The sequence below is a fragment of the Lactobacillus sp. IBH004 genome (assembly GCF_026185255.2).
Taxonomy (GTDB): Bacteria; Bacillota; Bacilli; order Lactobacillales; family Lactobacillaceae; genus Lactobacillus; species Lactobacillus melliventris.
Genome location: NZ_CP110217.2, coordinates 1784625 through 1899967, shown reverse-complemented (window position 1 = coordinate 1899967; position 115343 = coordinate 1784625). Strand labels below are relative to the sequence as shown.

The 115343-nt window shown below is 37.5% G+C and carries 89 protein-coding genes, 1 pseudogene and 2 riboswitches (2 of these 92 cut by a window edge); of the genes and pseudogenes, 53 read left to right on the top strand and 37 right to left on the bottom strand.

The window, feature by feature from the left end; genetic code table 11:
- Positions 1-251, top strand: partial view of a sulfite exporter TauE/SafE family protein gene (locus LDX54_RS09290; RefSeq protein WP_265667305.1) — the final stretch only. The gene continues 499 nt to the left of window position 1, outside the view; only the last 251 of its 750 coding nucleotides appear in the window; its start codon lies beyond the left edge, outside the window; it ends in the stop codon at positions 249-251.
- Between the two features lie 55 nt (positions 252-306).
- On the opposite strand, the gene LDX54_RS09285 is transcribed toward LDX54_RS09290, so the two are convergent.
- Positions 307-1320, bottom strand: a complete 1014-nt coding sequence (locus LDX54_RS09285) for a LacI family DNA-binding transcriptional regulator (RefSeq protein ID WP_122026665.1) — start codon at positions 1318-1320, stop codon at positions 307-309.
- A 158-nt stretch (positions 1321-1478) separates the two neighbouring features.
- On the opposite strand from LDX54_RS09285, the gene LDX54_RS09280 reads away from it, so the two are divergent.
- The 4 genes from LDX54_RS09280 to LDX54_RS09265 all read left to right on the top strand — a co-directional run bounded on the left by LDX54_RS09280 (position 1479) and on the right by LDX54_RS09265 (position 6433).
- Positions 1479-2825 (top strand): glycoside-pentoside-hexuronide (GPH):cation symporter, encoded by a 1347-nt coding sequence (locus LDX54_RS09280; protein WP_265667306.1) that lies wholly within the window; start codon positions 1479-1481, stop codon positions 2823-2825.
- A gap of 1 nt (position 2826) precedes the next feature.
- The gene (locus LDX54_RS09275) at positions 2827-3942 is read left to right on the top strand and encodes a glycoside hydrolase family 172 protein (RefSeq protein ID WP_265667307.1); all 1116 of its coding nucleotides are present in this window, start codon (positions 2827-2829) and stop codon (positions 3940-3942) included.
- A 428-nt stretch (positions 3943-4370) separates the two neighbouring features.
- Positions 4371-5261 (top strand): DUF3737 family protein, encoded by an 891-nt coding sequence (locus tag LDX54_RS09270; protein ID WP_265667308.1) that lies wholly within the window; start codon positions 4371-4373, stop codon positions 5259-5261.
- Between the two features lie 5 nt (positions 5262-5266).
- Positions 5267-6433 carry a MalY/PatB family protein gene (locus LDX54_RS09265; protein ID WP_265667309.1) on the top strand — a complete coding sequence of 389 codons (1167 nt, stop codon included), beginning with the start codon at positions 5267-5269 and terminating at the stop codon, positions 6431-6433.
- Between the two features lie 260 nt (positions 6434-6693).
- On the opposite strand, the gene LDX54_RS09260 is transcribed toward LDX54_RS09265, so the two are convergent.
- Both LDX54_RS09260 and LDX54_RS09255 read right to left on the bottom strand, forming a co-directional pair.
- Positions 6694-7251, bottom strand: a complete 558-nt coding sequence (locus LDX54_RS09260; RefSeq protein ID WP_265667310.1) for a hypothetical protein — start codon at positions 7249-7251, stop codon at positions 6694-6696.
- Positions 7252-7619: 368 nt separating this feature from the next.
- The gene (locus LDX54_RS09255; RefSeq protein ID WP_187157047.1) at positions 7620-7985 is read right to left on the bottom strand and encodes a DUF805 domain-containing protein; all 366 of its coding nucleotides are present in this window, start codon (positions 7983-7985) and stop codon (positions 7620-7622) included.
- A gap of 160 nt (positions 7986-8145) precedes the next feature.
- Between LDX54_RS09255 and LDX54_RS09250 the strand changes: the two genes are divergently transcribed.
- The 7 genes from LDX54_RS09250 (at position 8146) to LDX54_RS09220 (ending at position 14715) form a co-directional block, all read left to right on the top strand.
- Positions 8146-9033: an SDR family oxidoreductase gene (locus LDX54_RS09250; protein ID WP_110446804.1), complete on the top strand. Its 888-nt coding sequence runs from the start codon at positions 8146-8148 to the stop codon at positions 9031-9033.
- 144 nt (positions 9034-9177) lie between these two features.
- Positions 9178-9663 (top strand): GNAT family protein, encoded by a 486-nt coding sequence (locus tag LDX54_RS09245; protein ID WP_265667312.1) that lies wholly within the window; start codon positions 9178-9180, stop codon positions 9661-9663.
- 44 nt (positions 9664-9707) lie between these two features.
- Positions 9708-10100: a cytidine deaminase gene (locus LDX54_RS09240; RefSeq protein WP_265667313.1), complete on the top strand. Its 393-nt coding sequence runs from the start codon at positions 9708-9710 to the stop codon at positions 10098-10100.
- A complete protein-coding gene (locus LDX54_RS09235; RefSeq protein ID WP_265667314.1) occupies positions 10100-10543 on the top strand; it encodes an ASCH domain-containing protein in 444 nt (147 codons plus the stop codon). The genes LDX54_RS09240 and LDX54_RS09235 overlap by 1 nt, the downstream gene beginning before the upstream one ends.
- Positions 10544-10817: 274 nt before the next feature.
- Entirely contained in the window at positions 10818-12371 is a 1554-nt protein-coding gene (locus LDX54_RS09230; RefSeq protein WP_265667316.1) for an ATP-binding cassette domain-containing protein, read from the top strand.
- Between the two features lie 202 nt (positions 12372-12573).
- The gene (locus LDX54_RS09225; RefSeq protein ID WP_110446799.1) at positions 12574-13302 is read left to right on the top strand and encodes a gamma-glutamyl-gamma-aminobutyrate hydrolase family protein; all 729 of its coding nucleotides are present in this window, start codon (positions 12574-12576) and stop codon (positions 13300-13302) included.
- Positions 13303-13311: 9 nt separating this feature from the next.
- Positions 13312-14715, top strand: coding sequence for an APC family permease (locus tag LDX54_RS09220; protein WP_265667317.1), 1404 nt, complete (start codon positions 13312-13314; stop codon positions 14713-14715).
- Between the two features lie 80 nt (positions 14716-14795).
- On the opposite strand, the gene LDX54_RS09215 is transcribed toward LDX54_RS09220, so the two are convergent.
- The 5 genes from LDX54_RS09215 to LDX54_RS09195 form a co-directional block, all read right to left on the bottom strand.
- The gene (locus LDX54_RS09215; protein WP_265667318.1) at positions 14796-15974 is read right to left on the bottom strand and encodes an MFS transporter; all 1179 of its coding nucleotides are present in this window, start codon (positions 15972-15974) and stop codon (positions 14796-14798) included.
- Between the two features lie 74 nt (positions 15975-16048).
- Positions 16049-16927, bottom strand: a complete 879-nt coding sequence (locus LDX54_RS09210; protein WP_265667319.1) for an AraC family transcriptional regulator — start codon at positions 16925-16927, stop codon at positions 16049-16051.
- Positions 16928-16997: 70 nt separating this feature from the next.
- On the bottom strand, positions 16998-17894 hold the full coding sequence (locus LDX54_RS09205) for an alpha/beta hydrolase (RefSeq protein ID WP_265667320.1): 897 nt from the start codon (positions 17892-17894) through the stop codon (positions 16998-17000).
- 147 nt (positions 17895-18041) lie between these two features.
- Entirely contained in the window at positions 18042-19028 is a 987-nt protein-coding gene (gene dapF, locus LDX54_RS09200; RefSeq protein WP_265667321.1) for a diaminopimelate epimerase, read from the bottom strand.
- A 17-nt stretch (positions 19029-19045) separates the two neighbouring features.
- Complete coding sequence (locus LDX54_RS09195) at positions 19046-20398, bottom strand: aspartate kinase (RefSeq protein ID WP_265667322.1); 1353 nt, start codon at positions 20396-20398, stop codon at positions 19046-19048.
- A 279-nt stretch (positions 20399-20677) separates the two neighbouring features.
- Positions 20678-20856, top strand: a riboswitch (Lysine riboswitch).
- Positions 20857-20941: 85 nt separating this feature from the next.
- Here LDX54_RS09195 and lysA point away from each other — a divergent pair.
- The 13 genes from lysA (at position 20942) to LDX54_RS09130 (ending at position 33888) form a co-directional block, all read left to right on the top strand.
- Entirely contained in the window at positions 20942-22255 is a 1314-nt protein-coding gene (gene lysA, locus LDX54_RS09190; protein ID WP_265667323.1) for a diaminopimelate decarboxylase, read from the top strand.
- A gap of 9 nt (positions 22256-22264) precedes the next feature.
- Entirely contained in the window at positions 22265-22975 is a 711-nt protein-coding gene (gene dapD, locus LDX54_RS09185; protein WP_265667324.1) for a 2,3,4,5-tetrahydropyridine-2,6-dicarboxylate N-acetyltransferase, read from the top strand.
- 4 nt (positions 22976-22979) lie between these two features.
- Positions 22980-24119 carry an N-acetyldiaminopimelate deacetylase gene (locus LDX54_RS09180; protein WP_265667325.1) on the top strand — a complete coding sequence of 380 codons (1140 nt, stop codon included), beginning with the start codon at positions 22980-22982 and terminating at the stop codon, positions 24117-24119.
- Positions 24120-24137: 18 nt separating this feature from the next.
- Positions 24138-25061, top strand: coding sequence for a 4-hydroxy-tetrahydrodipicolinate synthase (gene dapA / locus LDX54_RS09175; RefSeq protein WP_265667326.1), 924 nt, complete (start codon positions 24138-24140; stop codon positions 25059-25061).
- The gene (dapB, locus tag LDX54_RS09170; RefSeq protein WP_265667327.1) at positions 25061-25819 is read left to right on the top strand and encodes a 4-hydroxy-tetrahydrodipicolinate reductase; all 759 of its coding nucleotides are present in this window, start codon (positions 25061-25063) and stop codon (positions 25817-25819) included. Before dapA ends, dapB begins: the two co-directional genes overlap by 1 nt.
- Before the next feature lie 16 nt (positions 25820-25835).
- Complete coding sequence (locus LDX54_RS09165; protein WP_265667328.1) at positions 25836-27023, top strand: aminotransferase class I/II-fold pyridoxal phosphate-dependent enzyme; 1188 nt, start codon at positions 25836-25838, stop codon at positions 27021-27023.
- Positions 27020-28090 carry an aspartate-semialdehyde dehydrogenase gene (locus tag LDX54_RS09160; protein WP_265667329.1) on the top strand — a complete coding sequence of 357 codons (1071 nt, stop codon included), beginning with the start codon at positions 27020-27022 and terminating at the stop codon, positions 28088-28090. Before LDX54_RS09165 ends, LDX54_RS09160 begins: the two co-directional genes overlap by 4 nt.
- A 204-nt stretch (positions 28091-28294) precedes the next feature.
- Positions 28295-29113, top strand: coding sequence for a PTS sugar transporter subunit IIC (locus LDX54_RS09155; RefSeq protein WP_046325674.1), 819 nt, complete (start codon positions 28295-28297; stop codon positions 29111-29113).
- Complete coding sequence (locus LDX54_RS09150) at positions 29110-29946, top strand: PTS system mannose/fructose/sorbose family transporter subunit IID (protein WP_046325673.1); 837 nt, start codon at positions 29110-29112, stop codon at positions 29944-29946. Before LDX54_RS09155 ends, LDX54_RS09150 begins: the two co-directional genes overlap by 4 nt.
- Before the next feature lie 18 nt (positions 29947-29964).
- Positions 29965-30408, top strand: a complete 444-nt coding sequence (locus LDX54_RS09145) for a hypothetical protein (protein WP_046325672.1) — start codon at positions 29965-29967, stop codon at positions 30406-30408.
- A complete protein-coding gene (locus LDX54_RS09140; protein ID WP_046325671.1) occupies positions 30383-30874 on the top strand; it encodes a PTS sugar transporter subunit IIB in 492 nt (163 codons plus the stop codon). The genes LDX54_RS09145 and LDX54_RS09140 overlap by 26 nt, the downstream gene beginning before the upstream one ends.
- Positions 30874-31932, top strand: coding sequence for a tyrosine-protein phosphatase (locus LDX54_RS09135; RefSeq protein ID WP_265667331.1), 1059 nt, complete (start codon positions 30874-30876; stop codon positions 31930-31932). Before LDX54_RS09140 ends, LDX54_RS09135 begins: the two co-directional genes overlap by 1 nt.
- A 54-nt stretch (positions 31933-31986) precedes the next feature.
- The gene (locus LDX54_RS09130; protein WP_265667332.1) at positions 31987-33888 is read left to right on the top strand and encodes an HTH domain-containing protein; all 1902 of its coding nucleotides are present in this window, start codon (positions 31987-31989) and stop codon (positions 33886-33888) included.
- Positions 33889-34166: 278 nt separating this feature from the next.
- Here LDX54_RS09130 and LDX54_RS09125 read toward each other — a convergent pair whose 3' ends face one another.
- On the bottom strand, positions 34167-35159 hold the full coding sequence (locus LDX54_RS09125) for a GMP reductase (RefSeq protein ID WP_265667333.1): 993 nt from the start codon (positions 35157-35159) through the stop codon (positions 34167-34169).
- Between the two features lie 196 nt (positions 35160-35355).
- Between LDX54_RS09125 and LDX54_RS09120 the strand changes: the two genes are divergently transcribed.
- The 4 genes from LDX54_RS09120 (at position 35356) to LDX54_RS09105 (ending at position 40189) form a co-directional block, all read left to right on the top strand.
- Positions 35356-36645, top strand: coding sequence for an adenylosuccinate synthase (locus LDX54_RS09120; protein WP_265667334.1), 1290 nt, complete (start codon positions 35356-35358; stop codon positions 36643-36645).
- Positions 36646-36648: 3 nt separating this feature from the next.
- The gene (gene purB / locus LDX54_RS09115) at positions 36649-37944 is read left to right on the top strand and encodes an adenylosuccinate lyase (protein WP_265667335.1); all 1296 of its coding nucleotides are present in this window, start codon (positions 36649-36651) and stop codon (positions 37942-37944) included.
- Between the two features lie 168 nt (positions 37945-38112).
- On the top strand, positions 38113-38340 hold the full coding sequence (locus tag LDX54_RS09110; protein ID WP_265667336.1) for an aryl-alcohol dehydrogenase: 228 nt from the start codon (positions 38113-38115) through the stop codon (positions 38338-38340).
- Positions 38341-38377: 37 nt separating this feature from the next.
- Positions 38378-40189 carry an FAD-binding protein gene (locus LDX54_RS09105; protein WP_265667337.1) on the top strand — a complete coding sequence of 604 codons (1812 nt, stop codon included), beginning with the start codon at positions 38378-38380 and terminating at the stop codon, positions 40187-40189.
- 163 nt (positions 40190-40352) lie between these two features.
- On the opposite strand, the gene LDX54_RS09100 is transcribed toward LDX54_RS09105, so the two are convergent.
- Together LDX54_RS09100 and LDX54_RS09095 are read right to left on the bottom strand one after the other, a co-directional pair.
- Positions 40353-40670 carry a hypothetical protein gene (locus LDX54_RS09100; protein ID WP_265667338.1) on the bottom strand — a complete coding sequence of 106 codons (318 nt, stop codon included), beginning with the start codon at positions 40668-40670 and terminating at the stop codon, positions 40353-40355.
- 12 nt (positions 40671-40682) lie between these two features.
- A complete protein-coding gene (locus LDX54_RS09095) occupies positions 40683-40955 on the bottom strand; it encodes a type II toxin-antitoxin system RelB/DinJ family antitoxin (protein WP_046325662.1) in 273 nt (90 codons plus the stop codon).
- Positions 40956-41224: 269 nt separating this feature from the next.
- Here LDX54_RS09095 and LDX54_RS09090 point away from each other — a divergent pair, with 269 nt between their 5' ends.
- The 4 genes from LDX54_RS09090 to LDX54_RS09075 are packed head-to-tail and all read left to right on the top strand — an operon-like array spanning position 41225 to position 43718.
- On the top strand, positions 41225-41686 hold the full coding sequence (locus LDX54_RS09090; protein WP_110446771.1) for a LytTR family DNA-binding domain-containing protein: 462 nt from the start codon (positions 41225-41227) through the stop codon (positions 41684-41686).
- Entirely contained in the window at positions 41686-42501 is an 816-nt protein-coding gene (locus tag LDX54_RS09085; protein WP_265667339.1) for a LiaF domain-containing protein, read from the top strand. The genes LDX54_RS09090 and LDX54_RS09085 overlap by 1 nt, the downstream gene beginning before the upstream one ends.
- Before the next feature lie 16 nt (positions 42502-42517).
- Positions 42518-42853, top strand: coding sequence for a hypothetical protein (locus tag LDX54_RS09080; RefSeq protein WP_265667340.1), 336 nt, complete (start codon positions 42518-42520; stop codon positions 42851-42853).
- A 25-nt stretch (positions 42854-42878) separates the two neighbouring features.
- Positions 42879-43718: a hypothetical protein gene (locus tag LDX54_RS09075; RefSeq protein ID WP_265667341.1), complete on the top strand. Its 840-nt coding sequence runs from the start codon at positions 42879-42881 to the stop codon at positions 43716-43718.
- 48 nt (positions 43719-43766) lie between these two features.
- Here LDX54_RS09075 and LDX54_RS09070 read toward each other — a convergent pair whose 3' ends face one another.
- Positions 43767-44498: a LysR family transcriptional regulator gene (locus LDX54_RS09070; protein ID WP_265667342.1), complete on the bottom strand. Its 732-nt coding sequence runs from the start codon at positions 44496-44498 to the stop codon at positions 43767-43769.
- Between the two features lie 105 nt (positions 44499-44603).
- Here LDX54_RS09070 and gap point away from each other — a divergent pair, with 105 nt between their 5' ends.
- Entirely contained in the window at positions 44604-45623 is a 1020-nt protein-coding gene (gene gap, locus LDX54_RS09065; protein ID WP_265667343.1) for a type I glyceraldehyde-3-phosphate dehydrogenase, read from the top strand.
- Between the two features lie 99 nt (positions 45624-45722).
- On the opposite strand, the gene thiE is transcribed toward gap, so the two are convergent.
- Genes thiE through thiM form a run of 3 tightly spaced genes read right to left on the bottom strand, consistent with a single transcriptional unit; the run spans position 45723 to position 48002 of the window.
- On the bottom strand, positions 45723-46385 hold the full coding sequence (thiE, locus tag LDX54_RS09060; protein WP_265667344.1) for a thiamine phosphate synthase: 663 nt from the start codon (positions 46383-46385) through the stop codon (positions 45723-45725).
- A gap of 13 nt (positions 46386-46398) precedes the next feature.
- Positions 46399-47202, bottom strand: coding sequence for a bifunctional hydroxymethylpyrimidine kinase/phosphomethylpyrimidine kinase (gene thiD, locus LDX54_RS09055; protein ID WP_265667345.1), 804 nt, complete (start codon positions 47200-47202; stop codon positions 46399-46401).
- A gap of 11 nt (positions 47203-47213) precedes the next feature.
- Positions 47214-48002 carry a hydroxyethylthiazole kinase gene (gene thiM, locus LDX54_RS09050; protein ID WP_265667346.1) on the bottom strand — a complete coding sequence of 263 codons (789 nt, stop codon included), beginning with the start codon at positions 48000-48002 and terminating at the stop codon, positions 47214-47216.
- 76 nt (positions 48003-48078) lie between these two features.
- Positions 48079-48177: riboswitch (TPP riboswitch) on the bottom strand.
- A 199-nt stretch (positions 48178-48376) separates the two neighbouring features.
- On the opposite strand from thiM, the gene tenA reads away from it, so the two are divergent.
- On the top strand, positions 48377-49036 hold the full coding sequence (tenA, locus tag LDX54_RS09045; RefSeq protein ID WP_265667347.1) for a thiaminase II: 660 nt from the start codon (positions 48377-48379) through the stop codon (positions 49034-49036).
- A 979-nt stretch (positions 49037-50015) separates the two neighbouring features.
- Here the strand turns inward: tenA and LDX54_RS09040 are convergent.
- Both LDX54_RS09040 and LDX54_RS09035 read right to left on the bottom strand, forming a co-directional pair.
- Positions 50016-51409: pseudogene (locus LDX54_RS09040) on the bottom strand (IS3 family transposase).
- Between the two features lie 111 nt (positions 51410-51520).
- On the bottom strand, positions 51521-51865 hold the full coding sequence (locus tag LDX54_RS09035) for a hypothetical protein (protein ID WP_265667348.1): 345 nt from the start codon (positions 51863-51865) through the stop codon (positions 51521-51523).
- A 640-nt stretch (positions 51866-52505) separates the two neighbouring features.
- On the opposite strand from LDX54_RS09035, the gene LDX54_RS09030 reads away from it, so the two are divergent.
- Both LDX54_RS09030 and LDX54_RS09025 read left to right on the top strand, forming a co-directional pair.
- The gene (locus tag LDX54_RS09030; protein ID WP_052724676.1) at positions 52506-52928 is read left to right on the top strand and encodes a helix-turn-helix transcriptional regulator; all 423 of its coding nucleotides are present in this window, start codon (positions 52506-52508) and stop codon (positions 52926-52928) included.
- Positions 52921-53562, top strand: a complete 642-nt coding sequence (locus LDX54_RS09025) for a Fic family protein (protein ID WP_265667350.1) — start codon at positions 52921-52923, stop codon at positions 53560-53562. Before LDX54_RS09030 ends, LDX54_RS09025 begins: the two co-directional genes overlap by 8 nt.
- A 551-nt stretch (positions 53563-54113) precedes the next feature.
- Here the strand turns inward: LDX54_RS09025 and LDX54_RS09020 are convergent.
- Positions 54114-54782: a cobalamin biosynthesis protein CobQ gene (locus tag LDX54_RS09020; RefSeq protein ID WP_122038142.1), complete on the bottom strand. Its 669-nt coding sequence runs from the start codon at positions 54780-54782 to the stop codon at positions 54114-54116.
- 65 nt (positions 54783-54847) lie between these two features.
- A complete protein-coding gene (gene thiD, locus LDX54_RS09015; RefSeq protein ID WP_187157085.1) occupies positions 54848-55660 on the bottom strand; it encodes a bifunctional hydroxymethylpyrimidine kinase/phosphomethylpyrimidine kinase in 813 nt (270 codons plus the stop codon).
- A 142-nt stretch (positions 55661-55802) separates the two neighbouring features.
- Between thiD (LDX54_RS09015) and glpK the strand changes: the two genes are divergently transcribed.
- From glpK to LDX54_RS09000, 3 genes are read left to right on the top strand one after another with little or no spacing between them, the layout of a single operon-like run.
- Positions 55803-57305 (top strand): glycerol kinase GlpK, encoded by a 1503-nt coding sequence (gene glpK, locus LDX54_RS09010; RefSeq protein WP_265667351.1) that lies wholly within the window; start codon positions 55803-55805, stop codon positions 57303-57305.
- 26 nt (positions 57306-57331) lie between these two features.
- Positions 57332-58105, top strand: a complete 774-nt coding sequence (locus LDX54_RS09005; RefSeq protein WP_122026614.1) for a tyrosine-protein phosphatase — start codon at positions 57332-57334, stop codon at positions 58103-58105.
- A 12-nt stretch (positions 58106-58117) separates the two neighbouring features.
- The gene (locus LDX54_RS09000; protein ID WP_046325650.1) at positions 58118-59068 is read left to right on the top strand and encodes a LacI family DNA-binding transcriptional regulator; all 951 of its coding nucleotides are present in this window, start codon (positions 58118-58120) and stop codon (positions 59066-59068) included.
- A 583-nt stretch (positions 59069-59651) separates the two neighbouring features.
- Here LDX54_RS09000 and LDX54_RS08995 read toward each other — a convergent pair.
- Positions 59652-60770 carry an NAD(P)-dependent alcohol dehydrogenase gene (locus LDX54_RS08995; RefSeq protein WP_265667353.1) on the bottom strand — a complete coding sequence of 373 codons (1119 nt, stop codon included), beginning with the start codon at positions 60768-60770 and terminating at the stop codon, positions 59652-59654.
- A 215-nt stretch (positions 60771-60985) separates the two neighbouring features.
- Here LDX54_RS08995 and LDX54_RS08990 point away from each other — a divergent pair, with 215 nt between their 5' ends.
- The 9 genes from LDX54_RS08990 to LDX54_RS08950 all read left to right on the top strand — a co-directional run bounded on the left by LDX54_RS08990 (position 60986) and on the right by LDX54_RS08950 (position 72518).
- Positions 60986-62653, top strand: a complete 1668-nt coding sequence (locus LDX54_RS08990; RefSeq protein WP_265667354.1) for an alpha-glucosidase — start codon at positions 60986-60988, stop codon at positions 62651-62653.
- Between the two features lie 11 nt (positions 62654-62664).
- A complete protein-coding gene (locus tag LDX54_RS08985) occupies positions 62665-64389 on the top strand; it encodes a glycoside hydrolase family 13 protein (protein ID WP_265667355.1) in 1725 nt (574 codons plus the stop codon).
- A 146-nt stretch (positions 64390-64535) separates the two neighbouring features.
- Positions 64536-66809: a glycoside hydrolase family 65 protein gene (locus LDX54_RS08980; protein WP_265667356.1), complete on the top strand. Its 2274-nt coding sequence runs from the start codon at positions 64536-64538 to the stop codon at positions 66807-66809.
- Complete coding sequence (gene pgmB, locus LDX54_RS08975; RefSeq protein WP_265667357.1) at positions 66794-67471, top strand: beta-phosphoglucomutase; 678 nt, start codon at positions 66794-66796, stop codon at positions 67469-67471. Before LDX54_RS08980 ends, pgmB begins: the two co-directional genes overlap by 16 nt.
- Positions 67472-67475: 4 nt before the next feature.
- Positions 67476-68582, top strand: a complete 1107-nt coding sequence (ugpC, locus tag LDX54_RS08970; RefSeq protein ID WP_045928747.1) for a sn-glycerol-3-phosphate ABC transporter ATP-binding protein UgpC — start codon at positions 67476-67478, stop codon at positions 68580-68582.
- A gap of 70 nt (positions 68583-68652) precedes the next feature.
- Positions 68653-69876: an extracellular solute-binding protein gene (locus tag LDX54_RS08965; RefSeq protein ID WP_187157095.1), complete on the top strand. Its 1224-nt coding sequence runs from the start codon at positions 68653-68655 to the stop codon at positions 69874-69876.
- Between the two features lie 66 nt (positions 69877-69942).
- The gene (locus LDX54_RS08960) at positions 69943-71301 is read left to right on the top strand and encodes a sugar ABC transporter permease (protein WP_122038130.1); all 1359 of its coding nucleotides are present in this window, start codon (positions 69943-69945) and stop codon (positions 71299-71301) included.
- A gap of 2 nt (positions 71302-71303) precedes the next feature.
- Complete coding sequence (locus LDX54_RS08955) at positions 71304-72161, top strand: sugar ABC transporter permease (protein ID WP_046325641.1); 858 nt, start codon at positions 71304-71306, stop codon at positions 72159-72161.
- A gap of 174 nt (positions 72162-72335) precedes the next feature.
- Entirely contained in the window at positions 72336-72518 is a 183-nt protein-coding gene (locus LDX54_RS08950) for a hypothetical protein (protein ID WP_265667358.1), read from the top strand.
- Between the two features lie 106 nt (positions 72519-72624).
- On the opposite strand, the gene LDX54_RS08945 is transcribed toward LDX54_RS08950, so the two are convergent.
- Entirely contained in the window at positions 72625-73512 is an 888-nt protein-coding gene (locus tag LDX54_RS08945) for a dihydrodipicolinate synthase family protein (RefSeq protein WP_265667359.1), read from the bottom strand.
- 54 nt (positions 73513-73566) lie between these two features.
- Positions 73567-74859 (bottom strand): gluconate:proton symporter, encoded by a 1293-nt coding sequence (locus tag LDX54_RS08940; RefSeq protein ID WP_110446748.1) that lies wholly within the window; start codon positions 74857-74859, stop codon positions 73567-73569.
- Between the two features lie 420 nt (positions 74860-75279).
- Between LDX54_RS08940 and LDX54_RS08935 the strand changes: the two genes are divergently transcribed.
- From LDX54_RS08935 to LDX54_RS08925, 3 genes are all read left to right on the top strand, one after another.
- A complete protein-coding gene (locus LDX54_RS08935; RefSeq protein WP_265667360.1) occupies positions 75280-75786 on the top strand; it encodes an O-acetyl-ADP-ribose deacetylase in 507 nt (168 codons plus the stop codon).
- A 347-nt stretch (positions 75787-76133) separates the two neighbouring features.
- Entirely contained in the window at positions 76134-76571 is a 438-nt protein-coding gene (locus LDX54_RS08930; RefSeq protein WP_265667361.1) for a hypothetical protein, read from the top strand.
- Positions 76550-77737 (top strand): ABC transporter ATP-binding protein, encoded by a 1188-nt coding sequence (locus LDX54_RS08925; RefSeq protein ID WP_265667362.1) that lies wholly within the window; start codon positions 76550-76552, stop codon positions 77735-77737. Before LDX54_RS08930 ends, LDX54_RS08925 begins: the two co-directional genes overlap by 22 nt.
- 161 nt (positions 77738-77898) lie before the next feature.
- Here the strand turns inward: LDX54_RS08925 and LDX54_RS08920 are convergent, their stop codons facing one another.
- The 15 genes from LDX54_RS08920 to LDX54_RS08850 all read right to left on the bottom strand — a co-directional run bounded on the left by LDX54_RS08920 (position 77899) and on the right by LDX54_RS08850 (position 114402).
- On the bottom strand, positions 77899-79515 hold the full coding sequence (locus tag LDX54_RS08920) for an alpha-glucosidase (protein WP_265667363.1): 1617 nt from the start codon (positions 79513-79515) through the stop codon (positions 77899-77901).
- Positions 79516-79598: 83 nt separating this feature from the next.
- Positions 79599-80672 (bottom strand): P1 family peptidase, encoded by a 1074-nt coding sequence (locus LDX54_RS08915; protein WP_265667364.1) that lies wholly within the window; start codon positions 80670-80672, stop codon positions 79599-79601.
- Between the two features lie 303 nt (positions 80673-80975).
- On the bottom strand, positions 80976-82964 hold the full coding sequence (locus LDX54_RS08910) for a BspA family leucine-rich repeat surface protein (RefSeq protein ID WP_265667365.1): 1989 nt from the start codon (positions 82962-82964) through the stop codon (positions 80976-80978).
- Positions 82965-83227: 263 nt separating this feature from the next.
- The gene (locus tag LDX54_RS08905; protein WP_265667366.1) at positions 83228-84871 is read right to left on the bottom strand and encodes an SLAP domain-containing protein; all 1644 of its coding nucleotides are present in this window, start codon (positions 84869-84871) and stop codon (positions 83228-83230) included.
- Positions 84872-85579: 708 nt separating this feature from the next.
- Entirely contained in the window at positions 85580-85969 is a 390-nt protein-coding gene (locus LDX54_RS08900; RefSeq protein ID WP_265667367.1) for an SLAP domain-containing protein, read from the bottom strand.
- On the bottom strand, positions 85876-89637 hold the full coding sequence (locus LDX54_RS08895) for a hypothetical protein (RefSeq protein ID WP_265667368.1): 3762 nt from the start codon (positions 89635-89637) through the stop codon (positions 85876-85878). The genes LDX54_RS08900 and LDX54_RS08895 overlap by 94 nt, the downstream gene beginning before the upstream one ends.
- Before the next feature lie 1851 nt (positions 89638-91488).
- Positions 91489-94317 carry a BspA family leucine-rich repeat surface protein gene (locus LDX54_RS08890; protein ID WP_265667369.1) on the bottom strand — a complete coding sequence of 943 codons (2829 nt, stop codon included), beginning with the start codon at positions 94315-94317 and terminating at the stop codon, positions 91489-91491.
- Positions 94318-94454: 137 nt separating this feature from the next.
- Positions 94455-97751: a BspA family leucine-rich repeat surface protein gene (locus tag LDX54_RS08885; protein WP_265667370.1), complete on the bottom strand. Its 3297-nt coding sequence runs from the start codon at positions 97749-97751 to the stop codon at positions 94455-94457.
- 137 nt (positions 97752-97888) lie between these two features.
- Entirely contained in the window at positions 97889-101641 is a 3753-nt protein-coding gene (locus LDX54_RS08880) for a BspA family leucine-rich repeat surface protein (RefSeq protein ID WP_265667371.1), read from the bottom strand.
- 137 nt (positions 101642-101778) lie between these two features.
- Positions 101779-104490 (bottom strand): MucBP domain-containing protein, encoded by a 2712-nt coding sequence (locus LDX54_RS08875; RefSeq protein WP_265667372.1) that lies wholly within the window; start codon positions 104488-104490, stop codon positions 101779-101781.
- 137 nt (positions 104491-104627) lie between these two features.
- A complete protein-coding gene (locus tag LDX54_RS08870; protein ID WP_265667373.1) occupies positions 104628-108338 on the bottom strand; it encodes a BspA family leucine-rich repeat surface protein in 3711 nt (1236 codons plus the stop codon).
- 150 nt (positions 108339-108488) lie between these two features.
- Entirely contained in the window at positions 108489-109889 is a 1401-nt protein-coding gene (locus LDX54_RS08865; protein ID WP_265667374.1) for a BspA family leucine-rich repeat surface protein, read from the bottom strand.
- Between the two features lie 141 nt (positions 109890-110030).
- Positions 110031-111167: a hypothetical protein gene (locus LDX54_RS08860; protein ID WP_265667375.1), complete on the bottom strand. Its 1137-nt coding sequence runs from the start codon at positions 111165-111167 to the stop codon at positions 110031-110033.
- 145 nt (positions 111168-111312) lie between these two features.
- On the bottom strand, positions 111313-113184 hold the full coding sequence (locus tag LDX54_RS08855; protein WP_265667376.1) for a MucBP domain-containing protein: 1872 nt from the start codon (positions 113182-113184) through the stop codon (positions 111313-111315).
- 264 nt (positions 113185-113448) lie between these two features.
- Positions 113449-114402 carry a class A sortase gene (locus LDX54_RS08850; protein ID WP_265667378.1) on the bottom strand — a complete coding sequence of 318 codons (954 nt, stop codon included), beginning with the start codon at positions 114400-114402 and terminating at the stop codon, positions 113449-113451.
- 254 nt (positions 114403-114656) lie between these two features.
- Here LDX54_RS08850 and LDX54_RS08845 point away from each other — a divergent pair, with 254 nt between their 5' ends.
- Positions 114657-115343 carry the 5' portion of a PRD domain-containing protein gene (locus LDX54_RS08845; RefSeq protein WP_265667379.1) on the top strand. The gene runs 183 nt beyond the window's last position, so only the first 687 of its 870 coding nucleotides appear in the window; the start codon lies at positions 114657-114659; its stop codon lies off the right edge, out of view.

The window sequence follows — 115343 nt, the reverse complement described above, 5'->3', positions numbered from 1 at the left end:
TACAAGATTTTCAAGCTACTGCAACTTCAACTTACGTTTTAGTTTTTATGACCATTACAGGCGCAATCTTTCATATTGCTGACGGCCGGGTAGACTGGACTGCTGGCTTGCCCTTGATGATTGGCGCCATATTAGGTGCAATAATTGCACCCAGACTGGCCCAGATTTTAGCCCAAACTAAAATTACTCGTTACATGAAACCCACAATTGGCATTTTGCTTATATTATTAGGGGCTAAGTCATTGCTTTAGCTATTATTACGTAAAATTTTTAAAAGCACAAGTATTCAACTAATACTGGTGCTTTTTAAATTATTTTATTTTGCTGTATGTTTTTAGTTGTTTGAGCAGCTCGAAAGGCTATGGGAACAACAATATTGTCAACTTCACGGCTATGCAAAATTAATTTAATTAAGTTATCGACTGCTAATCGTGCAATTTCTTTAACAGGTTGGACTATTGAAGAAAGACTGGGTGCAATGCTTGGCATCATTTGAAAACCATCATACCCAATTAATTGTAATTCTTCAGGAATTTTAACCGAATAATTTTGGAGTTTAAAAAGTAACTGATAAGCTGTTTCATCATTAACAGTAAATATGCCATCGATGTTATCAAGATGGTTAATGACTTTGTCCAACAATAAAGGTGCTTCAGGGTCAGTTTCACTGCATTCAAAAACCTGATAAGGTACATTTTGCTCTTTTGCTATTTTAAGAAATCCTTTTTTACGATTTAAGGATCCGTTGGGATAGTTAGCATAGGTGCCAACAAAAGCAATTTTTTTGGCACCCCGTCTGATTAGTTCATTTGCAGCAATTTCACCGCCATGATAATTATCGGAAGTAATAGTCGCTACTGTTGGAGTCGTAGAAGTATCAAAGAAACGGTCAATACTGATAAATGGAATGTTGGTGGATAGATAAGGATCAATATCGTTATAAGTAATTCCGATTATGCCGTCAACTTTGTTTTCTTGTGCCATTTGTAAAAACTTTTTTTCGCTCGCAGGATCGCTTTGGTTATTTGAAAGTAACATACCATATCCACGATTTTGTAATTCCGCTTCAACATAATAAGCAAATTCTGCATAAAAGGGATGCCAAACAAAAGGTACGCTAAGTGCAATCATTTTTATTGAGTCAGATTTTAATGCTTGAGCTAGGCGGTTCGGCTGATATCCTAAGTCTGCCATTGCCTTGTGAACTTTATCAAAGGTAATCTTTGAAAACCCACCCTTATGGTTAAGAACACGGGAAACAGTGGCAATAGATACTTGTGCTTTAGCTGCTACGTCTTTGATACTAGGTTGTTGAGACATTCTGATCACGCTTTTCTTAATTATTACTTACATTATACATCATAGATAACGTTTACTTATTTTTTATTATATTTTTCTTGAAATCCTTTTAAATAAGTTTTATTATTTAAGTAAACGTTTACTGATAACGTTTGCAAAAAGAGAGGGAGAAGAATATTGTGAAGCAAACAAAGAAGTTAAACACATATCATTTATGGAAAAATCGGATAAGCTATGGTGTTTCAGATTTTGCTTGTAACTTGGTGTGGAACGTATTGACGTTATATATGATGTTTTTTTATACCGACGTAGCTGGCATTGCTAGTGCGGCAATTGGAACAATGATTATGGTAACTCGAATATTTGATAGTTTTGCAGATATGTTTACTGGAGTAATTATTGATAAAACACATTCACGTTGGGGTAAAAGCTTACCCTATATCTTTTTTGGCGCATTTCCGTTAGCTGTTTTCGGCATATTATTATTTTGTGTACCAAATATATCAATGACAGGCAAATTGATTTACGCATATGTTACATATTTAGGCATTTCCATTTGTTATGGCTTAGTAAATATTCCAATATCGTCAGTCTTACCTAATCTAACTAAGGACCCGGTTGAAAGAACTAATATGTCAACGGTCAGAATGGTTTTCTCATTTTTAGGTGCAACTTTTGTTAGCGTTGCAACACTGCCTTTAGTTAAGTTTTTCGGCGGCGACAACCAACAAAAAGGTTTTGTTTTAGTAATGAGTTTATATTGTGTCGTAGCAATTTTTATATTATATGTTCCTTTTCATAATTTACATGAAATTGATGATCCGAAGAGCGTTAAAAGTTCTGTTAAATTAAGTGAAAGTTTCAAGGCACTGTTTAAAAATAAGCCGTGGTTAGTTTTTGCTTTTAGTACACTATTTATGTGGGCATCGAATTTCTTTGTACAGGGTTCGTTGGTTTATTATTTTACTTACGTTGTTGGCAGTGCAGCGCAAGCTGCAATAGTTGCGGGATTAATAAATTTTGTCCCAATGATTGGAACAATCATAACGCCGTTTTTAGTTAAACATTTAATTAAGCGTAATGTCTTTATTTTAGGAAGTGGTATAGCTGCATTAGGTTTAATAGTAATGTTGCTGGGGCATAAAGGCTTGCTTTGTATATATTTAGGCTCAATTTTGTATGCATTTGGCCATGGTATTCGGCAAAACATGTACTTTTCAATGCAAGCCGATCCAGTTGATTATAGTCGCTGGCAATCTGGACTCAATTTATCTGGCCTAATCTCAGCCATTAATGGCTTCATTGGTAAGTTGGCAATGGCTATTACTTCAGCAGTTACCGGCTTTTTACTAAGTTGGGGCCAATATGTGCCGCATCATGTTCAATCTGGTAAAGCAATCTTTGCTATTAAGGCTAACTTTATTTTGTTACCGATAGCTATGATTGTATTATCAATTGTAGTAATGTACTTTTATAATCTTGATAAAATTTATAACCAAATAAAAATGACTAATAAGGAGAATTAAAATGAACATTTCGGATTTAGCTCTAATTAACTTAAATGAAGAAAATCGGACAATATCACCTGAAAATTTAACGGGCGCTAAGGGTAAAGCCGCTATGAGTGCCAGTGACTTGGGTCCCAGCCGCAAAGGCAATGGTTCCATTAAATTACCTCAAGGAAAAACTGTAACCATAGCTGATATTCATTCTGCAGGAGAAATCAGGCATATTTGGATGACAATTGCTGATGCAACTCCAGCAGGTAGTTTTGTATTGCGGGATGTAGTTTTGAGAATGTATTGGGACGGTGCAGACAAGCCGGCAGTCGAAGTTCCTATTGGCGATTTTTTCTGTAATGGCTTTGGCGAACGATGTGATATTAATTCTGCTTTAATTACTGTTAATCCAACAGGTGGCTTTAACAGTTACTTTCCAATGCCTTTTAGAAAATCCGCTAAAATCACAATCACAAATGAACATCCTGGTGATATTGACGGCTTCTTTTATGGTATTGACTATGTTATCAAAGATGTGCCCGAAGATGCCGCATACTTTCACGCTGCTTGGAATAGACAAGAATATACTGAAAAACAAAATGATTTTGTAGTTTTACCTTCTGTAAAAGGCCCCGGACATTTTGTAGGGGTTTATTTTGAAGTCTGTGCTTTACAACGTTATTGGTGGGGTGAAGGAGAATTCAAATTTTATATTGATGGTGATACCAACTATCCAACAGTTACTTCTACAGGTACTGAAGACTATTTTGGTGGAGCCTGGGCATTTCACCAAAAAGACAAAAATGGTAAGACTTACGCTCAAACTTTTCAAAGGCCTTTTATGGGGTACCCATTTATGTCAAAAGTAGATCATACGCGGGATGAATTTAATAATGGTGAGTTAATGCCTTTACATGCCTTTGGCAATGATGCTTTGCCAATGCATGGGTTATATCGCTTTCACTTATTGGACCCAATTCGGTTTAAACACGATTTAAAAGTAACTGTCCAGCAAATCGGCAATAATGATATTCAATTGTTTGAGCGTTCAGATGATGTTGCTGCAGTTGCCTATTGGTATTCAGCAGAAAAAGCAAGTAATTTACCAGCTATTGCTCCTCAACCGGAAAGAGTGCCGCGCTAGGTATTTATATAAATGACAAATTAAAAACGTGATTCTGTTACGATAACAGAACCACGTTTTTTCGAGCGCAGATAACTGTCAAAATTCCAGCTTCCTTGATTGTACTCTGCATCTATTTGAGAACGTCATGCTTTATAAGAGTGCGTAATTTTTACTATATTTAGATATCTCCGTATCAGATGGTCTTACTTTAGCCCTAGTTATTTAAAAAGCCTTTCAATCTTTTAAAAAAGATACAGTAAGTTTTTAGCAGAATGGTAAAATATTTATATAATTGAAAAATAATTTAGTATAACTTTTTGTAATAGTAGGACCTAATTAATTGGTATTTTATGTTGAATAGTTTTCAGTGGATAATAAAATAAGGCAATTTGATTATTTAAATAAAAATTACAGCCCACCAATTATATCAAAGAAAAGAGATCAGAATGAGCATTATCAAAAATCATTTTTTTGCAGGTGAAAGAATTCTTTTTGGACTAAAAGATGCACAACTGGAAGGAATCACTTTTGGAGAGGGTGAGTCCCCACTAAAGGAAGCCAGCAAAATTAGCATTAAAGACTCTGTTTTTAAGTGGAAATATCCGTTGTGGTATGACAATGACATCACTGTCGCTAATACTGTTTTTGAAACTATGGCTCGTAGTGGTATCTGGTATACCAAAAATATTGCGATTAAAAATTCGGCTTTGCAGGCACCAAAATTATTTAGAAGAGCAGAAAAAATAAATTTGGACCATGTTCATTTTGCAAATGCTGAGGAGACAATGTGGACATGCAAGGACATTCGTATTACCAATAGTCAAATTAACGGTGATTATTTTGGCAAAGATAGTCAAAATATTTATCTTGACCACGTCAGTGTGGTTGGCAACTATGTTTTTGATGGTGCTCAAAATGTTGAAGTACATAATTCTACTTTTGTTTCTAAAGATGCCTTTTGGAACTGTGAAAATGTTACTGTGTATGATTCGCTAATAGATGGTGAATATTTGGCCTGGAATGGCCACAATATTAAGTTCATTAATTGTCAGATTGAAAGTGATCAAGGACTTAATTACATTGACCATTTGGAATTAAAAAATACCAATTTAATTCACACGGACTTAGCTTTTGAATATGTTTCTAATATCGATGCTACGGTTTCGAGTAAGATCGATAGTGTCAAGAATCCAATTTCCGGTAGTATTGTTGCTCCTGCAATAGGTAAATTGATTCTAGATCCACAAAAAATTACTCCCGCTAAAACGGAAATTATCTGTGCTAAAATTGATGAGAAGATTGATCATTCAGATGAAAATCAGAAACCAGGGGATTAAATATAATGAATAAATATGATTTTGTTAATGCACCGGATAGAAGTATGACAGATTCAGTCAAGTGGCATGTTAAAAAAGGCGACTTACCAATGTCAATTGCCGATATGGACTTCAAAACCGCACCGGAAATTATTGCTGCAATGAAAGAAAAAATTAGTCTCGGTGTTTTTGGCTACGAGTGGCCTGAAGATGATTATTTTAATGCTGTAGCAGATTGGTATGAAAAAGAACATGGTCATCGCCCCCAAGAAGAATGGCTAATTTTTACTACGGGTGTAGTACCAGCAATTTCTGCAGTTGTGCGGCGAATCTCTCACATTGGTGACAATGTTTTAGTGCAAGCACCAGTTTATAATGTTTTCTATAATTCGATTGAAAATAACGGTCGACACGTTTTAAGTAATGACCTGCAATTTGATGGCTCAAATTATGAGATCAATTGGGAAGACTTGGAACAAGAACTAGCATTACCTCTGACGACACTAATGATTTTTTGTAATCCGCATAATCCTGTGGGAAAGGTATGGACTCAAGCAGAAGTTCAAAAAATTGCTGATTTATGTTTTAAACATCATGTGGTGCTTTTGTCTGATGAGATTCATGGTGATCTGGTGCGCAAAGGACCAGATTATACTCCTGCCTTTTCAGTAAATGGTCCTGCACGTGACAACGTCATTTCCTTAGTTTCGCCAAGTAAAACCTTTAACGTTGCCGCTTTGCATGCAGCAACCGCTATCGTACCGAATAATAACTTGCGCGCTATGGTTAATCGCGGTCTCAATAGTGACGAAATAGCAGAACCTAATTTGTTGGCTATTCCGGGAACGATCGCTGCTTATGAACATGGTCATGATTGGTTGCAAGCATTGATTAAGCAGCTAAACGTTAATTTTACATATGCGCAAGAGTTTATCGGCAATAATCTTCCCCAAGTAAAAGTGGTCTCAGGCAAAGCAACATACTTAATTTGGCTTGATGTTGAAAAGATTAGTACCGACTCGCAAGAACTAGCAGATTACTTAGAGAAGAAAACAGGTCTGGTTTTATCACCGGGAAGTATTTATCGCGGTAACGGTCACAACTTTTTACGTATGAACCTTGCCTGCCCATTAGCAATGGTTAAAGATGGCTTAGAAAGATTAAAGACAGGACTAACCCAATATTCCGCTTAAATATGTTAAAAAGACGACTATGGCAATCAGCATAGTCACTTTTTGACTAGAAATAATAAAAAGCTAACTAGTACTATAAGCGAAATTAATGTTTCATGTGAAACTCAAAGACAAAAGGTAATAAATATGGCAGATTAATTAGCTGAGTCAGCATATTTTCAATATTATTAATTTGCTAATAAGGCGAATAGTTTAATTACCTATTTGCATACTAGTTGTTGAAACAGACTTTTCATTTGCCGGTTTTAAGTTGTAAAAAATTAATTTTTAGATTTATTTTTTTGAAAGTGCTGAGCAAGTTGAATGGCAGTAGTGATGTAGTCAAGAATAGTTGAGACAGCTAATATGATGCCTTTGAAATTAAGCGAGTCTTCAAAAATTAGCGGTAGTTGGGCTCCCATTGCAATAAACAAAACTATGATCAAAAGTTTACCCGGAGAAATTTTGCTATTACTACTTGTGAACTTATCTAATAAAGTTTGAATCTTTTTTGTTGTTTGTGGTGATAGCTGCATTTTCTGAGCAAGAATTTTTAAAAAGGTTCTGTTTTTAAAGACAGAGACTAATTGCTCATTTGCTTCTGTGGATAATTGCTTTAGTTGTTCTGCAATATGCTTATTATGTTTAGCGCAAACCTGCAATAAATTTTGAATTTGTTGTAGTCCAGATAAATTCCATGAATAATTATTTGAATTAATTCTTTCCCATAATTGTGGTATCTGTGCAATTTTTTGATTGAATTGGTTGAATAATTTCTGTGACGTTTTTGTTGGTAATATACTTTTTGGCCAATTTACTAACTTATTTTTAATATGCATAAAATATACTTCCTTTTCCTAATTATAGCAAGGATGAAAACTATACAAACTTGATATGCTTAAATTAAAAATTGCTTTTTTCATGTGAAACATTATTACGAGTGACTTGATGATTGAGACAGGGTTCATTATTTAAAAGAATTATTGCATAAATGATGATGTTGGATAAATTAATAAAAGTAATTGACCGCAAACTCACTTTTTATAATGAAGTTACCAAAAAGCATAACATGGATGAGCGTAAAAATAGCCGGAAGAAATATTAGCTGGCAAAGAAAAAGCGCAATAATGACACTAAAGGTAAATTATTGCACCTGATTTATATTACTTTAAATAAAGCTAAATTTTTATTGAAATGGAAATACTTTTTAATCGTAATTATTTGCTTTGGATGGTAATAACATAAGAATGATGAACCAAATGTCGCCAATGATTGGCACTATCATGATTAGAATCCACCAAGCAGAATGATTACTGTCATGTAAACGGCGAAAGCGCAAAGATAACATTGCAATCCAGACAACAAAGGATATGATGAGAGAGCTCGTCTTGATGCTCCAATCGCCCCAATTATAAATATCATTAATTGAATGACCTAATAGGCTCTCAACCAAATTCATCAAAACAAAAGCCAATATCCAATTTATAATCACCGGCCACCAATATTCTGAACGATTAGCAGTGCCGGAAAAATTAAAAATATTCTGCCAGAACTTTTTATATGATTTAATCATTAAATATTTCCTCCTACTTTTACCTAATAAATTCATCATAGTGCATTGCAAGAGAATGGGCAAAGATAAAGGCTTTATGTGAATTAATAAGCGTTATTTTTGTTTTATTATTATAAAAGCGGTATCTTGAACTTGAATTCATTGAAGGGAGAAAGTACAAATGAACAATAATTTATCAGATCCGTTAAAGCGTTATCATCATGATGATTTTCCTAAGCAATCACAGGAATATCCTGGACTGCAAAGTAAAATGGATCCTGCACCTGCCGGTGACATGGCCGACTATGAAGGACATGGATTGTTAAAGGGCCGCAATGCCCTTGTCACAGGTGGTGACTCCGGTATTGGCCGCGCTGTAGCGATTGGCTTTGCCAAAGAAGGAGCAGATGTAGCCATTCAGTATTTGCCGGAAGAAGAGTCAGATGCTAAAGATACAGCTGAATTAATTAAAAAGGCTGGACGTAAAGCAGTTTTGCTGCCAGCTGATTTCCGTAAACGTGGCGAAGCAGCAAAAGTTGTTGAAAAAGCTGTCAAAGAATTGGGCAGTTTAGAATTATTGGTAATGAACGCAGCTATCCAACAAAATGTTGATGGCATAGAGAATTTGTCAATGGATCAAGTGCACGATACTTTTGAAGTTAATATCATTTCCATGTTTGAGATGGCTAAGGCTGCAGTACCGCATATGAAGCCGGGCAGCGTAATTCTGACCTCGACTTCTTTAGAAGGCTTCAGTCCATCACCAATATTGCTTGATTATGCAGCTACCAAAGCAGCAATTGTCAGCTTTTCTATTAATTTGGCTCAAAGTCTTGCTCCTAAAGGAATTAGAGTTAATAGTGTTGCACCTGGTCCTGTTTGGACACCTCTGCAAGTTTGTGGTGGTCAGCCAACTGATGCTCTTGCTACATTTGGTCAGCAAGTACTGCTGAAACGCGCAGGACAACCTGATGAAATAGCTCATGTTTATATTTTCTTGGCTTCAAACTTGGCCAGTTATGTAACAGGCCAAGTATATGGTGCCACAGGTGGACCAGCTATTAATTAAAGAATAATAAATAAAATTTAATTTCCGTTTTTGCTTACACAAAAGTAAAAGCGGATTTTTTATGCAAAATTTGCTTTTTGGATAGGGCTTCAGTATATTAAATAATTAATTAGTCTTTAATATCCAAAGAATAGAGGTGAAGAAATGAATAAAAGTATTTTTCAAAAAATAGCACTACTGTCGCAAAAAAATGCCAGGATTATTGCAGATGAGTGGCATTACGACGGACAATATGCTTTTTATGATATGAAAAATGATCAAGAAGATTATGATGAAATAATTTCTCCCAAGTTACGTAAAAATAATTACTTTCAGGTTTTGGATACAAACGGCAATTTAGTCGCCTTCTTTTGTCTTGACCCAGATAAGGAGAAAAGAGAACAAGTTGAAGTTGGGTTGGGACTAGCTCCTAATCTAACTGGTCATGGTCTAGGCAGCGAATTTATAACTGTCATGGAAAATTTTGTCAAAGATAACTATGACTATAAAGTAATTGTTTTATCCGTTGCTGACTTTAATTTGCGCGCGATTAAAGTCTATCAAAAGGCAGGTTATGTCCAAACAGGTACAGAAAATGTGCGTTCAAATGGCGGCATCTATAAATTCAATATTATGTCAAAGAAAATTTGAGTTTAGTTTTATAGATATTTATGAAAGAATTGCAGGTGAAAATTATGGATAAAACATGGCAAAAAATGTATGAGGCAACAAAAAAAGTACAAGGATTCACTGCCATTGGCCCTCATATGGAAGCTGGTGGAGTCGCTGCTGCTGTTCTAGCTGAATCAGGAAAAATTTATACGGGAGTTTGTATTGACACAGCCTGTGGATTAGGTGTCTGCGCGGAACGCAGTGCTCTTTTTAATATGATTACCAATGGTGAAACTAAAATTAGCAGAGTTTTAGCATTAATGGCAGATGGTAAAAATGGTGCTCCTTGTGGTGCTTGTCGCGAATTTATTGTTCAGTTAATGGAAAAAGATTATCAACAAGTTGAAATTATGCTGGATTATGAAAAGGACAAAGTCGCTACAATGGGCGAATTAACCCCAGAATGGTGGCTATAATGTATAAAGAAGTAAAACAATTTTGGCAGGATTTTTGCTTTAAGCACAATTTGTCTGCCAGCACTAAAGTTGACGCTTGGGCTTTTGGTTATAGTGAAAAAGATGCAGATGAATTGGCTGAGTTAGTTAAGAGAGGCATAAAAACTGCCACAACTTCAGAATATGTACCAGGCGATGAAGATATGCCTAAAGTTGGCGATTGGAACATAATTCTTGATGGTCAAGGTAAACCCGTCTGTGTTGTCCAAGATAAAGTGGTAGAAATTATCCCTTATAGTCAAATTTCCGCAGAACATGCTTATCATGAAGGAGAAGGAGATCGCAGTTATCAATATTGGCGCACAGTTCATGATCAATTCTTTGAAGAAGAATTTAAAGCTAATGGACAAAAATTTTATCCCCAAGCGCCAATGGTTTGTGAAACTTTTGCAAAGATTGATTAATTGGGACGTTGCAAAATGAAAAAAATATGATATAGTTAAAATAATTTAGAGAAAGAGGTTATTGCCAAAATGGAGAATTAATTTCTGGTTTTATTAGTAAGCAAAAAGTTTGATAACCAAAGCTTTTGTCATGCTTTTTTGCCAATAATCAGAAATTGGTTTTGTTCTCTTTGGTGGTGATTCTTTAGTTTCACTAGCTTTTTGTGCACTGCTAATCAAATTATGGGCAATATGGTTATCAGTGCTTTTTCTTTAGCAAAAAGCAGGTGTTAACATGGAATATATTAAAATAACGAATCTGAAAGTAGAGTATCAAGGTGAGGTTTTATTTCAAGCTCCACATTTAAATGTTCAAGACCAGCAAATAACCGGTTTGATAGGTGATAATGGTGTAGGTAAAACTACGTTAGTCAACATTATTGCTGAAAAGCCTACAGTTTTTGAGATAGAGGGGCAAGTTAAAAGAAATTGCCATACTATTTTAGTACCACAAATTTTAAATAACAGTGAGCAAAGTGGTGGAGAAAAGGAAAAGGCAGCTATTGTTCGAGCATTACTTCAGATAAATCAAACTCAGAATTCTCTGCTAATTTTGGATGAGCCGACATCTAATTTAGATATTGAGCAACAAAGATGGCTAATTAAAGCCTTAGACAGTTTAAAACAACCAATTCTGTTAATTAGTCATGATCAGGCTTTTTTAAGTAAACTTGTCAATGTTATCTGGCAGATCAAGGACCAGCAAGTTCATGAATTTAAAGGTACTTATGACGAATACCAGCAATTTCTTAGAACACAAGAAAAAAGGCAGAATACTGAGTATTATCAAAAACGAATTGAAATTAAAAGACTAAAAAAAGATCAAAGGGAGTACGAAACTAGGGCTAAAAAATCTACTAAGAAAAAGAAAAGTATTTCTTGGTCCGATTGGAAAATAAAAGATAGCAGCGGTATAGAAAAAAGCCTTTTTCGTGAAAGTACTTTACTGAAAAGGCGTATAGCTAAAGCAGAAACGACGCTGGAAAAGCCGCAAGTTAATCAGCCAATCACTTTAGGTAATATTGAAAATATGAATCTGGAGCTGTCTCAGAAAAGCAGCATAGTCAGATTCAAGACGCAAAGTGTTACTCTACATAAAAAGCAATTATTTGCAATAACTAAAGAGTTGAAAATTAAAGGAAAAGAAAAAATAGCGTTAACTGGTATAAATGGTGCTGGAAAATCAGTTTTTTTAGAAAAATTATTTCACAAAAAACTGGCTGTCTGGCTTAATCCACAGCTAAAAATGGGCTATTTCAAACAAAATATGGCGCAGGAAACTGAAGAAACAGCTACAGTAAAAGAGGTAATATATAAAAACAGCATTTTTAATAAAACTACTACAATGCAGCTTTTAGGTGACTTGCATTTGCAAAGATCTTTGGATAATCGCGTTAGTGCTTTGAGTGGAGGACAGCTTGTTTGTTTTAAATTGGCAAAAGTGCTTTTAGGTGAACATAACTTACTGATCCTTGATGAGCCGGACAACTTTTTAGACATTTCATCTATTAATGCTTTAGCAGAATTTCTAAGAAACTATCCGTTTGCTGTTATTATAGTTTCTCACGATCAGAAATTGTTAAAAGAATTAAACTTTACTTCTTGGAAAATAAAAAATCACAAGTTGATAACGCCTAGTGATTTTTCGAGTAAAGAAAATACCAAAAATGCTAATCAGATCAGTTTATTGCAATTCAAATTAGACCAACTGATTTCTGATCCTAACGCTTCATTTACAGACATTGAAAATATTTCCCGGGAAATAAATAGGATTTCTAAAAAGAACTAAATCTTGTTAACTGTGGTAATAGCAGGAAGATTATTGTAGCTAGTGCAATTAAAAGGATTTATAGATGACTTGATTTTAGCTTAAATATTTTACTACAAAAGCAAATTAAGCGGAAATATATAAGAACAAAAGATACACGCAAATTACTAATAACTATTATAATGTTAATAACTAGTAGTATAAGTTTAATTAAGGAGGAAAAATGACAAAACCAATTATTGGCATTGCAGGATCTGAAATGATTGATTCTGCTGGAATGTTTCCAGGATACAGACGTAGTTATGTTAATGAGGATTATGTGGATTCTGTTGTTAAAAATGGCGGAATTCCCTTTATAATTCCTTTTACTGAAGATGATGAAGTTATTAAAAGCCAAATGGCTCACGTTCAAGGACTGATTTTATCTGGTGGACATGATGTTGATCCGCACTTATATGGTGAAGAATTAATGCCTAAGATTGGTCCCATTTGGCCTCAGAGAGATCACTTTGACATGCTTTTATTAAAAATTGCTGAAGAAACTAATAAACCTGTTCTGGGAGTTTGTCGTGGGGCACAAATTATTAACGTAGCACATGGCGGCAGTCTCTACCAGGATATTAGTTATCGCTCAGAGCAAACTCTAAAACACGAACAAGGTCATACACCTGATTTACCTACTCATAAAGTAACAATTAAGGAAAACAGCTTGTTGGCTAAAACATTAGGTAAGACGGAGTGTATGGTTAATTCTTTTCACCACCAATTAATTAAAGACATAGCGCCAGATTTACTTGAAGTTGCAGATGCAAGCGATGGCGTCCCGGAAGGGCTTGAAAATAAACAGGGTACTGTTTTGGCGATTCAATGGCACCCAGAAATGCTACATAACAATCCTAATACTAAGTATATGAATAATTTATTTAAATTTGTGGTTGAAAATGCCAAGTAGGGAGTAAATATGACTCAAAACAAAAACGCAGGAGACAAACTTGGCTTTTGGTCGATTGTTCTTTTAGCTATTAACTCAATTATTGGTTCAGGTATCTTTTTAACACCTGGTAGTGTAGTTAGTCAGGCAGGGAGTAAAGCTTTAATTGTCTACTTCATTGCTGCAATTTTTGCCTCAGTCTTAGCCATTTCATTTTCAGCAGCCGCTAAATATGTCACCAAGTCTGGTGCCTCTTATGCCTATTCTAAAGCTGCTTTTGGTGATAACGTTGGTTTTTACGTTGGCATTTTGCGTTACTTTTCTGCTAGTGTTGCCTGGGGAGTAATGGCTGTTGGTGTAATCAAATCGACTATTTCTATTTTTGGTGGCAATCCAGATAAATTTTTAAATGTTACTATTGGTTTTATTATCTTAATGGTAGTAGTTACTGTAATTAACTTATTTGGACAAAAGTTTGTGAAACTTGTTATGAACATGGCTACAGCAGGTAAATTAGCTGCATTAATTTTAATTATTGTGGCGGGTGTTGTTTTACTTATTACCACTGGAGCCACACATAGTTTGTCATCTGTTGACCAAATAACGCAAAACGGACAAAGAATAGTACCAACTTTAACTACTACAGGACTCGTGATGGCCGTTGTTTCAGCGTTCTATGCTTTTACAGGTTTTGAATCAGTTGCCTCTGGTTCAGAAGACATGCAAGAGCCAGAAAAAAACTTACCAAAGGCTATTCCACTAGCAATTTTAGTTATCGCCGCTATTTATATTGGGGTAGTGGCCGTAGCGATGGTGCTAGATCCTAAGGCGCTGATGACAACTAAACAAGTGGTAGCAGTCAGTGCAATTTTTAAAAATGAAGTATTGCGGGATGTAATTTTAGTTGGTGCGCTTATTTCTATGCTGGGAATAAATGTTGCCTCTAGCTTTAATGCGCCACGTATTTTGGAAGCAATGGCACGCGAACATCAATTGCCAGCTACTTTAACCAAAAGAACTAAAAATAATTTTCCTATTAAAACATTTTTTATTTCTGAAGCATTAGCAATTTTAGTACCTTTGGCTTTTCAATATAACATGACTAACTTGATTACATTGAGTGCTATGGTCAGATTTTTAGGCTTTATCATTGTTCCGCTGGCAGTAATTTGCTTTTACTATGGTAAAAATAAGCAACCAATTTTACCGGCTCCTAAGAATGTCATAACTGATATATTTGTACCAATATTGTCAATAGTTTTAGTAATCTTTTTGCTGGTTAAATATAACTGGCAAGCACAATTTGGTATTATTGAGAATGGTAAAGTCGTTGGTGTTAATTGGTATGCAATTTTCATGATGATCTTTGGGTTCATCATTTTACCACTATTTATGTTTTGGTTCTCTAGAAAAGAAAGAAACCAGCGGCAATAGTTTGCAAGGATAAATTAACATATAAAAAAAGAGTTGGCCGTGAAAAAATCACGTCAACTCTTTTTATATTTAGTTATTTTCTAGTGCTTTCTTACCTTAAAATAGTGGATCAAGCTGTAGCAGAACAAAATAATCATACCAGCTCCAGCCATTGTCATATCGGCACGAGGTGAACCATTGCCTAAATGGCTGCCTAACCAGTCTATAATCGTCGGTGAAGCGGCACAACCAACATTTACGAGCACTAAAGTAATCGTCGTAGCAAAGTTGACCGAATTTCGCGGAGCTGCTTCATCTAGCCAGTTAAAAATATAAGGAACTGACAGACCAAACCCAGTGCCTAAGACAATAACAGCAATAACCAATACTGGTAAATTAGCAGCATAGGCAAGAGCCAATAGTCCAACGACTTGCAGCAACAAACCTATAGGTAAAATTAAATCTTGGAGTTTCTTTTTCAAATAGCCATAACACATTCCGACAGGTATCCCAACCAGAGTTGCTACACTAGAAACAAAAGCAATTTGACTAACGTTGGCGATTTTTTGCGTAGTGGCTAATTGTGGTAGTTTAAAAGTCATTGGCATAAAGAAGACGTACATGAAGAACATAATAAGAGAAATTTCCACGACGCTGCCGTTGATCTTATTTTCCTCTTTAACTGGTGAATTTTCAGTATCAGTTACCTTACTTTTTTCATTTGGTAATGACACTACTAAGCCGAATAATACCATGACTGGCAGTGCTACTAAGTAGATTGCAAAAGTTGCATGCCAACCCATAACGGCTAAGAGACCAACACAAAATGAAAATACAGCAGCACCTACACTACCCATTGAGTTTTGAAAACCAAGCATGGTTGATAGTTCGTTGCCCTGATAGAATTTGGACAGCAGACTAACAGCTAATGAATTAAAGAGACCAATTCCGGCTCCTAAAAGAAAACGGGAAATTAAAATTGGTGTATAACTTGCTGCGTACATTGGGTATGTGCCTGCCAGTAAAGCAATTGCTAAACCAGTAATAACCGTTGGCTTGGTTCCGATCAGTTTTATTAAAAAGGGACTTATAATCAGACCTACAACAATTCCAATATTAGGAATTGTGCTTAATGTTTCTACGGCAGCCCGTGAAACTTGCGGAAATGATGAGTACATCAACGGCAGTACTGAAGAAATTTGTGGTGCTATCATTAGCATTAATGATATTGATAATAAAGCACATTTAAATAATCCAGATTTTGGATTAAATTTTTTCATATTAATTGCCTCTTTTTTATTTAATACTAGTTTTAATAATATATTACTCTCTTTTAACAGTTAAAATAACGCTTTCAGTAGCTTTGATCTGGCGCTGAGGAACTTTTTCTGATTTGCATACTAGTTTGGCCATAATAATCAACCATTGCTCTATTTAAAGAGCGGATACCACTAAAGCCGTTTTTCATTGCTATTGCTGTGAGAGTCATAGCAGTATGACATAAGTCTTGATATGCTTTTTGTGCCCGGAAATTCCTAAGATATTTACCGATAGTAGTTCCCATATTTTGATGAAAAATTCGTTGCAGATATTGTCGTGATAAGTGGCAGCTGTCCGCAATGTTTTGGGGTGTAATTGGCTCTTGGTAATGATTTTGAATATAATCTAGAGCATGGCGCAAATGTTCGGTAATAATTAAGTTACGTGATATTTGGCCCTTATTATCTCGTTGTTTTAAAAAGTATTTGAGTAGAATATTTAAAACTTGATAGCTAAGAATAGTTAAGTCCAGATTTTTAAAAGCTTTAGCTGGTGCAGATTTTATGGCAATAATTTTACTCAATAAAGTTTGTAAATAATGATATTGCTCTACTTGCTCTAAACTTAATTTTGCAAGGGGCTGCAATTCAAATTGATAATGGTCCATTTCAGGAAACATTTGTAATACTAAGGGATAAGGAAAAAGCAGGGATAAAGCCAGATCATTTTTAGAGCTGTTAAGATTGCGCACGCTATGAACAACTTGGGTATTAATTATTAGAACTTCGCCAGGATGCGTTTCATGATCTACCCCACCAATAATAAAATGGTCAATTTTTCCTCTTAGTGTAAAACTCAGCTCAATACTTTGATGCCAGTGAGGAGGTACTTCTGAAGAGCCCGGGTATTGATGAACCTTGATAAAAACAGGAAGTTCATCTAATTGCACTAACTCATGCTTATCACGTGCCATGATATTTTCTCCTTTACTAAAAATGGTCGAACTAAATTATACTAGTTCAACCAGTTTTGGTAGATATTATTTAATTGAGATATTTGCGGAAAAAGTTTAATTCATCTTCATTACACTGCTTGGCTAAATCGTCTTTTTGGTTAACGTGGAAAACGTGTCCCCGACGATGGTCATTATCACCATAAAAATGGAGTTCATGGTAAATGTTTTTAGCATGGAGATAGCCTGAAAGCATGTAGGCATTATCACGCAGAAAATCATCAGTAGAAGTCATGATAAACAGGGGTGGCAAAGCCGGTGTTAGGAATTGCTCTACATTTAGTTCATCATGTTTATCCATTTGAATTTCAGGTCTGAAATAAGCTTCGGGTGCACCGGCAATTGAATTAATCTCTGTTAAGAAGTAAGCTCCACAGTTTAAAGCCGCTGCTTTAATAGTTAGGTTAGGTACAGAATAGCCGAAATATTTACGGTATTCATTGTTGGTGTAAACTGCTAAAATTTGTTCACCCATTTGCCCACCAGCACTGTCTCCAACTATAAAGACATTGTCTAGGTCAAACTGATATTTAGCGGCATTTTCTTTTTCGGCTACCCAATGAAATACCCGATTAATATCATCTAACTCGCCCGGATATACAACATCAGGTGCTAACCGGTAATTGGCGTTAACTACTGCAAAGCCTGCTTTGGCAAGGGCTAAACAATAGAACTGGTATGTTTCCTTAGTGCCATATACCCAACCGCCACCGTGGATATTGACGATAACCGGTAGTTTGTCATTAGTTCTTTTCTGTGGTAAGTACACATCAAGTATCTGATACTTAGGATCGTCACCATACGGTATATTATCGCATCTTTCTACTTCGGGAATTTGTGTTGGCAACCCTTCATCACGTTGGTCATCACCTTTTTTAAATTCGCTACGCATTTCTTGAACTAATTTTTGATAATCTGGTTCTGCCATTTTTACAGTACTCCTTTTTGTGAAATCGCTTTATCAAGTATATTTTACTTCACTATTATGAAAAAGAAAGGCTATAAAGTCACTTCAAAGTGGCGATTGAGCAGCTTAATTTTTATTTTAGTACATGCTTAGATAAAAAATATCCTTTTACTGGTTATGTGTCGCCATAAATTTATGATATGCCTCATTTTCCATAGTGGGCGTAACCTGAAAGTTATTAAAGTTGGGATGCTTCTGGTGTAATTCACTTTCTGTAGTGTCAATATAATGAGTAACCGTAGCATTTCCGATCAACTCTATCCAATAGCTATGATCACTGTGATGAACTTTAGTTTGAACAAAGCCGCCAGGATTAGAAACAGTCAGTAGTTTGTCAAACAGATTCATTGACTGACAGGTCAAAGCGTAAATTAAACTTGCAGCTGACATGGCTGTACCACAGGCATTGGTGAAGCCTACACCTCGCTCAAAAGTGCGTACAAATAGATGATGCGCACTCAAAACTTGAGCAAAACTAACATTTACTCCATCCGGGAAAAATGGATTTTTCTGATTTAGTTTTGCGCCTAATTTTGCTAATAAGTCGCTTTTGAAAATATCATCTGAAACAAAGCTGATCAAGTGGGGGTTAGGGACAGCAACTGCTGAAAACTTCAATTCTGGTGCCAGTTCCGGCACTTCTTGATTATTTAATTCAGAATAGCCTAGATTAGTAAAGGGCAGAGCCGCAGCTGCAAAACTGACAGGACTGATTTCAACACTGACTGCCTTAACTTTTTGAGCCCAATCTGGCTGACAGCTGACACGTAAATCGTTTTGCATAGTTTCAACTTTAAATGTTTCTTTATGATATTTTTGTGCTAAATAACGGCCTACTGTCCTTAGCCCGTTACCACACATGGAAGCAAAAGAACCGTCAGCATTGACAACTTCCATTTTTCCTAGAGTTTGCGCATGGTCTGAATTGCTGACTACTAGTAAACCATCAGCACCATTAAGTAAGCCTCTTTCCGGCTTAGTTATCTGTTGCGTCAAGTTGACTAATTCTCCCTTAGATAACGGTGTTTGAAATTGAGTTTGATCAAGTAGAAAAAACTTATTCTGTGAGCCGTGAACTTTTTGTAGTTGTATCATGAAAATTTCTCCTTAAATTAATTAAAAAACTGGTGATAAATTTCTTTAACAGCGGCAGCTGCGTCTGCCTTTTTGGTGCCTAGCATGATTGAAATGCGTGAAGCACCCTGGTTAATCATATGAATGGCAATATGCTTTTCTGCTAAAGGCAGAGTGATATTTTTCATTACACCAATCTTGTTGCGCATCCCTTCTCCAACCACCATAATGATGGCATAATCATCGATCCATTCTAATTGGTCAGGTTGAAGTTCTTTCTGAATTGCAAGACACATTTGCTGACGAATTTGTTTATCAAATTGTTTTTTATCAAAAATAACAGTCAAATCATCAATTCCTGATGGCATATGTTCATATGATATATTAAATTTATAGAATATTTGTAGTAATTTAAGTGTAAATCCCACTTCTTTATTTAGTAAATATTTATGTAAATATAATGCGGCAAAATGTCCAGAACTTGCCACACCTGTAATGGTACTTTGCGGGGTAAAACTATTTTGTGGAACAATCATTGTTCCAGGCAGTTCCGGATGATTAGTGTTTTTGACGTTTACGGGAATCCGACCTTCAATAGCGGGAATAATGGCTTCATCATGAAAAACAGAAAAACCTGCATATGACAACTCCCGCAGCTCACGGTATGTCATAACCTTAATGGCACAGGGATGCGCAACAATTCTGGGGTCAGCTGCATAGATTGCATCTACATCCGTAAAGTTTTCATATAAATCTGCTTTAATTCCCCGGGCCCAAATTGCTCCAGTAATATCTGAGCCTCCGCGAGAAAAAGTTGCTATTAAGCCATCTTGTGTAATGCCATAAAAGCCGGGCACGACTAGTAAATCTGCAGTTTGTGCCCATTTTTGTAAATTTTCGTAAGTTTCTGGTAGAACTTGAGTATCGTTAGCATTATTAGTAACCATAAAGCCGGCTTCTGCGGGATCCAAAAAGCGAGCGGCTATCTGGTGCTTTTGCAGAACTAAAGTTAAAAGCTGTGCACTAAGTTTTTCACCATGTGCTTTAAACCCCGCCATTAAAAAATCTGTGTTTGGATAAGAAATTTGGGGCAGATTGAGTAATTCCTGTAACAAAGGCTTTACTAATTGCCCAGATATTTGAAAGTAGGTCGCGATATCCTGATACCTGGTCCAAATCGCTTTTACCGTTGCACTGTAATCTTGGTTATTAAGAACATTTTCTGCATATGTAATTAATAGATCTGTTACTTTAGTGTCGTTTTTAGACCTTTTGCCGGGAGCAGAAGTCACGATCACTTTACGTGCTGGATCAGCATTAATAATTTTTAAAACTTTTTGAAATTGTTCTCCGTCTGCTAGAGAACTACCACCAAATTTAACAACTTTCATGTTAATACCTTTCACAATTAAATTTAATTTAAGTAATTAGTATTGGATTTTAACATTAAAATTTTAATCTTCAACTGCAAAAGAAAGCTGCTATTCACTAAAGAAGCTGTTTTGCGTAACATTATTGCATTAAAATTTGAGCTGAAAATGTTGGTGCTAATAGCATTTTACAAGATAAAAAATAAATAAATTTTAAAAACAAGATTTTTATTTAAAAAATTAAAAAGCAATTGTCAGTGAAAATGGTTGACAATCATATTAATTAATAATAATATTTTAATAAATCGAAGAGGTTGCAACCAACAAAAGTAGCTGGTGGAGTTTCTGCAAAAACTAAGAAACTAGTCAAAGGGGCGGTTGCCGAAGCATTAATTATTGCGGTAATTAATAAGCTGGGACGTAATCAAACAGGTTACGGACTGTCGCAATTTTATGTTCGCGGAGCGCTATCGACAAAATTGATACCAGATAATAACTTGAAGGACTCTTTTGTTAGGTACAACAAAAGAGCCTTTTTTATTTAACAAAAAGGGAGAGACTTAAATGACTGCTAATGATTATTATCAAACTAATACCCAGGGTCATTTGATAATTGGGGGAGTAGACGCTTTGGAACTGGCAAAAAAGTTTGGTACCCCCTTAGTTGTTTATGACGTCCAGAAAATCAAACGGCAATTTCAGGCTTTCCAAAATGCTTTTGAAAAAGAGCAGATAAATTATGCCATTAGTTATGCTAGTAAGGCATTTGCCACAATTGCAATTTACCAGGTAATTAATAAACTGGGAGGGCATATTGACGTTGTTTCCGGCGGAGAATTATTTACTGCACTTAAAGCCGGTTTTCCTGCGGCAAAAATCAGTTTTCACGGTAATAATAAAACCCCAGATGAGTTGTTAATGGCTGTCCAAAACCATGTGGGCGTGATTATTTTAGATAATTTTACTGAGATTAAACTGTTAAAAAGGATTTTAAACCAAACTAATACTCGCGTGCAGGTAATGTTGAGAGTAACTCCAGGGGTCTCTGCTCATACACATGAATATGACCAAACCGGTCAAGAGGACAGCAAATTTGGCTTTGACATTCGGTCGGGTCAGGCTGAGCAGGCGTTTTTGCAAGTTAGAGCTAACCCACAAATGGAATTAATTGGACTGCATGCACATATCGGTTCGCAAATTTTGGCAGCTGAGGGCTTTAAACTTGAAGTAGAGAAGTTGATGAAGTTAGTGAACGATTGGAAACAAAAATATGACTATCAACCTCAGGTGTTAAATTTGGGAGGCGGTTTCGGTATCAGGTATACCAAGCAGGATCATCCAGTAACTGCTCAAACCTTCGTCAGTCAAATAGTGCAGAAAGTTAAAAAGTGTGTGCAAGCCAGCCACTTAAAAATGCCAGCTATCTGGATTGAACCAGGACGGTCGATTGTCGGTGAGGCCGGCTATAGCTTATACACAATTGGTACTCGTAAGGAAGTGCCGGGACTGCTGCCTTATGTGGCAGTCGATGGCGGTATGGGTGACAATATCAGACCGGCACTTTATCAAGCTCAATATGAGGCAGTATTAGCAGAAAAGCCACATGCAGACCCAGTAGAAACGGTTAGACTTGCGGGACGTTATTGTGAATCAGGCGATATTATTATTGACAAATTGGCATTGCCTAAAAGTAGACCGGGTGACGTAATTGCAGTTTTAGCGACTGGTGCTTACGGCTATAGTATGGCAGCTAATTATAATCGTGTTCCCAGGCCAGCTGTTGTTTTTGCAGAAAATGGGCAAGCACAAGAAGTAGTTACACGTGAAACTTATGCGGATCTAGTTAGTCATGATCGTTTTTATCAAATGGAAGGATAAATTATAAATATGAAAAAAATGACGGCAACCGAAATCATTAATTTTATTGCTAATTCAACCAAAAAAACACCAGTTAAAGTTTATGTCAAAGGAAATTTGTCTCAGTTAAACTGGCCAGCAGACTGCAAAACGTTTATTGAAAATCATACTGGGGTCGTTTTGGGAGACTGGCAAGTCTTGGGGCCTTTTATAGCAAAAAACTCTGACAAATTTGCTGATTACCAAGTGGAAAATGTTAGTCGTAATTCTGCCATTCCGTTGCTAGATTTGAAAAATATTTCTGCCAGAATTGAACCGGGTGCCCTAATTCGTGAAAACGTTGAAATAGGCAAAAATGCGGTGATCATGATGGGGGCTGTCGTTAATATTGGAGCAGAAATAGGCGAAAATGCCATGATTGACATGAACGCTGTTTTAGGAGGCCGAGCAATTGTTGGTGCGAACAGCCATATAGGAGCAGGCGCGGTGATTGCCGGAGTTGTCGAACCGGCTTCGGCACAACCTGTGAAAATTGGCAAGGATGTTTTAATTGGCGCCAATGCAGTGGTTTTAGAAGGAGTTCAAGTAGGTGACCATGCGGTAGTAGCTGCTGGAGCAGTAGTAACTAAGGATGTACCTGCAAACAGTGTCGTTGCCGGAGTACCGGCAAAAATTATTAAAATGCGTGATCAAAAAACGGCTTCTAAGACAGGAATTGAGCCGGGATTAAGAAAGCTGTGAATTAATGTTAACTTCCGCGCAACTAATTAAAATTCGGCGTGACTTGCATCAGATTCCAGAATTAGCTCTGCACGAATACCAAACACAAAAATATCTCTTGCAAGTTATCGGTAATTTTAATCAAAAATACATTGAAACTCGCACATGTTCTGAACTGCCTACAGCTATTTTAGTTAGAGTTAGTGGGAAAAAACCGCAAAAAACGATTGGTTATCGTGCAGATATAGATGGCTTGCCAGTTCAAGAACAGACCGGCCTGCCGTTTGCTTCCCACAATCAAGGTCAAATGCATGCTTGTGGTCACGATATCCACATGACAGTAGCCTTGGGAATTCTAGATTATTTTTGCGATCACCAACCGCAAGACAATTTGCTGTTCTTTTTCCAGCCAGCTGAAGAAAGTGAGAGTGGCGGGAAAAAAGCTTATGAGGCAGGAATTTTTACTGGTAAATGGCGCCCAGATGAATTCTTTGCTTTGCACGATACTCCAGATTTACCTACCGGTACAATTGGCTGCCGCTTAGGGACTTTATTTGCAGGTACAACTGAAATCAATATTGATTTATCTGGTAAGGATGGACATGCGGCGTATCCGCAGCAAGCTAACGATATGGTAGTGGCTGCAGCTGCGTTAATAGAGCAAATTCAAACAATTATTTCGCGCAGTATTGATCCCATTGCAGGTGGTGTTATTACAATAGGAAAAGTTAGGGCTGGAACAGTTAGAAATGCGATTGCCGGTCATGCTCATTTAGAAGGAACCATTCGCGGATTAACCCAAAAAATGATTGAAAAAATTGATCAGCGTCTGCGCGAGATAACTCAAGGAATAGCACACAGCTATAATGCTAAGGTTGATTTGCAGCTTAATCAAGGCGGCTATTGGCCAGTAGAAAATGATCCGCAAATCACAAGTGAGTTCATTAAATATATGAAGGAAAATGCTCAAATTAATTACCAAGAGATGCAACCAGCTATGACTGGAGAGGACTTTGGCTATTTACTAGCGCAAATTCCCGGTACCATGTTTTGGCTGGGCGTAAATGATAATTCCCAACTTCATTCTGCAACATTTAATCCGCACGAAGAAGCTATAGTAATAGGAATTAAAGCAATGGTAGGTTTTTTAAAGAGTCACATGTAGCTCAAAAGGAGAAAAAACATGACTAATTTTGACAAGGCAGATTTAATGACCGCGCTAATTACGCCCTTTAATAAGGAAGATAAAGTTGACTATCCTGGCCTGAAAAAATTAACTGAGCATTTACTCAACACAGGCAGCAATGGTTTCGTCATTGGCGGTACTACTGGTGAAACAGCAACAATGACCCATGACGAAAAGATTGAATTATACACTAAATTCGCTCAAATTATTGCTGGACGTGTGCCAGTGGTTGCCGGTACTGGCAGCAATAATACTGCACAGACAGTTGCATTTACACAAGAAGTAGGACAAATTCCCGGTATTGATATGGCACTGGTAGTAGCACCTTACTATAACAAGCCGGATCAAAGGGGAATTACAGCCCATTTTGAAAAGGTGGCTGAAAATTCGCCGGTACCAATCATTATTTATAATATTCCGGGGCGAACAGGAATTAAGATTAGCAAAGAAACTTTGGTTGAGTTATCGCATAATCCAAAAATTGCTGGTGTTAAGCAATGCTCAGACTTAGAAGATTTGGAATATATTGTTGAACATGCAGCCAATGATTTTTTGGTGTATACAGGTGAAGACCTGCAATCTTTAACGGCTAAAGTTTTAGGTGCAAAAGGCGTGATCTCCGTAGCTTCTCATATTTATGGCTTAGCTATGCGGGAAATGTATGATGACTTAGATCAGGGAAAAATTGCTGCAGCGGGTAAATTGCAAAGGCAACTAATGCCGAAAATGCAAGCCTTATTTATGTACCCCTCACCTTCACCGATTAAGGCAGTTTTAAACGCTCAGGGTTTACCTGCTGGTGGTTGCCGGTTACCGCTTGTAGCTTTAAATGAGACAGAAAAGCGGCAATTAGCTCTTCATTTAGGTTTAAGTGAAGCAGCATTATTGCATGAATTGCCACTAGAACTAGGAGTAGATTAATGAAGAAAATTTTAATAGCTGGTGCCACAGGATCCATGGGCAGGCAAACTGTCCAATTGGTTGAAAAGTTACCTGACTGTCAATTGGTAGCAGTTTTGGCACCTACTGCATCTGAGAGTTCAGATTTCAAGCCTGACGTTAAGCGGTTTGATAATTTAGCAATGGTCGATATTGCTGCTGATGTTTGGATTGATTTTACGACTCCACAAGCAGTTTATGAAAATACTAAGTTTGCTTTAAAGCATCATATGCACCCAATTGTGGGAACAAGTGGTTTAACTTCTGAACAAACAAAACAGCTACAAGAACTGGCAAAAAAAGAGAAAATTGGTGGCCTTATTGCTCCTAACTTTGGCTTATCGGCCGTCTTATTAATGAAGTTTGCGCAAGAGGCTGCGCGGTACTTTCCTGATGCTGAAGTCATTGAAATGCATCATGCTGATAAAAGGGATGCCCCTAGTGCTACGGCTATTGCGACTGCTAAATTAATTGCAGAAAACCGCAATCCAGAAAATTGTTCACAAACTGAGAATGATTCTCAAGCTCGCGGTGCCGATTATGATGGAGTTCCTGTTCACTCCGTTCGTTTACCTGGCTATATAGCTCATGAGCAGGTGCTTTTTGGCGGCCCTGGCGAAGCTTTAACTATTAGACAAGATTCATTTTCCCGTTCTTCATTTATGCAGGGCGTTAAAGTAGCCTTGAGCCGAGTAATGGATTTAACAGATTTAGTGGTCGGTTTAGACCAGATTTTGTAATTACAAGGAGAACGAAATGCCCCAATTAGCTACTGATTTAACTTCAATTATTCATACTCCATTGGCAAAAATTCCACCTTCTGGTATCCGTGCTTTTGCCCAAAAAGTTGACGATATTCCTGATTTAATCAAGTTAACTTTAGGAGAACCTGATTTAAATACACCTGAACATGTCAAAAAAGCTGCAGCCCAAAGTATATTAGATAATGATTCGCATTACTCGGCTCAAAAAGGAACACCCAGATTGCGTCAGGCTATCAGCAATTATTTAAAGCGCAAGCAAGGTTTAACCTATGATCCTGAAAGCGAAATTATTGTCACGGTCGGTGCGACAGAGGCCATAGCTGCAACCATGTTGGCACTATTTCAACCAGGTGATGAAATTATTGTGCCTACGCCATCCTATGCTCTTTATTTTCCGCTAATTCAATACACTAAAGCTGAATTAGTTGCCATCAATACGGCAGATACAAATTTCGTGTTAACTCCGCAGGCGCTGGAAAAGACGTTAAGTGAGCACCCTCATGCTAAAGCGATTTTATTTAACTATCCTACTAATCCCACCGGCAGAGAATGTCCCAGCTCTGTTTTAGAGCAAATCGCACCGATTATTAAAAAGCATCATCTTTATGTTATTTCTGATGAAATTTATAGTGAATTAACGTATGACTTTAATCATATTTCGCTTGCGCGTTATTTACCCGAACGTACTTTGTTAATTAATGGCTTGTCCAAGTCGCACGCGATGACCGGTTACCGTTTAGGCTATGTAACAGGACCAGCTGCTTTAATTAGTTTAATTGCAAAGATGCACGCATTTCTGGTTACAGCTCCATCTAATCCTGCACAAGCGGCAGCCACTGAGGCCTTGGAAAATGGTGATCAGGATCCAGCAAAGGCCCGGCCAATTTATCAAAAAAGGCGGGACTATATTGTTAGTGCGCTAAACAATATGGGCCTTGAAACCCATGCCAGTGAAGGGGCATTCTATGTTTTTGCCAAAATACCAGCAAGTTATGGTCAAGACGATGAGGCCTTTGCACTGGACTTAGCTCACAAGGCTAAAGTCGGGGGCACGCCCGGAAATGCTTTTGGTCCTGGCGGTGAAGGCTATATTCGTTTTTCATACGCTGCCAGCGATGAAAACTTGCATACGGCTATGAACCGCATCCAACAGTTTTTAGCAGAAAAAGGTGAAAATTGATGAGAAAATACGCAGTTGCAATTCTTGGTGCCACAGGTGCAGTAGGTCAGCGGTTAATTAGTGAACTAGAAAAGTCTAAAATTCCTGTCAAACAAATCAAGCTACTAGCTTCTAAACGGTCAGCAGGTAAAAAACTAAAATTTAAAAATCAAGCAATCACAGTAGAAGAAGCACAACCTGATTCATTTAAGGGGGTCGACTTAGTTTTATCATCTGCAGGTGGTGCGGTGTCACAAAAATTATTGCCTGAAGCTGTCAAAAGAGGAGCGGTATGTGTGGACAATACTAGTGCTTTTCGTATGGCTGATGAGGTGCCCTTAATTGTTCCTGGAGTTAATGATGAACAATTAGTTAATCATCATGGCATCATTGCTAATCCTAATTGCTCGACCATTCAGATGGTAGCTGCGCTTTATCCGCTGCACGTTAAATGGGGAATTAAGCAAATTATTGTTTCAACTTATCAAGCCGTCTCGGGTGCTGGTAAAGCAGCTTGGGCGGAGCTGCTGCAGCAAGCTCAGGACAGGTTAAATAAGCAAAAGACAGCAGCTAAAATTCTGCCAACCGCATCTGCTAAAAAGCATTATCCTCTGGCGTTTAACTTGTTACCGCAAATTGATGTTTTTGAAGATGATGGCTACACGCACGAAGAATGGAAAATGATTCATGAAACCAAAAAGATTTTGTTTAATGATCAGGATTCAAAGAAGATTAAAGTCACTGCTACTTGTGTCCGGGTACCGGTTGAAATTGGTCATGGCGAAACGGTTTATTTTGTGTTGCAAGACGAAACTGCAACAACTGCAGAAATAAAGCAGGAAATTGTGAAAACTCCTGGACTTGTGTTACAGGATGACCCTGAAAATCAGATTTATCCCCAACCACTTTTAGCAGCTGGTAAAAAAGAGACTTTCGTGGGGCGTATTCGCCCAGATCAAGAAAATTCTGGTGCATTTAATATGTGGGTAGTGGCTGATAACTTATTAAGGGGTGCTGCCAGCAATACAGTAGAAATTGCTGAATGTTTAGTGAGAGATAATTTAGTGCGTGTGCCAAAAAATAGTTAGTTCTATATTTAATTAAATGAAATAAACCAAGTTTGTATAAATAATATAAGCTTGGTTTATTTGATTACTTTTAAGCTGACTTCCTACTATTTTTTTGCAATTTTAAACGATAAAAAATCCATGGAGGTTATGAAAGCGCTATTTTATACTGACATTGTATTAATTGAATAACTAAAAAGTTATTTAGATGAAAGGAGTACGTTAATGAGTCTTGTAAATGCTTTGTTGATCGCAATTTGGGCAGGATATTGTTCATTTGACGATCAAGGACCGCAAATGTTTCGGAGGCCTTTGCTGGTTGGACCGGTTGTAGGACTTATCCTGGGAGATTTGCCAACGGCACTTGTGATTTCCGCTACATTGGAATTAATGTGGATGGGCCTGGGCAACATGGCGGGTTATCAAACACCAGATATGATTGTCGGGACAATTATCGGAGTTACTGTTTCAATTACTTCAGGAACAGGTGCTACACCAAAAGGAATTGCTGCTGGAGTCGCTGCCGCCACTACTGTAGCTGTTTTAATTCAACAGTTAATAGTAGTTACGCGGGTATTAAAACAGTTTTTCGAACCATGGGCTCAAAGATTGGCTGATAACGGTGATTTAAGTGGAATAATGCAAATAAATATTGTTGCTTTTCTTATACAGTTTTCAATTCGAGCAATACCAACATTTCTGTTTGTTTATTTCCAAAAGGGCATAATTGATAAAATACTGGCTGTTGTACCAAGCAACATCTTAAATGGTTTGGGAACAGCGTCATCCTTATTGCCTGCTGTGGGATTATCCATCTTAATGACAATGATGATGAAGGGCACATTGTGGCCATTCTTAATTTTTGGCTTTGTTTTATCAGCCTATTTAAACTTAGGCATTTTACCAGTTACCTTAATTTCTTTAATTTTTGCCGTGATCTATTCCTATATTATGGAAATTATAGATAAGCAAAATGAAATGGGTTCAGAAAATAGTAGTTCTAATAATCAGCAAGTTGATGAAGATACGGGGTACGACCTATGAGTAATGAAGTGGAAACTAAAAACAGTAAAAAAATTACCCGTAAGGATTTAAATAAAGTCTTTTGGCGATTGCAAATTTGGGGACTAAACGTTACTTCGACGCTGGTCTTGACTCAGGCTATTGGCTTTTTAAATGCGATGGTACCAATTATTCGCCGTCTCTATGGTGATAATAAGGAACTTAGAATAGAAGCCATGAAGCGCCATCTGACTTACTTTTTATCACAAATTACGGCAACAGGTATGATTCTGGGAATTACCGCGGCTGTTGAAGAGACAACCAGCGAAGATGAAAAAGAAGCAGTTGTTGCTATCAAAGCCGGTATGATGGGACCATTAGCTGGTATTGGTGACAGTGTCTTTAAAATAACCATTCAGGCTATTGCCGGCAGTATTGGTGCAGCCTATGCATTACAAGGAAATGTATTAGGGCCAATTTTGATGTTTGTCATTTATAACGGAATCAATATTGTTGTTAAATATTATGGAATTATTTTTGGTTACGAAAAGGGTACAGAATTTATTAAAAGCGGTAACCAAAAGAAGGTTATGCAAAAGATAATTAATATTTCAACAGCGATCGGTGTCATGGTTATAGGCGCACTTATTGCCCAATACGTCAAAATAAATGTTGGTACAGTCATTTATACCAAGGGTACAAAAATTGTCATCCAAAAATTATTAGACGGCGTGATGCCAAAGCTGTTACCTTTGCTGTTTACCTTAGGTCTTTATAAATTACACTCATATTTACCACGTAAATACTTAACTTGGTTAATATTTGCTATTTTGATTTTAGGAACAGTTTTAGCAGTAATGGGAATTATCAAATAATTTGTAAGGAGGTTACTGATGGCTATAAATATTATCTTGGCCAGTCACGGCTTGTTTGCTCAGGAAGCATTAAAGTCGGCTGAAATGATTATTGGACTGCCGCAAAAAAATGTTGCAGTTTTATCTGTTACTAAAGGTAAAACTTATGAAGAAAGTCTTGAGGAAATTCAAACTAAATTAAAGGCGCTCAACGAAAAAAATACGGAAACTCTTATCTTAGTTGATATTTTTGGTGGTACCCCTGCTAATGTATCTACGTATTTAACTTTGACAAATGAAAATGTCTTAGTTTATTCGGGGCTAAATATGCCAGTTTTACTGGAACTATGCTTAAGCAATCCTGAAAATTTAGCAGAAGCCAAGAAGATTATTGAAAGAACTTATCCGCAAGCGTTAGTGAATATTACTGAAAAAGCAAAAGAAGGAGAGAAACAAAATGCCAATCAAGTGGACTCGTATTGATGACAGATTAATTCACGGTCAGGTTGCTAGTTCCTGGCTGCGTCATGTTGGTGCTGAGCAAATCATATGCATCAGTGATAGGGCAGCTAGTAACCCAGTACAAGAGCAAGTGTTGAAAATGGCTGCTCCTGGTTATATCGTGCATGTTTTTGGAGTTGATAAATTTATTCGAGTTTACAAGAAAAATCCTATAAAAAAGACCACCTTTTTAATATTGACCAGTACCCTTGATTTATTGCACTTAATCGAAGGCGGGGTTGACATTAAGTCAGTTAATTTTGGTGGTATGAGAGAGCGTAAAGAACGTACAATTCGCTACAACAATGACCTGTGCTTTACTCCAGAAGAAAAGGATGCACTAGATAAATTGGTTGACTCAGGACTCGAAATAAACTTTCAAATGGCAGCTTATGATGCGCCTACACCAATCAAAGAATATATTGAACAAGTGCAAGGAAAGAACTAATGAAAATAGACTACGCAGAAGCATATGTTTTAGATGATGGTCAAACAGAAGTAGATATTAAGACAGATGAACAAAATTTACCTGATTATGAATTATATTGGACTCTGGATAACGACAAATATACTAAAGAAAAAAAGTATTTGTTAACCAGTAATAAAACTCAGGTCTGTTTTCAATTTTCTTACTCAACTGTTAGGCCCACTTATTTCATTCTGAATTTTAAGAAACACGAACCCTTATTATTTGGCTATCGCATACTGCCCGTTCCGGGGATGTATAATCTGCGTGATATTGGTGGCTACCGCACAAGTGCTGGTATGCGAATCAAATGGGGGCAAGTTTATCGCTCTGATTATTTGCACAATTTAGAGCCTTCTGGATTCACTTTTGTTAAAAATTTGGGGTTACGCTCAATAATTGATTTTCGGGGTGCAATTGAAGTTAAAGATACACCTGATCCTGTTATTGATCCTGCAATTCATACTTTTGCTTTTGATCCTAATGCAGAAACAGCTGCTATCGCCGGCAGAGCACAAAACTTAGATACCGGTAAAGATATGAAAGAAAGGGCCAAAGAAGCACTGGCTAAAGGAGAAACTGGTAATGATCAAATGATCAGACAACAAGAATCCTTTGTCGATAGTCCTGCAAGCATAGAGGCTTTTAGCAAAACCATTAAAGTCACAGCTCAAAGTAAGTATTTACCCAGCTTACAACATTGCCGTGGCGGTAAAGACAGAACCGGCTTTGGCTTCATGGTCCTGGAAGGAATTCTGGGCGTACCAGCAGAATTACTGGTTTATGATTATATGCTAACTAAACGAGCACGTGTTAAGAAAAATGCTCGTTACTATCAAAAATTTTTGCAACAAACTGGTAATAAAGAAGTTGCAGATTATATGTATGCCCTTTTTGACACCAGAGAAGAGTTTATTACTGCTTCAATTACCAAAATAATGCGCGAATACGGCACAATTTATCAGTATGCAACTGACAAGTTGGGTCTGACTGAAGCAGAATATTTGAGTTTACGCAAGTCATTATTAGAAAAAGCATAAGTTTTAAGTTAAAGTAAGTATTAATATTGTCTTAAAAAGGAAGACGGCAAAACAATGTTGAATTTAACTTACCGTGAAATTGAATTGTTAAATCTTTTTTTAAACAATGATTTACTTACTATTTCTGAATTAAAAAAGAAAAGCGGGATTTCTGCGCGAACGTTAAATACAGAATTTGAGCAGATTAATAAGGCTTTTCGTAATAACGGTCATGATGTCAAAATTGTAAATCAAAGAGCTAAAGGATATTTGCTTGATTATTCTTTAGCAGAAAGTGACTGGTTGAAATTATTAAAGGAGAATTGCTCTGAATATTTAAATCTCAAGTTTAATTACTTGTTTCGTAATAAGTTACGTATTGCCAAAATTTGCAGATTTCTGTGTGCGAGTCCAAACTACATCAAAATCGACCAGTTGGCGAGCAAATTAAATTTTAGTACCGCGACTATCAATAAGGATATGCGTGATGTGAAAAAATTTTTAAGTATTTATAATTTAAAAGTGAAGTCTGTTCCATACTATGGCATGAAAGTAGTAGGTAAAACGGGTGCAGTTCGTTCATGCTTGATAGATTTATTTGATGTCTATAGTTTTGAACAAAAAGATGCTTTGCTACCAGAATATGCTTTTACTGAATATGGCGTTACTAAAACTGATTTACTAAATAAAAGTCAGACTTTACTCCAATTAATTCATGAATATGATTTTCCTTTAACAGATAAGGGCTTTAGGCAAGTAACAAAATATCTGCTAGTTTATAAATTGCGGCCAGATATTAGTTTAAAAATTAATCATAATTTTAAAGTTGAATTGATGCATGACAAGGCATTTATAATTGCAGAAAAATTAATTAAAAATAGTGTCAAAGAAGAACTATGCTTAGCTATTTTTTTACTAATTAATTCCGAAATTAATCAAATTCCTGATCTGGATAAATTAAAAACCTGCTCTCAGCAAGTAAAATTACAGGTTAAACAAGTTTGTGCTATTTTAAAAGAGCAAATGTCACTATGTATTAATAAAGGTTCTGATATTGCTTCATACATTTATCGCAGTTTTTTTATCAGATACCTTAAGAAAAAATATGACTTTGTTTGCTTCAACCTAGAACTGGCAACTAAAAAGGTTGCCCACAAAATTTTTGCTACAAGTTCTTTAACAGTTGCTTTATATAATTCTTGTGCTGATTATAATAAAAAAGAGTTAAATGACAGCCTGTTTAACGATATAGTTCTGGGCTTATATAGTAAAATTCATCAAAAGCAAAACAGTTACTTTCCCACTAACTTCTTGGTTGTAAACGACTATGGTAAATTAGCCAGTGAGCACTTAATAGGTAAACTTGATTTAAATAAGTATAATGCAAATTATACTTTTATTTATTCTTATGAATTGGAAAATATTGATTATTCAAAATATGATTACTTATTAGTTTCCTCAAAAACTAAACCAGGTTATAAAAATATAAATATTCCCAAAATAACTTTTTCCTTTTTTTCAGATGATGGGCTAAGAATGGCTCTGTGGCAAAGAATACTGTCCACTAAACGAACTATTGGTTCAATTGCCAATTATTTTAAGCGGCCAGTGATAATAAAAATAGATGCTTTAAAAGGAAAAATTCAGGACATAGTAGCTAATCATTTGATTAAACAACTAGGCATCCCTCAAGCACATAAAAACAATTTTGTTAGTTATGTTGCAGCTTTAATAACAAATGAAGGCTACCATGCCTACCCTTATAATATGTACCTCACTCTTCTGGGTCCTCATGAAATTAAGAAACGTTATTTTGTTTTTAAGTTTAAGCAGCCTGTATATATAAATTATCATAAGGTCTTTAATTTACAGATTATAATTCTGGATCCCAGTAAAGGATTATTGGAAATTAAAAACGGTGATTCTGAACTGCAACTATACTTTAATATAGTTAGTAATGACCAGATTATGAGATGAATATCTTGTGGGAAGATAATTTTTGCTCTTAAAATAATTTGCTTTAAATATATAATCAGTTCTCTCAAACTGAATTTATCCGGTTTGAGAGTTTTTCTGTGGGCATTAATTGTGCTAGTACTCATATATTAAACTGCATCAACTAATATTTACTATTGAAGAAAATAAAAAATCCCAGCACCGACTACCTACCAGAGCTGAGATAAATTTTATTTTAACGGAAAAAAGAAATAATTACCATATTTATTAATAATTTGGCAATAAAATCATAAAATTAGCTATTTATCGCCATCCATAATCGTGTTTTTAACAATTACATAATCAACTAATTTAATTGAACTAAGGTCTTTGCCACCCGCGTAAGAAATCGAAGATTGCAAATCTTCCTGCATTTCTCTTAACGTGTCGGCAATGTGACCACGGTAGGGAACGAGCATTTGTTTACCTTCAACATTGCGATAAGCTCCCTTTTGCACTTCAGAAGCTGAACCCCAATATTGTTTGTAAGTTTTGCCATTAATTTTGATCACATTGCCTGGAGACTCCTCATGTCCCGCAAGCATGGAACCAATCATGACCATGGTAGCGCCAAAACGAATTGATTTCGCTATATCGCCGTTATAACGGATACCGCCATCTGCAATCAATGGTTTGCTGGCTACTTTACTGCACATTCTTAAAGCAGCTAGTTGCCAGCCACCAGTACCAAAACCAGTTTTAAGTTTGGTAATACATGCACGGCCAGGGCCAACACCCACCTTAGTGGCATCGGCTCCTGCACCTTCTAATTCACGTACAGCTTCTGGGGTTGCGATATTGCCTGCTGTTAAAAAAGTGTCAGGCAATTTTTCTTTAATATACTTAATCATATCAATGACATAGATAGAATGACCGTGGGCAACATCAATTGTGATATATTCAGGTTTGATGTTCTCACTGACTAATTGGTCAATAAAGTCGTATTCACCTTTTTTAATACCTACAGATATTGAGGCAAATAAGCCTTTTTCGTGCATCATTTTGATAAAATTAAGACGCTTCTCAGGCTGAAAGCGGTGCATGACATAGTAATAGCCATTTTGAGCGAGCCAGACTGCTAAATCATCGTTAATGACACTTTCCATGTTTGCGGGTACTACAGGTATTTTAAATGTTCGGTTTCCAAACTTTACACTAGTATCAGCATCATGACGGCTTTTGATAATTCCCTTGTTGGGCACAAGCTGGATGTCGTCATAATCAAAGGCTTCCATACTGAAATAATTACTCATAAATAAATCGGCTCCTAGAATAAATAATCTTTGCAAACGAAGTAACTATAATCAAAAATACTTTTTTTGTCAACAGAAAAATCGAACTATTAAAAATTTGACTACTATAATAATTCGCATTTAAATTTGACTAAATGTGGGCAAATTGCTAGACTATTTACGTGATATTTGTAGAAATTTAATGAGGTGAATAAAAATGACAGCAGTTGCAGTTGTTGGTAGTCAATGGGGCGACGAAGGAAAGGGCAAAATCACTGACTTTTTGAGTAATGAAGCAGCGTATACTGTGCGCTCAAACGGTGGTAATAATGCTGGTCATACTATTGAAATTAATGGTCAAGATTTTAAGATGCGCTTGATTCCGTCAGGCATTTTTGCGTCAAAACAAGGTGCCGTAATCGGTAATGGCGTGGTCATTAATCCTGAAGTTTTATTTAATGAATTAAAAAATCTTGAAGAAAAAGGCATAGACACCAGTAAATTAAAGATTTCTAATCGTGCTCACATCATCATGCCTTATCATATTAAGCAAGATGAATACCAAGAAGAAGCAAAGGGCGATCAAAAAATCGGTACTACTAAAAACGGTATTGGTCCAGCATACATGGACAAAGCTTCCAGAATTGGTATTCGCGTTTGTGACTTACTTGAGAAGGATACTTTTGCAGCAAAATTACGTGTTAACTTGGCTCAAAAAAATGACATTTTCACTAAAATTTATGGTAAACCGGCACTTAAATTTGAGGATATTTTTGACAAATATTATGAATACGGTCAAAAAATGAAAAAATATGTTACAGATACTTCAGTACTAGTTAATAAAGCTCTTGATAACAATGAAAAGGTCCTGTTTGAAGGGGCACAGGGAATTATGCTTGATATAGATGAAGGAACTTATCCTTTTGTTACCTCATCGAACACCATTTCCGGCGGTATTGCCAGTGGTATCGGTGTTGGCGCCAACCGGTTAAAGACTGTCATTGGTGTCTGCAAAGCTTATACGACTCGTGTTGGTGCTGGTCCTTTTCCAACTGAATTATTAGATGAAACTGGTGACCGGATTCGTGAAACTGCTCATGAATATGGTACGGTTACCGGCCGTCCTCGACGCGTAGGTTGGTTTGATTCAGTCGCGTTACGTCATGCCAAGCGCGTAGCTGGTATTAACGGCTTAAGTCTAAACTTACTTGATATTTTCAGCGGCTTTGACACTATTAAAATTGCAACTGCTTATGAACTCGATGGTCAAAAAATTGACTATTATCCTGCCAGCCTGAAAGAACTATACCGGTGTAAGCCTGTTTATGAGGAATTACCTGCCTGGAAAGAAGATATCACGGGTGCTAAAAGTTGGTCTGACTTGCCGGAAAATGCACAGAAGTTTTTAAACCGTGTTTCAGAACTTGTTGGTATTCCCCTTGTTACTGTTTCAGTAGGACCTGATCGTGAACAAACAATCGTGTTACAGAATCCATGGGAAATGTAATTTATGTTAGAACGTTATACTCGCCCTGAAATGGGCAAAATATGGTCGGATGAAAATAAATATGAAGCGTGGTTAAAGGTAGAAATAGCAGCCACTAATGCCTGGAGTGAATTAGGTGAAGTACCAAAAGCAGATGCTGCTAAAATTGCCCAAAATGCCAGTTTTACGCCTGAACGGGTGGCAGAATTGGAGCAGATAACGCACCATGATGTGGTGGCTTTTACCCGTACTGTTTCCGAAAGTCTGGGTCCAGAGAAAAAATGGGTGCACTTTGGTTTAACTTCGACTGATGTGGTTGATACGGCGCAGGGTTATATTTTAAAACAGGCTGATGCAATTATTCGGCAAGATTTGCAAGATTTAAAAAAGACGATTGCTGAAAAAGCACGTAAATATAAAAATACGGTGGAAATGGGGCGCACGCATGGTGTGCAAGCTGAGCCCACTACTTTTGGCCTGAAACTCGCCCGCTGGTATGCGGAAATTAAGCGTGATATTGAACGCTTCGAGCATGCTGCTAAGGGGGTAGAATCAGGAAAAATTTCTGGAGCCGTTGGGACTTTTGCTAACGTACCGCCAGCTGTTGAAACCAGTGTTTTAAAGCAGCTAGGCTTAACTCAGCAGCCAATTACCAGCCAGGTCTTGCCACGCGATTTACACGCTGAATATATTGCGACCTTGGCTTTAATAGCTACCAGTATTGAAAATTGGGCAACCGAAATTAGAGGCTTGCAACGCTCTGAAATCCACGAAGTAGAAGAACACTTCCGTGCTGGACAAAAAGGCTCCTCGGCGATGCCTCACAAACGTAATCCTATTGGCTCGGAAAATCTTTGCGGCATGGCACGAGTTTTACGAGGCCATATTATTACCGCTTATGAAGATGTATCACTGTGGCATGAGCGCGATATTTCCCATTCCAGTGCCGAGAGAATAATCTTACCTGATACGACAATTGGTATTGATTATATGCTCAATCGCTTTAACCGTATTTTGACCAATCTTGATGTTTTTCCAGAAACCATGCTTAAAAATATGGATAAAACTTATGGCCTGATTTACTCACAACGCTTGCTGTTAAAGCTTATTGATGAGGCTGGTCTTTCTCGTGAAGATGCTTATGACATGGTTCAAAAGCTAACTAACAAGTCTTGGAATGAGGGAATTTCTTTTAGAAAATTAGTTGAAGATAGTCCAATCATGGATTACCTTTCTGAAGAAGATGTAGCTGATGCTTTTGATTATCATTACCATTTGCGTCATGTTGATGAAATCTTTAAAAAAGTTGGTTTGGAATAATTAATAAATAAAAGTTCACTGAATGTGAGCTTTTTTTATACTTAAAAAATTAAATTTTGGATAAGCAGTGTTTTATGTAAGCGGTTATGTGATAAGCTGAGCTTGTTAACAACAAAATGAAATTGAAGTAAAACTATAGGAATCTAGACAATTAAGGAGCTCGGTTTGATGATTAATCTTTTATCAGCTTCAAAATGTCTTACCGGTGTTATTGAAGGCGACTCTGTACCGCAGGAATTTATTCCTGAAATGGTTGACCTTTATCGTTCAGGCAAGTTTTTACTTGATAAAATGGTTAAGTTTTATCAACCAGAGAGAATTAATGAAGCCATCAAGGATTCTGTAAATGGCAACACGATAAAACCAATTATTGTTTTTGATGAAGAATATAAATAGTTTTAAAAATTATTATTATGAAAGGAAAGGTAAACATATGATAGTTAATGATCATACATATTATGATGCAAGCTATGATGTAGTAGTTTTAGGTTTTGGTGGAGCTGGAGCAACTGCAGCTCGCTTTGCGGCTGATAGTGGTGCTAAAGTGCTAATAGTTGACTCTGCTCCAGAAGGTCACGAAGGTGGTAATACAAGGTATGCTGCTGAACTTGTAGGTTATAGCAGCAGCGAAGAAGATTATCGTGCTTACTACGAGCATTTGGCCCAGCACTTTAATATTGACCCAGAAATAGAGGATACAGTTGTTCACGGCATTACACACATGAAAGAATATTTTAGAAAATATCTGGATGTGAATGAACCTGTTAGCTATAAAACTATTTTAGGATTGCCGGATGATGCGGTAATTGCCGATCACCCTGATTTACCTGGTGCTAAAAGCTATGACATGATCACAATAGAGAAGGGGATTTTTAACGCTTCATTGTGGAACATTTTACGGCAAAAAGTACTTGATCGTAGTGATAAGATTGATGTTTGGTATTCTGCACCTGTTAAGCATATCTTGCAAACTCCTGGTAAAAAAGTTGTCGGAGCTCAAATTGAGCGTGATCATGTTTTATTAAACGTTTACGCTAAAAATGGTGTAGTGTTAACCACTGGTGGTATCGAAAATAATCCGCAAATGATTCAGGATTACATTGGTTCACACAAGTTAGTGCCACTGGGTTCACTTTATAATAAAGGTAAGGGTATTGACCTGGCCCACGAAATAGGTGCGGATATGTGGCATATGTCAATGTATGCGGCCGGTGGAATGCAACAAGCTTTTGCTTTTTATGAACCTGGGATGAAGCGTGCACCATTTTATATGGGTAACCCGGTCTTCTATACAGGCAGTATTTTTACGGTTGGCGATGACGGCACACGCTACTTTAAGGAAGACCAAGGAGCACGTGAAGGCTATGTAGAAAATCATGGTTCATGGTACAAACCATTGAATCCAATTCACCCTTACTTTGTCTTTGATCAAAAGCAATATGACAAGATCAGTGAAATTGATACTTTCCCTGATAATAAAGCACTTAATTCCGTTCTTAAAGCTGATTCTGTTTCTGAATTAGCAGAAAAGATGGGAGTTGCTGGGGATAAATTGCAAAGTACAATTGATGAATTTAACTTCTTTGCTGAAAAGAAACATGATTATGCTTATCATCGTGATCCCGCTACTTTAAGTGCATTTTCTGAAGAGGGTCCGTATTATGCCATACCGCTAGTACAAACTATTGGCTGGTCCGAAGCTGGTCCTAGAAGAAATGCTCGTGCTGAAATTCTTGATCCAGAGCACAAACCAATTCCGCATTTGTATGGTGCCGGGGAGCTGGGCAGTAATATGTCTAACTTATATCAAGGTGGGTCCGACCTTGCGGACTGCTTGATTTTCGGTAAGATTGCGGGCCAAAATGCAGCTCATCCTAAAGATGATGTAGCAGAAGTCAATGTACCTTCTCCTAAGCATGAAAAATTATTAAAGCCACGGCCACTTGGTTCTGATATTAAGAAAGAAGAATATCCAACTGGTCCTGAACAATATATTGGTAAATCTACTAAAGGGATGGGAGATGAAATTGTTGTCAGGGTAACAGCTGATAAGCAAAAGAATCTCAAAAACATCGAAGTTCTGAAACAAGCTGAATCCGATGACTATGGTCAAAAGGCAATTAATGAATTACCAGCAAAAATGGTTAATGCAAATACAGTTGATGTCGATGCAATTTCTGGTGCCTCTAATACCACTAGAGGATTAAAAGATGCTGTCAGGGATGCATTAAGTAAAATTAAATAAATAGTTGTTTGGAATTTAGAAGGGTTTGAAAAATCCCGGCTTCTCTTAGAACAATTAAAAGGCATTGAATAATAAAATGATATGACCCCCAAATTTAGGACAAATTTGGGGGTTATATCATAATAAAACTCAGTGCCTTTTTCATACTTGTCCTTGTTGTTCTCTACCAGATAAATTTCTTAAGATTATTCAAATCGGTTATCGTTAAGTTACCAATACCTTTTAGTCTCGTTTTATCAATTCTCAGCTGATACCGTTTATTACAGTCTATCCACGATTCCTTGTAAAGGCCCGACTTTTGCCAATCGGTAATTTTAGCATACTTTGCGCGAATGCTTTTTGACTTACTTTGATATTTACTAGTAATTTTAAATACATAATAAAATTCATCATCTTGCTCAATGTATAAAACTGGCCGACTTTTTCCGTTTGGTACATCTTCGTATTCAAGGTATGTTATAAAAATATTGCCCAAATTCATTAACTGGTTTCCTTAATCTGCAAAAAAGTCAGCTATTTCTTTGGAGGTTTCAACCTTTTGTGCAGGAATTTTACGACTAGCTGCAATAATTTCATCTTTTAGATGGTCATAATCGTCAACTGAAAATGCTACAGGTAGTTTGCCTTTGTCAGCAATCTGTGTAAGCATCATTGAAATCACATCATTAGGTTTAAGACCAATTTTTCTAATAACTAGTTCTGCAGTATCCGCTATTTGTTTGTCTATATTAACAGAATATCTTTTAGTAACAATCTTAGTTGCCATAATTTGCCTCCCGAAATTACTTTGTTACATAATAATATCATAAAAGTACCTAAAATAGCATATTTTAGGTACTTTTTGCAAATTTTAGCCTAAAAATTGTCTTAAATAAAATACTATACTAAAACTGACTTTGAATTTTTTCTTTTCTTCTGAACCAAAAAAATATACCACTTGGTTTCTTAAGATTACCACTTAGTTAAAAAGGCTAGATTTTATATTAAAATTAGCGTTTAATTAAATCATCAAGTGATGAAGGGCAGGTGAGAAGCGTGAAAATAAAAATAGAGCTGGATCCGGATCTGGATAATGATGAAACTAGTGTAACTATCCGTGCTAAAGCTGTGACACCAGAAGTTGAACAAATCTACCGTCAACTTCAAGGTATTAACAGCCATCCTGATCAAATTGAATGTAAAAAAGACAACGTGTCCTATTACTTGAGTATGAACGAAATTTTATTTTTTGAAACAGAAGATAAACAAGTGATTGCACATACTGCGAGGGATGCTTTTACAGTAGATTACAAACTCTATGAATTAGAAAATTTATTAAACAATCAATTCATGCGGGTCTCTAAGTCAACAATTTTAAATTTAAATCAAATTTATGCGTTAACACGCTCGATTTCTAACTGTAAAATTAATTTTCGCGATTCTTATAAAACTGTCTATGTTTCACGTCATTACTACCATAACTTAAATGATAGGTTAAACGAGAGAAGGTCATCATAATGAGAAAAAATAAAATTAGAGAAATATTTTGGGGGATAGCATTAGTGGCTGCTGCTGTCTTTCTGGTAATGAATCAGCTACACTTATTTTCTTTTCACTTGAAAGTAAGTATGATTATTTGGACTATTGTGTTTGGAGCGGCTTTAATTGAAAGTCTAGCAGATAGAAGCTTGTTTGGTACGACTTTTTCTATTGCTTTTCTCTTAATTGTTTACGCTGAACCTTTGCATATTACCAAAATTGTTCCATGGACAGTATTGATTGCTGCATTGCTGATTTATATAGGTTTGACATTAATTTTTAGAAAAAGCTGGTTTTTAGGAGGAAACTACTTTAAACATAAATTTAATCCTAGGGATTACTATGATGATTTGTCAGACTTTGATAAAAGTTATAAAACGACTGATAATAATACCATTAATGACAGTAAAGATTATACAACTGATGGCGATACCATTAATGACAGTAAAGACCATACTGATGGTGAAGATATAGTAATAAATCAGAAGCTGTCATCAGTTTCACGCTATGTTCATTCACAAAATTTACGTAGTGTCGTGATTAATTCTTCATTAGGTGAAGTTGAAGTCTACCTTGATCAGGCTAAGGCTGCTGGCGATGTAGTGACAGTAGATATTAACGGTACCATGGGTGAGATTGAAATTTACGTTCCAACTTCATGGAAAGTCAACAGTGATAACTTAAACCTAGCTCTGGGAGAATTAGATATTAATGACGAATCTACCGGTGGCGGTCCTACATTAATGTTAACAGGCCATTTCAGCATGGGTGATGTGGAAGTTAATTATGTTTAACTTTGGGAAAAATAAAATGGTTAATTTAAAACAATTACATGATTATGTCAAAGAAAATTATGAAGCCGGAAACTATAAAGAAGCTGAAAAAACCTATAAAAAATGGCGTGATACCAATGATTATACCTATCATGCAGCAAAAACTACTGTGAAAAAGAGTTCTCTCAGTGATTATCAAATGGGTTATGAACAAGCCAAAAAGGACTATGCAGAGAGTCATTCTTTCAAGGATTTTCCTAAAAAAGGTGTTAACTTAGTTAATCGTGTTACCCAGAATAAAGCAATTGAAATAGAACGCTACATTGACGGCTACAATGATGCCAAGGCCAAAATTTTACGGGCGAAAAAATAATAGCCCATAAAGGAGATTATTAATTATGTATGGCTCATTATTAGCCAATGTAAGTCCAGATAGAAAAATTAAGGAAGCTGTAGAACAATTTCCTCAACATACACAAGCCTATTATCTCGAAAATAAGCCAGTCGGGTTAATGACCTGTTGGCAAAATGCTTTTCACCCTTATTCCTTGAATTTTGCGGGCTATCTTGCACCTAGATTAACCAGCGGTGAACAAATGCAGGTTTATGAGCAAATACTGACGGATTTAACGGCAAAAGCCCAAAAAAATCACCAAAGCGCATTAATTACTTATGATTATGCACCGCAATTACTCTTTAATGCCATTGGTCAAAAAAATGGTTTTAAATTAATCAGAACTACTGTAGAATCCCAGATGCCCTTGAAAAGGGCACTGAAAAATATTCTGATAGATACTGATTTACAGTTGATCACTCTACACGAAATAAAAAAAGATCCTGTAATGATGAATAAGCTGGCACAAGTGAGCTTCTCCGATTATCAAAAAAATCATTTAGCAAATCCGGCTGCAAAGATACCCCTTAGTGAGTGGAGCAAAACCATTTTCACTGATCAACTTGAACACGCCCCCTTAGCACTAATTGCTGCTGGACAAATTAAGGCTTATTGCTTTTCTTTTGAGGATACCCCTCAAGAATTGACTTTAGGATGGATGGGTGCTGTTAAGCCTAATTTATTAGACCAATTGCAACAGCAATTGCTAAATTGGGCACAAGCAAAATATCAAACTTTAAGTGGTGAATTTGATTCTACAGACCCATTAGCAACGCGGACTTACAGAAAATATGCGTTTAATCTGTGCCCAGTTTATGAAACGTATTTAAAAAAATTAGATTAGAAATTTAAAAAGGCACCTTTATTCAAATAATGGCGTCTTTTTACTTATCTATAATTGATAGCGATAAAAATAATAGGGGATATTCCAGCTTTGCGAATCAGCTGCAACTAAATCATCATTAATTAAATATTTGGGCAGTAATGCAGTTGCCTGGCCTTTTTTGACCAGCTCTAAAATCATTTCTAGTGAATCAATTTCAGTGACACTGTTTTTATTATGCGTTAATTTGAGAGTCAAGTTACGAAACGGACAATTTATGTCTGCGTTTATGGCAACCGGTACTCTTTTATTTTCCTGCTTTTTGCCTTTTAAAAAACAGGCTTGTAAATGACTTTTTTTGATTAGCGAATATTTGGGTAGAGTAATAGGGGTAAAAGTCCAGATCATGTCATATGCATGCTTAGTTATTAATTCTTGAATTTCATTGGTATTTTTAATGATAATGTCGTAGTGCTCAAATGAAAATTGTGCTTTTTCGGTAATAATATAGCCGAAAAGCAACTCAGAAATGAGGACTTTGGGCTTGTTAATAGACAAATCCTCTTTCAGGTTTTGGTAGTTTTGTAAAACTTTAGTGGCGAAATCATGCATTTTTTGACCGTTTTTGGTTGGTTTGACTCCTAAATTAGAACGCACAAAAAGGGGCGTATTCAATTCTTGCTCCAGTGCTTTGAGCCTGGCTGTAATATTGGATTGGGTGTAGCCTAATTTCAGTGCCGCTTTATTCAGTGATCTAGTTTCATAAATTGTTTGGTAAATATGTAAGTCGTTAAAATTCATGTTGCTCCATATCATTAAAAGTGATAACTCTATTATAAACTTAGATTATGCAAGACAATTTTATCTTAATATACTAATTCTGTAATCTAAAAGGAGGAACTTATTATGACTACAAAAATTGGTATTAACGGCTTTGGCCGCATTGGCCGACTTGCTTTACGGCGCATATATGAAGTGGCCAGTGATGATATCGAAATTGTCGCAATTAATGATTTGACTTCACCAGCTATGTTAGCACATTTATTGAAGTATGATACCGCGCATGGCCAATTTCATCATGAAGTGACTGCAACCACTAATAGTATTGTAATTGACGGTAAAAATATTCCGGTTTATGCGGAAAAAGATGCTAGTCAAATTCCGTGGGTCAAAAATGATGGTGTCAAAATAGTGCTTGAATGTACCGGCTTTTACACTTCAACTGCAAAATCACAGGCTCACCTTGATGCCGGTGTTAAAAGAGTTTTAATTTCTGCTCCTGCAGGCAATATGAAGACTATTGTTTATAGCGTAAATGATGATCAATTAACTGACTCTGATCAAATTATTTCCGCTGGCTCATGTACCACTAATTGCTTGGCACCGTTAGCACAAGCAATGAACGATGAATTTGGCATTCAGGTAGGAATCATGTCTACCACTCATGCTTATACTGCTTCGCAAATGTTGCAGGATGGACCTGACCGTGGCGGCAATGTCCGTAATGCCCGTGCCGCAGTTGCTAATGTTATTCCCCATTCTACAGGAGCAGCTAAAGCGATAGGACTAGTTATACCTGAATTAGACGGCAAACTTACAGGTATTGCTCAACGAGTCCCTGTTATTTCCGGTTCAATTACTGAACTAGCCGCTATTTTGAAGCAAAAAGTTACAGCTGAAGAGTTTAATGCCAAAATTAAAAAGCACACTGAAGGTAATCCTTCTTTTGGTTATAATGATGATCAGATTGTATCATCAGATATTATTGGTACTGAGTATGGCTCGGTCTTTGATCCGACTCTGACTCAAGTTGAAACTGGTGATGACGGTGCACAATTAGTTAAGGGTTACGCCTGGTATGATAATGAATCCGGCTTTGTAGCTCAGATGATTAGAACACTGCAAAAAGTTGCCCAATTAGGTTAATTATCAATATAACTCATATTTTTACAATTAAAAACTGTTTATCATCAATAAAAAATGGTTCTGCCGAGTGCAGAATCATTTTTGTTTCTTTAAAATATGCTAGTCATTTTTTATCCATGGCGCTGTGAGCATTTGACTAACTGTCTGCTTAATATTATTGCTTTGAGCAATCATTGAGATTACTGCAGCACCAGCTGCCTTAGTTTTAGCGATTGCCTCTAAATCGTTAACAGTTATCCCGCCAATAGCAACAATTGGCCGGGTTGTGCTTTTGACCAGTTGGCTTAAGCCGGCAATACCAATTTCGGGGTCGGCATCACTTTTAGATTGGGTGGCATAAATTGGACCGCTGCCATAATAATCAATTCCGCTAATTTTATTGGCTTGTTCAACTTGCGTTAAATTCGAGCAAGAATAGCCAATAAACATTTGACCACCAACTTCTTTAATAACCTGTTTTATTTCTTCATCGCTTTGACCAACATGAACTCCCTCGGCATGAACTTGTTGCGCAAGCTGAACATCATCGTCAATAAAGAAGGGCACGTGATACGCATAACACAATTGATGCAGTTTTTGCGCCATAGGTAGTCTCTCAGTTTTACTTAAAGTTGAATTAGGCCCCTTGTCCCGAAACTGAAAAGCCGTGATGCCGGCAGCAAGGGCTTCTGCGACTATACCAGGTAGTGTTTTACCTTTGGGCACATCTTGACTGCCACAAATAAAGTAAGCATGTAAAAATTCAGTGTTAAATTCTTTCATTATTTCTCCTAAATTACTTTGCCCAATGATTTAAGGGACCGTGACCATGACCAACTTGAATAGTTTCCTTAATGGTTTTAGTAACGTACTTTTTAGCAATTTTAATTGCCGCAGGTAGACTTTGTCCTAAAGCCAGTTGGGCTGTAATTGCTGCAGCTAAAGTATCACCGGTGCCGTGAGTGCGTTTAGTATGTACTCTGGAACTGCTGACCCAAAGATCAGTACCATCGGCAAATAAAGCATAATCTTTTACTTCTGCGCTATTAGTGTGACCACCTTTAATTAGTACATTTTTAACACCCATATCTTGTAGTTTATGGGCTAATTCAGGAAATTGATCTTGCATTTGCACCTTGATGCCAGTTAAAGTTTCTGCTTCTGGTAAGTTAGGTGTGATTAGATCGGCTAAAGGCAGCAATTCATTTTTAACGGTGGCAACAGCATCTTGACTTAAAAGTGGTGCACCACCCTTAGCAATCATCACTGGATCGATGGTAATGGGGCCAAAGTCATACTTTTGCAGGTTAAGAGCAACTTGGTGAACGTGAGCCGCATCGCCCAACATTCCCGTTTTACAAGCACGAATATGAAAATCTTCTGCCAGAGAGGCGAATTGGGCGTCAACCATTTCCAGTGGCAGTAAAAAAGATTTTTGGACGCCCAAAGTGTTTTGTGCTGTCACTGCCACGATTACTGCTGTTCCAAATACTTTTTGCATTTGAAAAGTTTTAAGGTCAGCCATGATTCCGGCACCACCACCTGAATCTGTACCGGCAATAGTTAAAACCTGGGGAAAAGAATTAATTTTTTCTGTCATCATGAAGTTCCTTAATCAAAATCAGCAATTTGCTTAATATCAGGGACTGTTACTTTGTACAAATAATCCATGAGGTACATACCAAAAGTACCTGGTCCAACACTGGGATGATCTTGGACAACCATTTGACCCGCACAACTGAAAACTAAAGCACCTATCTGAGCCGCTTCAAACGGATCATCAGTGACTGCGGTAAAAGCTGTGACAATACTGGACAACATATCACCTGAGCCCACATGAGTTTTAAAAAGTGGTGAGCCGTTATGGACATGGGCTAGTCTTTTGCCGTCACTAATTGTATCTGTAGGACCGCTGGCAATGACCGTACAATGATATTTCTGAGCAGTTTTAGCAGTAATTTCATCAATATTACCAGAGCCGGAACCTGCATCGATGCCCTTTGAATTCCAGTTGAAGTCACCTAAGGCAGCGATCTCACCAATGTTGCCGCGAATAATACTGGTATGAAAATCCCATAAAAGCTTATCTGCGATTTTGTAGCGATATTCAACTGCACCAACCGCAACAGGATCAAATACTATCGGCTTGTTATATTGCCGTGCTAGGTCTTCTACCTTTTTAATATGATTGATTTGCTCTTTAGTTAAACAGCCAATATTAACTGCCACTGCTGCAGCCATTCGCACTATTTCTTCAGCTTCAGCGACTTCATTGCTCATAATTGGTGAAGCACCAATAGCATTGACTGCATTAGCCACATCTTGAACTGTCACAAAATTGGCGATGTTAAAAATAACCGGATTTTGCGCTCGTAATTTATCTAATAAGTCTAACTGCATTTTATTACTCCCGACTAAATGTTTTTGAAAAATTTTGATTAATAAAAAAGCCTTGGCACGTGGAAATGCCAAAGCTTAAGCGTTTTTGACACGTTCCTACGCAAGTATTAGCTTACAGGTTCAAAGGGTCTGAAATACTTTCATCTCAGCCAAAAAGGCACCCCTCGTGTTATCGCTTTCAATTATAGCGCATTATACTATTGATTACAATGCTGGGTTAATAAAGATGCTATCTGTATACGCCATAAGTACTAGTATTTTAGCTATTATTAAAAATATGCTAAAAAGCAAAAAAAGCATAGTGATTATAGTTAATTTTGAATAAAGTGTAGTTAGTAATAATTAACAGTTATTTAATTTGGAGGAAAGTAAATATGAAATTTACGGATGAGCTGCACGAAGCAGGAACGGCATTGTGGCATAAAAGTATGGTGCATCCCTTTATTAAGGAACTACAAAGTGGCGAACTCCCGATTGCCACTTTTAAATTTTACTTGTTACAGGATCGCTATTATTTAAGAGAATTTAGCAAGTTGCATGAATTAATTGCAGCAAAAACGGATAATCAGGAAGTAAAGGAATTTTTACTGGCAGGGGCACAAGACTTGAAAGACGTTGAAATATCAGTGCGCGGCCATTTTTTTGAAGAATTAAACATAACTGCGACTGAAATTACTAAAACTCCAGTGGCGCCAACAGCTTATAACTACGTTAACCATATGCATATGACATTAAAGCGATCTGGTGTTAAAGCAGCGGTCGCAGCGCTTTTACCATGTTACTGGCTCTATCAGGAAATTGGCCAAAAAATGGCAGAAAAAGGTTCACCGGTTTCTTATTATCAGGAGTGGATTGATACTTATGATGGCGAGTGGTATGGTGCCAATGTAGCCAAAATGCTGCATTTAACCAATTCTTTGGCTGAAAGTGCCACTAATGAAGAACTTGAGCAAATGCAAACTGCATTTGTACGCAGCAGCTATTATGAATTGCAGTTTTGGCAGATGGCTTATGAAAAGCAAGATTGGAAGTAACTTCTGTAAAAACCGCTTTTATTTTATTCTTACTTGTCTTTAGTCAATTTCATAATAAAATTTTGATATTGGACAATGTAATTATTGTTCAAAGTCCCAGGAAAGTGTGCAACTTGGAGAAAATAAGATATATTTATTTTATAATAATGTAGATTTATCTAGTACTGTTAATGGTGATTTAGGAATTTCTAAAATGTGGGTTACTAGTGGCAGCATATATTATGCACTAAAAGCAACTGATCTTAAACCTGAATTTCTAGTCTATAATTGGTCTGGAGAGCTAACAATGCACTACTATGCTAGTGGAAGCAAAAAAGCAAGAACCGTCAGTTATAGTGCTCGCGGTATAGGCCGATGCCAAACTTAACCGCAATATTCTCACTCTTGCACTCGTGGACGACATGGCTATGCCACTTTAAGTGATAAAATTGATGGCTTCTTAGGAGATATAATGTTTCCAAGCACCACCTTTTAAATGGAATATAAAAATGAATGATGAACTATTTTTTAAATTAAGAAAGATACTAGATTTTTTAAAAAACAAGCGCCGACAGCTATTATTGAAGAGAATGTAAATAGCGTTGAAAATTATAGGGCAGAATCTGTTGATGAGTATAATAGAGCAAAAAGTTATCTTGGCAAAAATAATAGTTCGTTTAAATCTTTTCATGTAAGTGTGGATTCAGCAAAAGATTTCTTGCGTTTATTGAACTTGCTGGGTGCAATACATGCAAATTTTAATATACGTTCAAAGCCTTTTATAATAGAAGGAGAAGAAAGCAGTAAGTCGCTAAAAAAAGAGAACGACTATTTTAACAATTGGATGGAGTGTTTTTCAAACTATGAATTTATGATAGTTAATTTTGATGAAACTGCTTTAGACCAGGATCAATATTACGGTTAATTTCATTAATTTATAAAAAGGCAGCTTACCAAGTTTTGATGTGAACCCTAAAATTAGGACACTTTATATTAGCTGCTAACTGAGGACTAACTGCCGATATTCAAGCGGAGTTAGTCCTTTTAGTTTGATTTTGATTCTATTCTGATTGTAATACTCAATGTAGTCTCTGATTGCGTCTTCCAGTTCAGTGAGATTCTTAAACTGCTTTTCAAAGCCATAAAACATTTCTCGCTTGAGTATCCCGAAGAAGCCTTCCATTAACCCATCATCAAGCGAATTGCCCTTGCGTGACATTGACTGGCTAATGCCATGATTTTTGAGCCACGCTTGAAATTGCGGGTGTTGGTACTGCCAGCCTTGGTCTGTGTGAAAGATCAAACCATTTAGTGCCGGATGCTTGTCCCAGGCCTTTCTTAACATGTCCATGGTCTGCTTAAGATTAGGGCTGCGGGAAATAGTATAGGAAACAATCTCTTGGGTGCAGCCATCAATGATCGGTGATAAATAGGTCTTTTGCCCCTTGAGCTTAAACTCAGTTATATCTGAATACCATTTGTGATTGGGATAAACCGCACTAAAGCTGCGTTTAATCAGGTCAGGCTTAATCGGACCCTGAGTGCCGCGATAGCTGCTGTATTTGTGCCAGCGTTTATTGACTATGCCAAACAATTTCAGCTTGTTCATTAAGCGTTGCACTTTTTATGATTGACTAATAAATCACGACGCCTAAGCTCTGCAGTAATGCGGCGATAGCCATAGCGGTGCTTGTGTTCTTCATAGATAGTTTTGATTTCTGCCATTATTTCTCGATTATCTCGCTCTTTATCCTTCTTCTTTAAAGTGTAGTAGTAATTACTACGGGATAAGTGCGGCAGATTGGGATTGGCATTAATGGTATCAAGAATAAAAGTTACGCTGACTTTAAGCTCGCGCCTTAGTTGGGTAACTGCCTGGGCTATTTCCGCGGCTTGCGGTTCTTGGTCCGCTGGTCGACTAAGACGCTCAATTTTTTTACGAATTCGTTCTCGATTTTCAGCTTCAAGTTCTGCTGGCGTAAGCGGTCGTTCTCTTGCTTGAGCCGATGATTTTCCTGTTTGATCAGCTGTTCTCTTTTGGTCATAGGGCGGTCGTCCTCTCTGCTTGTTAACGATATTATACCCATTTTTACGATATTCGCGCAGCCAATTGGACAACATGCCACTACTTTTTAAGCCCAAGTCAATAGATACTCGACGGGCAGGCTCATGTTCAACTATGATTCGCCTAAGGGCCTGCTCCTTAAAATTACTTGTATAAGCAGTGAAAGGCTGATCTAAAATAGCTAGACCGTGACGGCCAATTAAAGCTAACAAGTAATTAATATTAGTCTTGCCAACCCGATAACGCTGACTTAGCTCAGCAGGGCAGATTTGATAATCGTGCCAAAGATGATAGATTTCAACTTTATCTTGTTTAGATAATTTAGACATAAAAATGACCCCCAAATTTGTCCTAAATTTGGGGGTCACTTCATTTAAGCTGCCTTTTTAGTTCAGTCATTTCGCATTGTTAAAATCATTATATTAAAAGCTAATATGCTATTATTCATCAATTTTTTTAATATAAATTAATTTTGCTTTTCTTAATATGCCACGATCTTTAAATAGAAAGCCATAATATCTATTATTAATTTTTCCGACATAATAAAGCGTATCATAAGATCCTTGATTATCAGTAGTTATTTTAACGGAAGCAATTTTTTTATTATGTAAGCATTTATATGTGTCTAAGTTATATGAATATTTTCTTTTGCCAGCACTAAAATAAACGGCTTTTTCTAAAGAATTAATTCTACAATAATGTATAAAGCTTATTCCAATGCTGATAAAGAAAAATGTTAAAATAAATACAGTTATAGTTTTTGTTATTTTTTCATTTTTGCTCATTTTTAATATGTTAGGAAGAGAGAAAAAATTATGAAAACAGAATTTAAAAAATATAAACAGTCTTCTTTATTAATAGTAGCCTTAATTATATCACTTTTGGGGTTTTAAGAATTAATACCGTTTTTGCATCAAATGATAATATGCCTGAGATGAATAATACATCTGCAGAGCCTTTTGAGCTTGTCGCAACATATAAAAAATATAGCAACAATTGACAACACAGTGGTTATGGAGGTCAAAGGCAACGATGTAACTCTCATTAAAATATATGGAAAATAAAGATATTCCTGAATTAGCCTACAACAAAAAAATCATTCCTTTTGTAAATAATCAAATTCGAAAATTGCAATTTTGACCACTACACCCCAATTCAGCAATTTACAGCCTGCCAAAACTATTGGTAAAGATTGGAACGATGTACTAGTTAATAGTAAAAAACAAGAAAATTCTACTAAGCGGAGATACAATTAAATAAAGACAAAACAGATAGTGTTGTGATTTCCAATAAGCAGGTAATACAATCCACAGGTATAGAACTTGAATAGCACTACTTTAAAATCTAATATCGCTTTTTACCATATATCACTATAAAAGTGACTAAATATGGTATAATATAAGTACAGATATTGGAGGTTTTAAAATGAGTGCAACAATCGTTAAACTACTCAAAAGCAAAAATATAAGCGTCGCTAAAGTCGCTGAGGCCAGCAACGTCCCACTTAGTACTTTAAGAAACTCAATTGTTAAACCAATTGAGACCTGGTCAATTAGGGTCCTTAATGCCTTTGCAATCGCACTTAAAGAGAAGCCAGGAGATTTACTCAATATGCTAGAAACACAACCATATATTTTAGATATAAACGATGAAACGCAGACTATCCAAGGCGTTTTCATTGCTAATAAAGAAATTTACCAACAAATTAGAACTGTCGTGGAAGTCAACCACCTGGAAGGGTGGAATCCTACAGAATCAGATATCCAGGAATTATTTGATGAAGCTATCCAGCCTGATCCAGTAGTGGCTGAGCGCTTTGAAGAAATTTGGGGCAAGGATAATGAGTGATTGGATTAGTGAAACCTTGTATTCAAATGGCGTCCTAAAAAATAAGCTCCATATCCATGACTCAAAGGAGTTAGAGAAAAAGGAATATGAGCTATCCGCTCGGAATGCTTTGTTCTTGTTGCAAAAAAAGCCCCAAATAAACGATATCGGAGACCTTAAGAAGGTACACCAATTCTTATTTGGTGAACTATACGATTGGGCCGGTAAATATCGCCCCGGCAATTTCAATAAAAACGGGTATGAATTTTTTGATCATACCAGATTCGATTTTGCCGAAAAAGATATTAATAACATGCTGCACAAGTACCCCGCGGGCAAGCCTTTGGCTAACAAAGACTATGCTGAGCTGCTAGACGCAATTAATTTCATGCACCCGTTTAGAGAGGGCAACGGCCGTAGCTGCAAAGTTTTTCTTTCTGCATACGCGGCTAATCATGGCCAAGTAATTGACTATCCGCGAAGAAACAAAGAGATGATTGAAGCGCAAAATGAAGCTAACGTTGACAAAATTGCTAAACTGATTAAAGTTGAGAACACCCCCAGCCGCAATCGGGCGTTCCAAGTACTAGCCTCGCAGCAAAGTGCTGGAAAGACACTTAGCCAAAACCAATCTAACCAAATTAGTCTTCACTAACTCACGCTTTGAAGGCCTGACTACCACTATGCCGCAGACCTAGACAATCATTGATGGCCTGGGTGTTGACGGCATTCCAATTGATGATATTAATATTATTGTTCAATTGAAGCGAGGCTGGCAGTTTGCTATCAATGAAAAAAAGCCCCTGGACTTAAACTTCGAAAAGAGGCTTAATGCGATTGTTGCCCGCGATACGGCGGCCTTTCCAGGGTATTTGCGTAATGGTTCCAACTTACCGGGGCGAGTTTGAACCACCTATGATTGAAGAGAGTAGGAACAGGAATATTTAAAGCAGCTGTTAGTCAGTGATCGTACCGCCACCGATAAGGCACTGACCCTGATGTATCACAATATGCGCTAGCAAATGTTCTACGACGGTAACAAGCGAACTGCTCCAACCTGATAGTTCTGCCAAAGATGAAAAATTTCAATTTTGTCTTGCTTAGATAATTTAGACATAAAGATGACCCCCAAATTTGTCCTAAATTTGGGGGTCATATCATTACTACGCCTAGTAGCTTTTTTGTTATTAAAATTATTACGATAGTCTATGATTTGATACGCTCATCATGCCATTCTAGAATCATCTTGACTATGGCGTTAGCGACATTCAAGTTTTTTAATATGGGACCGTGGGAATAGGTACCGATAAAATTGCGATAGCGCAAGCCTTCGACGTGATCTTGGGGATTGTTGCCGTAGCCTTCAATCATTTCTCCTAAGGGATGCAGCTTATCCTGATCATCAAAATAAGTTTGTCCGGAATGATTTTCAAAGGCCTTGACTTCGCCCCATTCGCTCATGTAACGGGTATCACCAATCATGCGCTTATCTGCCTTAAAAACGGTATGGAAAGGTAGAATATCTAACCCTTTGATTGTCACTCCGGCATTGGTTTTATAATATGTGCCCACTAGCTGATAGCCACCGCAGACACCTACCATAGGTTTGCCCGCGTTAATATACTTTGTCAAAGTTTCTTTATGACGCGGTAAATCTTTAGCAACAACAGTTTGCTCAAAATCTTGTCCACCACCAAAAAAGACAAAGTCATAATCAAAAGCGTTGAATTGATCACCAAGAGAAATATTATCAACTTGTGTATCATAGCCCTGTTTTTTTAGCAAAAATCTGATAATTTTAACGTCGCCAGAATCACCGTAAGTATTCATCAGGTCTTCGTATAAATATGCAATCTTAATTGTTTTGTTTGCCATTGTTTACCAACCCCTATTATCTTGTTTAAAGTATATCTTAATAGTTAGAAGCGGGCAAAGAATAGTTATTTAAGATTTTGCTGCGCTGCAAAATGATTGATTGGACCGTATTTGGAGCCAACTGCAATTGGGTGAGCAATAGCTTCATAAGTAAAGTCCTTGGCTGTTTGAACGCTAGCGATAATCGATTGGCCTTTGGCTAATTCGGCAGCAATTACAGCAGATAGAGTGTCGCCTGTACCATTAATTCTATCTGTATTAATGAAAGGCTTGGTAAATTCATGGAATTCGCCATCTGCAGTTAACAAGATGTCAGTCACTTGGGACTGCTGGGAGTTGTCATGACGCCCCTTCATCAACACGTTTTTAGCGCCCATTTCCTGCAGCTTTTTAGCACCTTGACGAATTTCTTCTTTAGTATCTAAACTTAAGCCCGTTAACTTTTTCTGTTCATAAAAATTAGGCGTAATAATGTCAGCCAGTGGCATTAATTGCTCAAGAAACGCTTGGTAAGCATCACCATCAAGTAGGGTATCACCGTGCTTAGTCATGATGACCGGATCAAGCACAATTTTACCCATGTCATATTTATGCAAATTGGCGGCAACACAAGCAATTACGTCTTTGTTAGCAAGCATACCGGTTTTAAGTGCATCAATTTTAAAATCATCGTTTAGGACATCAAACTGCTTTTGAATAAAAGGAATTGGCATGACTTCCTGGGCGTAAATTCCAGTAGTGTTACCGGCCACTGCGGCTGTCAAAAGCCCCATACCATAAACTTGCCTAGCATAAAAAGAATGCAGGTCAGCGGTCATTCCCGCACTGCCATCGCTGTCATTGCCAGCAATTGTTAAAGCAATAATTTCTTTTTTCATTTTTGATATATCCCCATTTTAATAAAAGCTCTATGTAACCAGTATAACTTAAAACAAGCATAATGTTATAATAATTTCTTGTAAAAGCAAGGCCTAGTAGTAAAATGAAGATAAAACCGCTTTCTGTTGGAGAGGATCAAAGATGTTAAAAGAATATATTATGGCAATTGATGAAGGCACAACTTCAACCAGGGCAATGATAATTGACCATCAGGGCAGAAAAATTGCCTCTTCACAAAAAGAATTCCCCCAATATTTTCCCCAACCGGGCTGGGTGGAACATAAAGCAGAAGAAATTTGGCACGCAGTGCAAACAACAATTGCCAATGCCATCATCAATTCTGGAGTGCGGCCACAGCAAATAGTAGGAATAGGCATTACCAACCAGCGTGAGACCACAGTAATTTGGGATAAAAAAACCGGCAAGCCAATTTATAACGCAATTGTGTGGCAATCACGGCAGACGACCGACTTAGCAGAAAAGCTAAAAAAAGATGGCTATAGCAATCTGATCCACCAGAAGACGGGACTAATAATTGACCCTTATTTTAGCGCCACTAAAATTCGCTGGATTTTAGATCATGTCGCTGGAGCACAAGAAAAGGCCGAAAATGGCGAGCTGCTTTTCGGTACAATTGACAGCTGGCTTTTGTGGAACTTGACCGCTGGTGAAGTTCATGTGACTGATTATACTAATGCTTCAAGAACGATGCTTTTCAATATTCATGATTTAACTTGGGATGAAGACATTTTAAAGTTGCTTAATATTCCTAAAGTAATGTTGCCGGAGGTAAAGTCTAATTCTGAAATTTACGGCTACACCAAGTCTTATACATTTTTTGGCGGGCGAGTACCCATTGCCGGTATTGCGGGTGATCAGCAGGCGGCTTTGTTCGGTCAGTTAGTTCTGAAAAAGGGCATGGTTAAAAACACTTATGGCACCGGCTCCTTTATCGTGATGAATACTGGAGAACAGCCAACAGAATCTGACAATAATTTATTGACTACTATTGCGTATGGTTTAAATGGCAAAATTTCGTATGCTTTAGAGGGTTCTATTTTTGTTTCCGGCAGCGCTATTCAGTGGTTGCGTGATTCGCTCAAAATGATTAAGACGGCAGCGGATTCGGAGAAGGCAGCCAGGCAATCAAAGTCTGAAAATGAGGTTTACGTGGTACCGGCGTTTACCGGCTTAGGGGCACCGTACTGGGACTCCGAAGCCCGTGGTTCCGTCTTCGGTATTACACGTGGAACAAATGACAAAGATTTTATCAAGGCCACATTGCAGTCGCTGGCTTATCAAACGCGAGATGTAGTGGATACGATGCAAGTTGATTCGGGCATTAAAATTCCGACTTTGCGCGTTGATGGCGGTGCTTCCAATAATGACTATTTGCTGCAATTTCAGTCTGACATCTTAGGTATTAAAATTGAGCGTGCCAAAATATTAGAAACAACTTCAATGGGTGCAGCTTTCTTAGCTGGCTTAGCCGTGGGTTATTGGCAAAATGTCAATGAATTAAAGGATATTTTCGTAGTAGGTAAAACTTTTGAACCGAAGATGCCTGAAAGCGAAAGGGAACATTTGTATCAGGGTTGGAAAAAAGCCGTGAAGGCCACCCAAGTCTTTGCCCACGGTGAGTAGTTTTATAATAAAAGGAGGATAAGAAAGTGGCACATGATCGAATAATTGCATTAGATAGTCCGATGAACTTTCGCGATGTTGGCGGTTATCAAAGTGTAACTGGTCAGACAGTTAAATGGAATAAAATTTATCGTTCAGATTCACTCAGCTCTTTAACAGCAAGAGACCAGGTTAAATTAGCTAAGTTACGCGTCACTGTCGACTGTGACCTGCGCTCTGAATACGAAAAGTCCTCTTCACCTGATATGTCATGGCCCGATGTGAAATATGTTGATTTGCCGGTATACTCAGACAATATCAATGATGTGCAAAATAACCGGTCAATCTACCGCTTTTTGCATCATATTCCTGATATGCATAATAATTTTATTGGTCGGATTTATCAACAAACTCTGCTAAGTTCCCACAGCCAGGAAATGTTTGCCCGCGTTTTTGCGGAACTGTTGGAATTGCCAGAAGATGAAGCACTGGTTTACCACTGCAGTGCAGGTAAGGACAGAACGGGAATGGTATCTGCCTTGATCTTAATGGCATTAGGCGTAGACGATGACACTATTGCCCGTGATTATTTGTTAACCAATGAACTTTATGATTTTGCAGTTTCTCGGCAATTGCCAAGTAATGATGAAATTACGCAAATGGTTTCCAAAATGAACGTCACTAAAGGTGAGGGCATAGCAATTCGCGGTATTACGGAAACTGTTCGTGGCGGCTGGGGCGATTTTCCCACCTTTTTTAAAAAAGTATTGGGCTTTAATGATGATGACTTGGCTCAACTAAAACGAATGTACTTAGATTAGAGGCGAATCGTGATGGTAACCTTGCTTGATGTTGCTAAAAAGGCTAATGTTTCAAAGATGACAGTTTCGCGGGTGATTAATCATCCTGAACAAGTAACCGATGAATTGCGCAAATTAGTTGAACAGGCGATGGATGAACTGGATTATCACCCTAATTATGTTGCTCAGGCTTTGGTAAATAAGCGGACAAATGTGATTAAATTTGTCACCCTGGAAGATGTGGATACGACAGAGCCGTATTATATGAACCTGCTATTTGGCATTGCTCGCGGGTTATCTAAAAAGCAATATGCCATCCAGCTGGTTACAGACAGAAATCAAATAGAAGACGGCAACTTTGACGGCTACCTGATTACTGGTGCCCGCTCCAGTGATTATGCTTTATTTGACAGCCTTAAAAAACCCTTTATTTTATTTGGCGAAAATCATCATGGCTATGATTATGTGGATAATAATAATCAGTATGGTGGAGAACTGGCGACAAAATATGCACTTTCGCGGTTATACCAAAACGTTATTTTCATTGGCATTGATGTCAGAGAGCCATTTGAGTATTCGCGTGAAACGGGTTATGTCAATACTTTACAGAAGCACAAAAAGGTCCCGCAAATCTACCGCATTGCTAATCACAGTCACGCTGCGCAAGAAGTAATCAAAAATAATTTTCACAAGTTTCCTAAAGATACTTGTTTTATCTGTGCTAGCGATCGTATTGCTACAGGAGTGGTCAGGCAATTGCAGGATGAAAAGGCTAAAGTTCCGGCTGACTTTGGTGTGATTGGCTACGATGGCGTTTTTCTGGATCAGGTTTCCAACTTGAAGTTAACTACCGTTAAACAGCCAATTTTTAAAATGGGTGAACTCTTGGCCAACATGCTCTTACGCAAAATTGATCAAAAAGGGTCTCCTCAAGGAGAGGCACTAATTAAGCCTTCCTTAGTTAAAAGAGAATCAACCAGGTAAAATATAAGTACAAACAGAAATACACATAATAATCAGGTATCGGCTTGATTACTATGTGTTTTTTGACGTCTAGTCTTTTTTTAGGCAAAAAAAGTGAATGGACAGAAAATATGTCTGACCATTCACTAACACTAAAGTAGATTATACTTCTACTTTAATTAATCACAAACTACGGTAAAAAATATGAATAACAGATTTACTTTGCACCCATTTATTTTATCACAGATTAGCTTAAAATAATGATTATAATATGTATATTTTTACGGTATGAAATCCGCGCAAGAGAATTGAACTGATATAAATAAACTCACAAAAAATGCCAAAACAATTTTTCAAAAAAAGTTTTGGCATTAATTATTTAAAAATAAATATATCTTGCTTTTCCCAAATTTCACACATTTCTGGGGTATTGAACAAGAATTAAATTGTCCAATACCAAAATCTTATTATGAAATTAAGCCAAAGGCAAGTAAGAATGATATGACCCGCAAATTTGTCCTAAATTTGGGGGTCATATTTTCTGGAGAAAAACTAATTCTCTCAGACTCTAAGAAATGGTTTTAATGTAAGATTATTTTCCTTATTATTCAGGTTTGTAATCAGGATCGATAATTAAAACAGGTTTGATTGTTTTACCAGAAATTGAATCAGCATTGGCCTGATTAATATCTTCAAATTGATAAAACTTTTCAGTCTTATCAAATGGAAACTTCCCTAATTGATAGAACTCAAGCAATCTTGGTATGTCAACTTGTGGAATGGCATCACCCATGTTAACGCCAACCACTTTTCTATCATCTACACAAAGATCGTTCCAAGTAGAAATAGTCAGGTTCTGAGCTGTTACGGCAATTGCTGCGCAGGTACCACCTTGTGCCAAGGCATCGACAGCATTTTTAATAACGCCAGAAACACCAGTAGTATCAACTGTCCAGTCAACGCCATATCCACCAGTTAATTCCTTGATCTTGGCAACTGGGTCTTCTTCTTTACTGTTGATTGTATGTGTGGCACCTAATTCTTTAGCTAATTCAAGCCGCTCTGGAACAACATCAACTGCTATTACTTTAGTGCAGCCACTAATTACACCAGCCATCATTGCAGCTAATCCTACTGCGCCAGTACCAAAGACAGCAATGGTATCGCCTGGTCTAGCTTTCAGAGTGTTGAAAACAGTACCGGAACCGGTAACGTAGCCGCAGCCGAGAGGGCCAACTTTGCGCAAGTCGATATTATCAGCAATTTTTACTGCATTTCTCTGATCAACTACAGTAGTGGTAGTGAATGATGATTGGTTAAACATATCACAAATTCTGTGACCATCTTTTTGGAAATGATCATCACCATCTGCACGGACACCGGAAAGATTATAGTCGCTATAATGACGGCATTGGGTTGGGATACCCTTTAAACAATTATCACAAATACCATCAGCGTAGAAAGATAAAATTACGTGATCGCCTACACTGAAGTTTTTAACTTGGTCACCAACTTTTTCAACAATTCCGGAACCCTCATGTCCTAGAATTACTGGGTAGCCAACACTTGAATCACCTTTGCGCAAGGCTTCATCTGAGTGGCAGATTCCGCTTGCTACCATGTGAATTTGCAAGTCAGTGGGTCCTACTTCGTGTAAATCAATATTGTCTTCGATCTCAAACGGATCGCCCATTTTTTTAACAACAGCAGCTTTTATTTTCATAAAAAAATCCTCCTTACCTGTTAGCGATTTCAAGATTATTGTGAACCTGTACACATAAAAATGCAATAGTTTTTTAGGAAAAAACATACCTGAACATACCGCACTACGCTAATTTAATTGAACTAGCGGCGATTTTTTCTGATAGCGGTAACATTGCCATTACCATTGCCTCTCACCAGCTTTCTCAGCTAAACTTTAAGTGGAGGTATAAATTTATGACGCACTGGTATGAGCATGCAATAATTTACCAAATTTATCCCAAATCTTTTCAAGACAGTAATGATGATGGTATTGGTGATTTAAATGGAATCAGGCAGAGATTACCTTATTTACAGCAGCTCGGTATTAATACTATTTGGCTAAATCCAGTTTTTGTTTCCCCACAGGTTGATAACGGCTATGATGTGGCAGATTATTTTAAAATTGATCCCCGAATGGGAACAATGAAAGACATGAAAGCTCTAATTGCTGCTTGTCATCAAGTAGGGATTCATGTGCTTTTAGATTTTGTTTTAAACCATACTTCTGATCAAAATGAATGGTTTCAAAAGGCCAAAAGTGATCCGCATAGTCAATACCGCGACTACTATATTTTTGCAGGTGCAAATAATCAGCGTCCCAATAACTGGGGCAGCTTTTTTGGCGGCAGCGTTTGGGAACCGGATCCGGCAGGTACGGGCCAATTTTATTTCCATTTGTTTGACAAGCACATGCCCGATTTAAACTGGCGTAATCCTAAAGTAAGACAAGAAATGCTCAAAATTGCGGAATTTTGGTTGGCTCAAGGAATAGATGGCTTGCGCCTTGACGCTTTTATTCATATTGCCAAGGCAGATTTACGGCAAAGTTTTCCGGTAAAGGAAGTTACAAACGAAGATGACCAAACGGTAGTTGCCGAACCCTTTTTTGCTAATTTGCCCCAAGTTCAGAAATGGCTGCGACCATTTTGTGAGCAGATAAAAAAGGATTATCCAGAAGCTTTGCTTTTGGGGGAAGCTGCCAGCGCTAATGTTAACTTAGCAGCGGACTATACGGCAAAAGACCACCATCTTTTAGATAGTGTTGTTACTTTTCGTTATTTTAAGGATGATCAAGGGCACATTGATCCTAACTTGCCTGCAGCTGTTCAGCCTAAAGGACTTGACTGGGATGCTTTTAAGAAGACGCAGGTTATTTGGCAGCAAACTTTGGCGCAGGTTTCTCAACCTACATTATATTGGAGTAATCACGACATGCCGCGGCTGGCTAGCAGAATAGCAAAAACTGAAACACAGGCACGCAGCTTAGCAATGTTGATGTATTTGCAACGGGGAATCCCCATTATCTACTATGGCGAAGAATTAGGCTTAAAAAATCTGCTTTTTACTGCTAAAGAAGAGTTTAATGATCAAGAAGCGGAAGGCTTTATCACGAAAGCTGTAGATTGGGGTCTAACAAAAGCAGCAGCACTAAAAATGGTCAGCCAAGCCCACAAAATGCCGGCACGAGGGCCGATGCCGTGGACAACTAAAAAGCCAAATTATGGTTTTTCAAAAGTGAGACCATGGCTTGAAGGTCAAAGCCAAAATAACGCTAATGTTCAGGCCGAACTGGATGACCCTGACAGTATGTTTAACTTCTACAGACAACTGATTAGTTTGAAAAAAACGGCTTTGTTTCAATCAGGTAGTTTTTACTTGCTAGCAACCGCTAATGACAGCTACGTTTATCAGCGGGATTTAGCAAATGATAGTGCAATCGTGGCTGTTTCACTAAGCAGTCAAAAATTAAAAATTAAAATACCTAGTGAATATAGGAAAGTCATGTTAACTGCCGGACAGCATTATTTAAATAATGCTGAATTAATTTTGATGCCGTATTCTGGTGTAGTTTTAAGTAAATAATGGAGGAAAAAATGCAATTAGCAGCCCTGAAACATAGAACAGAAAGCGAAGACTGTTTTGTCATTAGTCAGCACCATGTGCGGATTCGGTTCCATAGTGCCAAAAATGATGTTAAAAAAGTAATAGTTCATTATACTGATAATTATCTTGATACCAAGACTGATAAAACCGTGGCCATGACTAAGGCGGGACAAGGGCAGGTAACTGATTATTGGGTAGCAACTTTGAAAGCTCCTTATCGCCGCCTTAAATATACTTTCGAAGTCATTGGCCAGGATGACAGCCATAAAATTGTTGGAGACCGCGGGATCAAAGATTTTACTGCAGCAAATTTAGCAGCTGACAGCAGCTACTTCAAATTGCCTTACTTGCATGAAATTGATCAAACCAAAACTCCTGACTGGGTTAAAAACACTGTTTGGTATCAGATCTTTCCTGAACGTTTTGCCAATGGTGATAAAAATAATGATCCTCAAGGCACGAAACCCTGGAATCCGCAAGATCATCCCGGACGAGAAGACTTTTACGGGGGCGACTTACAGGGCATTATTGACCATCTGGACTATTTAAAGGAACTGGGCGTTAATGGGTTATACCTGTGTCCGGTCTTTAAGGCCAGTTCCAATCATAAGTATGATACGATAGACTATCTGCAAATTGACCCTGATTTTGGTGACAAGGATTTGTTTGCCAAGTTTGTGAGTGAAGCTCATAAAAGGGGAATGAAAGTAATGCTGGACGCTGTCTTTAATCATTTAGGCGGCCAGTCAATGCAGTGGCAGGATGTAATCAAAAATGGCACTAAGTCGCGGTTTGCATCCTGGTTTCATATTAATCATTTTCCAGTTAAACCATATCAAGGACCTGATGCAGGCGGTCCAAATTATGATACCTTTGCTTTTGAGGGACAAATGCCCAAATTAAATACTGCCAATCCTGCAGTCCAAGATTTTCTGCTGGAAATCGCAACTTATTGGGTAAAATATTTTGATATTGATGCCTGGCGGCTGGATGTTGCTAACGAAGTAGACCATCATTTTTGGCGAAAATTTCATGATGCGCTTACTGCAATTAAGCCGGACTTCTATATTGTAGGTGAAATTTGGCATAGTGCACGGCCTTGGCTCAACGGTGACGAGTTTTCTGCAGTGATGAATTATCCGTATACTTTACAGATTGAGGAACATTTTCTGCACAAAACAAAAACAGCCCAGGAACTAGTTGCGGCTCTTACTGATCAACTAATGATGTACCGCGACTGCACGAATCAGGCCATGATGAATATGCTTGATTCACATGATACCGCCCGTTTACTGACGCTTGCAGGTGAAAATAAAGCGCTGGCTTTGCAAACGCTGACTTTTATGTTCGTGCAGACTGGCAGCCCGTGCATTTATTACGGTACTGAAATGGGAATGACGGGAGGAGAAGATCCCGATTGCCGCAAGCCAATGGACTGGCAAAAAGAGGGCACGCCTTTTTGGTATAAAGTGCAAAAGCTGATTGCTTTTAGAAATAACCATGCTGCTACTTTAGGTAACGGCACAATCAGTCTAAGCGTTACGTCTAGCGGCTTAATCAAAGTTAAGCGAATTGGTGCAGAAAAGATCACTGCTCTTTTTAATACAAGTCCTGATAAGATTGCTGTTGCCACAAACGGCCAGGTAGTATTAAGTCAGAATTTTGCAGCTGGGCAACTTGCCGAGCACGGATTTGTCATTGAACTTGCAAATTAATTTTAAAAACAACTAGTTGGTGCTGGTTGTTTTTTTAAAACATGATTCTGATACCGTTAACAGCGATTTTGCTATTGTCAAATACCCCTTTTTTGCGAATAATGAAAGCGTAAACAAAAACCTCACAAAAGAGGGAGCGAAAGTAAATGAAACGAATTTTTGAGGTTGACCCATGGAAAGTTGCCACACACAAGTTTTCCCCGGTGGATAAAAGGCTGCAGGAAAGCATTACTGCGATTGGCAATGACTATATGGGGATGCGCGGTAATTTTGAGGAAGGATATTCTGGCGATCAACTGCAGGGTACATACTTAGCAGGTGTCTGGTTCCCAGATAAAACGCGAGTAGGCTGGTGGAAAAACGGCTATCCGAAATATTTTGGCAAAACCATTAATGCCCCCAGCTTTATTGGAATTGGCATCACAGTTAATAATGAAAAAATTGACTTAGCCAAGATTAAATTTACAGATTTTTATTTTGAATTAGATATGCATCAAGGTTTGCTTAGCCGCAGTTTTATTTATGAGGGTGCAAATACTAAAATCAAGTTTGAATTTCAGCGTTTTTTACACATTAGGTTAAAAGAAGCGGCTTTAATCACTGTTAAAGCTACTGTACTTGCAGGTCAGGCAGAAATTGAGTTTAATTCAACGCTTGATGGCACAGTTACTAATGAAGACAGTAACTATAATGAACATTTTTGGCTTAGCTGCAATGAGAATGCTGCAAAGCGTTCTATTCAAGTTATAACCAAGCCTAATCCTTACGATGTGCCTCAATTTACGGTTTTATTAAAAGCAGGCCTGAGAAATAATAATCATGTTGTTAAGGGTACTGTTAAAACGGCAAAAGCAAAGTTAAGTGAGAAGTTGGCAGTTACTCTAAATGCTGGAGAAAGTTACACTTTAGAAAAAGATGTGATCGTAATTACCAGTCGTGATGTAGCACCCGAAAAGCAAAGTGATCGTGCGGATGAGTTGATGCAACAATTGCAATCAAAAAGCTTTGCAGAAAATTTGGCTGATCATACTGCGGTTTGGCAAAAGCGTTGGACTAAAAGTGATGTAGTTATTACTGGTAATGATGAAGCGCAGCAGGGTATTCGTTTTAACATTTTACAGCTATTCATGACGTATTACGGTGAAGACAAGAGACTTAATATCGGTCCTAAAGGTTTTACTGGTGAAAAATATGGTGGAGCCACATATTGGGACACAGAGGCTTTTATCTTTCCGATGTATCTATGTATTACTAAGCCGAATGTCACGCGGGCGCTATTACAATACAGACATGATCAACTTGACGGTGCCTATTATAATGCTAGGCAGCAGGGCTTAGCCGGAGCACTTTTCCCAATGGTAACCTTTAACGGGATTGAATGTCATAACGAGTGGGAAATTACTTTTGAAGAAATACACCGTAATGAAGATATTCCCTTTGCAATCAAACAGTATACTAGTTATACGGGAGACGAATCATATGTTAAGAACGAAGGCATGGATGTCCTGGTAGGCACTGCCAGATTTTGGGCTGATCGAGTCCATTATTCTAAATGGCGGCATAAATATGTTATCCACGGAGTAACAGGACCTGATGAATACGACAATAATGTTAATAATAATTGGTTTACCAACATTATGGCGCAATGGGTACTGCAATATACTTTAAAGAGACTGCCACTTGCGGATAAGGCTGCCCAGGAGCGTTTAAATGTAACTAAAGAAGAAAAGGCAAAATGGCAGGACATTATTGAAAATATTTATTTGCCTGAAGATAAAGAACGCGGCATTTTCTTGCAGCAAGATGATTTCTTGGATAAAGATATTAGACCGGCTACAGAAATTCCGCTTGACCAAAGACCAATAAATCAGCACTGGTCTTGGGATAAAATCTTACGGTCACCTTTCATCAAGCAGGCCGATGTATTGCAGGGTATTTATTACTTGGATGACAGGTTTACCAAGGAACAAAAAGAGCGTAACTTTGCATTTTATGAGCCGTTGACGGTGCATGAAAGCTCCCTTTCCGCCTGTATCCATTCAATTTTGGCAGCGGAATTAGGGCGTAAAAAGCAGTCAGTAGAATTTTATGAACGCACGGCACGCCTAGACCTCGATAACTACAATAATGATACGAATGACGGCCTACACATTACTTCGATGAGCGGTTCTTGGCTGGCAATAGTCCAGGGATTTGCTGGCATGCGTTATGATCACAATCAATTGAGATTTAATCCTTTTGTGCCAGATAATTGGGCCGGGTATAGTTTTAAAATTAATTATCGCGGCCGCTTAATTCAGGTGGAAGTGACGCAGCAGGAGACATGTATTACGTTAATTAGCGGACAAGAATTGACAATTTTAGTTAAAGAGCAAAAGGTTACTTTAAAAGAGGGTGAACAAAATTGCTTAAAGGCCTGATTTTTGATTTAGATGGTGTGCTGACAGATTCAGCCAAATTTCACCTGGCAGCGTGGAATAATTTAGCTCAAGAACTGGGAATTAAATTAACCAGCGCGCAGTTAGATTCTCTGCGGGGAATATCACGGATGGATTCTCTTAATTTAATTCTGAAGTATGGCAAGCAGGAAAATAAGTACACTGAGACCCAAAAAGAAGAATTTGCGGCAGAAAAAAATGAAAAGTTTTTAGAGCAGGTTGAAACCATGACGCCAGCTGATATTTTGCCCGGAATTACAGAATTATTAGCAGACGCCAAAAATGCAGGTCTGACAATGTGTATTGCTTCTGCTTCTAAAAATGCCCCCAAAATCTTGAGTAAGCTGGGTATTGCCGCTCAATTTGATCAAATTGTTAATCCCGCTTTGCTGAAACGCGGCAAGCCGGATCCGGAAATTTATCAAAAAGCACAGCAATTATTGCAGCTGCATAATGATGAAGTGATTAGCTTTGAAGATGCGGCTGCCGGTGTTGCGGCAATTAAGGCTGCGCACCAGTTTGCAGTGGGAATTGGAGATAAACAAATACTTAAAGGAGCTGATTATATCGTTAAATCTACAGAAGAATTAAAGCTGAATAAAATTGTGGCTGTATTTAAGAAAAATAATAAGAAGGTAGGTTAAAGATATGGTTGAAGTTGACTTAAACCATATGTGTAAAAAGTATGAAGGCAATGATCACTATTCAGTGAAAGACTTTGATTTACACATTAAAGATAAAGAATTCATTGTTTTTGTCGGCCCCTCAGGTTGCGGTAAATCAACTACTTTAAGAATGATTGCGGGATTAGAGGACATTAGCAAAGGTACTCTTGAAATTGATCATAAGGTAATGAATGATGTGGCACCCAAAGACCGTCACATTGCCATGGTTTTCCAGAACTACGCGCTTTATCCGCACATGTCAATTTACGATAATATGGCGTTCGGCTTGAAACTACGCCATTATCATAAAGATGAGATTGATAAAAGGGTACAAAATGCTGCTAAGATTCTTAATTTGCGTGAATATTTGGATAAAAAGCCGGCAGAACTTTCTGGTGGTCAAAGGCAAAGAGTTGCTCTGGGACGGGCAATAGTGCGGGATGCTCCCATCTTCTTGATGGATGAGCCGCTGTCAAACTTGGATGCGAAACTGCGTGTTTCCATGCGGGCAGAAATTGCCAAGCTGCACCAGAACTTAGGTACAACTACAATTTACGTTACTCATGATCAGACTGAAGCTATGACCTTGGCTGACCGGGTAGTGGTAATGTCAGTTGGTAAAATTGAACAGATTGGGACACCGCAGGAGGTATATAACCACCCAGTTAATCAATTTGTCGCCGGCTTTATCGGTTCACCGCAAATGAATTTCTTTAATGTCCACTATCATGACGGTCAAGTCTCTGATGGCAAGGGTCTTAATCTGGGAATACCTGAAGGCAAGTCAAAACTGCTTAATGAGCAGGGCTATAATGACCGCGACTTGATACTGGGTATTCGGCCAGAAGATATCCACGCAGAAGAAGCCTTTTTAGAAACTTGGCCTGACGCGGTGGTCGAATCTGAAGTCGTTGTTTCTGAACTCTTGGGCGCTACTATTCAGCTTTACCAAAGAGTGGATGAAACTGAGTTTGTAGCTAACATCAATGCCCGGGATATTTATCAACCAGGGCAAAAGGTCAAGATGGGCTTTGATTTAAACAAAGCACACTTTTTCGACAAGGATACAACCTTGGCGGTAGTTAATTAGGGAATAAAATCAGTGACTTCAATTGTCATTGATATAAAAACATGTTGTTTTATATTAGGAGGTAAATAACATGAATATTTGGAAGAAAGTAGCTTTAGGAAGTACAGCAGTTTTAGCTGCAATGTCACTTGCAGCATGTTCTAATGGTAAGTCAGACTCTTCATCAAGCAGCAGTAGTAATCAAAATACTAAGTTGACTTTATGGGTTGATACTAACCAGGTATCATACTACAAGAAAATTGCCAGTGATTTTACTAAATCACATAAGAATATTTCAGTGCGCGTTACGCAAAATCCAACCGGATCAGCTAATGCTAAAACTGATGTGGGCAAGGACCCTTCAAAAGCAGCCGATGTTTTTGAAGCACCAAATGATCAATTAGGTCAACTGGCAGATTCTGGTTATATTAACCCGCTGTCACCAAAAGATAGTAACAATATTAAATCTAATTACATTGACGTTGCGGCTAAAGGTGTAACCTGGAAAGGCAAGATCTATGCTTATCCTTATGCACAACAGGCACAAACAATTTATTACAACAAGTCTAAATTGTCAGCAAGCGATGTAAAAGACTGGAAGACTTTAACTTCAAAGGGAGTTGTAGCAACAGACTTTACTAACGCTTATGTTATGTGGCCGGTATTCTTCTCTGCTGGTACAAAGCTTTATGGTGACAGTGGTGAAGATTTGAAGGGCTCAACCTTTAATTCTGCTAAAGGTGTTAACGCATTGAAGTGGTTTGCAGAGCAAAAGAATAACAAGGGCGTAATGCAGACCTCTAATGCTTTGAACCAATTGAAGAAGGGCAACGCTCAAGCCATCTTGGATGGTCCTTGGAACGCGGCTAACATTAAGAAGATTTTAGGTAAGAACTTTGCTGTTGCTAAGTACCCAATGATTAATGTTGGTGGCAAGAATGTGCAAATGCAGGCCTTTTTGGGAATCGAAGGGTTCGCTGTTAATGCTCATACCAAGAGTCCTAAGGCTGCATCACAATTAGCAGCATTTATTACAGATAAAAAGTCACAATTAATTGCGCACAAAGAAGCTGGTCAAATCCCTGTTCTTAAGGAAGCAGTTAATGACCCAGTAATTAAGAATGATTCAGTTGCTGATGCTGTAATTGAAATGTCTAAACCTGGCAACTCAGTCTTGATGCCGAAATTACCACAAATGTCTGTCTTCTGGAACGATGTTCCTCCTCTAATCAATGGTGCATATGATGGTAAAGTTAAACCTGATCAATATAAAGCACAACTTGATAAATTAGCTAAGCATTCATCAAAGAAATAGTTAATTAAAATACTTAAAGGTTGGACAAGTAGTGCCCAACCTTTTTGTTCAAGAAGAGGAAGAATTATGTTTAGAAAGAAAAAACATGCGGCACCTGAGGCAACCTTTAAGGAAGTATGGTCTAAAGGCAATATTGCTACTAAATTATCATTCTTTTTTATGGGTTCCAATGCTTTGGCAAATAAGCAATGGGTAAAAGGCCTAGCATTATTGCTGGCAGAAGTGGCCTTTATTGCTTGGTTTGTTTTTAGTGGCATATCCGCAATTAGTATGTTGTCAAGTTTGGGACCAATTAAAAGTAAAAAGGTTGTTTATGATAGCGCACAAGGCGTTTATATTACCAAGCAACCTTCAAACTCCGTTTTGATTCTTTTGTTTGGCTTACTGGCAATTATTGTTTGTATTGCAATGGTTTACTTATACATTGTCAATCTGCGCTCTACCAGAAAAAATTATGTGCTCCAGCGGGATGGCAAACACATTTTAACCAATAAAGAAGAACTGGCAAACTTGTTTGATTCTCGTTTGCATGATACTCTGATGACTTTTCCAATCATTGGTATTCTTTGCTTTACCATTTTGCCAACAATCTTTATGATTTCAATGGCGTTTACCAACTATAACCGGCAACACCCAATTGCCTTTTCTTGGACAGGGTTTCAAGCTTTTGGCAATGTCCTTAGTGGTGACCTCTCAGGCACGTTCTTCCCGGTTTTGGGTTGGACACTCGTCTGGGCGGTAGCTGCTACGGCAACAACATTCTTTTTTGGAGTTTTGCTTGCCTTACTGATTGAATCTAAAGGAATAAAACATAAAGGCTTCTGGCGGACAATCTTTGTGATTGTCTGGGCTGTACCTCAGTTTGTTTCTTTGTTAATGATGGCTCAGTTCTTAGATTATCAGGGCGCACTCAACAATATCTTAATGAATATTGGCTGGATTTCTCATCCGCTACATTTTATTGACAGTCAAGCCTCACCTTTGGTAGCACGAATAACGGTTATTATTGTTAATATGTGGATCGGTATTCCAGTTTCAATGCTGGTTTCGACTGCGATTATTCAAAATTTGCCAACCGATCAAATTGAAGCCGCAAAAATCGATGGTGCTAATGCCTTACAGGTATTCAAGTCAATTACTTTTCCACAAATATTATTTGTGATGGCACCTTCTCTTATTCAACAGTTTATTGGTAATATTAATAACTTTAACGTGATCTTCCTGTTAACTGGCGGAGCACCAATGAATAACAAGTATAATGGTGCAGGTTCTACCGACCTGTTGGTAACGTGGCTGTACAACTTAACCTTTGGTCAGGAGCAGCGCTACAATGCGTCAGCGGTCTTGGGTATCCTCATCTTTATTATCAGTGCGGTATTTTCATTAATTGCATACCGCCATACCAATGCTTTTAAGGAGGGCTAAAAATGAAATCATATCAAAATCAAAAACGCCTTTCACTCATTTTTCGTTATCTATTATTAATTATCCTGGCCGTAGTTTGGATTTTACCAATTATCTGGATAATATTAGCCAGTTTTTCCTATAATGATACGGGATTTGTTTCAACTTTTTGGCCTGAAAAATTCACTTTTGACAACTACATTGGTATTTTTACTAATTCACAGTACCCACTAGTCAGCTGGATTATTAACACATTGATTGTTTCTATACTATCAATGATCATTTCTACTTTTTTAACGATTTCGGTTGCTTATGTTTTGTCACGGTTACGCTTTTCGTTTAGAAAGCCGTTCATGCAGATTGCACTGGTCTTGGGCATGTTTCCTGGATTTATGTCAATGATCGCTCTTTATTACATTTTAAAGGGCTTAAACATGTTAAACCTGGGCGGCCTGCTACTGGTATATGTCGGTGGCGCCGGACTAGGATTCTACGTTGCTAAAGGCTTCTTTGACACGGTACCATTTTCAATAGATGAAGCAGCTGAAATTGACGGGGCCACTAAATGGCAAATCTTCATGCACGTTGATTTGCCATTAGCTAAGCCTATGATAGTTTACACTGCTTTAACAGCCTTTATTGGTCCGTGGACTGACTTTATTTTCTCGGGAATTATTTTGTCAACCTCAGGCAATCCTAAAACATACACAATTGCGTACGGACTTTATAACATGGTGCACAACACTAAAGGCAATGCTACCGCGTACTTTGCGGAGTTTGTTGCTGGTTGTGTGATTATCGCTATTCCAATCACGATCTTATTCGTCTTCATGCAGAAGTTTTACGTCAACGGTATTACGGCTGGCGCAGAAAAGGGATAGGACTTAGTAAGAAAAATGCGGCTCACAAGAGTCGCATTTTTTTGTTTGGGCAAAAATAATTTGAGCTAAGATAAGGAAAGTAGGCCATTATCACCACTTGAAGAGAAATGACTTTTAGTAAAGCATAAGAATTGAGCAGGTATGGTCTTCTTGCAGCTATTTAAGGGTTATATGATGACTGAATCTAAAACTGCTGAAATATTGAATGATCAACTAGGTGCAACTATTCATGGTAAGACCACCAAAAAACTTTGGAAATTATTAATTTCAATGAAGCAGATGCAGAACCTAGCAACTAAAATAAGTAATGCTATTAAAGAAACTAATGGTAGACTACCAAAAATGCGACTCACATAAGTCGCATTTTTGGTATTCAAAATCTTCATATAAAAATAGAACAAAAAAGGCTTGCTTCCAACCTATTGCATCAGAACCAAGCCTTGTATGTCATATATAAACTAGTTTATATTGTCTTGTCATAAATGCTTAAAGCTTTTTGCTTTTGTTCATCTGACATTGGAGAAGATGGTGTTAAAGCTACAACGTTATTCGGAATTCCTCTTTGATCGAGAATATATTTGAATAAAGTCATAAATGGGTTAACTATATTTAATAGTTCAGAAGCTTCAGCAATTGTCTTTTGTTCTTTTGCTACTTGCTCATCATTACCAGCCTCATAGTTTCTTAACAAGTCAACACAAACATGACTGTAGAGGTTAGATAATCCGCCAACTACACCTTGACCGCCAGCTTTAACTACATCAATTACATTACCGTCATAACCAGTGTAAACTCTAAATTCAGGGAATTTTGCGTTTACAACTTTGATAGTGTTGAGAGTGTGGTTAACGTCCCCAACAGTATCTTTAATTCCAACAATATTAGAGTTGTCTTTTAATAAAGTTAAGAGAATGTCGGCGTTAACATCATAACCAGTTCTGTCAGGATAATTATAAATTATAATATCGCCTTTAATAGCTTTAGCCATCTTATTATAGAAGGTAATAATACCAGCTCTATCACAAGACATGTAATATGGTCCTACTAGCAAAATGCCATCTGCACCAAGTTCCAGAGCTTTGTTAGCAAATTTAATAGTTAATTGATCATCCATACGATTGGCACCGACTAAAACTTTAGTCCGGTGGTCAATATACTTAATTGCATCTTCTACTAAAGATTGACAAACTTCAAAGGTTTGAGCATAGAATTCTCCACAACTGCCTAAAAGAGCAATTTCTGAAATTCCATCTTCAATCAGGCGGTCATACAGCTTATGCATAGCGTCAAAATCTACAGTACTTTCATCTTTTAAAATGGTCAAAATAGGGCAAATATATTCTTTCTTCATCTTTCTGTTCTCCATTTCTGTATAATAATTTTAACTTCCAATTTTAACTAATATTTAGCCGAAAAACATAAAGGCCACAACTTCATTGATAATAGACACAATCCACATTGTTGGCACCCCATATTTTAGGAAACTCTTAGTATCAACTTTCATGTAATCAAGTCCCCAAATGTTCCAAGACTGTGTAACGTCAGTAGACACTGCAAGTAAACTTGGAATCAGTAACAGTGGTAGTAAGAAATAGTCACTGAATAAATGGGTACCTGAAAGAACTGCAGCAGTAGCCGCACCAGCACCCCAAACGTGTAGAGGACCTCTAAATAGTGCTAACGGAGCTAATACTCCGAATATCAGCGCTAATATTAAGTGGCCATGAGGCAAAATTGCACTGAATAGGGGCTTAAAGTGAACTGCGTCAATTTTGGCGGCTCCTGTAAACATCGTCAGTGCCATTAAGAACATGATTAAACCAGCAATATCTGATATGGCTTTTTTGACAGTATCATTAATGAAATCTACTAATTTCTTATAGTTATTCATTTTTTTAGTCAAAAGCATGGCCAATATTGCAGCCAAAGTAAGTGACGGTACAGCATCCCACTTAAAAAGCATATTCATTGCTACTGGGACAATTGGTACTATATAAGCAATCTTTGAGATTTTTGGTTGCTGATCACTGTTATCAATTTTGGCACCGATAACTGCTAAATTTTCTTGTGCTTTTGCAGGGTCGATTTTTTTACGATTTAAGACTAGCAAAAGTATTACGAATGCCAATTGGATAATCGCTGCTATCCAAGCGAATTTCAGATATTTATTATCATAGGTAACGGATGGAAAGAAAGGCTTTATTTGATTAAATAAAACCACATTAATATACATTGGCGCACCGATAGCTAAACAAAAAGTCGTTAAAGCCAAGTCGCGCGGAATACCTACTGATAGCATAATCGGTAATAAAATTACCCCGATAGCTATAACTGAGCCAACTCCGTATGCACTGATAAAAATAAACGAAGTAACCAATAATACTAAAATTGCCGATAATAAAGGTTTCTTTTTACCAATCCTATTTGTTTCTTCAGAAATAGAAGAAGCTATGCCACTTTCAACTAGTACTCGGCCAAACCAGGAACCAAAGATGATATAAATAATTGTTGGTCCATAACCAAGGACTGGTTCAGTGAATATTTTCTTGATAGCTGTGTCAAAGGGAACAAGTCCAATGATAGCCCACAAGATAGCCATCACAAATAGGCCAATTGTTAAATTGCCGCCCTTTAGTATGAAATAAATAAAAAGGAAAAAGCTGATTAATAGTAAAATCGGAATTATATATGAAACCATAATTTTTCTTCCTTAATTAGCTTAAAAACAGATCTAAATTGATAGTATAAAACTACAAATAAACCGAATAAGTAATTTAGTCAAAGACTTAGCTATTTCACCTATCTTTTTTATTTGCAATAAATATATTTTTTAGGTAAGCGCTTACCTATGTTTAATTCTGATACATTAGGAAGAAAAAAGCAATACTTTTGGGAAAGTTTTTTGCTGATCGCATACACATATACCTTAAAACAGCGATTAAATAGAAACTAATGGAGATAATTTTATTGGCAAAATAAAGAATTTTTATGATGTAGAATTACTTAACCTTGAGACTTTGACTAAAAATAGTTAATTATAAAAGAGAGTTTACAGATAACATTTTAAGTAAAAAATCTTTTTAGGTTTAGAATGAAAGAAAAGAGGGAGGCTATGTTTATGGAAAATCTCAAAATTATTCAAGGTGACATTACTAAATTAACTATAGATGCAATTGTTAATGCCGCAAACAAGTCTTTATTAGGTGGTTTGGGTGTTGATGGTGCAATACACCAAGCAGCTGGACCGCAGCTGCTGGCCGAGTGCAGGCAGCTTCATGGCTGTGAAACGGGTCAGGCTAAGATTACCAAGGGGTACAAGTTACCTGCCAAGTTTGTCATTCATACTGTGGGGCCAATTTATTCAGGCTCTAAACAAGATAATGAGTTGTTAAAGGACTGTTATATAAACTCGTTAGATTTAGCTAAAGATCATAATCTGCATAGCATTGCTTTTCCGGCTATTTCTACTGGAGCTTACGGTTTTCCTGCTGCACCAGCCGCCCATATTGCCTTTACAGTGGTGCAGAGTTGGCTTACGGAGCATTCTGACTATCAAATGAAGATTATTATGTGTGCCTTTGATGCCAAAACGGCAGAGTTATACCGAGCAGAAGTTAAAAAATAGGCTTGAGGAAAGATTAAGAAGGTTATTTTCAATTGTTTTTCAAAAATTAATCTTACTAATGTCGAGCTATCCCTTTAACTTTTTTATTAAATTATAATTAACTTGTCTATAAAATAATAACCAAGCCAGTAACATGACTTGGTTTTTTTATATAAAAACAGTTCTGAAAGTTGACTAACTATAAAGGTTAATTAGTTTTCGGGGCTTCGACTACTGGTAGAGTGTCGCCAATTTCGTAGTTGAGAGGCAGGACAAGCTAAAATTAATGCTAGATAAACTTGAGTAAAAATGAAAAAAGTAATATTATTAATTAAAAATATTAATAAAAAATAAAAATTAGGAGGAATATGCCTTTAATCAAATATTTTAAAAGATCTAAGTGGCAATTTAGTATAGTAATTGCCTTAACTGTTATTAATTCCGGCTTTTCAACACTTGCAGGAATTGCCAGTGCAAATGCCCTAACTCAGGTCACCAAACTGCATGCCCAACTGTTTTTTATTTGGGTCACAATTATGGCTGCTGCCTATGTCATGTATGCAGTCTTTACCTACTTAATTTCAATCAATCAAACAAAATTGAAGCAGCAAATTGATCTGCTAATTCGGCAGGATGTGGCACAAAAGTTGTCACAATCGGATTATCAGTCTTTTCATCAGCAAACAACTGCAACTTACGTGTCATGGCTAACGAATGATATTAACACGATTAATGACTTTGGCGTAGACGACTTGATGATGATTGTGCAACAATTAGCGAAATCTTGCTGGGAGCAGTCACTTTAGCATATTTTCAGATCAGCTTACTTGTCACTGTTGTTATCTTAACTACAATTATGGCAGTAGTGCCTAACTTGTTTTCAAAATGGTTATCTAAACGTTCGCTTGAATTCTCCCATGCGCAAGAACGGCTAGTTAATAAATTTAATGATGTCCTGAATGGCTTCAATACCTTATTTTTAGCAAATTTACCTCAAGTAATTGTTAAAAGAATTAATCAGGGATCTAAAGATGTAAAGAAAAATGCTGTTGATTACGTTAAGGCAGCTGGGTTCACTCAATCATTTACCAATTGTATTGCCTATTTAAGCCAAGTAATTGTTTTAGCCCAGAGTGGCTATTTGATTTTGCGGCATCTTACACCAGTGGGAACTATTAGTGGTGCGCAATATTTTGCCGGTACAATTTTTGCCGAATTAAGCGGCATTAGTTTTAACTGGCAAGAATTTAGATCACTTAAACCAATTATGGATAAGCTGGCAAATATTAAAACGGCCACGCAGCCTGATCAAAAAACTGAAATTGCTGCCAGTCAAATTCAAATTAAGGGTCTTTCATATACATATCAGGGGAAGAACCAACCAATTTTAGACAATCTGAATTTAACTATTGAAGAAGGGAAAAAGTACCTCTTGCTCGGTGATTCTGCTGCAGGCAAATCAACACTGCTTAATATTATTAGTGGTCTGCTAAAAAATTATACTGGTACGCTTAAATTGGGTGACATAGACTATGCTAAAATAACTGACAGCCAGTTGCATCGAGTAATTTCTTATGTCGAACAAACGCCCTATATTTTTGCAGCCAGTTTAAAATGGAATTTAACTTTGGGGCAAAAGGTTGCTCCTGCAAAGCTAAACCAGGTCATTGCAGCATGTGGCATTGATAAAATAATTGCCCATCTTCCAGCTGGCGTCAACACGATACTGGCAAATCAGGGGTCTAATTTATCTGGTGGGCAAAAGCAGAGAATTGCACTTGCACGGGCACTTTTGCGTGATACACCAGTGTATCTTTTTGATGAGGCGACTTCATCATTAGATAAAGCGGCCAGCATTTCCTTGGAAAAGTTGATTTTGACTCAGAAAAATAAAACCGTTGTTTTAGTAACACATCATTTACAAAAAGAAACAGCTGACTTATTTGACGGAAATATTATTTTAGATAAATAGGCTGTGAAACTGAATTCAAAGCCCTATTTGTGGTAAAGTGACGGCAAAGTTTCACCAGTGACAGTTTTACTTAATTGCTAAATCTTATTTCGGTAATTTAGTCACAATAATACCCCCAAATTTAGGACAAATTTGGGGGTATTTTCACATAAATAAAGCTTTTATTTTACAATCAAGGCAAAGGCTTCATATGGCCTTAAGTTAATGTTGTTAAGTGATTGCGGTGCATTATAGTTACTAATTAAAACCTGGTCAATTTCATCTGGTGCAGAAAACCGTTCGGCACTACCAGTCAAATTGGCAACGACTAACCAGCGCATGCCTGCAAGTTCACGATAATATGCTAAGACATTAGAGCTTGCAGGAACCGGTGTAAAGCTGCCATTAGTGATAATTTCGTTTTCATGACGTAATTTAATGAGTTTTTGATAGGTATAAAAAATTGATTGTGGGTCCGCCAAAGCAGCTTGAACGTTAATATCCTGATAATTAGGATTAAGTGTCAGCCAAGGCTTACCAGTAGTAAAGCCAGCAGCTTTAGCCGTTGACCATTGCATCGGTCTGCGGGCATTGTCGCGTCCTTTAGCATTAATTGACCTTATTAGTTCTTCTTTGGTATAACCTTGCTTGATTCGCTCATTATACATATTGATACTTTCGAGGTCTTCAATTTCTGAAATATCCTTGACTGGGCAGTTAGTCATACCAATTTCTTCACCATTATAAATATACGGAGTACCACGCATTAAATGTAAGGCAATGGCAAACATTTTGGCAGACTGTACGCGGTATTTGTCGTCATTACCCCAACGTGAAATGACACGGGGAATGTCATGATTTTCCCAAAACAAACTGTTCCAACCGTGGTTATAATCTATTTGTGTCTGCCATTTAAGCAAGACTTCTTTAAGATCACTGGCTTTAAACGGCTTGAGATCCCATTTTGGTTTTCCCGGTTGCTTATCAATATTCTGATCTTCAAACTGAAAAATCATTGAGAGTTCATGTCGAGCGGGATCTGAATATTTACGGGCGCTGTCAAGGTCGGCACTCCAAGTCTCACCAACAGTGACTACGTCGCGGTTAGCTAAAACAGCTTGGTTCATTTCCTGAAGATAATGATGAAGTTGTGGACCATTTTCGCGAATTTTGCGATCAGGCTCTTTGCCAATCAGTTCGATTACGTCCATCCGGAAGCCGCCAATGCCTTTATCAAGCCAGAAGTTCATCATGTCGTATATTTTGTGCCGTAATTGCGGATTTTGCCAATTCAAATCCGGTTGTTGCGGGGCAAAAAAGTGCAAGTAATACTGGCCCGTTTGATCATCGAATTGCCAGGCAGAACCTGAAAAGTCAGATTTTAAATCATTTGGTTCATGACCGGCAACAGGATCACGCCAGATATAAAAATCGCGGTAAGGATTATCTTTACTTTTGCGAGCTTCAATAAACCACTGGTGTTGATCAGAGGTATGATTAACAACTAAGTCCATGATGATCCGAATGCCGCGTTTTTTAGCCTCACTAATCAACTTATCCATGTCTTGCATAGTGCCATATTGCGGATCAATTGCTTCATAATCAGCAATATCATAACCATTATCCACACCGGGAGATTGATAAATTGGCGAAAGCCAAATTGCATCGATCCCTAATTTTTGCAAATAATCCAAGTGACTAATAATGCCGGGTAGGTCTCCGATACCATCCCCATTGCTATCTTGGAAGGACTTGGGATAAATTTGATAAATTACTGCATTTTTCCACCAAGGTGTCATATTAATTCTCCTTTGCAATCGCTAACATTATCAGTTAATTATAACACTGCAAAATAATGAGAATTAATGTTACCGGTATCTGATTAAAGTCCTAAATCTGAGTGTAATTGCAGTGCTTCTTCGTCATTGCCCAGCTGCAATAAAGCATCTTTTAAGCATAACATGGGCTTGCCGTCACGATCTGGCGTAGTTTGTGCATGAGCCAAAGAACTGAGAATGGCTTCGTTAACTATATCAACTGTAATCCTAAAGTAGCGGTCAATTTTGTCATCAGTAATTGCCTGAACTGTGCTTAATTCGTGATCAGGAAAATGACTTACGCGGTTAGCAGTAGAAAAGGCCAGGGTAACCTCACCGCTGCCATTACCACTAAATGAGCCAGTGCGTGTAATGCCAATACCAGAACGCTTGGCAATGCGTTTTAATTGCCTCGAGTTAAACGGAATATCGGTAGCAATTATTGTGATAATGCTGCCTTTTTCCTTACTGTCTTTGTTATCCACAAACTTTTTACCAATAGCATGGCCGTAAATATTGAGATCGGTGCTAAGACCAAAATTGGACATGACTAGCGCGCCCATTGTAAAGGTTTTACCGTCAATCTCGACTTGCCTTGAAGCAGAGCCAATACCACCTTTGAGTTCATAGCAGCGCATACCTGTACCGCCACCAACACCGCCTTCAGCGAAATCAATTGTGGCAGCGGCAAAAGCATCGTTAACATCGTCTTCGGTGACACCCAAATCGCGGATATGATTAATTGAGCTGTCATTGCATTCCATAATGATCGGATTGACACTACCAGTTGAAAGGCCAATTTCAGGGTTTTCGGCCAGCATTCTTTTGACCAGAGCCATCGAGGCAGTGCCCACGCTGAGAGTATTGGTTAACACCAGAGGCGTTTCGATTGTACCCAGTTCATTAATTTGAATTAAACCTGTACTTTTGCCAAAGCCGTTAATCACATGTGTAGCGGCCGGCATTTTTTCCCGAAAAATGTTGTCTGGACAAGGGTTGATTACAGTGACACCGGTTCTGAGTCTATCAGTGACAATTGTCTTGTGGCCAACTGTAACTCCGGCAACATCTGTAATTAAGTTTTTTGGTCCAGGCTTAGTATCGCTAAGCGCAAATAAAAGTGGTTTGTTAAGTCCCATTTTTACTCCTTTTGTTTTTTAAAAAATTTCTTCTCTTATTAAAACGGTTCGTTAATTTTTATGCAAGATAAAAAGCAACTATACCAAGATAATCTGACGCAAAAGCAGGTAGTCAACAAAGGCATAGCACACAGCTTTTGGCTGCGCCAATTTATGCAATCTGCTAATCAGGATTAGATTGGCAGAAAACAAGGCAAAGGAAAAAAGAACCAAACAGTTTATTAACCGCTTGATTCTATTTAATCTTTATTAACTGTATTTGCTAAAGAGTCAGAACTTTTCTATTTAATTATTTTTAAATTGCTAAAAATTAGCTTTTTTAATATAACGGTTCTTACCAACAATATAGTATAACTTATGATTAATTTTAATAGCGCCACCATATGTTGTTATCGTATATTTCTTTTTCAGTACCTTGCGGCCCAAGCGTTTAGCTTTTTTAGTGTAGATGTAAGCATTATGCTTTAATTTACGGTTTACCCCAGTTATATTAACTGCTTTTACAAAGTCATTATTGCCTAAATCATAGTACTTTTTGCCTTGAATTAGCTTAGTACTATAAGTTTTGACCGTTTCGCCAGCAAAATACTCACCCTTTTTACGGATGCCATTTTCATCATAAACATATGAATTGTGGAAAACAGTTCTTGTAACAGAACTTAAACCAGTATCATTTTTAGTGTAAATGTAAGTAACGTCTTGATTTTGATCACTGTAAAAGCCGGTAGCATTATCAGGCCTGGCTTTTAGCGTATAGCCAGCAATTTCTACAGGAGAGATAATGTAACCATCGCCGACATTGCCCTGTAATACCGTATCGGGTGCAAGTTTATTGCCGCTTTCATCTTGATAATGAACAATCACATTCGCGGCTTTGACTGGGGTTGCAGCGGCTGGAGTAGAAGGGACGGATACGGGAACAGCGGAATAAATAAACTTGACAATTTGTGGCTGATCAGTGAAAAAGCCACTGGCGTTAGCGGGAATTTCCTTGATAACGTATCCTGGAATTGTTTTAGGTGTCAATTTATAGCTGTTACCGATTTTACCATTTAAACTTGTTTCATCCGCAATAGACTTGCCGTCAGTATCTAAATAAAAAGCCTTAATAGCTGCACCTGGACGGATATACGTGTCATCAATTCCATGGGAAGCTAAATCATTAGAATTCAATTTCTGGTTTGCTTGTGGTGCGTCTTCAGTGCCATTGCCAACATTAACCCACGTTCCCGGAGTATCAAGATGCGAATCATTAATATAAGTTCTTTTTCCTAGTTTAAGGGTGTTCAATTTAGTAAGTCCATGTAACATATAACCCTTGTCAATACCGGGATCTATGACGAAACTGCTGAGATCAAGTTCTTTTAAGTTACTACAATCAGTAAACATTCCAATCATATCGTTCACTTTAGAAGTGTCAAAGGATGATAAGTCTAACTTGGTTAAGCTGGAACAATCTTCAAAAACCCTTATCATGTTGGTAACATTACTAGTATTAAATTTGCTAAGGTCTAGAGCAGTTAAACTGGAGCACCCACTAAACATGAATTTCATACTGTTTACATTAGCTATTGTGAATTTAGGTGAAAACTTAATGCTCTGCAAATTTTCACAACCTTGAAACATGCCTTCTACATATTGTGTATTGGTGGTATCAAAGCCGGACAAATCCAGGTCAGTCAATTTACCGCAATCCGCAAACATATAAAGCATATTAGTAACTTTGGGAGTCTGTAAATCACCGATGCCGTCTATGCTGGTTAAATTTTTACAATTTGCAAACATGTACCTCATGTCAATGGTATCAGATGTATCAAGATTTTTTAGACCGGTAATTTTAGTTAAATTAGGTAAGCCTCTGAACATTTCTGCAGCCGAATTAACTTTTAATTGACCAGTAAACTTCACTTCCTGAATATCATCTTTGTTAATGCCATTAATATAGGCCATAGATCCGGGTTGAGTAACACTGCCGCCGGGAACAGTAACTACGTGGTTGCTATAAGTGACGTCGAGGTTTCCCCATTTAAAAGTATTAGGAGCTGAATCTTGAAATTGAGGCGCCTCTGGAGTGTTAACTTTTGGTTGATCGTTTGTGGTAGATTTAGGGAACGCAACTTTATTGTTAGCATAATTTTTACCAGCAACAGTTTGCTTGGTAAGGGATGAAAGCACTGTCTCATCGGCTTTGACTGTTTTAGGGGTCATGGATAATAAGCTTAAGCTGGCAGCAGCAATGCTAAAGTACACTAATGAAGTTTCTGCTTGCTTAGAATTCTTTTTCTTCCTCATGTTACTATTCCTTCTTCAACAATAAAATAAATGTATACATGATTAATATTTAGCTTATACTTTATTACAGGTATTATACATCCTTTTAGTTTATTAACATAATTTATACACTTTTATTTGAAAAGAACAAATAGTTAATTTGATTAATAAATTGCCAAGCTGGCTTGCTTACTCACTAGGAGTTATTATGCCAAGCAAAAATAAACCCAATTAGCAGCGATAACTACTAATTGGGTTTATTTATTTATGAAAAGTATTTTTTGTTATCTAAAGTTAGCTTTCTTAACAAATTGGTTCTTGCCAATGATGTAGTACCACTTGTTGTGCATCTTGACTGCACCACCGTAAGTTCTAACTTTCCTATTCTTCTTTAAAACTTTACGTCCAAAGCGCTTAACTTTATTATTCTTCTTAGTGTAAATGTAAGCATTATGCTTTAATTTACGGTTAATACCTGTAACGTTGTTGGCCTTGACGAAGCGATCGTTACCTAAGTCATAGAACTTCTTGCCGTTAATATACTTAGTGCCATAAGTAGTAATGGAATCACCAACGTAGAATTCACCACTTACACGTACACCATTTTGGTTAAAGATGTAAGCATTGTGAGTAACAACTCTCTTAACGCCCTTCTTGACGTTAGTGTTTGGCTTAGTTGTAGTATTGTTGTTGGATGGAGCAACTGGCGTACTTGGAGTAGATGGAATAACTGGCGTACTTGGGGTTGAAGGTGTGCTTGGAGTAGATGGAGTAGCTGGTGTACTTGGAGTAGATGGAATAACTGGAGTTACATTATTACTTGCAGGTTTTAAAGTGTAAAGACCAGCCTTACCATCAAATTGACTTGCAAATTCATCAGAAGTTAAGTTTTTACCGTTCAGGTTCCATGTACCCTTTGTGTTAAGACCAGAACTTTTAATAATATTGTCTTTACCAAGTTTTAGCGAGGTTAAGCTGTCCAGTCCCTTTAGCATATCAGTTTCAGCGGGTTCACTATAAAGTGTATTTCCGTCTGCATCTTTTACTGGTACTGGTTCTGATGGAGTTGTGAAATTACTGATGTCCAAAGATGTTAAAGCGCTCTGGTTGCTGAACATATTGCCCATTCGTTCTACCTTAGTAGTAACAAACTTATCCAAGCCTTTAATTTCAGTCAATTTCGGAGCAGCGTCTTTACTTGGTTTATCGTCATCATTAGATGCATCAACCTGAGCAAACATGTATGACATATCAGTCACGTTTGAAGTGTTAAATTTTGATACATCTAATGAGGTTAAACTAGAATCATTGGTAAACATGCCCATCATGTCGGTTACTTTAGAAGTGTCAAAGTTTGACAGGTCTAATGAAGTTAATTTAGGATCATTAGCAAACATTTGGTTCATGCTAGTGACTCCTTTTGTATCAAGGTTGTTTAATCCCTCAATTTCCTTCAAGTTTGGTAAATTAGCAAATAATGAACTGGCATTGCCGTTGAAAGTAACAGGACCGTCAATTTTAATGATTTCAATTTCATCTGTGTTAACATCATCAATATTCCAAGCTATTCGGAAAGGATTGATAATAGGTGGTTGTTGACCACCTGGATAATAATTGTTAATTAAACCTGCTTTATCTGACTTAATAGTAAAAGTCTTAGTCTTTTCGTCATAATGATAAGTTCCCATAATCCATCTTGAAGCCCATAGACTGTGTGAATCATCTTCGGCAGTATGATCCTCTATATCTTTTTTATTGCCCTTATCATTATTTGTTGTTGACTTAGTTTCAGCTGGCTTAACAGGTTGCTCTCCCTGTGATTCGGCAGCCTTAGCTGCAACAGGATTTGCAGCAATCACACTTAAGGCAGCAACAGCCATGCTAGTAAATAAAATCTTTTTACCTTTATGATAAAAATTGTTATGCATATTCACACTCTTCCTCCAATTAAATTTTTATTACATCATAATTTATTATATACACATATCTTATACAAATAAATATCATAAAATGTGTTTTTATATAGTTATGGCTATTTTTTGGTACAAGTAAATAAAGTAAAAAATTAAATTCATAAATTAAAGCTGGTTAAAAAAGAAGAGGGTATAATTTAAAGTCCGAGTCCGTTTTTCTGCCATTGAACTATATGCCAATTAAGCTAGCAAATGGGGCCTAGTTCTCAATGATTTTATTATCTAGACTGCTGCTTTTACTTATCCTGCTTTCAGTTAAATTTTGCTTGTTTTGCTTGCTATTAATGGCAAACATTTTACTATTATTTTCATTATTAAAAATAATTTGATTAAATTATGAAAGCCTTTAAGTACTAAATATTATCTGATCATTTTCCTTTTTGAAGTCTTACCTGATGTAATGTAGCTACCTCCCTATATAGTTAGTAATACTTTTACTTAGGGTGATTTCATTAACATTTTTATTCATAATCTTGCTAACCAAAAGCTCCGTAAAGTTAATGTTTTTTACGGAGTATCTTCACTGATGCGTTGCTAGCGCTAGTTGTTTTTTATTAAAAAAAGCATGACACCCCAACTATCTTGTTAGGATGTCATGCCTAGTCTTATATCTAAATTAAACTATCAAAAGCAGCGTAAGAATATTTTAGCTATACCTAATTTCTAAAAGTTAGCTTTCTTTACATATTGGTTTTTACCTACAATGTAGTACCACTTATTGTGCATCTTGATTGCACCACCGTAAGTTCTAACTTTCTTATTCTTCTTTAGAACTTTACGTCCAAGACGCTTAATTTTCTTATTCTTCTTTAAAACTTTACGTCCAAGGCGTTTAGCTTTCTTATTCTTTTTAGTGTAAATGTATGCATTATGCTTTAATTTACGGATTACACCTGAAACGTTGCTTACTTTAATATAACGGTTATTACCTAAATCATAAAACTTCTTACCTTTAATGATTATAACGCCGTAAGTTTTAATCTTTTTGCCGACAAAGTATTCTTCAAGTCTGCGCTTGCCATTCCGGTCATATATGTAAGAATTGTGATGCACAGTTCTGATAACTGCAGTTTGAGAATTATGTTGAACCGGTACCTTAATAACATCTGGTTTATCCGAGTTAACAGGATTAACAGAAATAATTGGGTTACTTGGGTTAACCGAGATAATAGGATAAACAGGGTAAATTGGGTTAGTAGAACCATTACTGCCAGAACCATTACTGTTAGAACCATTGCTGCCAGAACCATTACTGTTAGAACCATTACTGCCAGACCCGTTACTATCGGAGTCATTGCTGTCGGACCCGTTACTACCAGATCCATTACTGTCGGAATCGTTGCTGTCTGAGTTGTTGCTACTTGATTCGTTGCTGCCGGATCCGTTACTGCCAGAGTCGTTTTTATCGGAGTCGTTGGTGTCAGATCCATTACTACCGGATCCGATACTGTCGGAACTATTGGAGCCTGACCCGTTACTATCGGATTCGCTGCTACCAGAGCTATTGCTGCTGGAGTCGTTGCTGTCGGAGTCGTTACTACCAGATCCGTTACTACCGGAACCATTGGAGCCTGAGTCGTTACTACCAGATCCGTTACTGTCGGAATCGTTGCTGTCTGAGCCGCTACTATTGGAGTCGTTGCTGTCAGATCCATTACTACCGGATCCGATACTGTCGGAACTATTGGAGCCTGACCCGTTACTATCGGATTCGCTGCTACCAGAGCTATTGCTGCTGGAGTCGTTGCTGTCGGAGTCGTTACTACCAGATCCGTTACTACCGGAACCATTGGAGCCTGAGTCGTTACTACCAGATCCGTTACTGTCGGAATCGTTGCTGTCTGAGCCGCTACTATTGGAGTCGTTGCTGTCTGAGCCGTTACTATCGGAATCATTACTGCCAGAGCCATTGGAGCCTGACCCGTTACTATCAGACCCATTACTACCGGAATCGTTACTACCAGATCCGTTGCTGCCAGATCCATTACTACCGGAATCGTTGCTGCTGGAGTCGTTGCTGTCAGAACCATTGGAGCTAGATCCGTTACTATCGGATCCATTGCTGTCAGATCCGTTACTATCGGAGTCGTTACTGCCGGATCCGTTGCTGCCAGATCCGTTACTGTCGGAGTCGTTACTGCCGGAGTCGTTACTACCAGATCCGTTACTACCGGAACCATTGGAGCCTGAGTCGTTACTATCAGATCCATTGCTGCTGGAGTCGTTACTGTCAGAACCATTGGAGCCTGACCCGTTACTGCCAGAGTCACTGCTGTCTGAGCCGTTACTACCAGAGCCATTGCTGTCAGAGCTATTGGAGCCGGAGTCGTTGTTGCCAGATCCGTTACTGCCGGAACCGTTACTGTCAGAGTCGTTGCTACCAGATCCGTTACTACCAGAACCATTACTATCGGATTCGTTGGAGTCGGATCCGTTACTACCAGATCCGTTACTATTGGATCCATTGCTGTCTGAGCCGTTACTATCAGAGTCGTTACTGCTGGAGTCGTTGCTGTCGGAACTATTGGAGCTGGAGTCGTTGCTGTCAGAATCGTTGCTGTCGGAGTCGTTGTTGCCGGAATCATTACTGCCGGAGTCGTTACTGTTGGAGCCATTGCTGCCGGATCCGTTACTGCCAGAGTCGTTGTTATCGGAGTCGTTACTACCGGATCCGTTAGTGTCGGAACCATTGGAGCCAGATCCGTTACTACCGGATCCATTGCTGTCAGAACCATTGCTGTCAGACCCGTTACTGTCAGATCCATTACTATCGGATTCGTTGGAGTTGGATCCGTTACTACCAGATCCGTTACTACCGGATCCGTTAGTGTCGGAACCATTGGAGCCAGATCCATTACTACCGGATCCGTTACTATCGGAACTATTGGAGCTGGAGTCGTTACTACCAGATCCGTTAGTGTCGGACCCATTGCTGCCAGAGTCGTTACTACCGGATCCGTTGCTATCGGAGTCGTTACTGCCAGAACCATTACTGTCGGAGTCGTTACTACCAGACCCGTTACTGTCAGAGTCGTTGCTACCAGATCCGTTACTACCAGATCCGTTACTACCAGAACCATTACTACCGGATCCGTTACTGTCAGAACCATTGGAGCCTGACCCATTGCTGTCAGACCCGTTACTACCGGAACCATTGGAGTCGGATCCGTTACTACCGGAGTCGTTACTACCAGAGCCATTGCTGTCAGAGCTATTGGAGCCGGAGTCGTTGTTGCCAGATCCGTTACTGCCGGAACCGTTACTGTCAGAGTCGTTGCTACCAGATCCGTTACTACCAGAACCATTAGAGCCAGACCCGTTGCTGTCTGATCCATTACTGTCTGAACCGTTGCTGCCAGAACCATTGGAACCGGAACCATTACTGCTGGAGTCGTTACTACCGGAGTCGCTGTTGCCGGACCCGTTGCTGTCGGAACCATTAGAGCCGGAATCGTTACTACCAGAACCATTAGAGCCAGACCCGTTGCTGTCGGATCCATTACTGTCTGAACCGTTGCTACCTGAGCTATTGCTGCTGGAGTCGTTGCTACCAGATCCATTACTACCGGATCCGTTACTATCGGATTCGTTGGAGTCGGATCCGTTACTACCAGATCCGTTACTATCGGATCCATTGCTGTCTGAGCCGTTACTATCAGAGTCGTTACTGCTGGAGTCGTTGCTGTCGGAACTATTGGAGCTGGAGTCGTTGCTGTCAGAACCATTGCTACCGGATCCGTTACTGTTGGAGTCGTTGCTGTCGGAACTATTGCTGCCAGATCCATTGCTGTCAGAATCATTGCTGCTGGAGTCGTTACTGTCTGAGTTGTTGCTACTTGATTCGTTACTGTCAGAACCATTGGAGCCGGAGTCGTTACTATCAGATCCATTACTACCAGACCCGTTACTGTCTGAGTTGTTGCTACTTGATTCGTTACTGTCAGAACCATTGGAGCCTGACCCATTGCTGTCAGACCCGTTACTACCGGAACCATTGGAGTCGGATTCATTACTACCGGAACCATTGGAGTCGGATTCATTACTACCGGAATCGTTGCTGCCAGAGCTATTGGAGTCGGATCCGTTGCTGTCGGAACCATTGCTGTCAGAACCATTGCTACTGGATCCGTTACTGTTGGAGTCGTTGCTGTCGGAACTATTGCTGCCAGATCCGTTACTGTCGGACCCGTTACTGTCAGAACCATTGGAGTCGGATCCATTACTACCGGAATCGTTGCTGCCAGAACCATTGGAACCAGACCCATTACTGTCAGATCCATTACTACCAGATCCGTTACTATCGGATCCATTGCTGTCAGAGCTATTGGAGTCGGATCCGTTGCTGTCGGAACCATTGCTGCCAGATCCATTACTACCGGAACCATTGGAGCCGGAGTCGTTGGTATCAGATCCATTACTACCGGAATCATTGGAGTCGGATCCGTTACTACCAGATCCGTTACTATCGGATCCGTTACTGTCGGAGTCGTTGCTGCCAGAACCATTGGAACCAGACCCATTACTGTCAGATCCATTACTACCGGATCCATTACTACCGGATCCGTTACTATCGGATTCGTTGGAGTCGGATCCGTTACTACCAGATCCGTTACTATCGGATCCATTACTGCCAGAACCATTACTGTCGGAACCATTGGAGCTGGAGTCGTTACTATCGGAGTCATTGGAGCCAGATCCGTTACTATCGGATCCGTTGCCATCAGTTGTATCTTTATCCTTAGTATACGTAAAATAGAATTCTGGTATAGTACCCTGATCTTTTTCCAGCTTAGTAGGAAGGTTGTCAGATTGACAAGTATAGCCAGCTATTTTCTTTGGTGTTAATTTACTAAAGTCATTATCAGCTACATATGCATACCCAATTGGTGTAATATCATTCTTACTATCATCATAGTAATGCACTATAACGTTATAGCGAATAAATTCCTCTTCAGTTAATTTTTTATAATTAAATACTATATTTTGTATAGTCCACGGTAATTCTGGTAAACCTGAGCTCAATGGATAACTGTTTTGAGGATTATTTTCTGTTCCACTACCCACATTGATCCATTTATTGGGATAGTTATTATCAATTAGATTTGAACCTTCTAGCTTATTTTTACTACTGATAGCTATAGCGCATAAACTTGGCAAGTCTACAAGCATGTTTATAGTCTTATTCTTATCCTTATTCTCCAAGTCAAGCGAGTCAACAGGCACATTTTTCATGTCAAAATTACTGATATCAAGCTTTTGTAATGCTTTACAGCTCTGAAACATGGAAGTCATATTAGTAACTTTTGCAGTATTGAAGCTGGATAGATCGAGATCAATTAGTTCTCCACAAAAAGAAAACATGTTTGACATATCAGTAACGTCAGAAGTATCTAGCTTATCAAGTCCTTTTATTGACGTTAATCGATTGAGACCATTAAAAAGGCCATGGGCGGATCCGTAAATTTTAACATTTCCATTAAACCTGATTTCTTTAACATCATCCGCAATGTGAAAGCCAAGGTCTAATTTACCATCTTCATTATGAATGGCACCACCATAAATAGTTAATATCCCTTGTCTCTTATCAAAAGTTATTTTTAATTTGTTCCAAGTTGTTTTAATGATATTTTCGTTAGCCTTAAGATCATTTTCTTCTTGAGTACTAGGAGAGTTAGTACTTTTTGAAGTTATAGTAGTTGTGGCAGAATCTGAGCTATTTCCTGATGTGGGTGTAGCAGAATTTGAGTCATTACCAAAATTATTTGAAGCAGTACTAGTGATATTGTTATTTGAATCATGATATGGACTGCCCGTGTCAGATATAGTATCTGCTTTGGCAGAGTCAGGATTAATTGCGATTAAGCTTAAAACAGTAGCCGCAACACTGGTAAATAAGAATTTCTTATTAGTTTGATTTACATTCTTTCGTTTATACATTTTTATCCTCCAAGATATACATATACTTATTAAATATACATGATGTTAAATATACAGGTAAAATTAGGGAAAAGCAAAATAGTTTATACTAATAATCTTATAAATTTTTTAATAAATAAATTTTAGTATAAAAAAGTTATTCTGAAATATCATTTTTTTCACATATTTATTTATAAACGAATATCTAATATATATAAAAAACGTCTCTCGATTACTTAAATCAGAGAGACGTTTACGTATATTTTGTTTTTTGTTATTTATTAGAAGTTGGCTTTTTTAAAATACTGATTTTTACCAGAAAAGTATTATAGCCTGTAATACTGCTATAATAGCACATCAACAGATCTCAATCATACAATCTTTAGGTCTTTTGTCCATAGCGTTTACATTTTCTAGTGTAAATATAAGTGTTATGTTTTAGTTTAGCCTACGGCTACTTCCATAAACTTTATTAGTTTTGGCAAACATATCATTACCCAAGTCATAGTATTCTTAACTTTGAATATAGGTTTTACCATAGCTATAATACTTGCATCACTATAATATTAGCCGGCTTTATGGCTACCTTTGTGATCATAAAGATGTAAATTATGATAAATAGCAATTTAGAACATTCTTTATTAATTAAAACTTAGCTAGTCTTTTTTGCGACCAAACCAGGCTGCACCTATGGCGGTTGCCAAAGCTAAACTGCCCAAAGCCAGCATTGCTAAACTGTTATGCTTGTCGTTACCAGTTTGCGGCAAGGGATCAGTTAAACTATCATCTGAGGTGGTTCGTGCAGTTGAAGTAGGACCATTGTAATCTAGACTATTTGCTAGTTGCTGGTCACGAATTGCATTTTTACCTTTGATATTAAATCCTTTATTAAAAGCTTTATGAGGTTTAACAGTCTTGGGTTTGCGATTCACAGGTGATGGAATGTTATTTGGTTCATTGTTAGGCAAGTTGTTGCCATTATTTTGACTATTACTGCCAGAACTGGAATTGTTGTTAGAATTGCCAGTGTTACTGCCTTGACTATTGGATCCTTGGCTATTAGAAGACGAAGGATTATTGACTGAACCGTTATTTCCAGAAGAACTGTTAGTGTTATTTGGAACTGAAGTATTAGGATTGCTGTTGCCAGAACCTTGACTGCCTTGAGAGCTTTGGCTGCTTTCGGAACCTTGACTATCTGTACCAGTTTTCTTAGTGTAGACCAAAGTAATATCTTGCGGGTCAGAAGTAAATGCTTTTACATCAGGATTTTTATTTTCCTTTAAGGTGTAACCAGTAATATTAGTGTCAACATTTATCGGGTCTGAAATATTACCGAAGAGTTCTTCATCAGGAACTAGCTGATTGCCTTGTTCATCTCGGCGATGAACAGTTACGATGCCACCAAGGTTAGTAAAGAGCTTATAAGTATCATGATCAGTAGAGCCCTGATATTTAGTCATCAACTCGGCTGAAGTCCATTTTTTGGTCCCTTTAGCGGGAGAGCCTTCGCCTGCACCCATGTTTACCCAGGTGCCTGGTTGCTGGAGTGAATTATTTGGCTGATTATCCAGTGTAGTAAACTTAAAGTCTTTGCCTAAAGCTAGCTTAGTTAAGCTGGAACAAGAACTGAACATATCCTTCATTTCAGCATTAGCTGCAACTTTAAAACTGGATAGGTCTACACTAATTAAAGCTGTGTCGCCACTGAACATCGAAGAATAGGAAGCAACATTATCAGTATTGAGACTTGAAAGATCCAATGCAGTCAATTTAGGGCAGTTCGAAAACATTTCTTCCATATTTGTTACTTGCGAAGTATCTAAATTACTTAAGCCTTTTATAGTAGCTAAATTCTTCAGGTTCTTAAATACTCCGTTGGCACTGCCTATAATTGCAATAGGGGCATTAAGATCAATTTCTTTAATCTCATCAACATTTACGCCCTTAATATTTTGGCTAATGCTAATATCTCGAGTGTCAAGTGCGTAGCTCTTTTCTTTGTTTCCTGAGTTGTCAATTTTATAGTTTATGCCTTTTACGCCCAGTGATAAGACGCCATTATTAAAGGTGTAAGGAACACCTTCCCAAGTGTTGTCACTAGTGTTATCAGTTTTACTCTTAGAGTAGACCAAAGTAATATCTTGCGGGTCGGAGATAAATTCTTTTACATCAGGATTTTTATTTTCTTTGAAGGTGTAGCCAGCAAATTCTTTGCTGGTATCAACAGTTACTGGATTGGAAATATTGCCGAAGAGTTTTTCGTCAGGAATTTGCTTACCATCTTGATCAACTAGCTGCTTGCCATCTTCATCTTGGCGATGAATGGTGACTGCACCAGCGGTATATCTAGCATAGGTATCATGGTCTTTGTCTCCTTGGTAATTAGTCATTAACTCGTCTGAAGACCATATATTTGTCCCTTTAGCGGGAGAGTCCTGATCAACTCCCGTATTTACCCACGTTCCTGATAAATCTTTTAATCCAGTAGAGCCAACAAACTTAAAGTTTTTGCCTAAAGTTAGCTTGGTTAGGTTGGGACAAGAACTGAACATATCATTCATAGTTTTAACTTTAGAAGTATCAAAACTAGATAAGTTCAAACTGGTTAAATTATCACAACCATCAAACATATTATTCATTGTAGTAACATTAGAAGTATTTAAACTAGACAAGTCTAAATTAGATAAAGCTGTGCAGCCTTTAAACATGTTACTCATATCAGAGACTAAAGAAGTATCGAAATTAGAAGAATTCAGTCCTTCTAGAGTAGTTAAATTTGGATCATTTTCGAACATTTCAGCCATAGATGTTGCAGGTGTGTGCTGTTTGTCGCCTATTACTAAGTTTTCTAAGCCCGTAATCTTTTGTAATTTAGGCAAATCTCTGAATAAGCCAATAGAGTAGGGCAATGTTACTTGACCAGTTATATCTATTTCTTTAATATTAGACCAAATATCACTATCACTAGTGTGAATACCAATGTCAGGTAAATTTCCATTTACGGCGAAGACGTTGACTTTACCACTTGAAATAGTAAATATTCCAGTCTCTTTATCAAAAGCAACAGGAACTGTATACCAAATACTCTTTATCTGAGCTTTAGTAGCTTCAGCAGGGTTAAATCGTTCTGTAGCAGTCTTATTATCAGAAGCTGAAACAGAATCGTGGTCATTATTACTGGTTGAAGCAGCAGAATTTTGGTCTTGGCCAGTTGTTGTGCTTACTTTAGTTTGACTGCCACTGTCTTGGTCAGCAGGGTCAGCGGTTGCCGTTTCACCTGCAGTCTCTGAATCCGTCTCAGTTTGATAGTTTAACTTGGTCTTAACCGTTCTTCTAGTCGTCTTCTTAGTGGCACGGTTGCCATTCAAAGTGGCTGCCTTCACTGCCTGGGGCTTGGCATTAATTAAGCCTAAAGCAGCTGCGGCTACGCCGCTGAGTAATATTTTTTCTCCTTGTTTATTATTATTCTTAAGCATGTTCATATAATTCCTCTTCTAAACTGCATGTTAATATAAGCTTAGTATATGGCTGAGTTTAGTAAAAGTCAAACCTGGTCTATTTAACCAAAAAAGCGCTCTACATTTTGTAATATAGAACGCTTTGATTATTTAAAACTTAGCTAGTCTTTTTTGCGACCAAACCAGGCTGCACCTAAGGCGGTTGCTAAAGCTAAACTGCCCAAAGCCAGCATTGCTAAACTGTTATGCTTGTCGTTACCAGTTTGCGGCAAGGTATTGCTTGCACTATTTTGTGCATTTGAGCTCGAACCACTGTTCTTTAAACTGTTTGCCAGTTGCTGGTTATGAATTGCATTTTGATCTTTGATATTAAATCCTTTATTAATAGTCTTGTGAGGCTTAACAGTCTTGGGTTTGCGGTTCACAGGTGATGGAATGTTATTCGGTTCATTGTTAGGCAAGTTGTTGCCATTATTTTGGCCATTACTTGCGGAACTGGAATTATTATTAGAATTGCCAGTGTTACTGCCTTGACTATTGGAACCTTGGCTATTAGAAGATGAAGGATTATTGACTGAACCGTTATTTCCAGAAGAGTTTGGATTGCTTGAGCTATTTCCATTGTTGTTATTTGGAACTGAAGTATTAGGAGTGCTGTTGCCGGAGCCGTTACTGCCGGAGCCGTTGCTACCGGACCCGTTACTACCGGAGCCGTTACTACCAGAGCCATTGCTGCCGGAGCCATTGCTGCCGGAGCCATTGCTACCGGAGCCGTTACTACCAGAACCGTTACTACCGGAGCCATTGCTACCAGAACCATTACTACCGGAGCCGTTGCTACCAGAACCATTACTACCGGAGCCGTTGCTGCCAGAACCATTGCTGCCAGACCCGTTACTACCGGAGCCATTGCTGCCAGACCCGTTACTACCTGAGCCGTTGCTGCCGGAGCCGTTACTGCCAGACCCATTATAAGGTTTATAAAAGAAAGTAATAGTTTGCGGGTCTGAAGCAGAAGAGAACTTCAAATTATTTAGACTGCTTAAATCAGAAACGTCCTTACCGTTTAAAGTAGCGTGTACAGAAGAAAAATCATAATTGTCAATTTTTCTTGGCTTAATCGGGTCAGTTAAACTTTCACCGGATTTACCACACTGATAATCAGTTGGAGAAATTATTTTGGTTGGGTCTGTCTCGTCTACATATTGAATAGTAATTAAACTTGGATCAGGAAAGTTGACATAAACATCATAATCTGATTTACCATTGTAATTTTCCATTAGTTCTTGTGAAGTCCACTTATGTGCACCTTGAAGCAATTGTCCATTAACACCAACATTAATCCATTTTCCGTTGTTAGGGAGATCGTTAATTGATGGAGAGTCTCCCCAAGTAGACCCTGGCTGAACGTAGCCTTCCTTTAAATCCACATTTTTACCTAATATCAATACTTTTAAGTTTCGCATTCCTCCCAGCATATAGCCTTTCGAAATAACTTTGGTCATATCAAAGTTACTAAGATTAAGTCTAACAATATTAGATGACTGAAACATGGTTTCCATGCTAGATACTTTAGATGTATCAAAGCTGGATAAATCTACGCTAGTTATTCCGGATTGATAAAACATATCTGTCATATCACCAACATTAGAGGTGTTAAAGTTAGACAAGTCTAGTGTCTTTAAGGAAAAAGTATTTTGAAACATGGAACTCATGTCACCAACATTAGAAGTGTCAAAACTAGAAACATCTATAGCGGGTAGGCTTAGACAACCTTCAAACATAAATTGCATGGAAATTCCTCCAGGTTTTACAGTCTTTGCGGTTGTCTTAAAATGAGAAATATCTAGGCTCTTTAGGTGAGCACAGTCACGAAACATTCCATTAAAATTGGCTACACTAGAAGTATCAAAGGTAGATAAATCTAAGCTTGGTAAAACCCCACAGTTATAAAACATATGGTCCATTCTTTCTACTTTAGATGTATCAATTTTAGAAACATTAACCTTGGTTAAACTGGCGCAGCTTTGAAACATCTCTGACATATTTGTGACATTAGATGTATTTAACATTGATATGTCTAAATCTGTAAGATCAACGCAGTCTTCAAACATCTCTGACATATCAGTAACATTAGCAGTATTGAGAGGAGATACATCCAGTGTTGATAGGGAAGTACAGCTTTCAAACATTTGATGCATGGTGGTAACATTAGCAGTATTAAAATTAGATAAGTCTAAACTGGTTAAGCCCCTACAATCTTGGAACATTCTGGTCATATCAGTAACATTACTAGTATCAAGATTTGATAAGTTTATATTTTTCAGATTTTTACACCCGTCAAACATGTCCGACATGTCTGTTACCTTGGAAGTTTTAAATTTGGTAATATCCAAAGTAGCTAATCCGTTTCCTTCAAACATACCTGCCATATTAGTAACATTAGAGGTGTCAAAACTAGATAAGTCTAAAGTGGTAGAGCCTAAATCATCAAACATATGTGACATGTCAGTAACATTAGTAGTATTAAACTTAGATAAGTCTAACTTGGAAAGTCTATAACACCTTTGAAACATGTATGACATGTTAGTAACTTTATCAGTTTTAAATTTGTCAGGATCATATTTTAGATCCTTAAGTGCATAACAACCTTCAAACATACTTGACATGTTAGTAACATTAGCAGTGTCAAAGCTGGTCAAATCTAAATTCTGTAAACTATAATCAAACGAAAACATGTTCTTTAAGCTAGTAGCTTGCGAAACATCTAGGTTATTCAGTCCGTTAATGGTAGTTAAATTTTTTAAGTCAGAAAATAAATCAGTTGCGTCACCTATAAATTTTATCTTACCTTTTAAAGTAATTGTTTTTATAGAATCATCAGATACTGAGTCAATATGTCTACTTATTCCGACTAGAGCATTAGGAGTGGCAGTTACGTCAATAACTGCCGGGTTCTCATCAGTACCACCTGAAATTACCAGTTCATCAGTCTGATTGTTAAAAGTGACATCTAAATTGTTCCACTTACTTGAAATAACGTTATTAGAATCCTTTTTACTAATTTTTTTATTAGTAGAGTCAGACTGCTTGTTGCTGGCAGTACTTGGTCCCTGAGTGGTTTCACTTGCTGTGTTGTCATTAGTATTAGTTGTAGAGTTTTGCTCCTGTCCATTTGTTGTGCTGTCTGCTGTATTTACTTTAGTTTGACTGCCACTATCTTGGTTAGCAGGGTCAGCGGTTGCCGTTTCGCCTGCAGTCTCTGAATCCATCTCAGTTTGATAGTTTAGCTTGGTCTTAACCGTTCTTCTAGTCGTCTTCTTGGTAGCACGATTGCCATTCAAAGTGGCTGCTTTTACCGTCCGGGGTTTAGCATTAATTAAGCCTAAAGCAGCTGCGGCTACGCCGCTGAGTAATATTTTTTCTCCTTGTTTATTATTATTCTTAAGCATGTTCATATAATTCCTCTTCTAAACTGCATGTTAATATAAGCTTAGTATATGGCTGAGTTTAGTAAAAGTCAAACCTGGTCTATTTAACCAAAAAAGCGCTCTACATTTTGTAATATAGAACGCTTTGATTATTTAAAACTTAGCTAGTCTTTTTTGCGACCAAACCAGGCTGCACCTAAGGCGGTTGCTAAAGCTAAACTGCCCAAAGCCAGCATTGCTAAACTGTTATGCTTGTCGTTACCAGTTTGCGGCAAGGTATTGCTTGCACTATTTTGTGCATTTGAGCTCGAACCACTGTTCTTTAAACTGTTTGCCAGTTGCTGGTTATGAATTGCATTTTGATCTTTGATATTAAATCCTTTATTAATAGTCTTGTGAGGCTTAACAGTCTTGGGCTTGCGGTTCACAGGTGATGGAATGTTATTCGGTTCATTGTTAGGCAAGTTGTTGCCATTATTTTGGCCATTACTTGCGGAACTGGAATTATTATTAGAATTGCCAGTGTTACTGCCTTGACTATTGGAACCTTGGCTATTAGAAGATGAAGGATTATTGACTGAACCGTTATTTCCAGAAGAACTGTTAGTGTTATTTGGTACTGAAGTATTAGGAGTGCTGTTGCCGGACCCGTTACTGCCGGAACCGTTGCTACCGGACCCGTTACTACCGGAGCCGTTACTACCAGAGCCATTGCTACCTGTACCAGTTTTCTTAGTGTAGACCAAAGTAATATCTTGCGGGTTGGCGCTAGCACTATATGTTACATCACTCAAAGTAATGCGTGAATTGTTTTGTACAGCATGGTCAAACTGATATTCAGTACCTGAACTGTCTTTAAGGGTGTCTTTAAGTTTGAAAGTCGTAACAGGATCATCGTTAATAAGTTTATCATTCTCGTTGCCAAAGTTGACCTCAGCGGGAACACCAGGAATTTCTTTACCATCTTGGTCACGATAGTTGATAGTGATTTTACCACCAAGGTTAGTAAAACGAACATAAATATCATGGTTTGTGTCTCCGTGGTAGTTAGTTATCAAGTCAGCTGAAGTCCATTGATTTGTACCTTTAGCTGGAGAGCCTTCGCCTGCACCCATGTTTACCCAGGTGCCTGGTTGCTGGAGTGAATTATTTGGCTGATTATCCAGTGTAGTAAACATAAAGCCTGTGCCTAAAGTTAGCTTAGTTAAGCTGGAACAAGAACTGAACATGTCCGTCATTGCGGCGGCAGTATCTGCAACTTGGAAATTAGACAAGTCTGCGCTAGTTAAAGCTGTGTCGCCACTGAACATCAGACTAAAGTCAGTTACTTGTGATGTATCTAAATTACTTAAGCCTTTTATAGTAGCTAAATTCTTCAGGTTCTTAAATAGTCCGTTGGCACTGCCTATAATTGCAATATTCGCATTAAGATCAATTTCTTTAATCTCATCAACATTTACGCCCTTAATATTTTGGCTAAGGCTAATATCTCGAGTGTCAAGTGCGTAGCTCTTTTCTTTATTTCCTGAGTTGTCAATTGTATAGTTTATGCCTTTTACGCCCAGTGATAAGACACCATTATTAAAGGTGTAAGGAACACCCTCCCAAGTGTTGTCACTAGTGTTATCAGTTTTACTCTTAGAGTAGACCAAAGTAATATCTTGCGGGTCGGAGGTAAATGCTTTTACATTAGAATTTTTATTTTCTTTGAAGGTGTAACCAGCAAATTCTTTGCTGGTATCAACAGTTACTGGATCTGAAATATTGCCAAAGAGTTTCTCATCAGGAATTTGCTTACCATCTTGATCAACTAGCTGCTTGCCATCTTCATCTTGGCGATGAATGGTGACTATGCCACCAGTATATCTAACATAAGTGTCATGGTCTCTATCACCTTGGTAATTGGTCATTAACTCATCTGAAGTCCATTTATTTGTCCCTTTAGCGGGAGAGTCCTGATCAACTCCCATATTTATCCATTTCCCAGAATTTGTGAGTCCACTATTGTCTGGCGAGAATTTGGTATTTTTACCTAAAACTAACTGATTCAGACCGGTACAATTTTCAAACATTTTTTGGAAATTAGTTACTTTGGACATATCCATATTGGATAAATCTAATTTGGTTAGAGCACTTGATTTAGAAAATAGAGCACTCATATCAGTAATATTACTTGTAACAAACTTTGTTGAATCAGATTTTTCAAGTCCCGAAATTGTAGTCAGCTTTGGATCGTTGGAGAAGAGCTGACTAATACTGGTTACTGACGGGTCAGTAATGTCAAGCTTTTCAAGCCCGGTAATAGTAGTTAAATTAGGTAGACTACCAAATAAATTAAAAGCAGTCTGCTTAACTTTAACGGTTCCTACAATATTAATTTGCTTAATTTTGTTGGCTATGTTGCTTAATTTTGCTTGAATTCCGATATCCAAAGGTATACCGGGAAGGGATATGGCTGAGTTAGGAGCAAGTTCTCCTTCCTTAACGGTGAGAGTTCCAGTAGCTTCATCAAAGGTTACGGGTACTTTTCCCCACATATAATCTGTAGTGGTTGAGCCACTGCCTGGATCATTAGAACTCTTTTTGTAGACCAGTGTAATAGTTTGCGGGTCGGCACTATATGTTACATCACCCAAAGTAACCGGGGAATTATTTTGTTCAGCATGGTCAAGGGTATATACAGTACCTGAACTGTCCTTAATAGTTTCTTTAGGTTTGAAGGTTGTAATCGGATCATCGTTAATGAGTTTATCACCCTTGTTGCCACAGTTGGTATCATTAGAGACACCGGAAATTTCATTTCCATCCTGATCGCGATACTTAATAGTAATATCCCCACCAAGATTGGCAAAACAAACATAGGTATCATATTGCATAGGAGAAAACATACTATTTATAAAGTCATCTGAATCAGAAAACCTGTTTGTTCCTCTTTTGGCTGGTCCATCAATACCCATGTTAACCCAGCTTCCTTCAGTTTCGAGGCTAGTATAAGTTAAATGAGAACAGTCTGGTCCTATAGTTATTTGTCGTAAATTTTTGTCTCCTTCAAACCAATATGACAATGAGTTATCACCACCAGGAGTGGTAAAATACCTAATGTTTAGTTTTTCCAAACTAGTGCAATTAGCAAACATTGACAGCATTGAATATTGGTCATGATCAATACTTTTATTACTAAATGTAGAGAGATCTAAGCTTTTTAGCGATGAGCAATTGTAAAACATAGATGACATATTTGTTATTTTGGTAGTGTCAAAGTTTTCTAATCCGTTAATGGTTGTAAGATTTGTTAAATCAGAGAAAAGACGATTGGCATTACCTACGAAATGGATTTTTCCAACAAAATCAATTTCTTTAACACTGCTTGGGTTTAGATCAATATTTTTAATATTACCTTTTTGACTGAAGCCGCCATATTCTCCATCATTTTTAGTAATCGTATATTCATTATTTGCTAAACCTACTTTTAAAGTGCCATTTGTAAATTCAATAGGAACATCATCCCAAGTAGGTGTAGTTGAGTTTTCATCGCGAGTAGCTTTAGCAGGATCAAATCGTTCTGTAGTAGTCTTATTATCAGAAGCTGAAACAGAATCGTGGTCATTATTACTGGTTAAAGCAGCAGAACTTTGGTCTTGGCCAGTTGTTGTGCTTACTTTAGTTTGACTGCCACTATCTTGGTTAGCAGGGTCAGCGGTTGCCGTTTCGCCTGCAGTCTCTGAATCCATCTCAGTTTGATAGTTTAACTTGGTCTTGACTGTTCTTCTAGTCATCTTCTTGGTAGCACGATTGCCATTCAAAGTGGCCGCCTTTACCGCCCGGGGCTTGGCATTAATTAAGCCTAAAGCAGCTGCGGCTACGCCACTGAGTAATATTTTTTCTCCTTGTTTATTAGTGTTCTTATGCATATTCATATAATTCCTCTTCTAAACTGCATGTTAATATAAGCTTAGTATATGGCTGGCTTTAGTAAAAGTCAAACCTGGTCTATTTAACCAAAAAAGCGCTCTATATTTTGTAATATAGAACGCTTTGATTATTTAAAACTTAGCTAGTCTTTTTTGCGACCAAACCAGGCTGCACCTAAGGCGGTTGCTACTGCAAGTCCACCCAAAGCCAGCATTGCCAAACTGTTATGCTTGTCGTTACCAGTTTGCGGTAAGGTATTGCTTGCACTATTTTGTGCATTTGGAGTAAGACTGTTGTGTTTCAAACTATTATTTGACTGTTTGTGTTGAACTTCATTTTTAATTTTTGCTTTAGGATGTTTATTAATAGTTTTATGATGCTTACCAGTCTTTGGCTTACGGTTCACAGGTGTTGGCGTATTGTTTTGATCGTTATTGCCTGGATTATTAATTGGTGGGACGTTTGGAACATTAGGAACGTTTGGAACATTAGGAACGTTTGGAACGTTAGGAACAGTATTAGTATTATTTTTACTGTAAACATAAGTTACATCTTGAGGATAAGAACTAAAGACGCCCGTAGCATTATTTGGTCTGATTTTCAAAGTATAGCCGGGAATAACTTTAGCTTCAGAAACATAACTATCTCCAACATAGCCAGTTAATATAACGTCAGGTGCAATGTTATTGCCATTCTCATCGCGATAATGAACCGTGACATTAGCAGCTGGGACCTTATTCCCAGGATTGTCTGAATTTTTAGTATAAACAAACAAAATAGTTTGAGGATTTTCATTAAGAGTAAATGCTGCTTGCTCAGTTGAGTCTTGCTTAACATCATTAATAAAAATTGACTTAATGGTATACCCTGTAATTTTCTTAGGCTTTACAATTTTTGGTTCGTCAATTTTACCATTAATTTCTTCATCTTCAGCTATTAACTTACCACTTTCATCTCGGTACTTGATAGTAGCGGGCTTAGCCTCGCTAGTATAGTTAAGTGTAATAATTTGAGGAACATTGGTATATTTTCCTGAAGTGATGCCAGTGTTACCATTTCTATCAGTTGCATTGACAAAAGCATACCCCTTGAAATAAGGTGCACCAATTGTCCAAGGAGTACTAATTCTTCCCTGTAGTTGCTTGGCTGGAATTTGCTGACCGTTTTGATCAACAAGCGGCTTGCCTTGTTCATCTCGGTATTGCACTGTTACGTTACCATTTATAGTAGTGTATAGGGCATTAATGATTTGTTCCTTGCTGGTAAATTTTCCTCCTTCAGGGAAATTTTCAATTTCTTTAAATGAATAACCACTATTAGGGAAATTAGATCGATCTATTTGTTTTTCATCTATAAGGTCACCCTCATTGCCAAATAAGAATTGGTCAGGAATTTGTTTGTTATTTTCGTCAACTAAAGGCTGACCATTTTCATCAAGACGATGAATTCTGACAATTCCACCTGTATATTTCGTATAAGTATCATAATCCCTTGAGCCTTCATAGTTTTCCATTAACTCAGTAGGAGACCAAATATTGGTATTTTTGGCTAAGGCTGGATTGCCTAGACCTTGGTTAACCCAAGTAGTAGGAGTGTCAAATCCAACATTATTGCCGTTTTTTGTAAGTATACACTTTGGCCCTAAAATTAATTTGGTTAGTCCAGCTAAACCTTCAAGCATGTTAGACAAGCCGTAAATTTTATCATCTTTTGATGAATCTGCCGCTTTAGACATATCAAATGAACTAATGTCTAGAGTCGATAACTTTTTACAGCCTTGAAACATACTTACAAAAGCAAGTACCTTTTCGGTGTTGAAATGGGACACGTCAATGTTAGTTAACTTTTCACAGCCATTAAACATGCCATTCATATTTATAACTTTTGAAGTATCAATGTTTGAAGGAAAAGTGATGCTTTTAAGACTCTTACAGTTATCAAACATTGCGTTCATAAGCTGAACCTGACTAAAATCAAAAGTTGATGGTAAAGATACATTTTCTAAAGCATAGCAGTCCTCGAACATACCAGCTACATTAGTTACCCGTTGAGTTTTCAACTTATCGAGGCCATCAATGGAGGTTAGTTGTTCATCATCTTGGAATAGGCTAGACATATCATCAGCACCTGAAAAGTTGATGTTGTTTAGCCCTGTAATACTAGTTAAATATTTAAGGTTAGCAAACATGCCGTGAGCATTACCATCGACTTTAAATTGTCCATTGACCACAATACGCTGGATAACATTAAAACCTAGTGGATCAAAATGATAGGGATCATTATTATCAAGTGTTGCATGTTGAATGCTTATTGGTGAAGGATCGGAGTAATTACCATTAAAGGTATTTGAATCTCCTGGCACAAGAGTAAGGGTGCCGTCAGTATCCCAGGTAAATTTTACTGAAGCCCATGTACCGGTATGGATAGTTCTAGTAGCTGCTGCAGGATCGAATTGGTCGGTCTTTTGTTCTTTTTTGTCAGCTTGACTGTTGCTGGCAGTACTTGGTCCCTGAGTGGTTTCACTTGCTGTGTTGTCATTAGTATTAGTTGTAGAGTTTTGCTCCTGTCCATTTGTTGTGCTGTCTGCTGTATTTACTTTAGTTTGACTGCCACTATCTTGGTTAGCAGGGTCAGCGGTTGCCGTTTCGCCTGCAGTCTCTGAATCCATCTCAGTTTGATAGTTTAGCTTGGTCTTAACCGTTCTTCTAGTCGTCTTCTTGGTAGCACGATTGCCATTCAAAGTGGCTGCTTTTACCGTCCGGGGTTTAGCATTAATTAAGCCTAAAGCAGCTGCGGCTACGCCGCTGAGTAATATTTTTTCTCCTTGTTTATTATTATTCTTAAGCATGTTCATATAATTCCTCTTCTAAACTGCATGTTAATATAAGCTTAGTATATGGCTGAGTTTAGTAAAAGTCAAACCTGGTCTATTTAACCAAAAAAGCGCTCTACATTTTGTAATATAGAACGCTTTGATTATTTAAAACTTAGCTAGTCTTTTTTGCGACCAAACCAGGCTGCACCTAAGGCGGTTGCTAAAGCTAAACTGCCCAAAGCCAGCATTGCTAAACTGTTATGCTTGTCGTTACCAGTTTGCGGCAAGGTATTGCTTGCACTATTTTGTGCATTTGAGCTCGAACCACTGTTCTTTAAACTGTTTGCCAGTTGCTGGTTATGAATTGCATTTTGATCTTTGATATTAAATCCTTTATTAATAGTCTTGTGAGGCTTAACAGTCTTGGGCTTGCGGTTCACAGGTGATGGAATGTTATTCGGTTCATTGTTAGGCAAGTTGTTGCCATTATTTTGGCCATTACTTGCGGAACTGGAATTATTATTAGAATTGCCAGTGTTACTGCCTTGACTATTGGAACCTTGGCTATTAGAAGATGAAGGATTATTGACTGAACCGTTATTTCCAGAAGAACTGTTAGTGTTATTTGGTACTGAAGTATTAGGAGTGCTGTTGCCGGACCCGTTACTGCCGGAACCGTTGCTACCGGACCCGTTACTACCGGAGCCGTTACTACCAGAGCCATTGCTGCCGGAGCCATTGCTGCCGGAGCCATTGCTACCTGTACCAGTTTTCTTAGTGTAGACCAAAGTAATATCTTGCGGGTTGGCGCTAGCACTATATGTTACATCACTCAAAGTAATGCGTGAATTGTTTTGTACAGCATGGTCAAACTGATATTCAGTACCTGAACTGTCTTTAAGGGTGTCTTTAAGTTTGAAAGTCGTAACAGGATCATCGTTAATAAGTTTATCATTCTCGTTGCCAAAGTTGACCTCAGCGGGAACACCAGGAATTTCTTTACCATCTTGGTCACGATAGTTGATAGTGATTTTACCACCAAGGTTAGTAAAACGAACATAAATATCATGGTTTGTGTCTCCGTGGTAGTTAGTTATCAAGTCAGCTGAAGTCCATTGATTTGTTCCTTTAGCTGGGGAACCTTCGCCTGCACCCATATTTATCCAAGTACCTGATAAATCGTTTAATCCAGTGGAGCCAATAAACATAAAGCCTGTGCCTAAAGTTAGCTTAGTTAAGCTGGAACAAGAACTGAACATGTCCGTCATTGCGGCGGCAGTATCTGCAACTTGGAAATTAGACAAGTCTGCGCTAGTTAAAGCTGTGTCGCCACTGAACATCAGACTAAAGTCAGTTACTTGTGATGTATCTAAATTACTTAAGCCTTTTATAGTAGCTAAATTCTTCAGGTTCTTAAATAGTCCATTGGCGCTACCTATAATTTTAATATTCGCATTAAGATCAATTTCTTTAATCTCATCAACATTTACGCCCTTAATATTTTGGCTAAGGCTAATATCTCGAGTGTCAAGTGCGTAGCTCTTTTCTTTGTTTCCTGAGTTGTCAATTTTATAATTTTTACCTTTTGCGCCCAGCGATAGAACACCATTATTAAAGGTGTAAGGAACACCCTCCCAAGTGTTGTCACTAGTGTTATCAGTTTTACTCTTAGAGTAGACCAAAGTAATATCTTGCGGGTCGGAGGTAAATGCTTTTACATTAGAATTTTTATTTTCTTTGAAGGTGTAACCAGCAAATTCTTTGCTGGTATCAACAGTTACTGGATCTGAAATATTGCCAAAGAGTTTCTCATCAGGAATTTGCTTACCATCTTGATCAACTAGCTGCTTGCCATCTTCATCTTGGCGATGAATGGTGACTATGCCACCAGTATATCTAACATAAGTGTCATGGTCTCTATCACCTTGGTAATTGGTCATTAAATCAGCCGAAGACCACTGATTAGTACCTTTGGTCAGAGAACCATTGTCTTCACCCATATTTATCCAGGTACCTGGTTGTTGAAGTGAATTGTTGGGTCTATCATTGCTTGTAGTGAATTTAAACCCTTTACCTAAAATTAATTTGGACAAACTTGAGGTAAGCTGTTTGCTCAATGCAAACATTCCCATCGTTGTAGCATTATCTGAAACGGTAAAACTAGATAGATCTACGCTAGTTAGGTTAGGATCGCTAGCAAACATTGTATTAAAGCTGGTTACATTAGTAGTATCAAAACTAGATAGATCTAAAGAAGTCATTTTTGTACAACTCATAAACATTTGTTTCATATTCGTTACTTTAGAAGTATCTAATTTATTTAAACCATTTATTGTGGTGAGATTCAACAGACGGTAGAAAAGTATTTCAGCTGATCCAATGATGGCAATGGGAGCATTAATATCAATTTCTGTAATATCGGTTCCAGCAACATTACTGATATTATTAAAAATACTAATATCTTTATTATCTGAATTATTTATCGTATAGGTTTTACCTTTTTCACCTAGCGATAAGACGCCATTATTAAAGGTGTAAGGAACGCCTTCCCAAGTGTTATCAGTTTTACTCTTAGAGTAGACCAAAGTAATATCTTGCGGGTCGGAGGTAAATGCTTTTACATCGGAATTTTGATTTTCTTTGAAGGTGTAACCGGCAATTTCCTTGCTGGTATCAACAGTTACTGGATCTGAAATATTGCCAAAGAGTTTCTCATCAGGAATTTGCTTACCTTCTTGATCAACTAACTGATTGCTATCTTCATCTTGGCGATGGACAGTTACGGTGCCACCAGTATATCTAATGTAAGTATCATGGTCTCTGTCTCCTTGGTAATTGGTCATTAAATCAGCCGAAGACCACTGATTAGTACCTTTAGTCAAGGAACTGTTTCCTTCACCCATGTTTACCCAGGTACCTGGCTGTTGAAGCGAATCGTTTGGTAGATCATTCGTTGTAGTGAATTTAATTCCTTTACCTAAAACTAATTTAGTTAAATTTGTACATGAATCAAACAAACTATAATCTACAGCATCATCAGTAATTGTAAAACTAGATAAGTTTACGCTAGATAGGTCAGTATCTGCATAAAACATAGAAGAAAAGAATGTAACTTTGCTAGTATCAAAACTTGAGAGATCTAATGAAACTAACTTCGGACAATCAGCAAACATGTAGCTCATGTCAGTGACATCTGAAGTAATGAAGTTATTTAAGCCGTTAATTTGAGTTAAATTAGGAAGAGTATCAAATAATGAATCAGCTGGCCCATTAATTGTGATTTTTCCCAAAATATCTATTTCAGTAATATTATCAGTATTTATATTATTTATATTATTATTAATGCCAATTTCTTTTTCAGCGGTATTGTCAATTGAGTAGTCTTTGTCTTTTTCACCGAGTGATAAGACGCCATTATTAAAGGAGACTGGGATATCATTCCAAGTACTTGAAACAGAAGTATTACTTTCACGAGATGCCTTAGCAGCTACAAATTTTATTGGGTCTGTTTCTTGCTCGTCAGTTTTTTCATTGACTGCAGCTTCGTCTTGGTTAGTTTCAGTTAATATGCTGTTATTGTTATTGACAACACTAGCTTGGTGTTGCCCAGTTTCTAGATTGCTGTTTACTGCGCCAACATTATTAGATTGATTACCACTATTTTCATCATTAGTAACGGCTTCTGCACTAGTTTTAGTCATATCACTTTGATAGTTTAACTTAGTCTTGACCGCTCTTCTAGCAGTCTTCTTAGTAGTACGAGTGCCATTCTGACTAGCCGCCTTCACCGTTTGGGGTTTGGCATTAATTAATCCTAAAGCAGCAGCTGCCACACCACTGAGTAATATTTTTTCTCTTTGTTTGTTAATAGTATTATGTGTATTCATATAATTCCTCTTCTAAACCACATATTAATATAAGTTTAGTATATGGCTGGAATAAATCAATGTCAAATTACTTTTAAAAAAGCAAAACACCTGTTAGCGTTTAACTAACAAGTGCTTTGAATTTTATATAATGTCTAAGCAAATTCTAATTCACTTTACAATAGCATATGTATCATAATTTTTAACGCCATTGTAGTTATTCATTAATTCTTGGGAAGTCCAATTAAATGTTCCCTTTGGATAACGAGATTTTTGAGATCTACTCCCCATATTCATCCAGGTTCCTGGTGTGTCAAGACCAGTATTAGCCATAACAACATTCTTTCCAAGGACAAGAGTTTGCAGATTGCTTAAACCTCTCAACATATATGTTTTATTAGTGGCTTTAGTCATATCAAAACTACTAATATCAAGATTTTGCAAACTCTTGCATCCATCAAACATTTGATAAATGCTGTTAACGTTTGACGTGTCAAAGTTAGATAGGTTTAGTGTTGGTAATGCTTCACAATGGAAGAACATACCTTCCATTCTGTTAACTTTAGCTGTATTAAACTTTTCTAGACCTTTAATAGAAGTTAAGTTGTAACAATTACTAAACATTCCTAGCATGTTAGTTACATTTGCTGTATTAAAGTTTGCTAAATTAAGTTCTTTTGCGGCAAAGCAATTATAAAACATATTAGACATGTCAGTTACATTTGCTGTATTAAAACCGCTTAAATCAATATCTGTCAAACTTTCACAAGCATTAAACATACTTGCCATGTTTGTAACAGTATCGGTCTTGAAATTAGATAAGTTTAATTCCTTCAGATTTATACAGTAATTAAACATGTTAGACATATCCGTAACTTTATATGTTTCACCAGGCACGAACAGTTTTGATAAGTCTAATTTTTCTAAGGATGGACAATTATAAAACATGCCACTCATATCAGTTACATCTTTGAGGTCTAAGTTTTCGATTCCATTAACTGATCTTAATTTCACAAAGTTATTAAATAAGAAAGAAGCTGAACCTTCGACAGAAAGCTTTCCAGTAAAGTTCACAGTTTCAACGGTTCTGTTGTTAAAAACATATGAAGAGTCGTCCCAATCAATATAATCGAAGGATAGGGCATTAGAAAATCCAGGAAGGGGAATTGGCTTATTTTTTATATGACCTCCACCAAGATTCAGTGTATGAGTTACTGTATCATAGCTAATTCGAATAGATCTCCAAGTTCCATTTTCAACGGTGTCACTTCTAGTGGCTTTAGTTGAAGTAAACTGCTTTGCAGTCTTATCATTGTCTGAGACAGGATTGGCACTATCTTTTGAATTACTATTTGCTTTGTTCTCATTGCCATCTTTACTTACATTTGATTGGTTAACAACATCTGAGTTGTTTTTGCTATTTGCAGTTGCATTGGCGTCAACTTTATTAGTTGTAGCTTGATTACTATTTATTTCATCAGCTTTAACAGCATTAGGTGAGACGGCAAGTAATGCTAAAGCGGCAGTTGCTAAACTACTAATTAGCAATATCTTATTACGATGAAAAGCCATAATTTCTCCTTTAATTAATTTGTATAAGCTAGTCTTATAAATAAGCTTATATTTTAAGTTTCAACCAGAAAGCATTCTCTAACTGAAAAATATTAGAAAATGCTCTTGAATTATTCTTTTTAGTCTTACTGAGTAATTAAATTAGTTGTTAGTAATTTCAAAAGGAATAATGATCCAGCCACCTGATTCATAACCAGCTTGTCCAAAGAAGGCACCTTTGTAGTTAACTGTCATATATCCTCTGTAGCCAACTGGTAAACCACTAAAGTCCCAAGTAACGGTTTTACCATCAGATGAAACTACACCAGCATCTTTCTTCCAATTGCTGAGGTAGTTCCTAACGTAATGATCATGTTGAATGTCATCTTTATTAGCTACGCGAATCGTCATATTGCTGCCATCTTTATCGTAGCAGTTATATGAAAGTGAAACTTTACCATATGACTGTGGAATAGAAAGTGTTTGATACTGTACTGCTTGATAATATGCAGGAGTATATGAGTTTATGGCAGTGTCTGACTTTAGAGGTGAAAAGTCGGTAATTGCATTATATGAAATAGAAAGATTAGTTAAATTAGGCTTATTTGCCAATGCTGAAATATCATAGATGCTACATTGCTGTAAGTTAACACTTTCCAATTTGTCTAAATCTTTCAAAGCGCTAATATCAGACAAATTACTGTGAATCAAAGCGACACCAAAGTCATTAATATTAGTGTTTATATCAGGTTCCAATTCCAATCTTTCAAGATTGTGAGCATACTCCAATCCCTTTAAAGATTGAATGTTTAACCCAGCTATATAGTAATTCATATCATTTTCTTCATGCTCACCAAAAAGATAAAGTTCTTTTAATTTACCTAGATCAGCTTTAGTAATTCTCTTTACACCAGCTTCGCTGTCATCAGAATAAAGATTGTAGGCAACTATTTTTTGCAAATTCTTATCAGGCATCCAGCTATCAATAGGTTCATCATCGTCATCTTGAGCTTTGACTGACTTAGTAGCAATACTGTTGGAAGTAGTATTACTCTTGTCTAAGAAGCTCTTGTTAATATGCACAACGGTCTTATCAGTAGCTATTGCGTTTTTATCAGGAGCCTTGCTTGCTGTCAAATTGGCTTTATTGTTCAAGCTTTGTGCAGCTAAAGTACTAGCTGATACACTGTCAGCTTTAACTGCATGGGGGCCGCCAACAACTAGTGCTAATGCAGCAGCAGTAATTCCACTAAATAACAATTTTTTACTTTGTTTACTTAGTTTTATGTGTTTATTCATAATTTATACCTCTTAAATTTTAAATAATAACAGTTTGCACTATTATTGTATATCTATAATATAATGTTTGCAATATAAAACGACTATATCTTATCTAAAATGTATATAAAAAGCACCCAGTAAATATACTTATTAGGTGCTTTTTTTATTTTGTTCTTTTTCTTTTATAGAGCATCAGTACTAGACCTAACACATTGAATAATACTATCAAAATTAGTGTTGTTAGTACTAAATGCGAGAGCTTATTAATTTTAGAGCTGGGTTGCTGCACATTTGTCTGTTTGTCATTTGGTGGGCTTGTTTTGCCACTAAGTCGCTGATGTTCACTGTGCTTATAGTTAGCGATACTATCTGCTTTAACTAGGCTTTTGCTTTCCACTTTGCTTTTAGTATAAACATAGATTAGTTTTTGCGCCTGTTGTTTAAGAGTAATTACGGTTGTATCTAAATTATTTGTAATATGTGAACCGTTAAAATCTTTAAATTTAATAGTGTAACCTGGTAGTTTTAATGCTGGAACAGATTGTTGATCATTAATAAAGCCACTTATAATTTTATTCGGAGCTATCTTATTGCCGTCTGTGTCTTCAAAGCAAACAATCACATTAGATACTTTTTCTTTGCTTTTTTTATCATAATAGAAAGTAATATCTTGCGGCTGACTATTGAGCAGAATAGCTATGCTTCCCAAATGATAAGAGTTGCCATTGTGGTCAATTTCATAATAAATAGGAGTATAGCCAGGAACATCTTTAGGCTCAATTACTTTTTGCTTATTAAAATCACCACTAGTTATGCTTTCAGGCGCAATTGTTTTGCCATTTTCATCTTGATAATGAATGGTAATGTTTTTGGGTTTATCGCGACTATAAAGCAAGGTAATATCTTGTACTTGGGCGCTAATAGTGGTCGTGACAAAGTCCTGGCTGATTGGAGTCTTAGTGCCATCAACTAATTTTGCAGCAATTGAATAGCCGGTAAAGCTCGGAATAGAGATATTGCTGCTGGTATTAATATCGCCATACAGTTTCTGTTCACAGGCAATTGTGTTGCCGTCATCGTCTTTAAAATGAAAAGTAATCGGTTGTCCTGTAACTATTCTAAAAGGAATAATATACCAACCAGTAATTAGCGGCTCTTGCACACGATTCATACTATGGAACTTTACGGTCATTGCTGCTCCGTCACCGGGCTTCAATCCCAGAAGGTTCCAAGTTACAGTCTGTTCATCAGTAATTTGACCGACATGGTTACTCCAATTGCTGCAAAATTGTTTAATGAAGCAGCTGGAATTAAGATGCTTACCTGTTTCAATTTTAAGTGGCATATTTGAGCCATTAAAATCAAATAGTTTGTAAGGGTCAGGTGTGTAAAAAGTACTTTCTGCAGGGATGTGAATAGATTTAACGCGAATTATTTGCTTTTTTAAGTTTACAATGCCATTTTCCAGCAACCGTTTATTTGTCTTTAATGGTGAAAAATCTGCAATTGCATTGTATGAAAGGTTAAGTTGAATTAGTTGCGGTTTATTTGCTAAAGCAGCAATATCATGCACGCTGCACATCTCTAGGTTAACAGAGGTCAATTTATTCAAATGATGCAAAGCCGAAATATCCGATAAAGTTGAATTAACAATAGTATGGTGTAGCCATTTGTGATTAAATTCGCGACTAGGGGCAAGGTCTATTTTAGCTAAATTAGTTGCGTATTCTAAGCCCTCTAGTGATGTAAGCTTTAAGCGTAACCTATATTCGGCCGCAGAAACATCACATTGCCGTTTGCCATGAACAACATGTCTTTCACTAGGTGCTATTAAGCTAAGTTCAGTTAAGTTAGCTAAGCTTTCCTTGGTAATCTGGCTAATATTTTGATTCAAATTCGCTGCCACAATTTTTTGCAAGACCTTGTCAGGCATCCAACTGGCAATTGAATTGGAATTTTCGACAGAATTTATCGCATCAATATCAAAATCAGAGGTAGCGATCGTTGATTCGAGTTCACTAGTTCTAGTCGACATTTAGTCATCATCTTCTTTACTAATAAAAATAACGGTAAATTCATTTTTAACGTTAAGCGCATTTGCTTTAAAAATAGCAATGGGTATATTAATCTTTTAAAAAATCGCTTGCTAAAAACTATATATTAATATTATACGCGCAAATAGCCGCAAACAAATATTACCCTCATAATACTATCTAAGTCTTAGTATAGCATGTATTATTGCAGATGACTATTTCAAAATAGTTATTTATGATACCGTTATATAGTGGTTTTAAAGAAGTTATTGCAAAATCCAAATGCGCACAAGTCGCCAGCCAATGGCTAAAACAAAAATAACATTAAAAACAATGATTACCGTCTTGATGAAGGTCATATTTTGGTAAAACTTTGGCCGGGCTGCAGGCCGAACCTGCTCGGACTTTCTAATCTTTTTCTGGTCTTTTTTGATTGATAAAGATGCATGGCGTCTTTTTTTACTTTGCTTTGGCTTAGCGGTTAATTCTGTAGCAAGTAAGTTGTGTTTCGTCGCTTTATTGTTAGCGATTAAGTCGCCTTGCACAACCGTCCGGTGCTGGCCGTAGCCATACTTAGAGGTATTAAAGTCAGAACAGGTAATCAGCGTGATCATGCTTTTATCCTGCACGTTGTTTTCGACTTCAACCTGAGTGGGTTTAATAGCAAAAGAAATTGTTTTGATTTTATACGTATATATATGATGCAAGTCGGTTATGTAAATGAGGTCGCCCGGGCGTGATAAGTGCAAATTATCTAAAACGGCGGGACCATAAGACCCCATGTAGTGTCCTGCGAGTACGTAATTATTAGCACCACCCATGACACGGTCGGGCAGGCAAGTTACCACACCATATTCTAGATTTTGATTCTGGTCTCCGTAGCCGGCAAAAAGGGGATTATGAATATTGACACTGGGAATAGCAATTCGGCCAATGGCATAAGCCCTGGCTTGCTTAGCTCTGAGAACTTCGGCTGCACTAACTGACTTAGTTTTGCTGGCATCGTAATTTGTTGTGCGTTTTTTATTTCTATCTGCTTTCTTTTGTGTTAAAGTTGTATTTGCTTTTTGCGCATTTTGTTGAACGACATAGGAGTTACCGAACCCGGAACCGAAAAAGATCAGGGTTACTCCCAGGTAAAAAAGAGCTCCTAGTAGTAATACACGAATAGTAGACCACATTTGATATTTTAAAGAATGTTTTTGCTGTTTATTTGCCATTGAACTATTTCTCTTTAAACTTCTGTATTAGGTTTCAGCTATTATTTAAGTATAAATTTGCGTAAAGCACAATTATTTGTTTTGTAGGAAACACTTAAAAATAATAATCAAATAAGTATTGAAATCGCTTATGCACTACTTTATAATATCAGCTGTAAGTAGACGTGTTACTGATTTGATCAGGCATTAACCTATGAACAATACTTATTTTGGTACTGTTTGTAGGTTTTTTTATTGGAAAGGAAGTAAGTTGAATGAAATTTGTAAAGAATTTTAACAACAATGCTGCCTTGGTGTCTGATGAATCTGAAGTAGACTGGGTGGTGATTGGTAACGGGATTGGTTTCGGCAAAAAAGCTGGCGATCCCATTGATGAGGACAAGATTTCGCGCCGTTTTATAGCTGTTGGGGAAAACCTTAAAATGGTTGACAGCGTGCGGGATATTGATCAGAGGACTTTAGCATTAACTACTGCTGTGATTAATTTGGCCAGCAAACAATTGCAGATAACTTTTTCGGATTATCAGTTTATGGTATTAGCAGATCATATCGACTTTATGTTAACCCGTGCTATTGAAAATATTGAATTGGGTCAGGATACGCTTGGCTGGGAAATGCGAAAACTATTTCCTAAAGAATACTGCACGGCTCAGGAAGCGTTAGAATTGATGCAGGAAAAAACCAAGCTTGATTTTCCTACAAGCGAAGCAGCATATCTGACATACCATTTTATTAACGCTGGCTCTGGTCAGACCAAACTGCAGGATACTATCAAAATTACTAAGCTTATTCGCGGAGTAGTTGATATTATCCAGTATCAATATGGGATGCAACTTGACACTGAATCATTTAATTTTAACAGGTTCATGACGCATTTACGTGCCTTCATGGTAAGGCATATGTGTGGCGAATGTGAGAAGGATTCGGGTAAAGAACTTGAT

Bases quoted from the DNA above. Each gene is read 5' to 3' on its own strand.
- LDX54_RS08955 (WP_046325641.1), top strand. From the start codon at position 71,304: ATGAAATCATATCAAAATCAAAAACGCCTTTCACTCATTTTTCGTTAT.
- LDX54_RS09235 (WP_265667314.1), top strand. From the start codon at position 10,100: ATGTATAAAGAAGTAAAACAATTTTGGCAGGATTTTTGCTTTAAGCAC.
- thiD (WP_187157085.1), bottom strand. From the start codon at position 55,660: ATGAAAAAAGAAATTATTGCTTTAACAATTGCTGGCAATGACAGCGAT.
- LDX54_RS08965 (WP_187157095.1), top strand. From the start codon at position 68,653: ATGAATATTTGGAAGAAAGTAGCTTTAGGAAGTACAGCAGTTTTAGCT.
- LDX54_RS08990 (WP_265667354.1), top strand. From the start codon at position 60,986: ATGACGCACTGGTATGAGCATGCAATAATTTACCAAATTTATCCCAAA.
- LDX54_RS09230 (WP_265667316.1), top strand. From the start codon at position 10,818: ATGGAATATATTAAAATAACGAATCTGAAAGTAGAGTATCAAGGTGAG.
- LDX54_RS09285 (WP_122026665.1), bottom strand. From the start codon at position 1,320: ATGTCTCAACAACCTAGTATCAAAGACGTAGCAGCTAAAGCACAAGTA.
- LDX54_RS08980 (WP_265667356.1), top strand. From the start codon at position 64,536: ATGAAACGAATTTTTGAGGTTGACCCATGGAAAGTTGCCACACACAAG.
- dapB (WP_265667327.1), top strand. From the start codon at position 25,061: ATGAAGAAAATTTTAATAGCTGGTGCCACAGGATCCATGGGCAGGCAA.
- LDX54_RS08995 (WP_265667353.1), bottom strand. From the start codon at position 60,770: ATGAAAATAAAAGCTGCTGTTGTTAAAAAAATGGGCGATCCGTTTGAG.
- LDX54_RS09245 (WP_265667312.1), top strand. From the start codon at position 9,178: ATGAATAAAAGTATTTTTCAAAAAATAGCACTACTGTCGCAAAAAAAT.
- dapD (WP_265667324.1), top strand. From the start codon at position 22,265: ATGAAAAAAATGACGGCAACCGAAATCATTAATTTTATTGCTAATTCA.
- LDX54_RS08985 (WP_265667355.1), top strand. From the start codon at position 62,665: ATGCAATTAGCAGCCCTGAAACATAGAACAGAAAGCGAAGACTGTTTT.
- LDX54_RS08960 (WP_122038130.1), top strand. From the start codon at position 69,943: ATGTTTAGAAAGAAAAAACATGCGGCACCTGAGGCAACCTTTAAGGAA.
- LDX54_RS08890 (WP_265667369.1), bottom strand. From the start codon at position 94,317: ATGAACATGCTTAAGAATAATAATAAACAAGGAGAAAAAATATTACTC.
- LDX54_RS09035 (WP_265667348.1), bottom strand. From the start codon at position 51,865: ATGAGCAAAAATGAAAAAATAACAAAAACTATAACTGTATTTATTTTA.
- tenA (WP_265667347.1), top strand. From the start codon at position 48,377: ATGAAATTTACGGATGAGCTGCACGAAGCAGGAACGGCATTGTGGCAT.
- LDX54_RS08880 (WP_265667371.1), bottom strand. From the start codon at position 101,641: ATGAATATGCATAAGAACACTAATAAACAAGGAGAAAAAATATTACTC.
- LDX54_RS09130 (WP_265667332.1), top strand. From the start codon at position 31,987: ATGTTGAATTTAACTTACCGTGAAATTGAATTGTTAAATCTTTTTTTA.
- dapA (WP_265667326.1), top strand. From the start codon at position 24,138: ATGACTAATTTTGACAAGGCAGATTTAATGACCGCGCTAATTACGCCC.
- LDX54_RS08930 (WP_265667361.1), top strand. From the start codon at position 76,134: ATGCCTTTAATCAAATATTTTAAAAGATCTAAGTGGCAATTTAGTATA.
- LDX54_RS09000 (WP_046325650.1), top strand. From the start codon at position 58,118: ATGGTAACCTTGCTTGATGTTGCTAAAAAGGCTAATGTTTCAAAGATG.
- LDX54_RS09265 (WP_265667309.1), top strand. From the start codon at position 5,267: ATGAATAAATATGATTTTGTTAATGCACCGGATAGAAGTATGACAGAT.
- ugpC (WP_045928747.1), top strand. From the start codon at position 67,476: ATGGTTGAAGTTGACTTAAACCATATGTGTAAAAAGTATGAAGGCAAT.
- LDX54_RS09070 (WP_265667342.1), bottom strand. From the start codon at position 44,498: ATGAATTTTAACGACTTACATATTTACCAAACAATTTATGAAACTAGA.
- LDX54_RS09250 (WP_110446804.1), top strand. From the start codon at position 8,146: ATGAACAATAATTTATCAGATCCGTTAAAGCGTTATCATCATGATGAT.
- LDX54_RS09210 (WP_265667319.1), bottom strand. From the start codon at position 16,927: ATGGCACGTGATAAGCATGAGTTAGTGCAATTAGATGAACTTCCTGTT.
- LDX54_RS08950 (WP_265667358.1), top strand. From the start codon at position 72,336: ATGACTGAATCTAAAACTGCTGAAATATTGAATGATCAACTAGGTGCA.
- LDX54_RS08870 (WP_265667373.1), bottom strand. From the start codon at position 108,338: ATGAATACACATAATACTATTAACAAACAAAGAGAAAAAATATTACTC.
- LDX54_RS09080 (WP_265667340.1), top strand. From the start codon at position 42,518: ATGGTTAATTTAAAACAATTACATGATTATGTCAAAGAAAATTATGAA.
- LDX54_RS08875 (WP_265667372.1), bottom strand. From the start codon at position 104,490: ATGAACATGCTTAAGAATAATAATAAACAAGGAGAAAAAATATTACTC.
- thiM (WP_265667346.1), bottom strand. From the start codon at position 48,002: ATGCAGTTAGACTTATTAGATAAATTACGAGCGCAAAATCCGGTTATT.
- LDX54_RS09110 (WP_265667336.1), top strand. From the start codon at position 38,113: ATGATTAATCTTTTATCAGCTTCAAAATGTCTTACCGGTGTTATTGAA.
- LDX54_RS09095 (WP_046325662.1), bottom strand. From the start codon at position 40,955: ATGGCAACTAAGATTGTTACTAAAAGATATTCTGTTAATATAGACAAA.
- LDX54_RS08865 (WP_265667374.1), bottom strand. From the start codon at position 109,889: ATGGCTTTTCATCGTAATAAGATATTGCTAATTAGTAGTTTAGCAACT.
- LDX54_RS09195 (WP_265667322.1), bottom strand. From the start codon at position 20,398: ATGAAAGTTGTTAAATTTGGTGGTAGTTCTCTAGCAGACGGAGAACAA.
- LDX54_RS09100 (WP_265667338.1), bottom strand. From the start codon at position 40,670: ATGAATTTGGGCAATATTTTTATAACATACCTTGAATACGAAGATGTA.
- LDX54_RS09225 (WP_110446799.1), top strand. From the start codon at position 12,574: ATGACAAAACCAATTATTGGCATTGCAGGATCTGAAATGATTGATTCT.
- LDX54_RS09025 (WP_265667350.1), top strand. From the start codon at position 52,921: ATGAGTGATTGGATTAGTGAAACCTTGTATTCAAATGGCGTCCTAAAA.
- LDX54_RS09220 (WP_265667317.1), top strand. From the start codon at position 13,312: ATGACTCAAAACAAAAACGCAGGAGACAAACTTGGCTTTTGGTCGATT.
- LDX54_RS08850 (WP_265667378.1), bottom strand. From the start codon at position 114,402: ATGGCAAATAAACAGCAAAAACATTCTTTAAAATATCAAATGTGGTCT.
- LDX54_RS09075 (WP_265667341.1), top strand. From the start codon at position 42,879: ATGTATGGCTCATTATTAGCCAATGTAAGTCCAGATAGAAAAATTAAG.
- thiD (WP_265667345.1), bottom strand. From the start codon at position 47,202: ATGACAGAAAAAATTAATTCTTTTCCCCAGGTTTTAACTATTGCCGGT.
- LDX54_RS09030 (WP_052724676.1), top strand. From the start codon at position 52,506: ATGAGTGCAACAATCGTTAAACTACTCAAAAGCAAAAATATAAGCGTC.
- purB (WP_265667335.1), top strand. From the start codon at position 36,649: ATGTTAGAACGTTATACTCGCCCTGAAATGGGCAAAATATGGTCGGAT.
- LDX54_RS09150 (WP_046325673.1), top strand. From the start codon at position 29,110: ATGAGTAATGAAGTGGAAACTAAAAACAGTAAAAAAATTACCCGTAAG.
- LDX54_RS08935 (WP_265667360.1), top strand. From the start codon at position 75,280: ATGGAAAATCTCAAAATTATTCAAGGTGACATTACTAAATTAACTATA.
- LDX54_RS09180 (WP_265667325.1), top strand. From the start codon at position 22,980: ATGTTAACTTCCGCGCAACTAATTAAAATTCGGCGTGACTTGCATCAG.
- thiE (WP_265667344.1), bottom strand. From the start codon at position 46,385: ATGAAAGAATTTAACACTGAATTTTTACATGCTTACTTTATTTGTGGC.
- gap (WP_265667343.1), top strand. From the start codon at position 44,604: ATGACTACAAAAATTGGTATTAACGGCTTTGGCCGCATTGGCCGACTT.
- LDX54_RS09155 (WP_046325674.1), top strand. From the start codon at position 28,295: ATGAGTCTTGTAAATGCTTTGTTGATCGCAATTTGGGCAGGATATTGT.
- LDX54_RS08945 (WP_265667359.1), bottom strand. From the start codon at position 73,512: ATGAAGAAAGAATATATTTGCCCTATTTTGACCATTTTAAAAGATGAA.
- LDX54_RS08910 (WP_265667365.1), bottom strand. From the start codon at position 82,964: ATGAGGAAGAAAAAGAATTCTAAGCAAGCAGAAACTTCATTAGTGTAC.
- LDX54_RS09085 (WP_265667339.1), top strand. From the start codon at position 41,686: ATGAGAAAAAATAAAATTAGAGAAATATTTTGGGGGATAGCATTAGTG.
- LDX54_RS09215 (WP_265667318.1), bottom strand. From the start codon at position 15,974: ATGAAAAAATTTAATCCAAAATCTGGATTATTTAAATGTGCTTTATTA.
- glpK (WP_265667351.1), top strand. From the start codon at position 55,803: ATGTTAAAAGAATATATTATGGCAATTGATGAAGGCACAACTTCAACC.
- LDX54_RS09020 (WP_122038142.1), bottom strand. From the start codon at position 54,782: ATGGCAAACAAAACAATTAAGATTGCATATTTATACGAAGACCTGATG.
- LDX54_RS09275 (WP_265667307.1), top strand. From the start codon at position 2,827: ATGAACATTTCGGATTTAGCTCTAATTAACTTAAATGAAGAAAATCGG.
- LDX54_RS09135 (WP_265667331.1), top strand. From the start codon at position 30,874: ATGAAAATAGACTACGCAGAAGCATATGTTTTAGATGATGGTCAAACA.
- LDX54_RS09125 (WP_265667333.1), bottom strand. From the start codon at position 35,159: ATGAGTAATTATTTCAGTATGGAAGCCTTTGATTATGACGACATCCAG.
- LDX54_RS08895 (WP_265667368.1), bottom strand. From the start codon at position 89,637: ATGGCAACGGATCCGATAGTAACGGATCTGGCTCCAATGACTCCGATA.
- LDX54_RS08940 (WP_110446748.1), bottom strand. From the start codon at position 74,859: ATGGTTTCATATATAATTCCGATTTTACTATTAATCAGCTTTTTCCTT.
- LDX54_RS09270 (WP_265667308.1), top strand. From the start codon at position 4,371: ATGAGCATTATCAAAAATCATTTTTTTGCAGGTGAAAGAATTCTTTTT.
- LDX54_RS09145 (WP_046325672.1), top strand. From the start codon at position 29,965: ATGGCTATAAATATTATCTTGGCCAGTCACGGCTTGTTTGCTCAGGAA.
- LDX54_RS09260 (WP_265667310.1), bottom strand. From the start codon at position 7,251: ATGCATATTAAAAATAAGTTAGTAAATTGGCCAAAAAGTATATTACCA.
- LDX54_RS08855 (WP_265667376.1), bottom strand. From the start codon at position 113,184: ATGTCGACTAGAACTAGTGAACTCGAATCAACGATCGCTACCTCTGAT.
- LDX54_RS09105 (WP_265667337.1), top strand. From the start codon at position 38,378: ATGATAGTTAATGATCATACATATTATGATGCAAGCTATGATGTAGTA.
- LDX54_RS08860 (WP_265667375.1), bottom strand. From the start codon at position 111,167: ATGAATAAACACATAAAACTAAGTAAACAAAGTAAAAAATTGTTATTT.
- LDX54_RS08920 (WP_265667363.1), bottom strand. From the start codon at position 79,515: ATGACACCTTGGTGGAAAAATGCAGTAATTTATCAAATTTATCCCAAG.
- LDX54_RS09140 (WP_046325671.1), top strand. From the start codon at position 30,383: ATGCCAATCAAGTGGACTCGTATTGATGACAGATTAATTCACGGTCAG.
- LDX54_RS08885 (WP_265667370.1), bottom strand. From the start codon at position 97,751: ATGAACATGCTTAAGAATAATAATAAACAAGGAGAAAAAATATTACTC.
- LDX54_RS09255 (WP_187157047.1), bottom strand. From the start codon at position 7,985: ATGATTAAATCATATAAAAAGTTCTGGCAGAATATTTTTAATTTTTCC.
- LDX54_RS09240 (WP_265667313.1), top strand. From the start codon at position 9,708: ATGGATAAAACATGGCAAAAAATGTATGAGGCAACAAAAAAAGTACAA.
- lysA (WP_265667323.1), top strand. From the start codon at position 20,942: ATGACTGCTAATGATTATTATCAAACTAATACCCAGGGTCATTTGATA.
- LDX54_RS08905 (WP_265667366.1), bottom strand. From the start codon at position 84,871: ATGCATAACAATTTTTATCATAAAGGTAAAAAGATTTTATTTACTAGC.
- LDX54_RS09165 (WP_265667328.1), top strand. From the start codon at position 25,836: ATGCCCCAATTAGCTACTGATTTAACTTCAATTATTCATACTCCATTG.
- LDX54_RS09120 (WP_265667334.1), top strand. From the start codon at position 35,356: ATGACAGCAGTTGCAGTTGTTGGTAGTCAATGGGGCGACGAAGGAAAG.
- dapF (WP_265667321.1), bottom strand. From the start codon at position 19,028: ATGATACAACTACAAAAAGTTCACGGCTCACAGAATAAGTTTTTTCTA.
- LDX54_RS09205 (WP_265667320.1), bottom strand. From the start codon at position 17,894: ATGGCAGAACCAGATTATCAAAAATTAGTTCAAGAAATGCGTAGCGAA.
- LDX54_RS08915 (WP_265667364.1), bottom strand. From the start codon at position 80,672: ATGGGACTTAACAAACCACTTTTATTTGCGCTTAGCGATACTAAGCCT.